This is a genomic window from Gracilimonas halophila (genome assembly GCF_042684365.1).
Lineage (GTDB): Bacteria > Bacteroidota > Rhodothermia > Balneolales > Balneolaceae > Gracilimonas > Gracilimonas halophila.
This window is the reverse complement of the sequence record NZ_JBHULI010000022.1, coordinates 115,344-230,686: the sequence shown is the minus strand read 5'-3', so window position 1 is coordinate 230,686 and position 115,343 is coordinate 115,344. Positions and strand designations below refer to the sequence as shown.

Below are 115,343 nucleotides of genomic sequence, written 5' to 3'. Positions count from 1 at the left end.
GTCTGGCAAATGTTTACATTACACTTGACATGCAAGACAAATACGAAGAAGCAATTGAAAAAGCAGGAATGTAATTGCCTTTTTCACCTAAAAATTAAAATATGACTATTTCAAATTTTACCCGGCTTACAGGCTTACTACTTGTGGCCGGTTTTTTTTATTCTTGTGGAACATCTCAGGTTAACATAGATGAACTGCTTGCAAATAATAATTATCAACAGGCAATGGAAGAGATCGACTCCCGCTTATCGGAAGATCCTAACCAACCACAATTATATATACAAAGAGCTCAGATAAATGCCGCTTTGGCAAAAGATGCTGACCCCGAGCAAAGAGCTGAGTTTTATACTGATATTTCCAATGACTTTGAGTCTGCCATAGAGTACGATGCAGATCAGGCACAAAGTTCAACTATCGACAGCCTTCGTCAGCAATACTGGAAAGACGAGCATAATGCAGGTCTTCAAGTATCTGACAATACTTCTATATCGAATAGATATACACAGGCTCAGATCCACTTCCGGAATGCTCTTATTCTTAGGAATGATGCCATAAGCACATACCGTAATCTGTCTGTTACCCAATTCAATCTCGGTAACATAGATGATGCGATCAATAGTCTTGAAACAGCCTTAAGTTACGCAGAAGATCCTTCAGCAGACTTATATGAGAACCTCGGCTATCTATATCTTGAAATTGGTAACCCTTCAGAAGCAGCTCAATATTATGAGTTGGCGAATACGGATATTTCAGAAGATCTTAACCTGGCTTTTGGACTTGTTAACGCTTACATCTCCAATGGTGACAGTGAAAGTGCCATTGACATCTTAGAACCTTTAGTTGAAGAAAATCCGGACAATGCTGATCTCAGAAACGTGTATGGAACTCAACTGTATGAGATTACCTCACAGATCTTACAAGACCTGAAAACAGCTTACAATAACAACAATTCTACTTTAGCAGAACAAATCATGCTTGAAGCTGAGGGAATGGGTGAAAGTGCTGAGGAGCAACTTATCGAGGCTTTTAAAAGAGATACTTCAAATGTTGAGTATCTGGAAAGTCTTGCCGTTTTCTATAACAATCTTTCAGCACAATACCTGTCTTTGCAAGATCTGGCCTCTGATGAAGATAAAGAAGCAATGCGAAATAAAGCTTTTACACTCATCGACTTTGCCATTGATTACTACGAAAGGCTTATTAACATCGATCCAAATAATCAAGAATATACAAACCGGCTCGATGTATTGAATCAACTCAAAGAACGTCAAACCTCCTCCTCAAACTAAGTATGAAATTTAATACAAAGACTATTCATGCCGGCCAGAAACCTGAAGAAACTTCAGGTGCGGTCATGCCTCCTATTTTTCAAACTTCCACTTACGCCCAGGAAGCTCCTAATAAGCATCAGGGGTATGATTATGCCCGGGTAGGAAATCCTACCCGAACCGCACTGGAAAAAATGATCGCCGGATTGGAAGGTGCTGATGAGGCTGCTTGTTTTTCAAGTGGTGTAGCCGCAATGGACGCCTTGATGAAGATGCTTCGCCCGGGTGATCATGTGGTTACTACGAATGATCTTTACGGTGGCTCATATCGATTATTTACTAAAGTATTTGAACCTTACGGAATCGATTTTACTTTTGTGGATATGACTGACCTTGCCAAAGTTGAGGATGCCATTACAGATAAAACAAAGCTGATGTGGATCGAAACACCGACTAACCCATTACTTAGGGTGGTCGATATTAAGGCTTTAGTTGGAATTGCTAAACCCAAAGACATCCTTACTGTTGTAGACAATACTTTTGCTTCACCATACTTGCAACGACCATTGGAACTTGGGGCTGATGCAGTTCTCCACTCTGCTACAAAATATTTAGCCGGACATTCGGATGTTATTCATGGTGCTGTGGCAAGCTCTAACAAAGAGATCATGGAAAACCTCAGGTTTCAAACTAAAACCTCCGGTGCTGTACCAGGCCCTATGGACTGTTATTTGACCTTAAGAGGTATCAAAACTCTTAGCGTACGTGTGCAACGTTCCGTGGATAATGCTAAAGTGATAGCGAAATTTCTTGAAGAACATGATGAGGCCGCATCCGTTTTATATCCGGGATTGCCTTCACACCCTCAACACGAACTGGCTAAAAAACAGATGGATGACTTTGGAGCCATGCTTTCTTTTACACTAAAAGATGATTCCATTGAAGCAGCTGTAAAATTCATGAGCAACACCAAGGTCTTTACACTTGCCGAAAGTTTAGGCGGTGTCGAATCCCTGATCAGTCACCCTGCCTCTATGACACATGGCTCTATTCCAAAGGACGTTAGAGAAAAAGCGGGATTAAAGGATTCCCTGATCAGGATCTCGGTTGGAATTGAAGACTCTGACGATCTTATTGAAGACTTGGCGCAGGCATTTTAACATCTTCCATCATTCACAGCGCTTTAGTATTTTTAACCTTTATATAAAGCGCTTTCAGAATTTCTAATTTAAATCATTTTCTATCATGCGAGACGTAGTAATAGTATCTGCAAAACGAACTCCAATGGGGGCATTTGGCGGAAGCCTCTCATCATTTACAGCTCCGGAACTTGGAGCTTCAGCAATCCTTGAGGCTGTTAAAGCCGGGGGTATAAAAGCTGATGATGTTCAGGAAGTTCTTATGGGTAATGTGCTTTCTGCCGGTGTTGGACAAGCTCCAGCCCGACAAGCTGCATTAAAGGCCGGACTTAATCAACGCACTCCAGCTACTACTGTAAATAAAGTGTGCGCCTCAGGGATGAAATCCATTATGATCGCAGCTGACCAGATTCGGTTAGGCGAAGCTGATATCATTGTTGCCGGAGGAATGGAAAGCATGAGTAATGTACCCTATTATTTACCGAAGCAACGTTTCGGTTCCAAATACGGCCATACACAGGCTGAAGATGGTATTGTAAAGGATGGCCTTTGGGATGTATATAATGACTATCTGATGGGAAATGCCGGTGACTTGTGTGGGAGAGAGTGCGATATAAGCCGTGAAGAGCAGGATGAATATGCCATCACCTCTTATAAAAGAGCTATTGAAGCCACTGAGAAAGGTTATTTTCAGGACGAAGTCATCAAGATGAAGGTCAAAGACAGAAAAGGGAATGTTACCGAAGTAGTTAAAGACGAAGAGCTGGATAAAGTCCGCTTTGAAAAAATCCCTCAACTTCGTCCGGTTTTTGACAAAGAAGGAACTGTAACTGCCGCAAATGCCTCGAGTATTAATGATGGAGCTGCCGCTGTTTTAGTAATGAGTGCTGAGAAAGCCAAAGAACTTGGACTTAAACCTTTGGCTAAGATCCTAAGCCATGCAAGCGCTGCAAAAGCTCCCGAGTGGTTTACTACCGCCCCATCTGATGCTATCCCAATCGCACTTAAAAAAGCCGGGCTCACAAAAAATGACATAGACCTTTTTGAGATCAATGAAGCCTTTTCTGTAGTTGCTCTAGCAAATAATCAGATACTTGAGTTAGATCCCGAAAAAGTAAATATACATGGTGGAGCAGTTAGTATTGGACACCCACTGGGTTGTTCAGGTGCTCGGATCATCGTAACGCTTATTCATGCCCTTAGAAGAACACAAGGGAAATACGGATGCGCCGGAATTTGCAATGGCGGCGGTGGAGCCTCGTCACTTGTTCTCGAAATGCTTTAAATTTCTTAAATAGGCTCGTTTTTAAACGAGCCTATTTTTTTTGTTGACATTATTACTTCTCCAACATATTATAGTACCAACTTATAAAACAGACCAAACTTTATATAGATTAACGCTACTAATTATTCATCAAATATAACTTTAAAGCTTATTCTATACTTATCTCAACAGGTCAACTTTAACTTGAAGTGCTATATCCTATATAGAAATACTGCTACAAAACTTTAAGCGTTACTAACGCGCACATTGTAATATAATTCATTCATATGCTTAACAAGCTGCTTTTTATTAGTGGTTTGCTTTGCTTATTAATTGTTCAGGCTGCACAAGCCCAACAACTGAAAGTAGTAGCAGAAACAGATACTTTTACAGACTATGAGTTCAATAATCCTGAACTCAAAATAATGTCTCCTATCGGCCTTACTGCCCCGGTATCTGGAAATACGATCCGGTACCAAATACTTGATCAGGTTGTTGCCACCTCTCCTGATGTTGTCCCTTCTGACAAAGCCAATGTGTTGTCACTTTCAGGTGGGCATGCTCCTTTAATTGAGACTTCTGACCCCGGCATATCTCAAGGACTACGGGTTAGCGCCTTAAGTATTAACGTTACTCGATATAATGAGCACTCAACCAAAATTCTAGAGAGGATGAGGATCAGAGTGTACAAAGAAGGAGACCGGATCGCTCCAAAACGTCAACGATTGACCTCTAATCAGCCCGCAATATTTGAAACGGGAACTTGGCATAAAATTCCCATCACAAAGAATAGCATTTACGCACTTGATGCTGATTACCTTGAAGAATTAGGTATTGACCTGGGTTCCATCGATCCTAGAGACATACAGATATGGGGAACCGGCGGTTATCAGCTTCCTGAGGAAAATAGTGAACCCAGACCCGTATTTACTCAGATCCCTATCTTGGTAGAAGGTGAGTCTGACGGCTCGTTCAATACCAATGACCGCGTTATTTTTTATGCTAACGATCCTGATAGAGTGACCCGTGACAATGGTACATACTTTCATGATGTTCACCCTTACAGTGATCGCAACTATGTATTTTTAACTGTAGCAACGGAAGAGGGAGAACGTCTTTCAGCAATTAATAATAATCTCGATCCTTCGCGTTCAATATCATCGTTCAAAGATTTTATATGGAAAGAAGAAGAGCTCTATAAAGTTGAAGAGCGATTTAAATCAGGCAGAAACTGGCTTGGAAAACGTTTTGATACTTCAACCAACGGTGTTTTAATTGACATTCTAAGCGATACTTTGGTCGGACTTATTCAAAACCGGCCTGTTGAGATATCCGGCCAATTTGTGAATAGGTCTACCAATAGTGCTTCATTTCAAATTGAGATGAACGAAGCACAAGTTACTAATCTCTTTTTACCTCAATCAGGATCTTATACAAGCAGTGAAGGCAGAGCCGGAATAGCACGCACTTTCTCTGAAACCATAAATATCTCTCCTGAGAATGGAGTGATCAACGTTCGTGCTTCATACAATCACAATGCCAGTGGGTCTAATGGATATTTTGACTGGATAAGAATTTCAGCCGAACGCGAACTCGTTGCTGAGAATGACTTTCTGTATTTTTATTCTCCTGAAGACGGCTCGTCCAATGAACTGGCTGAATATCAGTTAACAGGTTTTAGCAGTGAACCAATGGTGATGGACGTAACTGATGTAACCTCTCCCAAACTATTATCAGGCTCATATTCAGGAAGTGATTTCACCTTCAACTATCGATCGGGAGATAATCTTCAGTTCATCGCCCAGTCAGATTTCCAAACTCCTGCTCTGGGAGCAGCAATTGAACAGCAAAATATCCGTGCGGTTTCAGAATATCCTGATTATATCATTGTAACTACTGCTGATTTCCTGGAATATGCACAGGAATTGGCTTCCTATAGAGCAAATAATGATGGATTAACACCTGTAGTAGTAACACAGGAACAAATAATGAATGAGTTTTCAGGAGGGGTAACCGATCCTGTTGCAATTCGGGATTATGTGAAATTTCTATACGACCGTGCTCTTTCTGATAACCGAGAACCTCCAAAATATTTGCTGCTTTTTGGGGATACTATCTACGATTACAAAAGCATCATCAATACCGGCTTTACCAATCATATAGTTACATACCAAAGCGAGGAATCACTTCACCGTACGGCTTCCTATGCAACCGATGATTTTTTTGGACTGCTTGATGACAATGAAGGGAACTTAGATCTTAATGGAAGCGGAGAAACCCCTGATTCACATTTACTTGATATTGGGATCGGCCGTATTTCAGCACAAACCCGAACTGAAGCGGCCATTGCCATTCAAAAGATCAAGACCTACGAAAACCCTTCAAATACCGGTTCATGGCAAAACCTTTTTACTTTTGCCGCTGATGATGATTTCCCTGATGTGCAACGCAATAGGGACCTTCACGTGTTAAATGCGGATGAGACTGCAAAGCGAATGAATATCATTGAACCGGGTATCCGTCTCAGGAAGATCTATGAATTCGCTTACCCTGAAGAGATCACCGGAGCAGGAAGAGAAGTTCCTGAAGCTACAAGAGAATTCATCAGTACACTCAACAACGGAACCCTGGTATTAAATTACTCAGGGCATGGAAATGAGCAAACATTATCCGATGAGAACCTATTCCGTAGTGAATATATCCCAAGTTTAACAAACCGGGATCGACTTGCTGTACTTATTACAGCTACCTGTCAATTTGGAAGATATGATGATATTGATGCACAATCCGGAGCTGAACAATTGTTCTTCGCTGATAATGGAGGGGTGATCGCAGCCTTTACAACTACGAGAGTAGTATACACAGGTCAGGGAATTACAGCACGAAACAATTTTGGATTGAACGTGGCTTTATCACAGCAATTGGTCGATAGAAGTTCCGGCTCCTTACCCAAGCGATTTGGAGATATCTACCGGGAAACTAAAAATACTATGATCAATAGTTCTACGGTCATCTCTACCAGAAACAGCAAGAAATTCATTTTGATCGGAGACCCAGCTACAAAATTTCGATTGCCGGAATACAAGTCTGAGATCACTTCCATTAATGATTATATAGAATCAGGACAAGATACGATCTTGACGATTCGAGCTTTAGACCGGGTTACCCTTTCCGGTGAAATTAAGGATCTGAATGGCAATGCCTTCAGTTCTTTTAATGGAGAAACAACCATATCGGTTATGGATGCAAACCGAACCGTAAATCTACCCTCAGACAGAGAATGGGTTCAACAGGACAATTGCTACCTGACCGACTGCAAATATACCGTAGAAAATGACGTGCTTTTTAAGGGGAAAGCTGCTGTTGAAAACGGACAGTTCAGTGCTACTTTTATTGTACCAAAAGACATCAGTTTTTCAGATAGCACAGGAAGGATCATTGCTTTTGCCGGCAGTGAGGGACAAACAGCCGGAGGCTCATTCACCAAGATCAGGTTTAACGGCACCAATGAAGATGCCGAAGATGACGGAAAGGGTCCGGAGCTCGATATCTTTTTAAACGACCAACGTTTTGTTAACGGCAACCTGGTAAACAGTGCACCGAATTTAATCATAGAATTACAAGATCAATCCGGAATAAATACTACAGGAACAGGAGTAGGACATGAGATAATTGCTACTATCGATACCAAACCACAACAATCATTTGTCCTCAACGATTTTTATGAGGGCAGCCTTAATGATTACACAAGGGGGCGTATCGAGTACCCTCTGGATGAACTTCCCGAGGGCAGCTATAGCCTCAAAGTTCGAGCGTGGGACGTACATAACAACTTTTCAGAAAAGGAGATCTTTTTTGAAGTTGCATCAAGTGAGGAGTTAAGCGTCAGAAACGTATATAACTATCCTAACCCGATGAACAATGTCACCCGCTTCACCTTCGAACATAATCAACCGGGCAATCCATTAGATGTATCCGTGAGGATATTTACCCTAAGCGGAAAACCGGTTCAGCAAATTGAAAATCAACTCATAACTACAAGTTCATATGCCAGTATTTCATGGGATGGCCGTGACCGGGATCATAATCGCCTGGGTAACGGTACTTATATTTATGTGCTTCGGGTTGCAACAGATACCCCGAAAGGAAGACAAACAACCGAGCAAATCGAAAAGCTCGTGATCATACGATAACATCGTAAATTAACGTTGAATCACTTATATTTATACTAAAATTAAGCACTATGAAAAGGACAGTTTCACTAATTACAGCAGGTTTCTTATTTCTTTTACCTGCTATTACCAATGCCCAGGTAGCCATAACAGCGGTACCATTTCTTCAGATCGAACCTGATTCCCGTGGAGCCGGAATGGGTAACACCGGGGTTGCCATAGCGGATAATGCCTCTGCTTTATTCTGGAATCCGGCCGGGCTGGCTTTTCAGGATGGAACAAATCAAGCCAGTATTACTCATTCTAACTGGTTGGCTAACTTTAACGTTAATGACCTTTTTTATGATTATGTGGTAGGCACATATTATATAGAAGGTATTGGTACAATAGGAGCTCATTTGACGTATCTAAACCTGGGAGAGCAAGTTGTAACTGATGAAACCGGGCCTGAGCCAATTTCACGATTTAATAGTTATGAAGTAGCATTTGGTGCTTCCTATGGACATAAATTCAGTGATAATTTTGCAGCCGGAACAAGTTTGAGAGTCATCTACTCAAGCCTTGCAAGCGGTACTTCCATCAGTGCCCAACAGGTAAACCCGGGTAGCAGTGTAGCTGTTGACCTGTCTTTTCTCTATAAAACTGATCCTTTTAAAATAGGTGGACGTGAAGCAAAGTTCAGTTTTGGTACTAACCTGTCGAATCTGGGGCCGGGTATCCAATACACTGACAACGCCCAAAAAGACCCACTTCCCACCTTACTCCGTTTCGGATGGGCTTTTGATCTGGACCTTGATGATGAAGGTATTAACCGTATTACCATAGCCAACGACATCTCCAAGATAATGGCACGTACAAAGCCGGTATACAACAGCGATGGACAGGGTAATGTAGATACTACTCAGGTTGCTTCAGGCCCTATAGAAGCTCTATTCAACTCATGGAGCAGCTTTGAAAGGTTTGATGGTACAAATACTGTTGAAGTGGGCCTAATGCAGCAATTTATGATCGGTGCAGGACTCGAATACTGGTATGCAGATCAATTTGCCCTTCGCGGCGGATATTATTTTGAAGATCCTCAGAACGGTGATCGTGAATACATCACCTTTGGAGCTGGACTTCGTTACAACTTTTTTGGGGTTGATTTCAGTTATATAAAAACCCTTGAATCTGATCATCCACTTGCAAATACTTTGCGATTTAGTTTGCTCATTGATTTTTAATACATGCCTGAATTGAAGCATTTTTTAAAGAGCATGTTAAGTATTAGCATGCTCTTTCTTTTTAGTTATCAGTTGGCCGGTGCGCAGGATATTACTGTGCAACGAACACATCCTATTTCCCAATCAGTGCTCCAAATAAACCAAACTCTTGATGCCACAGGTACATTAGATGTGGTTGCCATCATGGTCGAATTTCAACCGGATACTAACCGGCTTACTTCAGGTTCCGGTATTTTCGGACCTGATGGAATGCAAGGGCTCCCCTACCTGCAGAATGCTGCTGAAGTTAGGGTTGAACCCCTCCCCCATAACCAAAATTATTTTGAAGCTCACCTCGAGTTTGCCAAGAATTATTATGAAAAATCATCCGATGGGCAGCTTACTATCAACTATCAGGTTCTGCCTGATATCTACCGGCTTCCAAAAAAGATGGAAGAATATTCCCCGATCGGAGAAACCTTCACCAATGAGAAAATAGCTGAACTTGCCCGTGATGCCTGGGCACAAGTAGAATCGGGTGACAATTTTGACGCTACCGGTTTAGATCCGGAAACAACAGCTTTTATCATCTTCCACGCCGGAGTAGGCAGGGATATCGAACTGACAGGTACAAACCTGGATATAACACCTTTTGATATCCCTTCTATTTATTTGAGAAAAGAGAACCTTCGTTCACTTTTAAATGAACCCGGTTTTAACGGATTCCCGGTTAACAACGGAAGTTTCAGGGTTACAAACTCTTTGATCATCCCAAGAACGGAGTCGCGACGCGGGCTTGATATTCAGGATAACGAATTCGTGTTCCCCCTTTCCATAAACGGATTATTGATCGCTTCAATTGGGAGTCATCTGGGCCTTCCTGATCTTTTCAATACCGAAACCGGAGATCCCGGAATTGGCCGGTTCGGACTTATGGATGGAGCCGGATTTTTCGCTTACAATGGACTCTTCCCCCCTGAACCTTCAGCATGGGAAAAGGTCTATCTGGGATGGGAAACGCCCTTCACCATCAATGAGAACACCGCGGGAGATATCTCTCTGCCCGCAGGTTCCCTGAATCAGCCAAACAGCATTGCTAAATATATTCTCTCTGATTCTGAATATTTTCTGATAGAAAACAGACATCGTGATCCTGACAATGCAGGAACCACAATCACCATTCGCAATGCTGATGGTACGGAAGTCGACCAAACCTTTACCAATCAAGATGAAGCTTTTGTATTTCAGCAAGATGGGTTTGATGAACTGCTGGAACCCGGTGTTTTCGTTAATGCGACAAATTTTGACTTCAGTCTGCCAGGCGGACTCGACACCGGCGAAGATGAAAATGATCCTGCAGACGACCGTGACTTGAATGGAGGAATCCTGATCTGGCACATTGATGAAGCTGTTATCAATGCAACAATCAGTAACGACCGAGTTAACGCAGACCCGGAACGCCGAGGTATAGCTCTCGAAGAAGCCGACGGTGCAGCGGATATTGGAGAACCGGTTCCCGGAGCTTTGAATAACAGTGCTGCATTCGGAACAGCTTTTGACTTTTGGTGGGCAGGCAATGACTACCGGGTGATACTGGAATCAGGGCGGTCGATCAGTCTTTACGAAAATAAATTTGGACCCGGTACCACACCGAATAACAACAGCAATTCCGGTGCCCCATCATTCTTTGAATTGTATGAATTCTCTGAAAATCTTCCCATTGCAACCTTGCAAATTCAACCTTCTGAACCATTTGAAGATCTTTTCACTTCCATTTTTTCTGTTCAGTTAGATTCATCCCAAAACTATTATACTGGTCAGGATTCCTATTATAATAAATATCCTCTTTCATTATCAGTTCATGAAACACCCACTGATACCTTTCTGATCGTACCTTCTCGCGAGTTTGTAACTGCAGTATCTATTTCTGATCCTGTTAATATGCAGTTCCAGCTTACAAACCGTTCCGTTCAACAACCTTTGGCAGGTGAAAATCTGATCCTTGCCACAAAACCTGAGGATAGCCAGCCAAATATAGACCTGGCCTCTTTAAACTGGAACAGCTCCACTCAGACCTTTGACACAACCTGGACAGCCTCAATACCAAAGAATGAATCATTCATCAGTTCACAGGATGGCTCCATCCTTCACGCTGACCATACCACTACCGGCATAAATACAAACGACGGCTCTTTGATTTCGCTGGGCTCCATCCCATTTCAACGAAGTGAAATTATTGGCGGGGAATATTCAGAGATCGCAAGTAATACAGTGACTTTTACTTCTATTCCCAATTTTAATTTCAATATCGGATCTGCCCAAAACAGGACTTATACCGGAAGCATACAATTAGGAAACCGTACTGTTTTTTATGTTTTTGAAGACGATCGGTTTTCGATGATAGATCCAAGCTTAAGTGACCCTGTCATTACAGTATTTGAAGAAGATGATGCCGAATGGCCTGCTATTCTGGACAATGGTTCCATTATCCGGGTTGATAAACTCAATAACCGACTAATTGGTATAAACAAGATCGGCGGTATTTTGAATCATACTCCCATTGACGCCCCCGAAGGAATCAAATTTATAGGGACACCATTACATACAGATCTGATTTCTTCAGGAAGTGAATATGCTACGTTTGTAGTGGGACAGGATACATATTCCATGAATATCTACGCTTACCATCAGGATGGAAGCACCGTAGCCGGATTTCCCCTTCACATCGGCAAAGTGATTTCTCAAAACGACCAACCCGTTCATCCCATAATTTATGAGGGAAGGCTCTATGCCGTCAGTCATAAAGGAGCATTAAAATCATGGGAGTTAACACAGGTAACGGAAACTAAATGGGGCAGCCGTTATGGCCAAAATGAATTCAATAAAGTTTCTGCCCGGGTACAAGATAACTCCTCATCAGGTAATGAGGGATACAGCGTACTGAATAAAAAAGAGACTTATAATTGGCCAAATCCTGCAGATGAAGATACCAATATTCGGTTCCAAATTGCTTCTCCCGGAGGAACGGTTCAAATTACAGTAATTACTATGGGCGGAAGAGTGATCTTCGAGGAAACTGTAACAACGAGTGGGGGGCTTCCCCAGGAGGTCAATGTTGACACCCGAAACTGGGGTAGCGGCGGATATGTGGCACGGGTAAAAGCTACGGTAGGCGGTAAAACAGAGACCAAACTGATAAAAATTGGAGTGGTGCACTGATGCAAAATTTGAAACGAATATCGATCTTACTTTTGATCATGGTTGCTTTTCCGTTTATCGCCATAGCTCAAACTGATGTTCGTTTTTACGAGTATCCTCAAAATCACCTTGACTGGTACACCATTGAAAGCGAGCATTTTCTGGTTCATTTTCAGGAGGGAAACAGTCGTTCAGCTCAGGTAGCTTCCCGTGTTGCTGAAGAAGTATATAAACCTATCACTGATCTCTACCGATATCAGCCTGAAGAAAAAGTGAGTATCATTCTTAAAGATCGCGAAGATTACTCCAACGGTGCCGCCTATTTCTTTGATAACAAGATCGATATTTGGCTTCCCGCCCTTGACTCGCCCTTGCGCGGTACAAACAACTGGCTGCGAAATGTGATCGCCCACGAATATGTGCATATCGTTCAGATACAGAAAGGCATGAAACGGTCTCGTAAGATCCCGGCTTTCTATCTGCAATGGCTTTCATATGAGGATGTCCGGCGCCCGGATGTACTTTATGGATTTCCGAATGGGATCATCACCATGCCGTTTGCTACGGTAAACATACCGGCATGGCTTGCTGAAGGAACGGCCCAGTACCAAACCACAGGACTATTCTATGAGACCTGGGACAGTCACAGGGACATGATATTACGAACCCGTATCTTATCCGATACCTATTTTTCTCTTGATGAAATGGGAACCTTCTCTTCCAAGACAAGTCTCGAGCGCGAGACCGTATACAATCAAGGTTTCGCCTTCGTGATCTATCTGGCCAATCGCTTTGGTGATGACGTGTTACGTGAGATCACTCAGGCACTGGGACAAAAAGGAGTGTACTCTGTTGCTGAAGCTATTGAAATTGCAACCGGCACCTCCGGCTATGAAGTATTTGATGAGTGGATCACTGAACGAAAAAAATTCTATCAAACAGCTATAGAGAGTATCCAGCCTACTCCCTCTGAAATTATAGAGTCAAAAGGTTTTTTCAATTTCTACCCGCAGCTCTCCCCTGATCAAACAAAGCTTGCCTATCTCTCCAATAAAGGAGTCGATTTTGGACTGCTTTCATTGTACCTGAAGGATATGGAAGGAGAAGAAACGCAAGTTGCAGTTGTTGATACCCGGGAACTTCAGGATGATCCTCATTCCTTTGGTTCGAAAGGTCCTTTGTTAACGTTCATGGAAACATCTTTTTCCTTTTCTCCGAACAGTGATAAGATCGCTTACTCCATTAGCAAAAAAAATAAATACGGAGAGCAATACCGGGATATTTTTGTCTATGATATTGAGTCAGAAGAAAGTGAACGGCTAAGCCAAAGTGCCCGGATCCAATTTCCAAGCTGGAATTATACAGGAGATATGATAGCAGCTGTGCAGTATGAAAAAGGAACTCAAAACCTCGTACTTTTATATCCTGATCATCCCGACTCGGTAACACAGCTTACCGATTTCCAAAATGGAGAAACCATAGCAACACCCCATTGGAATAGTGAAGGTACCAAGATCTGGTTCGCAAGTTCCAATAGAACAAATCGTAATATCTTCCTCTATGATCTGACCTCAAAACAGGTTACCCCTTTTCTAAGCGATCCCTATGTAGATTATCGGGACCCTCATACTGATCCAAATAGTGATTATTTATACTATTCATCCAATATGGAAGGCATCTTCAATATCTACAGAGTTCACCTGGACGGCGGAGATCCTCAAAAATTAACGGCTGTTACCGGGGGAGCTTTTATGCCTTTTATTGGGGAAAACGGTACGCTCTATTATTCAGAATATCAGGCCGACGGTTATAATATCATGCAAGCAAAAGAGGATGATCTTTTAGGCTATTCTGAACATGGATTCTATGATCCTGTGTATTCTGATGACATCCCCCCCCTGAGCGGTGACTTCGACTACATCAATAAATTAAACGAGTTTGACGATTCTGATCTCAACCCATTTTCTGAAGAAGTGATTGCCATAGCCGATACCGGAAATTACAGTTATACCCTCAAAAGCATTAGTGAAGCGGATGAAAGGACGTTCCGAAAATATGATGATACCTATACCGGTTTCAGCTATTTCCCTGTTCTCCGCTTTGATAATTACTCAAAAGAAAATGGTAATAACGGCGCCCTCATAAAAAATGGGAAGTTCGGCAAATTTGGAGAGAATCTACTGCGGGATTTCAAACCGGGTGTCTATTTTTCCTCGCGTGATGTGATCGACAAATTAAGTTTGTTTGGAGGATTGATGGTGGGAGTAGCATCTCAACCTGCTGAAAGTATTGGTGGTTTTTTTCGCCCTGACCGTCTCTTCGGGCTTGATCGTGATGCATTTCTTATCCTGGAACACCGAGGACTTCCATTTATAGAACGCAGCTGGTCTCCCACAGTAGCTGTCGAGATCTATAACATGCGTCGTAATGTATCCGATGGCTTATCCATTGAAGAATTTCCTTGTACCTCCTGCCTACCCGATACGGTTACAACAGATATTGCTTATGATATCTGGGAAGCAGGCCTTTTCTTCCGAAGCAAACTAAGCCGGAGAAGCTTACTCGAACTGGGCATAACCTACAGTCCATATACTGTTTCCACCGATAATTTCTATTCCAGGGAACTGAAACAGCAAGTAAGTGGATCCTCCTCCCAATACTTTCGTGGTACCACTCTCTCAACTTCGTATACCTTCGACTATTACACCTATTCCAATGATGCCGATATAGCCCCGCTGGGTTTAAAAGGATATATGAGATATCAATTTCAACCCTCCAAATTGCTGGAAGAATATGAGATCGAAGATGGGGCTTTAAAACCGGTGTTTGAGAAATCTAATAACCACTCTACTGAACTGCACTTGCGTTATGGATTCAAGACTTTGGGAGATCAGGCATTTCAGGCTCGTATCCGTGGGTTCCACTATTTCAACAACCCGGGCGACTCATTTTATACGGATTATGTGGGCGGTTTTTTAGGAATGCGTAGTTATCCTTATTTCGCACTTGGCGGCAGTACTACGGCTTTTACCAGCCTTTCCTGGTTCGCACCGATCTATCGGGGGATCCATAAACAGGCCGGACCTTATACCTTCGATAAAATCTTTGCGCGTTTCTTTTTTGAAACTGGAAATGGATGGAGAAGTCCCTATGACACCGGAAACAGCTTAAAATCCGGGGTGGGTGCTGAACTTCGTGTGGCTATGAACGGATACTATTTATTTCCGCTCAAGTTCTTTGTAAGTACTTCTTATGGTTTTGATAGTTTCACTCTCACGCTTCCGGAAGATTTCATCACCAACTCACAAAGTAATCGCGTAACTTATGGAAGAGAATTTCTATTTCACTTCGGCTTAACTTTTGATTTTGAACTGTTATGAGGATTCAGATTTCATTGGTATTGGCTTTATTGGCATCGATATCCTTTTCAGCTTATGCTCAATCGATAAGCAGCTTTAATAATGGGATCTTTAAGGAAAGCCAACAAGCTGAAGGTATTGACCAACCGGTCCATATTTCAGATTTCAAAGCTAACAGTAACAGCTCGCTCCTAACTTCCTCAAGAGAGAACCCTGGAATTGCTTTTGCCGCTTCCGCATTGATACCGGGTGCCGGTCAGGCAGCCAACGGAAAATGGGTGCGTGCCGGAGTTTATTTTGCAACTGAGGTGGTGGGCTTGATCTATCATCTTGACAGAAATGCCAAAGCACGGGAGCAGGAAAAAGCTTATGAGCAGTTTACGCACAATAACTGGAGTGTGGTAGCGTATGCTGAATGGCTGGTAAATTATTCTCAGTTACATAGTCTTGACAATGACTGGCAATCTTTAGAAGCCGAGATTCTGGGTGATGATCCCAATTGGGAAAATACCAGGGAAGACTGGAACCAAGTCCCGATCTCAACTTTGAGAAACGTAGAAGATCAAACACCATTCATATTCCAAGACCGTATTGGCAGTAATTTTTCCCATGAACTGCCTGATTATGGTTCTCAACAATACTATGAACTGATCAGTAAGTATTATCAATATCAGCCCGGCTGGCGCGATTGGTATACTGAGATAACTTCAGCTCAGAATCAGAATATTTCCATGTACCGCTATTTTTGGAATGGTGAAGATGAGCCGTTCGATCTCTTTTATGAGGGGCGGAATCGTGCTCAGGAATTTAACCAAAATTACCGTGTTGCAGGGAACATCCTCAAACTGCTTGTAGTAAACCATATAGTTTCAGCCTTTGATGCTCTGTTCACTGTTCAACTTAAAAAAAGCAGAATTGAGACAGAGACAAATTTAATGAAGCTGGAACAGTTTTCAATAACATGGCACTTTTAACCCGTTGTTAGTTCCCTTATTTTATGGACATGCTCAAATACATTTTTACAAACAAATATTTTTATATCGGTGGATTGGCACTTGTTATTTTTGGTGCAGCTTTCCTTTTAATGGCAGATAAACTGATCATGCCTTCTTATACCAATTACAATGAAGGGATAACCGTGCCCGATGTTTCCAAAATATCTATGGAGGAAGCGGAAAGTATGTTAACCTCCTATGGACTTCGTTTTGAGATCACTGAACGCAGATCCAATCCGGCTTATCCTGCGGATTATGTTATTGATCAATCCCCTGAAGCGGCTAATATTGTAAAGCCCAACCGTAAAATTTACCTCACTGTAAATACAGAATTTAAACCTACCGTCGAAGTTCCTAAGTTGGTAGATCTGAACTTACGAAATGCAGAGTTGCAGCTTCAAAATTATGGCTTACAAGTTGGGAGCCGCAGTTATGAGTCTTCCAGGTTCAAGAATGTTGTACTTCGTCAATCACTGCCGGCAGGAGCTATTGTAGAAAAAGGAGCTGTAGTTGACCTTGTTATAAGCGACGGCCTTGGTGAACGTATGGTAACAGTACCTGAGATCGTAGGGCTCAGACTTCCGGAAGCACAACTTGCATTGCGCAGAGCCGGGTTAAATGTGGGAGAAGTTCAATTCCGACCGGTCCGGGATATCGTTCCAAACACAGTGTTGGATTATTCTCCAAAACAAGAAGAATTACGTGAAGGAGAAACCCTTACTTTAGTGATCTCAGAGCGCTTTGAAGTTATTGAAGAAACCGAAGGCGGAGCTGTCATCATCGACTCCACAGATAGCAACCCTGATTCTCTTAACACTACCCTGCCCGACTCACTTAATAATCAACCTAATAACAACGATCTTAACTAAATGAATTTCGAACTCCCTGTTTTAGCACCGTCAATTTTAGCCGCCGACTTCACAAAGCTTGGAAAGAATATTGAAGATGCAACCAAAGGAGGAGTCACATGGATCCATTGTGATATCATGGATGGACATTTTGTTCCGAATATCAGTTACGGCCCCGGAATTGTAAAAGCGGCCAAAAAAGCAGCTCCCGAAGCATTTTTTGACGTTCATTTAATGATAGAAAACCCCGATGACTATGTTGAGAATTTTGTAGAGGCCGGAGCCGACCTGATCTCTGTTCATTATGAGACCTGTCCGCATTTGCATCGCTCTATACAAAATATCAAAAAGTATGGGCTGATGACCGGTGTAGTAGTAAATCCCGCAACTTCATTACACAATATTGAACCCGTACTGGCTGATGTGGACCTGGTTCTCATTATGAGTGTAAATCCCGGTTTTGGAGGTCAGAGTTTTATTGAAAGCAGTTACGAAAAACTTAGTGAGTTAGCTAAGATGCGGGAAGAAAAAGAACTTGGTTTTTTGATTCAGGTTGATGGAGGTGTGAATCTCAAGAACATAAAAAAAGTGTCAGAAGCGGGAGCAGATATAATGGTTGCAGGGAGCAGTGTCTTCAGCGCTGAGGATATCACTGCACGGGTAGAAGAACTTATCGAAAAGTTAAGGTAGTACCTTTTTTAAGACTTGGTTGTTATTAGAGCCGCATCATTTCTGTTGCTAAATTCTTATCTTAAAGGGTCCATTTCATTTAAATTTTACAGCCATAGAAGACGAGAACATACTTATCGAAAAAATAATAGAATTAGAAGGCGCTGATCCCATGGCTCTTTTTGGGCTTCATGACCACAACATCATTGAGCTGGACAAAGCCTTTCCTGAAACAAAATTCAATGCACGCGGAAACCGTGTAAAGCTGACCGGCCCGACTGAAGAAGTAGAAACGGCAACCAAGGTTATCGAAGGAATGCTGGAATTACTGGATCGTAAGAGTAAGGTGGCCGAAGGTGACGTTAAGACGCTTGTAAACCTAAAATCTGGTGAAAGCACCGCGAGCAAGCCTCAGATCAGAACACTGGATGAAACGGGTGATACCATCATCCATACGCATAATGGGGAAACCATAACGGCCAAAACCCCTGGGCAACGCCGAATTGTTCAGTCCTCATCTGAAAATGATATCGTTTTTGCTATCGGTCCTGCAGGAACCGGAAAAACCTATACTTCCGTTGCTTTAGCCGTTCAGGCACTGAAAAACCGCAAAGTGCGTAAGATCATTTTAGCACGCCCTGCCGTGGAAGCCGGTGAAAATCTTGGTTTCTTACCCGGTGACCTGAAAGAAAAGATAGATCCTTATCTGCGTCCGCTATACGATGCCTTGGAAGACATGATAGACCGGGATCGGCTCGAACTTCACCTTACCAAAAACGTGATCGAAATTGCTCCATTGGCTTATATGAGAGGTCGCACGTTGAACAATGCCTTTGTCATATTGGATGAGGCCCAGAACGCCACCAATACACAAATGAAGATGTTCCTGACACGAATTGGGTTTAACAGCCGCGCCATTATTACGGGTGACATCACCCAAACCGACCTACCCCATCGCCAGCAATCCGGGTTGATCTCTATTCAAAAGATCTTGCAGGAGATCAACGGTATCGACTTTGTGTACCTGGGCGAAGAAGATGTAGTACGCCACAAACTGGTCCGCGATATCATCAATGCCTATGAGAAATTCGAGGAGAAGAAGAATAAGTGACAGAGTGACAAAGTTTTAAGTAACAAAGTGATTGAGTAATGGTTAAGACACATCGGGATTTACAGATCTGGCAGAAGTCTATGGACTTGGTTACTAAAGTTTATAAGGAAGTAGAAAATTTCCCTGATTATGAAAAGTTTGGTCTTACTTCACAAATTAGGAGAAGCTCGGTCTCAATACCGGCAAATATTGCGGAAGGCTTTGGTCGGAGATCAAAAAAGGAATTCAGAAGATTTCTAAACATCAGCATGGGATCACTCTTCGAAATCCAAACTGAACTCGAAGTCTCTTATAATCTAGAATATTTAGATAAAGATACCTTTGAACAACTATACGAAGACACCCGCGAGATCGAACGAATGATCAGCAGCTTCATATCAACCTTATAACTTTGTCACTCTGTTACTCAGCTACTTTGTAACTTTACCACTCTCTCACTAAAAAAACCCAACCCATTGACAAACTCTAAAACCACCTACGCCTCCGTACTCTACGAAGGCACCTTCTCAGTCGGACTAGATAAAAAATTTGTCCGTATAGACAGAGATGATCCTCCGGCGAAAGGAGCATTAAAACTCTCTTTGAATCCATTCCTCATTCACACTCCTGACCGGAACTATCTCTTTGACTGTGGGATCGGGGAATTTGGAGAAGATACCGGACCTGAAACTATTCGCAGAAACCTGGAACAGCACGGGCTTACTGAGTTTGATGTCACTGATATTTTTCTGAGCCATCTTCATTATGATCACATTGGAGGCTTGGCCCATCGGGAAGATGGTTACTGGGAACTTACTTTTCCGGAAGCTAAGATCTGGGTTTCCAAAAAAGGTTGGGAAAAAGTGACGGCTATGGACAAATATTATGATGGTGAGAAGACAGAATTCATTTCATTCATTGATGCAAAAGCGGATCTTCATTTTCTAAGTGAGGAAGATCAGCCCTACCCGGACATGACCGTGAAAAAAATTGGGGGCCATACTGAATTTCACCAGGTTCTTTTGTTTGATGACGGAGAACAGAAATACATGCAGGCCGGTGATGTGATAGGTACTAAAGGTTCCATCAACCGGAAATATGCTGCCAAATATGATTTTGAGCCCAAGGTAAGTCAGCAGATGCGGGAAGAACTTGCCAGGAAAGCTTTCGATGAAGGTTTTACAATTATGTCTTATCATGAAGACCGAAACCCTTTATACAAACTTACCGGCTACGATGAAAAGACCGGGTACAGCACTGAAAACGTAGATTCCTATGAGCCTGCCTGATTACATTGATGAGATAAAGAAATTTTTAGTGGAAGACGGATTCCCCGAGCAAATTGACGCAGCTGTCATCTTAGGCTCCGGTCTTGGCGGCTTTGGAGATGAGATCGAACAGGCAGATTCTATTCCCTATGCCGACATCCCCTCTTTCCCTCAGTCTACCGTAGAAGGTCACTCGGGTTCACTCATTGTGGGTGAAATTGAAGGGAAATCCGTACTCGCTTTTTCCGGCCGATTCCATCATTATGAAGGATACGCTTTTGCCAAAACGGTGCTCCCGGTTCAGCTTGCCAAAGCTTTTGAGGTCGACAAACTTATTATCTCTAATGCAGCAGGAGGCATTAATCTGAGGTATAGGGTTGGAGATCTGATGATCATTGACGGGATCATCAAGCAATTTTTCATGGTTTCCGAACCGGCCTTACATACCTGGGACTCTAACTTTGAAGCCTATGCACAGGAAGTCAAGACGATCGCCCGGGATCTGAATATCGAGACTCAAATGGGTACCTATTTATTTGCGAAAGGCCCTCATTATGAAAGTAAAGCGGAGATCCGTGCTTTTCGAAAAATGGGTGCAGATGCTGTGGGTATGAGTACCGCCCCGGAACTTACTGAGGCTGCGAAACTTGGAGTAAAAGCTGCAGCTATTTCACTGATCACGAATGCCGCCGCAGGAGTCACCGACCAAAAATTAGATCACTCTGAAGTAAAGGAAGCGGCGGATCAGAAAAAGCATGTCTTTGCACGATTGGTAAAAGGGCTGATAAGGGAATTTTAAATGTTTGAATTGCGTAGTCTTTCCGCATTCAAATTCAATTCACTTATCGGTGTATAATCTTATCCTTTAACCTCGTTCCCAACGTCCCGTTGGGAATACCTGAAGAAACCTCTGGTTCCAGATATTAACCCAAGGTAAATTATATAGAGGGACGTATGCGATACGTCCCTACTGCCTATATAAACTTATAATTTTAGAGCGGTAAGTTATCATGCTTTTTCTTAGGCACGGAATCCACTTTGTTTTGAGCAGCTTCGAGTTGCTTGATAAGTTTTTCCCTTGTTTCAGAGGGCAGTATCACATCATCGATGAATCCACGTCCGGCTGCAAGGTACGGATGCGCGAAGTTTTCGCTATACTCATCTTCCAGTTCCTTTTGCTTGGCTTCGGGATCATCGGCTTTGGCGATCTCTTTTCGGAAGATGATCTCCACGGCTCCTTTGGTACCCATTACCGCGATCTCAGCTGTTGGCCAGGCTACGTTGTAGTCAGCACGGATGTGCTTGGAGTTCATCACGTCGTACGCTCCTCCGTAGGCTTTACGGGTGATAACCGTCATCTTAGGTACGGTAGCCTCGCAGAACGCATATAAGAGCTTGGCACCGTGTTTAATGATCCCGTTCCACTCCTGATCGGTGCCGGGTAAAAATCCGGGCACATCTTCAAATACCACCAGCGGAATATTGAAGGCATCACAGAAGCGAACAAACCGAGCTCCTTTCAGCGAAGCATCAATATCCAAAACACCGGCCAGTGAAAGCGGCTGATTGGCGACCACACCCACACTTCGGCCACCGAGTCGTGCAAAACCTACCACAATATTGTCAGCGTAATTCTCATGTACCTCGTAGAAAGAATCTTTATCCATGATTCCGGCGATCACATCGTGAATATCATAGGGTTTGTTCGGGTTAAGCGGTACAAGATCTTCCAGTGCTTTTGCTTTGGCAGAATCCGGCTCTTTGGATTCGATCATCGGTACTTTTTCCTCGCAATTCTGAGGAACGTATTTCATTAACTCACGAATATCATTCAGGCAAACGGCATCATTGGCACTGGAGAAATGTGAGACCCCTGATTTGGTGCTGTGTGTTGAAGCTCCTCCCAATTCTTCGGAAGTCACTTCCTCGTGGGTTACCGTTTTAACTACATTCGGTCCGGTAACGAACATATAACTGGTGTTTTCAATCATAAAGATGAAATCCGTAAGTGCCGGACTATAAACAGCTCCACCGGCACAAGGGCCCATCACAGCGGAGATCTGAGGTACTAATCCGGAAGCCATACTGTTTCTCCAGAATACTTCTGCGTACCCTCCAAGGGAAGAAACTCCTTCCTGAATACGGGCTCCCCCTGAGTCATTCAATCCGATAATAGGTACTCCATTCTTCATGGCCAGATCCATGATCTTGCAGATCTTCTCGGCATGAGTTTCGGAAAGGGACCCGCCAAAAACCGTAAAATCCTGACTAAACACATACACCGGCCGGCCGTGGATCTTTCCTAATCCGGTTACCACTCCATCCCCTAAGTACTGTTGTTCGTCGAGGCCAAAAGCTGAACTTCGGTGAGTTACAAACTTATCGATCTCTTCAAATGAACCTTTGTCCAATAATAGATCGATGCGCTCCCGGGCTGTAAGTTTGCCTTTTTCGTGTTGCTTTTCGATACGGGCTTTTCCGCCACCTTCAAGTGCTTGTTCTCTTAACTTTTCGAGTCGTTCTACTTTTGGATTGGATGCCATAAATAATTAATTATTAAGATTTAAATTCATTAAAGTAAGATTGCAGTTTATCTGTAAAATCTACTGCCGTTTCAGAAAACATATCTACCTCATTCTCAGAAAATACATTCTTCTCAAGAAAATCAGAGGCTTCATCCCAGGAATCAAGGTCCTGAATGGTCTTCAAAGACTCTGTGTACTTCTTTTTCTTGCCTTTGAAAATTTCTTTCGTAAATAATTTTTCCTGACCTACCAGGAAATCCTTAAGATCCGGATTGTCAATTTCTTCTTCCTCTTCCGCCGCTTCTTCATCCACCAGGCTGTCGACCAGTGTTTCTTCATCCATCAGCAGATCATCATCAGAAGACTTCTTGCCACCCATCAACACATCCATTTGATCGGGACGCAGGAATTGTTGCCACATGGGTTCTTCATCACCATCGGAGCCTTCATCGATCAGATCTTCATCAGACTCCTCAACAATAAATTCATCCATTTCATCCTCTTCGGCCTCAGAAGCCTTTTTCTCTTTCTCAGCCTTCCTTTTATCTGCTTTAGCTTTCTTCTCTTCTTCTTCCTTCTGTTTTTCCTTCTCCTGTTCCTCTTTAGAAAGGTTTTTAAAAGAGTTGGCAGCCTGATCGAGTACCGTTACCAAGTTGTGTCGAAATTTCTTGATCTCATCGGTCTGCTCTCCTTTTTTGATGGATTTCGAGATCTCTTCGGCATCGGGGGCTTCTTCAAATTCCTCGAAGATCGTCTTATCCTTCTGCTCAGATTTAAAAAGTGCATTAAAAGACTCTTCATCAGTCATCTGAGGACCGGTCTCACTGTAATCTCCAAAGAAGCTATCTAACAGCCGCTGCTCCTTTTCGTCGATCTGCTCTACCTCTTCTTCATCAGGGTGATCGAAGCGGTTCTTTTGTGCGAGCAGTTCTTCCCGAAATTGATCCCTGAACTTTTCCTGAAGCTTAACATTCAGCAGGTCAGGGTACGATAAGATCTCAATAAATCGTTCTTTTGTGATCTCTTCATCAAGCTCATTAAAAGCTTTTGCAGTCAGGAAAAGCCCTTTATCTTCAAAAAATAATTGAATGAGTTTGGCATCGATCTTTCCACCGAACAAGGTGAATAAAAGTTCCAGAACCTGAGCCCATTCTTTTGCTGAATAGGAGGCTACAAGGTTTGCATCCAGGTTGTGAATGAGCAACTTACAACGCTTTTTCTCAAGGGTTTTAAGCTTCCGTTTCTTCATATAGAGTGGAATAGCCCTTCCAAAATGCTTGTAGATGGTTAGTTTTTCGGTCCGGTTGAGCAGCTCTTCATACCCTAACTCATCATCACTTTTATAAATATAATCCGCCATATGATGGCGAGGTTCTAAATATACCTTTACAATATCAGTTATAACTTGACTGGTAATGCCGTAAAACTTGTCTTTTGGAATTCTTGAATTTGCAAAGAGCGCTTGTTGGAAGTCTTTCCAGGCATCTATTACCAATTCCTGATCGGTATTGGCCCAATCCGTTTGATCCAGCTCAAATTCCTTTTTCAGCTTCTCATTTACTTCAAACCGTATTCTTTCCACAATGAAGGAAGGAAACCCTGCTGAAAGAAAGTCTTTCAACGAGTAATAAGGCTTATCGGCTTTCACCGCGCCCATCAGTTTATCGATGATATTTTCTACAGATTGATGCATATCGAAATTTAAAATTTTATTGAAAATAAAGCCTACTGAGTCGCAATACAATTAAGGATTTAGTAATTCTGTTAAGTTTTCAATATTTATGAAATGAATACGGATTCTTATTAGCCATAAACTTGCTACCTTTAGGCATGATTTCACTTCAAGTCAACGACCTGACTAAAAAATTCAATCGCCACACCATCTTTTCTATGCTTTCTTTTGAGCATGAAAAAGGGGTGCTTGGTATTTCGGGAGCAAACGGCAGTGGAAAATCCACCCTCCTGAAGTCACTGGCTTTTTTAATACGTCCCAATTCCGGATCCATTGTATGGAAAGAGGATGGACATGAGATAGGTCAGGAGCAATTGAAAGCTAACACAGGTTTTGCGGCACCTTACATTAATCTTTATTCGGAACTTTCGGTTATAGAAAATTTGCGCTTTTTGATAGAAGCAGGTGGAGTTCCAGCCAGTGAAAGTACACTACTCGCATTGCTGGAGCGTGTACAAATTCCACATCTAAAGGATCAGCTATTTGGCAGTCTTTCTACCGGACAGCAGCAGCGTGCAAAACTGGCTTCTGCACTTGTCAGAGACCCAAAAGTCCTTATGCTTGATGAACCCGGCTCCAATCTGGATGAGAAAGGCCATGAATTGGTTAGCCGGATCGTAAAAGATGCTTCTGAGGCTAATAAACTTGTTTTCCTAGCTTCTAACGATCCCGGTGAGATCGCACTTTGTGACAACATTTTGAGTATTGAGAGTTGATAAAGTTTTTTTGCCTTCAAAAAATTTACAGATATAATAAAATACTCACCCTATCAATTCTCAACTCTCTTCCATTTCCTTTACCTTAAAACCATAAAAATAACCTCCAAATTTCACCATCTATATGATTTCAGAATTCGACCAACAATTGGCCACGCTTATTCTTGAGCACAGCACCGAAGTAGAAAAAGGGCAAAATGTGATGGTGCAGCTTATCGGATTAAATGGAATCGATCTTTTGAGAGCACTTGTTCAGCAAATTCGTGCGAAAAAAGCGCATCCGTTCATTAAGATAGAAGATGCGGATACCCAGCGGATATTGATCGAAAATGGAAATGAGGAGTTTTGGAAAAATCAGGCGAATGTGGACCAATTGCCTTTGATGAAACAGATGGATGCATTTATTGGTATTCGTGCCTCACAAAATATCTACGAGAATTCTCAGGCAAGTAAAGAGGCGAACAAAGCCTACTCTGAGCATTTCCTTCACCCCGTTCATTTTGAAGAACGTGTCAACAACACCAACTGGTGCATCATGCGCTACCCTTCCCCGGCTTTTGCCATGAATGCAAAAATGCCTACCTCTGCCTTTACCGAATTTTATTATAAGGCTTGTTTAGTGGATTACAGTCAGCTTGAGGAAGCCATGAAGCCTCTGGAAAAACGATTACGAGCTACCGATGAAATTCACCTTAAAGGTGAAGGAACCGATATCAAGTTCTCCGTAAAAGGCCAGAATTGGGTGCCATGCTTCGGGAAACGAAATATCCCGGACGGCGAACTCTTTACCTCCCCCATCATTGATTCCGTGAACGGTGTCATTACCTACGCTCCTTCCGTATACCAGGGAAAGCCTTTTGAGTTTGTAAAACTTGAAGTTAAAGACGGTGTGGTTGTGGACTTCGATTCTTCCAACAATGAAGCGCTGAAGGATATTTTAGATACCGATGAAGGAGCCAGCCGCTTCGGTGAATTCAGCTTTGGATTGAACCCTGTGATCGAGAGCCCGATGTATGATATTTTATTTGATGAAAAGATCTACGGATCCAATCACCTTACCCTCGGAAAGGATTATGAGATCGCCCCAAATGGAAATTCCAGTAATATTCACTGGGATCTTGTTTGTATAGGTGCTGATGTATATCTGGATGGAGAATTAGTGCGCGAGGGCCGCAAATTTGTAACAGATGATCTCAAAGGGCTTAATCCTGAAGAGCTTTTAAAATGAGCTGCGGCAGGTCTTTGTGCTAGAGAATAAGACTATTTTAATGAGAGTATAAAATGCTTGTTCTTATCTTTGGAAAGAATAACAGCAGGAGCTAAATGCGTAATTTAATTTGGATCGTTGGGGTAGCTATCGGGTTTGCCTCACTCATTCTTAAAGGTATCGAACTTTACTACTCTACCAATTTTATACCAACTGAATTGTATGTTGGAATCATAATTGTACTGTTTACAGGATTGGTGATTGGAATAGGAAATAAACTCATCTCAAGTTCACCCGCTGAACCAAAGAAAAAAACCTTCAAGAGAAATGAACGGGCAGTGAAAGCCCTGGAGATCAGTGCGCAGGAACTAAAAGTATTGGAACAATTGTCCAAAGGACGTTCTAACCAGGAAATCGCTGATAAATTGACGATCTCGACCAATAAAGTTAAAACCACACTAACCGCTGTATATAAAAAATTGGAAGTAGATCGCCGGAGTAAGGCTGCCAAAAAGGCGAAGTCCCTTAAGCTCGTTCCATAACTCACTCCTCTTTCAGATTTTTAGTGCCCTTCTTCCTTTAGTCGTGATTTATTTCCGATTTATCCCGTACTTGTAAGTCATGAAAATCTTACTGTAATTAAGGTATTATGAAAAAGCGAGTAACAGGACTAGGCGGAATTTTCTTTAAAAGTGAAGATCCAAAGGCATCAAAAGAATGGTATAAGAAGCATCTCGGAATAGAAAATGGTCAATATGGCGGAACCTTTGAATGGCGCCATGCGGAGAATCCCAAAAAGAAAGGCTTCACAGCATGGAGTGTATTTGACCAGAAAACCGAATACACCGATCCAAGCACAAAAGATTTTATGATCAATTACCGGGTTGAAAATCTGGAAGTATTACTCAAGACCCTTAAAGATGAAGGTGTAGAAGTGATCGGGGAAATGGAAGTTTTTGAATACGGAAAATTTGGATGGATCATGGATCCCAACGGAATCAAGATCGAGCTTTGGGAACCGAATGATGAGGAGTATGATAAGATAAAGGGTGAGACGAATATGAGTAGTTAATTTTAAACTACTATCCTTTGACTACTCTTCCTCATAAAAGACATTCAATTTTACCAAATAGTCATCCCTGCCTAAACCGGGATCGTAGGTTCTGTCTTTATTACTTGTGATCATATATATATAACCATCGGGAGCTTGTTCAACTGACCTGACACGGTGATAATCGTGTGTTTTATTGGTTATGAGGGGAATTAATTCATCTACTGCATTCTCGTCAAAGGTCAATTGCCAAAGTGTCTTACTTCTCAACCCGGCAAATAAAAAAGTACCTCCCCAAGGTCCTTGGTTTACAAAAGTCGCTCCCGAAGGAGCCCATGTATAGTCTAATTCAGATTCACCATCTTCTGGGTGACCACTGTGAATAATCGGAGTTTCCATTGATGGAGCGGATTCATCTCCTCTTATTTCAGGCCACCCGTAATTCTTACCCGCCTCAATTCTATTTATCTCGTCATGGCAACAGCCCTGACTTGAAGATGGACCATGCTCTGTTGCCAGCATTACTCCTGTTCCTGCCTGCCATGCAAACCCTTGTGGATTTCGATGACCATAGGAATAGACATACGAATTTGGAAAGGGATTATCTTCAGGGATCGTGCCATCTGAGTTTAATCTTAAAATTTTACCCGACAGATCTTCCAGATCCTGTGCCGAAGATTCTTCAAACCTATCTCCTACCGACCAATATAATTTACCACCCGGACCAAATTTGATTTGTGCTGCCTGATGCAGATCAAACCCGGGAACATCATCCATTAATATCGTATCAAACTCCCCTCTTTTAGTCTCCGGATTTTCTTTTAATCTGATCAGACGATTCAGATCGTAACTGTGATCATCAGAATGATATGCAAAGCCAATATAAACATATCCATTGTTTTCAAAATCGGGATCAACTGCTATTCCCTGCAATCCCGACCTTCTTTCTTCAGAGTCTCCCGGAAATCTCAATCCCTGATCTTGCATGTATGACGACAAATCAAACCAAGGCTCTGATTGTAGCTCACCATTTTCAATAATACGAACTGTACCTTTGATTTCAGTTACAAAGATCCTGTTTCCAGCAAAGCTCATTTGCCAGGGATACTCTAATCCATCTGTAATAAGTTCAGTTGTAAATTTTATCGGCAATTCAACCTGTACTTCTTCTGTTTCTGTTGGAGAACTGCATCCCACAAGAAACAAAGTAAACAAGGAGAAGATTGAGATTAATCTTTTCATTTTTTTACTGATTGTCTGACTTTTAATACTCTAATCTTCTAATAAGATATAAACTTATTAATAACTTGAAGTTATCAATTTATAATCTCTTTGATCGTCTCTTCAAAAGCCGTCAGCGTATTACTTATATCCTCACTGGAAAGTGCATTACTCAAGAAAAAAGCTTCAAATGGAGATGGGGGTAAATGCACCCCTCGCTTCAGCATGCCATGGAATATCTTCCCAAACAGCTTTTTATCCGTTCGGTTGGCATCATCAAATGTCTCTACCGGGCCTTCACAGTAAAATACACCTACCATAGAACCTACCCGGTTTATGGTATGGGGAATATCATGATCGCCGAGAATCTGCCCGATACCATTAGCCAATACCGATGCTTTCTTCTCTAATTCCTCATAGATCTCAGGATGATCTTTAAGCTTCTTCAGCAGAGTAAATCCTGCTGCCATCGCCAGCGGATTTCCGGAAAGCGTACCTGCCTGATATACCGGCCCTGTCGGTGCCACATAATCCATGATCTTCTCTTTCCCTCCATATGCTCCAACGGGCAGTCCGGCTCCTATGATCTTACCATAAGTTACCATATCGGCCGTTACACCATACACTTTCTGCGCACCCTGGAAATCAACACGGAAGCCGGTCATCACTTCATCAAAAATGAGGACAATATCATGCTCATCACATAGTGCACGCAATCCTTCCAGGAAATCTTTTTTTGGAGGAATACAGCCCATATTTCCGGCAATTGGTTCCAGTATAATGGCAGCTATATCATCTTTATTGGCATTCACCAGCTCTTTCACCGAATCGAGGTTGTTATATTCAGCATTAAGCGTGTCTTTAGCCGTTCCTTCCGTTACACCCGGACTGCTGGGCTCTCCCATGGTCAAGGCACCGCTTCCAGCTTCTATAAGGAATGAATCACCATGACCATGATAATTTCCCTTGAACTTGATGATCTTGTTCTTCCCGGTATAACCGCGGGCTACGCGAATGGCACTCATAGTGGCTTCAGTTCCTGAATTCACCATACGAACTTTATCGACCCCGGGAACAGAACTTGTGATGAGCTCTGCCATCTCTACTTCTAGACGGGTCGGGGCTCCAAATGAAGTGGAATTCACCGCCCTTTCCTGAACAGCTTTTACCACATCAGGCTCGGCATGACCTAACAGCATCGGTCCCCATGAACTGATGTAATCGATGTACTTATTCCCATCTTCATCCCACAGGTAAGCACCGTTTGCTTTAGTGATAAAGATCGGAGTTCCGCCCACACTGTTAAAAGCCCTAACCGGGGAATTCACCCCGCCGGGTATGACTTTGGATGCGCGTTTGAAAAGGTCTTTACTGTTTTGGTTGCTCATTTTTCTATCTGTACATTTTAGATTGGCAGGCCGTAGAGACGCGATGCATCACGTCTCTACGGCCTGCCGGAATATTCAATATTTAATCTATAAGTTTCCTACACTCTGTGTTGGAACCAAAAATAGGCGAATGCGATTCGCCCCTACGGTACTTTCCCTCGTTCCCAACCACCCGGTTGGGAATGCCACTCCGGACCTCCCGGTCCATCTGATAGCGATTTGATTTACATAGTCTTTAAAAGCCTCGCCGCCTGCTTGGCAAAATACGTTGCGATCAGGTCTGCACCGGCTCGTTTGAAGGCCAGCAGGGACTCCATCATCACTTCTTCCTCATTCAGCCAGCCTTTTTCAGCCGCTGCTTTGATCATCGCATATTCTCCGGACACATTATAGACCGACACTGGGATGTTGAAATTCTGTTTCACAGCACGGACCACATCCAAATAGGGCATTCCCGGCTTCACCATTACGATATCGGCCCCTTCATTAATATCAAGTTCCACTTCACGCAGGGCTTCTTCTACATTAGCCGGATTCAACTGATAGGTTTTCTTATCTCCAAATCCCGGAGCAGAATCAAGTGCATCACGAAACGGTCCATAGAAGGAAGAGGCGTATTTAGCACTGTAGGCCATAATACCTGTATGCTCAAATCCGGCTTCGTCAAGTGCCTTGCGCATCACTCCAATTCTGCCATCCATCATGTCAGATGGAGCCACCATATCGGCGCCGGCTTTTGCATGACTCACTGCCATCTTCGCCAATACTTCTACTGAAGGGTCGTTCACGATCCCACCATCTTCTACTATCCCATCATGACCGTAGGATGAATACGGATCCATTGCTACATCCGTCATAACATACAGATCCGGATACTTTTCCTTGATGAACCGAACCGATTCCTGCATCAATCCATTCTCGTTCAAAGCCTCCGTTCCTTCATTATCTTTTTTTGGATCGGGAACTTTCACAAATAATAATACCGACTGAATTCCCACCTCGATGAGCTCTTCCAATTCTTTTCCTAAAACATCCAGTGTGTACCTGAAATAACCCGGCATACTGGAGATCTCTTCTTTTTGATCCTTCCCCTCCATGATAAAGACCGGGGCAATAAAATCGGACGGATGCAGACGGTGTTCCTGCACCATTTCACGGATAGCAGATGACTGACGATTTCGTCTTAATCGGGTTGTAGGATATTTCATGGTTTTCTGTTTGTGAAACGTGAAAAGGCAAAAGTGAAAAGCCATAAATGAACTATTGCCTTTTCACTTCTCCCCTTTCACTTATTTAATAATTAATCCAATCAACAGGCTTCAAATGCTCTATCAATTCTGCTTCAGGGCTGCCTTCTTCGGGATGGTGATCGTACACCCATCTTACCTGAGGCGGCAGACTCATCAAGATAGACTCGATCCGGCCTTTGGTCTTTAGCCCAAACAAGGTACCGCGATCGTGGATCAAATTAAATTCTACGTATCTGCCGCGACGGATCTCCTGCCACTTACGGTGCTCTTCATTGAACTCAACATCCTTCCTGTCTTTCAGAATTGGGATATATGCATCTGTGAAAGCAAATCCACAGGCTTTCGAAAACTCAAACAGGTCTTCAGCCGAACGCTTTTCATCAGGTCGCTGGTAGTCAAAAAATAGTCCGCCAATGCCCCGCGCTTCCTCCCGATGGTGGTTGTAGAAATAGGCATCACACTCTGCTTTGAAAGTGGAATAATAATTGGGATCGAATCTATCGCAAACTGCTTTGTGTACTTGATGAAAATGCTTGGCGTCTTCCGGAAAAAGGTAATAAGGGGTCATGTCAGCCCCGCCGCCAAACCATTGATCTCGCAGTTCACCTGTTTCCTTATCATACAATTCAAAATAGCGGTAATTAGCATGAACCGTAGGTGCAAACGGATTTCGGGGATGAATAACAAGTGAGACACCAGTAGCAAAAAACTCAGAATCCGGCACTTCAAATTTCTTCTGCATGGCTTCAGGCAACGCTCCGCCTACCGTTGATACATTCACCCCGCCTTTCTCAATGACTTCCCCATCAGCTATAATACGCGTACTTCCCCCGCCAAATCCATCTCTTTCCCAATCCTCGATCAGGAATTTTTGGGTTCCTTCAACAGCTTCCAGTTCATCACAGATGTGTTGTTGAACATCAGAGACGAATTGTGTGAATTGGGGTTTTATGGACGTTAGGTTTCGGGTTTTCATTATCTCAGTTTCATTTTCAATATTTGGCCGTTATCATACTCTGTCCTCTAACTGGATTTCAGTACAACTGAATCAGGTCTCTCTCCAAAGAGAGACAGATTCTCACCAATTCTTACTATCTAAGCAATTGACTTAAAAAAATCTAAAAGCAAGAACCTGTGTCCCTTTGGAGGGACAGAAAGAACGAACTTGTTCGTTACTTTCAGGGAGGACTATTTAAACTCGTTCCCAACCACCGTTTGGAATGCATTAGCGGACCACCCGGTCCGCTTGGTTTCAAGATCGAAAATTCTTGACGGTATCTACAAAAGTCTTGGCATTTTCTACAGGGACATTCGGCAAAATTCCATGCCCTAAATTGGCGATGTAATTCCCTTTTCCGAATCGCTGCATCATCTCCTTAGCCTCGGCTTCGATCTGCTCCGGTTCCATCAACAACTTGGATGGATCGAAATTTCCCTGAACCACTTTATCTCCGGCAAATTGTCGTGCGTGTTCGGGCGTACATCCCCATCCGATCCCAAATCCGGGTACACTCGTTCCGGCAAAAAAGGGATAACTCCACTCGGCATCTTTACAAAACATGATCAATGGTACACCATAGTCTTCTGAGGCAATTCTTTGAAGGTGCGGCAATGCCAGTTTCTTGAAATCATCAGGTCCCAGTGCAGCAGCCCACGATTCAAATACCTGCAATACCTGCGCCCCGGCTTTCACCTGGTGATGTAAATACTGGATCGTCTGATCCGTCATAACCTCCAATAACTTCTGGGCAGCTTTCGGTTGTGAGAATAAAAATGATTTAGCTGTAGAAAAGGTCTTAGATCCCTGGCCTTCCACCAAATAACAGAATAACGTCCATGGAGCGCCGGCAAATCCGATGAGCGGAACACGGCCATCTAAGGTTTTTCTTGTAAGAGTCAACGCATCATAGACATATTGCAGTTGCTCTTCAGCAGGAATGATGTTCAATTTTTCAACCTGTTCTACCGTGCGGATCGGATCCGGTAAATAAGGGCCGAATCCGGGTTTGAGCTGTACTTCCACATCCAGACATTCTATAAGCACTAAAATATCGGAAAATAGAATAGCCGCATCGGTTCCTACAATATCGATCGGCTGAATGGTGATCTCACAGGCTAGTTCAGGGGTCTTTACCCGCTCAAAAAAGCTGTACTTCTTCTTGATCTCCATGTATTCCGGAAGGTAACGTCCGGCTTGTCGCATCATCCAAACAGGCGGGCGTTCAGTTTCTTTACCTTCCAGTGTATCGAGTAGCAGTCGGTTTTTGAGTTCGGGAAATGACATGTACTATAAATAAAATGTTTGGATGGATTCCATAAGTGAATCCAGAGTTGAATATTCCGGGGTGATACAATTTTTCATCCCCGCTTCGTTAGCAGTTTGTTCGGTAGTTGGCCCAATACAAAAAACCTGAGTTTTTTCAGAGATTGAATTCTGTTCGCTGAAAGACTCAACAGCACTTGGGCTCATAAAAACGATCCCATTAAATTCACCGGTATTGATCTTATGGGCAGTGTGTTTTGTACGGTAGACTTCGACTGAATTTAGATTGGTTGAATCACCCAGCAATTTTGAGAGATCCGCTCCTTTTAGGTTTCCGCAAAAGTGAACCACTTCTTTCAATTCAAGCTGTTTCATTTTACCGGCCAGGGTAACTGCATTATATTCATCCGGTATAGTGACTTCCAGCCCAAGTTCTTCAAGTTTCTCAGCCGTTTTAGCCCCTACCGCAAAAATGTGATTGGGGATGATCAGGTCTTTGATCATCGGTTTGATCGCCCTTACTGCTTTTTTACTGGTGAAGATCCAGGCATCTGCGTGTTTTGGAACCTGGCTGAGCCACATGGCCGGCATCAGGTACTCAAAAGTGATGAAGGGAATGCTTTCGATCAATAGTTTACCGTCCTCAAGCATACAGCGCTTTTGTTCGGTAAGCTGGGTGGTAAATAAGATCGACGGCTTTTTATTATTCATCAGAATGATCTAATAATTCAGCTGCTCCTTCGCCTTTTAACAATTTAGCCCACTCAGCTCCTTTTTGAGCAACAGCCTGATCCACAGAAATTTCTCTTTCTACATCCAGCCGCTTTGAGCCATCCAAAGAAAGAACAGCCCCAATAAAATACAGAACTCCATTCTTGATATCGGCATGAGCTCCAACAGGACTTGAACATCCTGCTTCCAGTTCATTTAAAAAAGCACGTTCAATAGATCCACAGAGATGACTTTCCTTGTGGTCGATCTTTGCTAAAACATCTTCAAAGTCAATTTTCTCGGCGGTTACAATTCCTACGATCCCCTGAGAGGGAGCAGGGATCATCCAATCCAAAATTTCCGAAATCCGGTCTTTATACCCGATCCTTTCCAGTCCTGCAGCAGCAAAAATAGCCCCATGCCATCGATTAGAGTCAACTTTTTCAAGTCGTGTAGGAACATTTCCTCTCAATCCAACTACTTCGTCTCCGGGAAATCGGTTTTTCCAAAATGCTGTTCTGCGAATACTTCCGGTGGCTATGACCCGACTATGGCCTTTTTGAGGAGCTTCAACAGGGCAAACTAATACGTCCATAGGATTTCCCCGTTCTAACACAGCAGCCAGTTTCAATCCGTCAGGAAATACGGTAGGTACATCTTTGAGTGAATGAACTGCAAGATCGATCTCTCCGGCTAAGAGGGCTTCATCCAGTGCTTTGGTGAATACACCTTTATCACCCAATTTATCAATGGGAATATCCTGTACTTTGTCTCCAAAGGACTCGATCTCGACAAGCTCTGTTTCTACCCCTTGGGTATTCAGCGCATCGGCTACTTTATTCGCCTGCCATAAAGCCAGTGTACTTTTACGTGTACCAATCCTAAGCTTCATTTTGTGCTTTTTCAAATTCCTGATCAATTCGGTCGATATGAATAGCCATGATCTTTTTCTTGATGCGGCGGGTCACTTCTTCCATTTTTGAGTAGGATTCCTGATCCATTTTATTCTTCACACGATCCAATTCCGCATCGGTGATATCGCTTAGACGGTGCTCAATTTCTTTGATCCTGGGGAGTAAATATCTTGAACGTTTCACACTATTCATGAATTCACTTTTCTCCTCCTCAATGATCTTTTTGATCCCGGGGATGGCTTTTTCCCGTTGTTCCAATGCTTTTTTGTTGGCCTCATAGATGGAATCCATATCAATAAGCGTAATATTGCCGGCCTCAGCCACTTTTGGATCAACATTCCTTGGAACGCTAAGATCCAGCACCAATTGGTGATGATCTATACCTTCAAAATGTTCAGGATGTAAAATGGGGTTCTTTGCCCCTGTTGCTGTTATGATCAGGTCTGCTTTTTTGATCTCATCATCCAGCTCTGAAAATGCATGAGCTTTGATATCAAAAGAAGAAGCAAGTTCTTTGGCACGATCAATGGTTCGGTTTACTACTGAAATATGTTCTGCACCGTTTGAGACCAGATTCTTTGCTGAAACCTTCCCCATTTTCCCTGCACCGATCAGCAGGATCCTGATCTTACTCAGGTCCTTGAAATGTTCTAATGCAAGCTGGGTGGCTGCGAAACCGACGGAGGCCGTACCTTTTCCAAAATTGGTTTCGGTACGGCTCCGTTTGTGTGCTCGGAAAACAGATTGTATCAATTGATGAAATTCACCGGAAAGCCCCTTCTTCTTAGCTTTTTTATATGCCTGCTTTACCTGCTGTATGATCTGAACATCGCCAAGAACCTGAGAATCCAATCCTGCCCCAACCTTATACAAATGATCATAGGCGTCATTTTCGGTATATACATAACCGTGTTCCTGGAAAAAATCCCGATCCGTATTTGTGGATTTACAAAGCGCAGATATAAGTACTTCCGGATCACAAAAAGCATACAGCTCGGTTCTGTTGCAGGTATCCATCATTAAAATTCCACCGGGTATATCTTTAGTGTGAAACTCCAGGAGTTGTCTGCGGTCGTTGTCTAAAAAGAATAATTCACGAATAGAAACCTCACTTTTCCAGTGAGAAATACCTATTGCACTAAATCTCATAAATAGTTCTTAAAAATTTTCCGGCACATTAGTCAGGAAGGTATTTTCTGAATATGAAGATTATGTGAAGAAAAAATTCATATTCGGAAAATATCGATGTCTAACGTTGTTTTACGAGGGTTTTTAGCTTCACGCTTTATGAAGAACCAAAGATACATTTTATTGTAATCAATTGTGATTTGTAATCTTTATCGATGGCATCATTTTTTTAAAGCTTGTGAGCATTATGTTCGAACTTCGTTACCTTGATGAGTATATTCCGATCTTAAATCATCAAAACCTAATACACTTATAATGGATCTGCAGTTAACAGGGAAAGTCACAAAAATATTGGAAGAACAATCAGGTCAGGGAAAAAATGGTCCTTGGAGAAAACGGGATTTTATTCTTGAGACCAAAGGAAAATACCCAAAGCAGGTTTGTATAACACAATGGGGTGAGAATATAGATCAGAATGCCGTCAATGAAGGAGATGAGATCACTGCTTTTATTGATATCCAAAGCAGGGAGTATAAGGGAAACTGGTACACGGATGTTAAAGCATGGAAAATAGAACAGGGTACGGGCGGAGCTCCGGCTGAGGCCCCACCAAGTGCTCCCGGACTTACAATGGATGGAAATCAAGAGATGGATCTTGATGACGACCTCCCATTCTAAAGTGTATGATCCATAAAAAAACCACTGCTTTTTTTAGCAGTGGTTTTAGGATCAACGTAACCTCACGAAAGCTACTACTCTTAAGTTTACCCTCCTTTAATTACGCACTTTATCTGCCTTTTATCACCGCATAGATGTGCGGTATTTGTAAAAGGTACAATAGCTCAAGAGCCTAAGGTGTAGGTGGTTAATTATCTTCTCCAGTCCATTTCTTCTCTGGGCTTGTTATCAAGAATTTTCTCGATCTTATCCATGGCTTCGTCATCCACCTTATCAACAAGATCGATCGCTTTCATATTTTGCTCCACCTGTTCCACACTGGAAGCACCTGTGATAACCGTACTTACGTTCGGATTCTTCAGGCACCATATAAGTGCCAGTTGCGGCATGGGAACACCAATACCATCAGATACTTTCGCCAGCTTTTCTACTTTTCTGAGCTTTTCTTTTCCTTTCTCGGATTCCAGTAGTTTTTTTCGAAGCCAGCTGTATTTCTTAAGATCCAGTCGGGAACCTTCGGGGATGCCATCATTATATTTCCCGGTTAAAAGACCACTTGCCAGAGGGCTCCATATTGTGGTACCCAATCCGATGTCTTCATAAAGAGGAGCAAATTCAGCTTCTACTTTATCCCGTTTAAACATGTTGTATTCAGGCTGTTCCATCAGGGGCGGACGCAGATTATTCTCTTTGGCAAAATCATATGCTTTTCGGATCTGTGTGGCATTCCATTCACTTGTTCCCCAGTACAATGCTTTCCCTTCATTGATCACCTGATTCATGGCCCACACCGTTTCCTCGATCGGTGTATGAATATCGGGGCGGTGACAAAAGATCAGATCCACATAATCAGTTTGGAGACGCTTCAATGCAGCTTCCGTACCTTCTTTGATGTGTTTAAAAGACAGTCCCTCATCATTGGGGCCTTCCCCGCCCCAGAAGATCTTGGTTGAAAGAACCAGGTCCGATCGTTTCCATCCTGTCTTTTGGATCACCTCTCCCATGATCGTTTCTGACTTACCGGCTTCGTAAGCCTCGGCATTATCAAAAAAGTTTACCCCGGCATCGTACGCCGTCTTCATCTGGTTATAGGCCAGATCGGTATCAACCTGCTCACCGAAGGTGACCCAAGAGCCAAATGAGAGTGCTGATACCTTAAGTCCTGATCGTCCTAAAAATCTGTATTCCATGGAATTACAATTGGTTTAATTTTAGTTTTTTATTCTGATAATTTAACAGAAGTGAAATTCAATACGTTCTAAAAAAATGAATTAATAATATTCGAATCTGAAGGATAAGATTTTTATCTTTGGCGCCTCACTTAAGTGAGTAAACGATCAGGGCCCGTAGCTCAGTTGGTTAGAGCAGTCGACTCATAATCGATTGGTCGCAGGTTCAAGTCCTGCCGGGCCCACAATTATTGAGAGGGTGTAAAAACCCTCTCAATTCCCTTCTAAGCCAAAAAAAAGCCTAATTACTTACACTAAGTAAGCGAACGCAAAGGAACGAAAGTGTACACTTTCATTCCCCTACTTTCCCAACTACTATGTACACTACTATGTACAATTTTGGGATGGGCGCTCGCAAAGGCTGCTGAATTTAGAGTTCGCTTACCGAACTTTAATTCAGAAGGCTCCTACTATGGCATTTCTTATCAAGCGCGGTAAATACTACTATGTAAATTTTTACTCTGAAGAACTGGGTAAAAAGAATGTTCGAAAATCATTGGGCACCCGACACAAGGATGTTGCTCAGAAAATGGTAACCGAACTCGAAAAACTGGATTCGTTAGGCAAGATCAATCCCTTTTCCAAAGGATTTAATCCCAAGAAGGTTTTGCAAAGGAACACCAGTGAAGAAACCACTGATTGCAACACGGTTAGCGAATCTATTGAGCTTTTCTACAAATCAAAAAACCACCTCTCTCCGGCAACCATTGGAGCCTACCAGCGAGCTTTAGATCATTTTGTGGAATTAAATGAGTTATCGGATGTACACCCAACCAATGTTTTAAGCTACCATTTTGAGAATGTGATCTTCAAAAAGGGCATTACTTCAGCTACAAGGCACTACTACTTCCGGCATTTTCGGTCTTGGTGGAAGTTCCTGCTGAAAAAGAACATTGTGGAGAAGGACTACTTTCCTGCGCTGAAACAAGATTTACCGAGAATTAGAGAAAATACCCGGCCTAAAATGATTTCTGAGGAAGAACTTGGAATTCTTTTCAAGAAATTCGATGAAGAGCTATCCAGAAAGCAAGACTTACCCGAATTTGACCCTAATTTAGTTCAATATTGGTTTAAACCAATTGTGGCATTGTATTTCTATGGTGGACTCCGAAAACACGAGGCGGCATTTGATCCAGAATTATCATACTCCGGATTGAAGGGCGAAAACCTGATCTACGAAGATGGAGAGCTGAGCTATATTTCACTGCCACCGACCAAAGGCCGAAAAGAACGGCTGATTCCAATCATAAATGAATTGAAAGAAGAACTGGATGCGTATTTAAAGATTCGTGGAAAGCTAAGCCCCAGTGACTATCTATTTATTTACACGGGTGGAAATACCAAAGGCCAACCGGTTCGTGGGATGCGTGTGTATAGGGAATTTAAACGCTACTGCAAAGAAGCTGGTATTCCAACCTCTCGCACTCTACATGGAATGAGACACCAGGCAGTTACTACCTGGATTGAGAAAGGCTTTCACACGGCTGAAGCGAGCTATATGGCAGGCCATTCCAATCAAAAGGTGACTGAGAAGTACACTCATTTAACTGTCAAAAGATTAAAAGAAAAAATGAATGCAATTAAATCTTAAGAGATAGTTTACCTAAGTGAGATTAGTATCGATACTATTATACACGTTTAAATTAATTCAAATCCAATGCAAACCGGCGTACTACTGGTGCTGAATCTTCATAATCAATCATGTAGAAATTCTCCTCCTCATCCATCCAGTTAACAATAGGAAAATATGGTTGCATGTCATATGGTAAGGAAAACAGGTAGCTCTGATCTACTATATTTCCATCAAGGTCAAAAATTTGCACACTCAAATCCAGTAAATTTCCGTCTTCCATCCTAGTATCCCCTTCCCTCCACTCACCATAAAAATGAGCGATTTTTTCTGTTTCGGGCATAAAATGGACTCCTGCGTCTATGCTGTAAATCCGCCCTCTATGCCAATCTCCTGAATAGCCAATCATACGGGCACTGGGGTATTCACTATTTTCTTCATATTCAGCCGATGAATGATAGAGAATATACGGAGTAGTATACGGGGAGGTACCTTCAATTTTTTTATTCAACTTCCATTCCGCATCGTCTACTTTTTTATATGAATAAATGATACCAGTATATATCCCCGGTGAAAAATAAATTATCTCCGATTCTTTATTCAAAGTGATACTACCTTGATATAAAAGTGAGTAAACCCAACTAAAAACATCTTTTATTTCAAGATCACTTAAAGCGGCAAATTCATATTCTTTTTCATTAAGATCTGTACTCAAAATCTTGAGAAAATTTCGTTTCGGAAGATCTGAATAGTCGGACTCTATAGCAGATGCTTGTGAGTAGGCTAAGCCAATAATTTTATTATCAATAAAATCAGCATCTTTGAAATAAAACTGATTTTCAAATTTAATGATATAATCAGATACATATTCACCTTCTTTTGTAATGGTAGTATATCTGAAGTTGCCCCTATCGAGTACTAGAATATTATCACCCGGAGCTGTTCCCATAAAATTTATATCATGAAATTCACTGGGACCTCTGCCGCGACCGCCCAGGCTTTTGAGGTAGTTGCCGTCTTTGTCAAATACTTTAATGGTAAGGCTCGCTTTATCACCAATATAAATATTTCCTTCTTTATCAGTTAACACCCCCACAGGCTGCCCTAAAATTTGAGTTATGGCATCCGCTTCATTTTCAAGACCTATGACAAGTTCGTTACTAATTTCAATAGTTCGGGTTCGATCTGCAGATTTAGAATTTTGCTGATCGGTACCACAAGCTGTGATAAGCATTATCAGCAAGACTAATAAGAGATTATTATCCAACATGAGGTAAAAAATTTAGTATAGCTTTAGATCTAAAACACGAAGCCTTATAATAAAACTCAAGGCTTCGTGTAATAATTTAATCTACTGTTGTTAATTATTAGGTCGGCATTCGGGATCTGAACCACATAAATCTCCTTCTAAACTACAAGAATTAGGGTCTGAACAAGAAGTCATCCCACAAAAACTTGCTTCCATACATGGTCCAGCTGATGTACATGTGCAACATGAACACCCCACGGCATCAGAGGATTCTACATAATTCATATTTTCCGGAGTTAAAGTAAATGCACTTGTAAGAACAAATGCTAATACTGAAAAAAATAGAGTAATTGTACTTTTCTTTATGTTTTTCATGATACGATCTATTTTTAAGGTTTGATTTCGTTGATTTAGAAATGTTATCTCCAAGCTTCCCTCGCCTGCTGAATAATCCTAATTTTTCTTTCTGGTAACATTATAGAATTAGGAATAGGAAAATTATAAAAAATCAGATTATCGCGTTTGTCAACAAAAATTAAATTTTGTTTTTCATTAGTGAAGTGTCCGTTAAGGTTAGAATTAGTTAGGTTTTTATATGGAATATCTAATTCTGTTAATCTAATAAACTTATTCACTTCTATATCATTTTCTTCAAAAAAGACCAATATTGGCTCCGCAAAAGTAGTATCATTTTTAAGTAACTCTGAAAATTCTACAACATTATTCAAGCAAAGATAGCATGCTGCTGTGGTTAAAATTATAACAGGGTAAATTTTATTAGCAGATACTTTATCAATTTCCCAAAAAATATGCTCAAAATCGGAATCATCAATGTTTACGTGGGTTGCATAACTCATTCCTATTTGTTGGTCAGCAGATAAATCAGGCTCTCCAAAATTGTAATTGTAGAATAATACTACCGATAAGACCAGTAATATTGTACTCAACGAATACTTAATGAATTCTTTCAATTTTTTTATAATTAAAGTTAAAAATCCCACCTCTATAATTTTCAAAATCAATAATTAAAACAAGCATTTTCGCTCCCTATTTTTACTCTTTAATTTTACTCCTTAATTTTTCGAAGATCTTTAGCCACCTTTGAATTTTCCATGGCTTTTATTTCACTTGGAGAATAGCCTGTATGATATTTCATATATTGCCAAAAAGCTTTTTCATCTCCAATCCCAAGTTCACAATAACCTATTTCATAAATAGTTTTATTTGTCTTTAAGAGGAAATGAATAGCCTTCTTTAATTTTATAGAATTCAATATTTTTGAAGGCCGTGCCTGGTAATGATTTCTAAATCTTCTGGAAAAATCTTTTGAACAGCAATATCCCATCTTTTCCGCCCAATCAGTTACTGTTCGTATTTCCTTTAAATGTTGCTGTGCAATTTGCAGTGCTTCTTCCATTGGTTGTTTCATATATATATGTATTGAGTTAACATTTCTATTCCAGGTTTTGTCATTACCTATTAACCTGCATTAATAATGTCCTTCCAATAGATGAGCTGTACCCATCCCCTAAGCATTTCACTGCTACCGATATATTATCGTATTTATATTTTTAAGAGTATTAAGTAATAGAAATGTTACAGTTTAACTATAAATCTCCCAATCAAAGATCTGCTAGCACAAAAACGAAATGAATGATTAAAGGATCAATCTACTCATAATCGATTGGTCGGGGGTTCAAGTCCCTCCGGGCCCACTAAAAACCCATGTAAGTCATAGATTTACATGGGTTTTTTATTTTGTGGTACAAATTTCGGTACTAACATTTCAAGATTCCCTCCACAAAAAAGCCCATACAGACCTAAGCCTGCATGGGCTTTATATTATATCAACCAGAGTTTAGCCGGGTCTTAATGTCATTAACGGCTTGTTGAGGAGCTCAGCCACGATCGCGGTTGTTGAACCGAGAAGTACTCGTGCGATCCCTGTTCGGCCGTGGGTACTCATCACTACAAGGTCAGAATTTTTGTTGGCATAATCCGTGATCTCGGTATGAGCTGAAAACCCTTTCTTGACTATACTGTCCATACTAACGGACTTACTGTTTGAACCGTCTTCCCAAATGAGCAGGTCTTCAAAATCAACACCTTTTCGTTTTATGGACAGTTTCAATTCAGGGTTGTTCTCGAAGTAATCGCTAATATTTTTGATCAACTCCTGATATACGGCTTCATCCTCTTCAATAGGCATAGGCATTACCTCCATACCCAAGGTATATGGTTCAATAATGTGCATCAATACGATCCGGGCATTAAAGTGCACGGCAAGGTCAAATGCCTCAGCCAGTGGTGCAGCAGAATCTTCTGAACCATCTATCGGGACAAGGATCTCATGGACAGACTTTTCATCGAAGGCTTTATCAATGCTCAGTACCGGTTTCTCAGAATATCGGATCACCTTTTCAGTGATATTACTTCTGCAGTCATCGGTCTTGTGGCTTCCGGTATTAGACATAATGATCATGTCGTACTGACTTTTATTTCCTTGCTCTGCAATTACCTGTGCAGCCTTTCTGCCAACGAGATTTATTAGCTGGCCACGGTGTTCTTTGGGGATATACTCCTCTGCAATATCATGCAGTTTTTCATTGGTTTGTTTCAACACTTTGGGGTAAATATCCTTTTCCATATCAAATGGAACCCCTAAATGCTGCATGCTTTCATCGTAATAGCTCATGAGCGGAATCACATGCATAAGGTCAACAGTACTGCCATACCATTCCACAAATTTGGCAGCCATTTTTACTGCTTCGAGTGAAGCATCTGAAAAGTCGGTTGGGACTAAGATGTGCTTGGCTTTCATAACAACCTCCGTTTAATTAGTTGTTAACTGAATGTAGTTATTTACTGTGAAGGTTGGGTGAAGAAAATGCGGAGATTATTTAACTATAGATGCTTAATTACACACTGTCCTCCCTGCAAGCAACAGCAAGCTGTTCTTGCTGTCCCTCCAAAGGGACATATATATCGAGAGATTAATAAGTGAGTAGCTCAAATCATCTACTAATCACAACCACTAAAATTTTAGCTGCCTTCACTCATCAATACCACGTCTTCCTCTCCCGGGAGAGGAAACAAAGGTGAGGGTTTGCAGGGTTGTATGGGGCAATTAAACTTTAAACAACCCCAAATCCTTCCGTTAACCAGGGATAACTTGGTTCGCAGTCTGGAAACTCATTTCGAATTTTCCCACCCAATATCAATCCTTAAGGTCCGGTTTGATGGTGATCTGAGGTTTATCAAGTTGCTGAATAACCTGCTCTGTAGTTGAGCCCAGGAGCATTCGGGAAAGGCCGGTACGTCCATGGGTACTCATGATCACCAGATCGGCATTTTTATTACAGTAGTCAACGATCTCGTGGTGGGCTGCAATAGATTTTCTAATAATGGTTTTGAATTCTATCGATACTTTTTCACCGCCATTGTTGTGGCTCAGCGTATCATGATAGAGCTTGTCTCCGTCCTTGATCTCGAAATCATATTCTTCATAATCACTGAAGAACGACTTCAATCGACCTTTAAGCCCTCCATAAACAGCTTTTTCATCAATACCGAGTGTAGTCGGCTCTATTCCATGAACGTCATGCGTATACATTTCTATCACATTCAACAACTCCAGTTTCGCTCCAAATTTCTTTGCCATATCAAAAGCCATTGGTATGGCAGCCAGTGAATTATTGGAGAAGTCACATGGGACAACGATCGTATTCAACTTCTCCACAAACATAGTTTCGGAAAGAGTGAGGATCGGAGTTTTTGACCTTCGTACAATTTTATCAGTAGCACTTCCGTGGAAAAAATCGGCATAGTGGCTCCCTCGCGCACTCATGATCACCAGATCATAGTTTACTTTGTCTATTTGCTTCAAAATAGAATCAGAGGGTTTCCTGTCAATAGTGACGATGTACTCTCCCCGCCGTTCTTTGTCTTTGATATGCTCATTCGCAAAAGCACTCAGTTCTTTACGCTGAGTTTCAATCAACTTCGGATAAATATCCTGACTCATATTCAGTGGAACCCCGATCTTATCAAAACTGTCACCCAGATATTTCGATAAAGGAATGACGTGCATGAGATCTACCATGCAATCAAACTTTTCAATAAAAAGATCTGCAGACGCTAAGGCTGCATTGGACTTCTCAGATAGATCGGTGGGGATTAAAACTCGTTTGATATCCATGGCTCTCCTCTTTGATTGATAACTCTATTAATAAAATAAGTTAGCGGATGATAATGTTCCATCCTATATAAAAATAAAGTTACATACCTAAGCTGTGGCCGGTGCTTTCCTATTTTTCCCGAAGCCGCTCCAGTCCGCACACCATTAATATTCCGGCCAATATCCCGATCACCCCGCCCCAAACATTCGGATCGTCCCCTTCTTTTGAGCCGATCCAGCCCGGAACATAGGGTTCCGATCTTATCATTTTATTTTTTACCGTCTCGATCTCTACCTGTTTCATCTCATCAAACGATGACTCGGCGTTTGAAACCTCGCCCAATCGTTCGTATTCCGGCAGATTGGTATCCGGCGGGTTTTCCATGAGTTCCTGCACTTTAGGGTGATCCATATATTCCACCTCCGACACACTTACCTGTTGCACAAATTCCCGATGCTGATAGGGCCATATCACATACAAAGAGCCAATCAAAAAACCGATCAATACTGCAATGGTCTGGGGGTGATATTTGGAAAGAAGCCAAGATAGAAAACGAGAAAAAACCGCTAAGCCAACGACTGCACCAAGAATGAACGGAAGTAATCCCATCATCCCGTCCAGGGTTTCTACCCCTCCGATCTTCCCGATCTCTGAAAGCAGGTAATCATATTTCCGCATGATGAGTAAGAGGTACGAGCCAGAGATACCCGGCAATATCATAGCGCAGATAGCAATGCTTCCGCTCAAAAACACAAAGGCCGGATGTTCAGGAGTATCGGCGGGTACCAGTGAAACGATCCATATTCCAAAAGCCATGCCCAAAACCAGCATTCCCATTTCTATTTTTGAGAACCGCTCCAATGCTTTGATCAGAATGTAAATGGAGCCTACGATCAATCCAAAGAACAGGCCATACACAATCTCGGGATGGGTAAACATATAGATCTGAAGCGGAACCACTTTCGTAAAAAAGGCCAAAGCAGAGAAGATCCCGAAAAATAAAACGGCTAAAAATAAAACATGGACCTCTTTAAACACAGCCTTCCACTTGAACGAAAAAAATAGCTTGATGAAATTCCCATTTACACTTTTGATGGCATTTAATAACCGTTCATAAATACCTACGATCAAAGCCATGGTACCCCCGCTTACACCCGGTACGATATCAGCAGAGCCCATCAAGAATCCTTTCAGGGCAAGGAACGGAGCTTCTTTAAAGGTAGTGGTGTCTTTGGGAGCACTTTTCTTTTCTTCCGCCACTATCCTTCTCCCCATCCTTTTTCGCCGATAAGGGGCACGAATTTAAAATCAGACAGTTCTTCGCGTTCATATTCATTCTCTGAAACCCGGGTGATCCTCAGCATCATTTGTTTTTCATCATCGCCAACAGGAATTACCAGCCGTCCTCCAATATCAAGCTGCTGAACCAGGTCGTCTGGTACTACGGGCGCACCGGCTGTCACAACAATTCCATCATAAGGAGCATAAGTTGACCAACCAAGAGTACCGTCGCCAACCTTAAGCATAGCTGTATATCCGAATTCCCTAAGTGCTTCTTTGGCTCGGTGATACAGATCTTTATGGCGTTCAACACTATAAACCTCTGCTCCGAGTTCACATAAAACCATACATTGATATCCTGAACCGGTTCCAATTTCAAGGATCTTATCACCAGGCTCGATTGCCAGTAACTCTGTTTGAGCAGCCACGGTAAAGGGCTGTGAAATGGTTTGCCCCATTCCAATCGGTAAGGCTGTATCGTTGTAGGCTTTGGAGTGAAGGGCAGTGTCGATAAGCTTATGACGCGGAATCTTCCCTATGGCATTCAATACGCGCTGGTCTTCTATGCCTTTTTCTTTCAAAAGCTCTACCAATTGCTTTCTCGGCCGAACAAATCTGCGATCTTGTTGCAAAATATTTTTGTTTATCTACCTGTTGTTCTGTTTAGCAAGTATAGGGATTTAGATGAAAAAATGAGTCGGGAAATATGGATTTGCTGAAAATTAATGTCTTTAGAAAATCCGATTTTTGAAGAATTAAGAACTCAGAACACAGTGGGCAGATTATTCTGTGTTCTGATTCCAGTGTTCTGAATTCTCATACACTACATTTTATTTTTTAATCGGAGTCAGGTTCTTATTTTCGGGGAGAAATTTTCACTGAATCACAATTATGATCTTAGCACTTCTTGATAACCTGACTTGGGGTATAGACCCTGTAATATTTGAACTCGGGCCTATCGCTCCCCGCTGGTACGGAATATTATTTGCAGGCGCTTTCGTTTCCGGGTATATGTTTGGCGTAAAGATGTGGAAAGATGCCGGGCGTAAGGTTGAAGAAATGGAAAACATCCTTACCTGGATACTTGTTGGTACTGTGGTAGGCGCAAGACTGGGTCATGTTATTTTTTACGATCCATCTTACTACCTCAGGAATATAGATCAGGTTCTGGCAGTATGGAACGGTGGTTTGGCAAGTCATGGTGCGGCTATCGGTATTGTCATTGCCATGTATTATATGGCTAAGAAAACTCCAAAGATGAACTTCTGGTGGCTTGCCGACCGGGTAGTAATTCCAACAGCGGTAGGTGGCGCTTTTATCCGCTTGGGGAATTTCACGAATTCTGAGATCTATGGGCATGAGACTGATGCTTCCTGGGGGGTTATCTTTTCAAACCTGCCAGGACCTGCAGGTATGATACCCCGGCACCCAACCATGCTTTATGAAGCGTTGCTTTGTATACTCGTTTTTGCAGTTCTATGGACGATCTATAAAAAATATAAGTCTAACCCTCCCAGTGGCTCCTTGTTTGGCACCTTTTTGATCTTATTGTTTTCCGGGCGATTCTTTCTTGAGTACACTAAGATACCACAAGCCGACTTCGCCAGTGAATGGGCCATTAATATGGGACAGATACTGAGTATTCCTTTGGTCTTGATCGGGCTCTATATTGTGACCAAAATGGTGAATTGGAAGGAAGAGGGGACGAACTTAAAAAAGGCAGATTCCTGAAACTAAGACTAGTTTACTGTTAGCAGTTAACTAAGAAAATCACAGTCCCCATATTGGTCTTGAGGACTGTGATCTCGAATCAAGTGATCTTTCTTTAAAAAGAAATGTGGTAGTTCAGTGCCAAACCGTGATTACTGAACGCAGTATCATCTACAGGCAACAGGTAGTTAATTCTGAACCTGGTATTTGTTGTAGGAAACCTTGTAAAACCTAATATGATCTTTTCCTGATCTGCAGCCGGGAGTAAATCAGACTCGAAACTGTCATATCGAAGTAGTATATGATCACTTTCTGTCACTTTGTATCCACCGGTTACATGAAACCCAAACACGTTATCCGCTTCCGTAAAGCCGGTGTACTCAAGTTCGGCACCCAACACTTCAGATGCTAAGATCACGCTGCTTGTCTCATATCTGAAATCACCGCCATAAGTAATTCTCTCTCCGTTAATGGTCAACAGGTTTGAGGATAAATTTCTGTTTGCATGCTCTCCATATGAGGCATTCACACCCACGATCAAAGATCCGTCTTCCAATGAAGAGTTATAATCTATCCTTCCTGCATAAAAGAATTTATTATTGTCATTCGCTCCATATCCGTTTCCGTTATAGATACCAAAGGTATAATTAAGATCACCGGTTAACCCGCCGTGAAATTTCACACCAATATCTCGATGAGAGGTAAGTGTTGAAACAACCGTACTTCGGGTTACAAAATCGACTTTATGAGGTCCTGTCAGATACTCATAACTCACTCCGGGTTTTTGGATTCCTATGGTAATGTTTGCATTGTCGGATAATTTATACCCAATGAAAGCATCAACCACAGTTGAACTCGCGGCGGCATCAAAGTGAACATTGTAGCTAAATCCCTCATCCAGTTTCCCGCTAACTTTTATTCGGGCGTGTGGAACCTTAAAATATCGATCTCCATTTTCATCAAAATTAAAGATCCCTCTTGAATGTATGAGTCCGCTCACGTTGAAAGACTCACTTTTTACCATGTCTTTCAATGCTTCTATTCTTTCTGTCTCTGAATTGTCCTGTGCAGAAGTTTCAAAGGAAAACGTGCCGGCCATGACTATTATAAGTCCTAAGATTCCGTATTTAATTATCTCCATCCTGTTGTTTATTTATTATTAGTAATTAATTAAAGCCTATAAAGCTGTCGTATATATCACATCATTATGAACATGATGTGAATTCATTTGAGCTTTTTATCGACGAAAAGCACATTTACTAAAGGAAAAAATGACCTTCCCAATTCTTCGACAATAAAAAACTTGATCTGAAGCCTCCACTTTTGGTTAACCTGCTTATTTAGATAGTTTATTTATAATCATTCATCTATTATTAGCTTAAACTTATCCTATCATATGACTTATAAATCTATTCGAGGCAATATAAAGGGAATGTCCGGAGAACATCAGGCTGAGGTTTTACTGACCCTGATCTGTACGTTAAGTCTTGGTATTGGCTTTTTTGGATCATTGTTTGACCTGATCACTGAGGATACCGCGAGATATTTTTATGTAGCCTCGTACTTATCCGGCGGCTACTTTGGGTTGACCGAAAGTGTACAATTTTTAATGAAGGGCAAGTGTAATGTTGACGTGCTAATGATATTAGCTGCAGCCGGTGCTGCTTTCATCGATTACTGGCTCGAGGGCGCTATGTTGCTCTTCTTGTTTTCGCTTAGTAATACCTTGCAACACTTTGCTATGGGGCGTAGCCGGAATGCCATCCGTTCTTTGATGAAACTAAGGCCAGCTGAGGCGTTGGTAAGAAGTGCAGATGGTACCGAACAAAAAGTACCCGTTGAGGCACTAAAACTCGGAGACATCATTGTCGTAAAACCCGGCGAAAGAATTCCTATTGACGGAACCATCAGGTCCGGGAAAGGTACCGTTGATCAATCTGCTATCACTGGAGAAAGTGCCCCTGTATTTAAAGAAGAGGGAGCTGAAGTCTTTGCAGCTACCTTCAATGAAAACGGTATTTTGGAGATCAAAGTAACCCGAGGAGCCGGTGATACCACACTCGCCAAGATCATTAAAATGGTAGAGCAGGCCCAGAATAAAAAAGCGGAAACACAGAGGTTTCTTGATGAGTTTGAATCTAAATATGCCATCAGCGTTATTATTTCAACTATTGCTCTTATCCTGATACCCTATTATATACTTGATCAGCCTTTTGACCCCGTATTTTATAGAGCTATGACCATCCTGGTGGTTGCATCACCTTGTGCTTTGATCATTTCTACCCCTGCCAGTATTCTCTCTGCCATAGCAAATGCTGCACGCTCAGGTATTCTTTTTAAAGGGGGAGCATACCTTGAACAAGCTGCCGGAATTCAGGCTTTTGCATTCGATAAAACAGGAACTCTGACTAAAGGTAAACCTGCTGTAACTGACATCATTCCAATTTCAGGATCGGAAAATGAGTTGCTTCGTCTTGCTGCCTCAGCTGAAGAACATTCAGAACATCATCTTGCCGAAGCAATAGTAAATGAGGCAAGAAGAAGAAAGGTTGAGTTTATAAGAGCTGAAGATGTCCAGGCCATCATCGGAAAAGGAATTTCTGCAAAAGTAAATGGAGCAAAGCTTAAGATAGGGAACCGCTATTTATTTGAGGATAACCTTAAAGACCTATCGGAGGACTTTAACAATACATTAGAAGAATTCAGGAACCAGGGAAAAACAGTGATCTATGTATCAAAGGATGATTCTATGATAGGAGCGATGGCTTTAGCTGATCAAATCCGTGAGCAGGCTGCACCTACAATATTAGAACTTGCTGATTTAGGTATCGTTGACATTACCATCCTAACCGGGGATTCACTGAATGTAGCTCAGAATGTAGCCGAACAACTTAATATTACAAACTACCATGCCGGCCTTCTGCCAGATCAAAAGGTTGAGCTTATCGAAAAACTATCCCAAAAAAAAGCAGTTGCGATGGTTGGAGACGGCGTTAATGATGCACCGGCACTTGCCGCAAGTCATTTGGGAATAGCTATGGGAGCTGCAGGAACTGATGTGGCTCTAGAAACTGCCGATGTGGTATTGATGTCAGACGACCTTACAAAGCTTCCATATATGATACGACTCGCTCGCCGTGCAAAAACTGTTGTCTGGCAAAATATCATTTTTAGCCTGGCTGTTATTGCAATGCTGGTAAGCTCCGTATTCCTTTTCGACTTACCTATAACACTTGGAGTGATAGGTCATGAAGGAAGTACACTTTTAGTAGTTTTAAACGGTTTGAGGCTATTGAAGAATTCTTAAGTTTTCCGGCCTGCCTCATATTATTCTTGATACCCGGTATCAATTAAATATTAGCCCTGAATGCTTTTCAAATTCTGATCTTTCATTAAATTCAGAAATTAGCTGTCCAATTTTTTATCATCAAACTTGTTAACAATTTTGGAACCTGACGTTTTACCTAACATTACTGAACAACCCATTTCTCAAAGACTATGAAAAGACTATTCCAAACCTCCATTTTAACACTCTTTTTTCTGACCGTTGCCTCGCTAACAGCGGAAACTAATGCTCAGGAAAAAAGCAGATATATAAGTTTCGAAGAGGCATTATATGCCGGAGGGCAGCTCAGCGGTAGCAACGGACCAAGCAATGTGGTATGGATCAATGACGGAGATCAGTATTCTTATACTCAACGTAATTCTGAGACCGGTGCCTCTGAGATCCGATCTTACAATCCGGCTACGGAAGAAGACCGGCTCATTTTTGTAAATTCTGATTTCCAGATCCCCGGAACTAATGAGACCTTTCAATATAACTCCTTCCAATGGACAGATGATTCTCGCTTCATCGTTTTTCAGTCTAACTTCCGCCCTATATACCGCCGCTCAGGAATTTCTGACTACTATTATTATGAAGTTGAAAGCGGTGAACTAAATGTGCTGGTTAAAGATGCTATGACTGCTGAACTCTCTCCAGACGGATCTAAAGTTGGGTTTGAACGTGAAGGTGATCTTTTCGTATATGATCTGAATGAAGAAAAAGAAACACAGTTAACCGATTCAGGTGCTGAAAATTTTTATAACGGCCGCTTTGGATGGGTTTATGAAGAAGAGTTCGGACTTGCTCAGGCATGGAGCTGGTCGCACGACAGTAAATATATTGCCTATTGGCAAACCGATGAAAGAGACGTAGAGCTCTTTGTCTCAACCGATTATGCTGGCACCTATCCTGAATACGTAGAAATTCCATATCCAAAAGTAGGACAAGATAATCCCGGAATTAAGATCGGGACCGTACATGTTGAAAGCGGAGAAAATACATGGATGGACCTGGACCTAAAAGATGGATATGTGCCCAGATTTTACTGGACAAGTAAGCCCGGGAACCTGGCCATTGTATGGATGAACCGTCCACAGAATCACCTCCAACTTCATTTTTTTGATGCATCCTCAGGAAATGGAACACTCATCATGGAAGAAAAGAATGAAGAGGGATGGATCGATGTTTTCGACTTCTTTGCAGGGATCGATCACTATTTCTTTTTCCCGGAAGAAGTGGAACAGTTTTTTTGGGTTTCTGAACGGGATGGCTTCAATCACATCTACAGGTATAATTATTCCGGAGAGCTGATCAATCAGGTTACGGACGGGAACTGGGAAGTAACTAATATCCATGCCATAAATCCTTCATCCGAGTTTATCTATTACTCATCAACTGAAGAAAGTCCGCTGGAACGTCATTTGTATTCTATTAAATTTGACGGATCACAAAAAGAACAGCATACTGTTGAACCCGGAAACCACGCGATCTCAATGGGTGATAATGGATTATTTTACATTGACCGCTATTCGAACATAAACACTCCGCGACAGGTTGAACTCTGGTCAACAGCCGGAGAATTACTGAGGAAACTCGAAGATAATGCCACTGTGTCAAAGTATGTAGAGAATAAGGTATATGCTCCCAAAGAACTCTTTTCATTTATAACCTCAGATGGCCAACAGCTGGATGGATCTATCATCAAGCCTATTGACTTCGATCCGAACAGTTCCTATCCCCTACTCTTCAATATTTACGGTGGGCCGGGAGCGCAAGGCGTGTATAATTCCTGGGAAAGCAGTGGCTGGACACAGTGGCTGGCACAAGAAGGTTATGTGATCGTGAATGTCAACAATCGCGGCAGTGGCGGATATGGGCATGATTTTGAGAAAATTGTTTATAAAAATCTTGGTCACTGGGAAGCTCATGATTTTGCCGAAACTGCAAATTATCTGATTGATGAATACGATTGGATAGATGGAGAACGTGTAGGAATCCGCGGTCACAGTTATGGCGGGTATATGAGTAGCTTCGCTATCTTAACTCATCCCAATATTTTCAAAGTGGCTATAGTTGGAGCTCCGGTTACCGACTGGAGATTATATGATACTATTTACACCGAACGATATATGGGACTTTTGGAGGATAATGAAGAAGGTTACGCCCAAAGTGCAGTAACCACACACGCTGCCAAACTGCAGGGTAAGATATTCATTGCCCATTCCTCCATGGATGAGAATGTGCATATGCAAAATACCATGCAGCTCGTTAAAGCACTTACTGATCAAGGTAAAGATGCCGATCTGAGAATCTACCCCCCCGGAGCCCATGGTGTAGCTTATAACCAAACAAGTTATCAGCTTTTATACAGAACTTACACTGAGTATCTGGATGAGCATCTGAAAAATGCAGAATAATTTTTTGGCTTCATAGTTGTCCCCTAACTAAGGGATAACTTTGAGTCACATTTTCTAATCTGTATCCTCAATTTTTAAGCTTTTTTTTCAAAGCTTAAGCAGGAGTTTTCATACCTTATGAAAATACATTATTAATGATCGATCTACAGCACATTGAACCTAAGGCAACTTTTACCACTACTTTTCTTATTAATACCAGCAACACTTTTCGCACAAGATGGAAGTGACCAAGCAAAAGAAACAATAAATGTGTTTCTGGATTGCCGCGGTTGCAATGGGAGCTTTATACGTTCTGAAGTTAACTTTATTAACTTTGTCAGAGATCAGGGCGATGCGGAACTCCACTTACTGGTTACCCTGCAACAAACCGGAAGTGGGGGTTGGGAGCATACTTTAAACTTCATTGGGTTAGGCTATATCTCCGATAAATCTCATACCCTGAAATTTATCAGTCCAAAATCTGATACCAATGACATGATGCGTAACCGGCTGGTAAGACATGTAAAACTCGGATTGGTCTATTTCCTCGCCGATCGAACTGTTCTATCCGATTTGAATGTGAATTTCTCGGGAACAATGAGTGAAGCTACAGATGATGTAGAAAATGTAGATCCCTGGAATAGCTGGATCTTTTCAGTTCGAGCCAGCACCAGGTTTAGTGGAGAACAATCTCGTGCAAATAATTGGTTTGGTGGAAGCTTTGATGCCAGAAGGATCACGGAAGAATGGAAGATCACTTTAGATTTCAATCAAAACTATGAACGAAGAGTATTCAGAACAGATCAGGAAGATGGTTCCACTGAGGTGGATGTATTTATTACCGAGAACCAAAATTTAACTTCACTTATTGCAAAAAGTCTCGGCGATCACTGGACCATTGGAGGTTATGCTCGTTTCCGATCTTCTACTCAGGATAACCTTAACCTCAGCTATGGTGCCACTCCGTCAATTGAATTCAGTCTTTTTCCATATCGGGAACACAATCGCCGTGAAGTGACCTTAAGATACGGGCTGCTCGCTTCGCAGTATGACTATGTGGAAACCACGATCCTGAACAAGGATGAGGAATTCCTTCTAAGAAATGAACTCAGATTTCGTGCAGACTTCACACAGCCCTGGGGTGGTGTTTATGGTTGGTTAGATGCACAAGCCTATTGGCATGACACAAGCAAAAATCGATTGAATATGGGTTTCCGGGTTAATATGCGAGTGCTTAAAGGCTTGTCAATTTTCTTTGATGGTCGGTACTCACTCATTAACGATCAAATAAGCTTGGCTGCAGGAGATCTTACTGAAGAAGAACGTCTGCTAAATCTGAAGCAACAAGCTACTTCATATAATTATGGAGGATCTATTGGCTTTGAGTTTAATTTTGGTTCTATCTACAACAATGTGGTGAATACAAGATTCTGATCACTTTCCGGACTTAATCTCTTCCACTTTCTTAAGTTTCTCTCCTTTCTTACATCGGAATACATAGTGTGAATTGGGAATGTGTCATGATCATACCCCAACTCCCGGTGATCAGTTATAAATGTTTTCGGTCTCCATAGATAGCAGTATCTTATTTCAGTTAATAGTACAACATTATAAATAGTGAGCACCGACATTTAGTTCTAAAAGAACTCAATGGCCAATTATTAATTAAATCCCTACTTAAGATGTACCGATCTTTCCCTCTTCTTTTTATCGTTATTTCAATTTCTTTATACTCATTTAATGTTGCTCTCGCCCAAGACTTTGCCCAAAATGCCAATGAGGTAAACCCGTTACTTGTCAGTTCTGAGATCCCCGATGTTGAACTGAAGAATATTGATAATGAAACTGTTCGCTTGAAAGAGTTGGTTTCTCAACAACCTTCTATCTTAGTCTTTTATCGTGGAGGATGGTGCCCATATTGTAATCGGCAGCTTTCAGATCTGAACGCAATCGAAGAACAGCTTTACGAGATCGGTTATCAATTGCTTGCAATCAGTCCGGATAAGCCTGAAAAACTAAAAGCTACCCTGGATAAAAATGAATTAGGTTATACTTTATTATCAGACAGCCCGATGAATGTCTCCAAGGCTTTTGGCATTGCCTTTAAGGTAGATCAGGAAACCGTGGACAGGTATAAATCAATTGGTCTGGACCTTGAAGGGGATTCCGGTTATGACCATCACCTGTTGCCTGTTCCGGCTGTTTATATTGTAAATACAGATGGGATCGTAAAATTCAATTATGTAAACCCTGATTATAAAGAACGAATAAACGGGGAAGTTTTATTGAAGGCCGCAAGCGTATACTATGAGAACTAAGATTGCTTGATCAATGGGAAAAAGAAAGGTTTTCAGTAAGCAACATTTACATGTATCAGGACTAGAGATCCTTGTGATCCGAAAAAATGTGAAAAACCTCAATCTGCGAGTCTATCCCCGGGAACAGCAAATCCGGGTTTCTGTACCTCGCAGAATTCCTGAAAGCTCTGTGATCAAGTTCATTCAAAGTAAACTGAGCTGGATACGTAACCATTTATCAAATTATAGAGAAGTTCCAAAAAGAGTACCCTTACAGTTTGTTTCGGGGGAAAAGCATTTATTTCAGGGAAAGGAGTATAAGCTTCTGGTAATCGAGAAAAATGAAGCCCCCAGGGTTTTTGTCAGTGATGAAAATATACTGTGTCTTCAGGTTCGCCCGGAGTCATCTCAGGAAAAACGATCATCCGTACTTAAAGAATGGTACAGAGCCGGACTAAAAGAAGAGATCCCGCTGCTGATTGAAAAGTGGGAAAAGCCAATGGGTGTTCTGGTTAATGAGTTTGGGGTGAAATTAATGAAAACCCGGTGGGGCACGTGCAACATCAGGGACCGGCGGATATGGCTGAACCTGGAACTTGCAAAAAAACGTCCGGAATTACTGGAATATGTTGTAGTACACGAAATGGTCCATTTGCTTGAACGGCTGCATAACAAACGTTTTTATACTTTCATGAGTACCTTCTTACCCGAATGGAAGAACTTAAAAGACGAACTAAACGGAAGATCCACTATTTCTGATTGCTGATTTTTTCTCCCGAAGGTTTTTCAAATGACCGGCATCTAATTTAATGAACACAAATTTGATGCGGAGAATTACCATGAAAAACAATATCAAAGTATCCGTTTTATCAGCTTTATTGATTGTATTGACTTTTGATGTTTCTGCCCAACAGCGAAACAAAATGCAGGGCCAAGTAAAAGCCAATTGTCAGGAACAAATGCTGAATCGTACTGACAGACAAGGTCAGAATCAGCAACGTATGATGTCCCGGTTGAATCTCACTAGCGAACAAAAAGCTCAGGTTGAAGAGATTCATCTAAATGGACAGAAAGGCATGATCATTCTCAGAAATAAAATGCAGGAAAAAAATGCCCTTTTGCGCTCGCTCAGAATGTCTGAAGAGTATGATGAAACTGCAGTCAATGTACTGATCGAAGAGATCGGAGAATTAAGAACCGCTATGATGGTGATGAGAACAGCTCATATGCAGCAAGTTCGAGAGCTCTTGACTCCAGAACAGCGTATTAAGTTTGATGCACACCAACAGAATTCCATGAAACGGCAATCTCGTTTTGGGATGAAGTAGCTTAGATCAAAATGCAGGGAATAACATCCCTGCATTTTATTTCACCTCTACGGTTAGTATCATGCACCTTAACAGCGGAACAGCAATACATATAAAAGCAAAACAGATCGAAGAATCAGGTTTTATAGAACAACTTGAAGAGCGGGATGAAGGAGCATTTAAACAACTGGTTAATGATCATAAAGACCGGGTTTATAATACTTGTTTAGGATTCTTACGAAATCCACACGATGCTGAAGATGTTTCGCAAGAGGTATTTATCCAGGTTTTTGATTCTATCGGAGACTTCCGTGAAGATGCATCACTTTCTACCTGGATCTATCGAATTGCTGTTACAAAATCGCTGGAGTTAATACGATATCGCAAGCGAAAGAAGAGAGCAGGGTTCTTTGAAGCACTGAGTTCAATATTTAATGAAACTGAGAATGAACCGGATCAGTCTGAATTTATGCACCCAGGTATACAGCTGGAAAATAAAGAACGGGCCCAGGTTCTATTCAGGGAAATTGAAAAACTTACCGAGAAACAGCGTGTAGCTTTTACGTTGCAAAAAGTAGAAGGATTAAGCTATCAGGAAGTGGCTGATGTAATGGAGCTTAGTGTTCCCGCGGTAGAGTCACTTATCTACAGGGCCAAGGAAAACCTGAAGAAACAATTACACTCTTATTACCAACAAAACGAAATCGACTGATCATGAAAAGCCAAAAGAATATAGACAGGGAAGTGAATAAGACCCTGAATGCGCTGGAGGGATTGGTACCGGCTACAACAGACCCGTTTTTCTACAGCAGGCTTTCAGCAAAACTGGAAAACAGAGATCAAGCTGAGAATGAAGAGTCTTTCAGTTTTGGTTTTGCCTTTTCTATGGCGGCTGTGGTTATTTTCCTGACACTGAATATTGCATCTATTACCCTTTACGGAAATCAGTTTGTGGATAATGAACCAATACAACAAGAATTTATTGATGAAATAGCATATGAATATCAGGTGTTTGACCTGAGTTATTATGAATCCTTTGAAGAAGAATAGTATGGATATTCAAAAAAAATACCGCTGGGCACTTACAGGTTTGATCATCATGATCTTACTCAATGCCGCAACTTTGGTCACCATCTGGATAAATCAACCCGATGGTAAAGATTGGCGAAAGCATCGCGATCAGGAGCATAAAAGCGACTCGATTCAAGAATACATGAAAGAGGAGCTTGGGATAACAGATCAGCAGGCAGAAATCATTATAGAAGTTCGCCGGGAACATTATCGTGAAATTCGAATGTTCAGAGACAGCCTTGAACAACACCGAAGAGCTTATTTTAAATTTATAATGAGTGAAGATGCTGAAGATCAAGCTAAAAGAGATTCCGTATTAAACCTGCTTACAGACCAATATGAAAATATTGAAGGGTTACTTTATAGCCATATGACTGAGATAAATGAGCTCCTGAATGATGAGCAAAAATCCAGGTTTGAGGAAATGATGCTTAGAACATACTTTAAAGATCAGGGTGACAGACAAGACAGAAACAAGAGAAAAAAAGATCAGTAATTCATTGCTCTGTAATAGTAATTAACATGTGTTGACTTGAGTATCATTCGTTTTATGAGTATCTAAACGGATATTTATAAAATTCATACACATAATATGTACTTCCCCTTTAAACTATTTTCTCCCGTATCATTTTTCCTTCTTTTCTCTATTGGAATTTTTACCGGTTGTACAACTTCCCAACAGGTTAATGATACTGCTAATCTGAATTCTGGTAATTCTATTTCTTCGGAATCATCACTTTCTGAAGGACTTTTTTCCGTATATCAAACAGAAGAACAGTTATTTTATGAGATCCCTGATTCCTTACTTGGTCGGGATATGATCATAATGAGTCGTATCGCAAAAACTGCGCAAGGTCTCGGTTGGGGAGGTGACCGACTTGCTCCGCAACAGGTCGTTCGCTGGGAGAAAAAGAATGGGCGTATTTTATTGAGAGGCGTTTCTTACGATAACAGCTCATCACAAGACAAACCAATTTATCAAGCTGTACAAAATTCTAATTTTCCTACCGTTATAGCTGCTTTTGATATTTTAGAAAGTACTGATGACAGATCACGTATCAATGTAACAGATCTTTATCTTGGCGATACCAAAATTTTTGGACTTCAAAACCGACACAGAGCTGAATACAGGGTAAGTCGGTTAGACCGAAACCGATCTTTTTTCGAGTTCTCAAAGTCATTCCCTACCAATATCGAGATACGGACTGTTCTCACCTATGAAGCCGCAGAACCTCCATCTCAAGAGCGTACCGGATCGATTTCACTGGAGGTAAATCATAGTATGATCCTGTTGCCGAAAGAACCAATGCGTCCCAGACTTTATGACGAAAGAGTTGCTATGATCAATGTATCTCAAACTGATTACGGCGATGATGCTCAATTCAGTAAGGTGAAAAGATACGTCACCAGATTCCGCCTTGAGCCTAAAGACCCGGAAGCTTATAAACGCGGTGAGCTTGTTGAACCTGTAAAACCAATTGTTTTTTATATCGATCCTGCTACTCCTGAAAAATGGAGACCTTATTTTATTGAAGGCGTTAATCAGTGGAAGGAAGCCTTTGAAGCTGCAGGATTTAAAAATGCGATAAGAGCTGAAATGGCTCCTGAAGATGATCCGGAATTTAGCATGCTCGATGCCAGGTATTCTGTTATTCGATACGTTGCTAATCCTATCCACTCTGCCAATGCAGGTCCCGATGTAGTTGATCCAAGATCAGGAGAAACCATCCGGGCTCACATGAATATGTATCATAATATCATGAAACGTATCCATTGGCTTTCGCTGAGCCAAACCGGGCCACGGAACCCGGCTGTACAAAAGCTTACGGTATCTACAGAAGAAATGGGGAACTATCTACAGTATGTAGTTTCTCACGAAATGGCCCATGCCCTCGGATATCCTCATAATCAACGAGCTAATACTGCTTACTCTATAGAAGATCTTCGCTCTCCTGAATTCACTAACACCTATGGAAATTCAGCCTCAGTAGTTGGGAGAACCCGATATAACTATGTAGCCCAACCTGAAGATGGTGATGTAAGAGTACACAGAAGTGTGGGTGAATATGATGTTTGGGCTATAAAATGGGCCTATACTGCTTTTCCTGAAGCATCATCCGCTGAGGAGGAAAAAGAGATCCTGGATGAATGGGTGCTGGAGAATGCAGATGACCCGGCACGACAATTTGGCTATGGAAATGATGATTTTGATCCAACTCAGATCACGGAATCAATTGGAGATGATTGGGTTCGTGCCAGTGAACTTGGCATGAAGAACCTGCACCGGATAGTACCTAACCTCGTGGATTGGATGGGAGTTGAAGGTGAAAACTATGATGAAGTCATGATGAGATACATGCAAATGTATATGCAGTGGGGAAGGCTTACTGAACGGGTAATAGCTGCAATTGGCGGCTATATTGAAGAACTAAAAACCTATGGGCAACCGGGAGTAGTTTACACTGAGATATCCAGGGAAGAACAAAAGCGTTCCATGGATTTCCTGAGTGAACATCTTTTTGAAACCCCGGAGTGGCTTATTGATAAAGACCTGCTTCGCCGATTTGAACATGTGGGTGTTGTTGAAAGGATTCGGTGGTTTCAAACCTCAGGTCTTAACGCCTTGTTATCCCCTCACCGGCTGGAGCGGTTAGTTGAGCAACATGCCGTGCTCGGCGAAGAAGCCTACGGTCCTGCAGAAATGCTTGATGATCTTAGAAATAGCATCTGGAAGGAATTAAATAACAATTCTGAGATCGATACCTATAGAAGGAACCTGCAAAATGCCTGGTTAGATCAGGTAGCATACCTCTTACTTGAAGCCAAAGCTGAAGCAAGAAATCCGCCGGGTGATTACCGACCGGAGTACGGGAATGAAGAACTTCGAACTGATTTCCACATACAGCAATCAGACCTTAGAGCTTTGCTTTTTGAGCAACTCGATATTCTCAAGAATGATATTGAAAGTACTTTGAGAACCTCAAATGAACGATACAATAAAGCTCATTTGAATTTTGTACTTCATAGGGTCGATCAAATTTTAGCTGAGATCAGTTGATGGTTATGCTTTTATGATCATACACTGAAGTCTTTTTAGTTCATTCGATGTTCGATCGATTATTGCGTATCTTTGGGGCATATGAATACTACCGAAACGACCCCAAAAACCGATCTTAAAGCGCTCACAAAAGACGAATTAACCCATTTCTGTTCTGAACTTGGACTTCAAAGTTTCCGGGCAGATCAGATCTTTCAATGGATGTACCAGAAAGGGGTTTCTGATTTTGAGGATATGACCAACCTCTCCAAAGATCTGCGTGAGAAGCTGCGGGATATCGCTACTGTAAATCGGATAAAACCGGTTCAGCAACAAGAAAGTAAAGACGGAACCATTAAATTCCTGTTCCAGCTGAATGACAAGGAAGAAGAGTATAAAATTGAAGCTGTTTTAATTCCAGACTTTTTCGCAGATGGAGCCGCCCGAAGATTGACGGTCTGCGTCTCTTCTCAGGTTGGTTGTGTGTTCGGCTGCGCATTTTGTGCTACAGGGAAAATGGGCCTTTTCAGAAACCTTACACACGGTGAAATTGTAGATCAGGTGCAATACATCAATGATCTTGCTGAAGAAAAATACGGGAAGAAGATCACTAATATTGTTTATATGGGTATGGGTGAACCTCTTCATAACTATAAAGCGATCGTAAATTCAGCCCATATTATTTCAGATCCACTGAGCATCGAGCTTTCTCCTAAGCGCATAACCGTTTCCACTGTTGGGCTTACCAAACAGATCAAAAAACTGGCAGATGACCAGGAAGAATTTAACCTAGCCATTTCCCTTCACGCCCCTACCGACGATAAGAGAGATAAGATCATGCCTATCAACAGCTCGATGAATCTGGAGAGCCTGGAAGACGCCGTAAAGCATTACTACAAAGCCACAGATAAATCGATCACTTATGAATACCTGCTGTTTGATAATTTCAACGACAGTCCTCAGGATGCACGTGATCTTGCCAAGATCGTGAAGTGGGTTCCAAGCAAGGTAAATATCATCATGTATAACAATGTGGCCGGTGTAGAATTAAAACGTGCCCGGGAAGAGCGACTTAACGATTTCATGCGGGAACTCATCAAAAACGATGTTCGTGCTACGGTTCGCCGAAGCCGCGGAGATGATATTGATGCAGGCTGTGGACAGCTCGCCATTCGGGAAGGAGCTCCCAAAGGTAAAACAATGGCAAAGAGTTAGAGTAGTCAGAACTCAGAATTCAGGACTCAGGACCAACTGAGTTCTGACTCCTGAATTCTGAGTTCTACTTAATTACCGTAAATATTCGTTCGAAACGGGGCACGAAGTTGTCGGTTGAGAACCAAACCAGTGATGCTTTTCCAATAACGTGATCTTCAGGTACAAAACCCCAGAAACGAGAATCCTGACTGTTATCACGGTTATCACCCATCCCGAAATAGTAATCCTGCTTAATGGTATAGGAATTTGTTTCCTCCCCGTTAATAAAGATGGCTCCACCTTCTCTTCGTAATTCATTGCGTTCGTAGCGTTCAATGATATCTTTGTAGATATACCAATTATCATTGGTTATCTCGATCTGCTGTCCCTCAAAAGGCACAACTATCTCAGGCATTTGATCGGAATTATTGAATGCTTTAGAGAAATCACCCTGACTTTGTACATAATTCCTGTCCACCACTCCCTCATCACTTATATTCAGATACATGGTATCCAACTCAGCCCAACCCTGAACCGTTTCAGCCACTTCATCCGACATATTCACAATATATGTATCCTGATTGTTATAGCCGATCAATTCTCCTCCAACCGATTCCATTTTTGCACTGCTTAAACGCACCCGATCAGACATTCTTAACACATAATGCTTTTGCAATCCTTCGTGGTCTTCTTCTGGCTCACCATTTATATACAGTGTTTTATCCTCGATAGAAATGGTATCTCCGGCTATGGCAACAGCCCGTTTTATATAATTTGTTTTTTGGGAGACCGGCTTCACTTCCCATGGTACATTGAAAACAAAAATATCGTTGCGTTCAATATCTCTAAATCCCGGTAAACGAGTTGAAGGAAGCTTAATTCCGGGAACACACCACCCTTGTAAAAATGGAACACATACTGCCATAGGCGTTCGGGGACCATATGTTACGTTAGATACGATAAGGAGGTCTCCGGTCATCAGGGTTTTCTCCATTGAAGGAGTAGGAATCTTGTATGAACCAAAGAGAAATGCCCGAAGCAATGCAGCGGCTATAAAAGCGAAAACAATAGCATCTACCCATTCACGAAGCCAGGATTTCGCTTTCTTATTTTCTTCTTCTTTTTTGTCCTTCTTTTTTTGCCAGTACGAGCTTATGCCCTGATCGTTTTGATCCTTTTTGTCTTCCAAGATGTGCTTATTTAATGTTTATGTGTGAGGGTTGCTTGATTTCCTCTTTTTTATATTCGCCCGATTCATAGGAAACTTTAAACCACTGCCCTCTTTCGGGAGAATAAAAATAGTCAACGTATTCTTTGGGAGATGCTTCCCTTAACTCTTTAGTTAAAGTACGTTTAACAGCGGGCATCAGATCAACATACCTGCTGGCTCCAACGTATACCAAGCCATTGTCGAAAGGGCCTTCAAGATCTAAAACCATCATAGGAATATAACCGTCAATGATAAACCAATATTCAAATTGAATGGACTTCCCATCCCGAAGATATCCGTCTTTTTCAATTATATCTTCTACTGTTTGAGTAGGGTCACCATAGGCACTCTGCAGAACCGCTCTGATCTCAATAGCCGGCATTCGATCCAATTCGTTAAAACGGAATCCCTGCCCGGTCCATTTTATATCGGAAAATTGTCGTTGGAAATCAGCCCGATCTTCGTTGCTTACTTTTTTTATCACGGGTTCCTCGAATTGTGCCTGTGCGGCAGTGGATATCATCACCATCATGATGAAAAAGAATAATATACGTTTCATTAATTTCTGCATAGGTTTTTTATCTGTCGTCTTCATCCATAGATAGTACGGCAAGGAATGCTTCTTGCGGAATTTCTACCGTTCCTACCTGTTTCATACGTTTTTTCCCTTCTTTTTGTTTTTCAAGCAGCTTTCGTTTTCGGGAGATATCACCGCCATAACATTTTGCTGTAACATCTTTACGCATAGCGCGCACCGTATCTCGTGCAATGATGCGGTTTCCAATAGATGCCTGTACTGCTACTTCAAACTGCTGCTGAGGAATAAGTTCCTTTAATTTTGCACAAACTTTTCTTCCCAGATAATACGCCTTGTCACGGTGGGTAATACTTGAAAGTGCATCAACCTGATCGCCATTAAGCAGAATATCCAAACGCACAAGATCACCTTTTCGGTATTCAATAAATTCGTAATCCAGGGAGGCATAACCTCTTGTTCCGGATTTTAGGCGATCATAGAAATCAAATACAACTTCCGCCATCGGTAGTTCATACGTAATTTCAACCCGATTATTTTGCATGAAAAGCTGATTTACATAAATACCCCGCCTTTCCTGGCATAATTTCATAACAGGGCCAATATAATCGGCCGGAGTAATGATACTCGCTTTGATGTAAGGCTCATAAATAGCCTCGATCTCCCCAACACCCGGCATCTGACTTGGGTTATCTACCTCAATTCTTTTGTTCTTCTCAACCAGCTCTACTTCATACTGAACGTTAGGTACCGTTGTTATAATATCGATATCAAATTCACGGTCGAGACGTTCCTGTACAATTTCCATATGAAGGAGACCAAGGAATCCTGCACGGAATCCAAAACCAAGAGCCTTGGATGTTTCCGGTTCGTAGGTTAGGGAAGCGTCATTCAGCTGAAGTTTTTCAAGGGCAGCACGGAGGTCTTCAAAATCATCGGAATCAGTTGGGAAGATCCCACTGAATACCATTGGTTTCACTTCCTTATAACCCGGGATCGGTTCTTTAGCCGGATTTTCTACTTTAGTTATCGTATCACCAACACGCACATCCTGCAGCGATTTTACACTACCGATCACATATCCCACTTCGCCTGCATGTAGTTCTTTAGTTGGCTCCTGTTTCATTTTCAGGTACCCGATCTCTTCAGCATTATACTCTTCATGGTTCGACATGAATTTGAAGAGATCTCCTTTTCGGAGCACTCCTTCCATTACCCTCACATAGGCAATCGAGCCTCTGTAAGTATTGAAAACAGAATCAAAAATTAGTGCACGCAGTGGTTTTTCATCTTCTCTTTTTGGGCCGGGTACTTTCTCTACAATTTCTTCCAGGAGCTTATCCACCCCTTCTCCGGTTTTACCGGAAACATGAAGAATATCTTCGTACTCACAACCGATCATATCTACGATCTGCTGACCAACCCCTTCAGGATCTGCCCCGGGAAGGTCGATCTTATTCAACACCGGGATGATCTCAAGATTCTGATCAATGGCCTGATATAGATTTGAAATAGTTTGAGCTTCAATGCCCTGGGCGGCATCCACAATTAAAAGAGCACCTTCACAAGCCTTCAACGCTCGAGATACTTCATAGGCAAAGTCAACGTGGCCGGGAGTGTCGATCAGGTTGAAAATGTAGTCCTCACCATTTGGTCTCTTGTAATCCATGCGGATAGCGTGACTCTTAATGGTAATTCCACGCTCACGTTCCAGATCCATGTCATCCAGCATTTGCTCTTTCATATCCCGTTCGCTAATCGCGCCGGTTAACTGAAGAAGTCGGTCTGCTAAGGTTGATTTCCCATGGTCAATATGGGCAATAATGCAAAAATTTCGAATGTTATTCATGGATTGAACAGGATATAGGTGCGTCTCACTTTAAGCACCAAAGATACAAAGAAGGTGGGAGCTGTTAAAACTCGTTATTCGGAAATTCTTTATTCGTTTATCGAATTATCTAACGGGTGATATCACCGTAAATTATTCACCAATATGCTTATGTGTACCCTTATTGTGGCGTTTCCGAAGCTTCTTGATAACTTTGTGCAGCGGGATCTCTTTTTCAGCAAGCAGCAACATCAGGTGGAAGATCAGATCAGCCGCCTCATTCACGGTCTCTTTATTTTTTGAATTTTTTGAGGCGATCACTGTTTCCACAGCTTCTTCCCCTACTTTCTGAGCGATCTTATCGATTCCTTTTTTAAACATGGAAGTAGTATAAGAACCGTCAGGCATCTCATCTTTTCGGTCGTAGATCAATTCTTCCAGTTCGATCAAAAATTCGTAATCCTTTTGAGTAATCGTTTTGATATCAGCCATGCTTAAATATGAATCCTGTTTAGGTTTTGCGGGTGCAAAGTTCTCCAATTTATCTCACCCAAACAACGTAATTTCTGAAAATTAACATTGGGGTTATGTGAAAGGCGAAAAGGCGAAAGTGAAAAGTACTTGCTACTTGTAACTTGTACCTCAATCCTCTTCGTAGCCTGTCATCTCAATAAACCCATTCCCTCTTATTTGCTGCTCATTCATTTCTCCTGAAATTCCCAGTGTGCCTTCAAAATACCTAACTGAAACATCCATCTCCTGATCGGGGAAAAGCGTAACCAGCTCTAACTCGAGATCAAATTTTGGGATCTTTATATTCCACTGCGAAGGATACACTGACCGACTGTGCGGACTTTCCCAGGTATCCAGCACGTCCAATTCTACATCTTCAGGATTTATGATAGTCTTATTTCCATCGGGGTCGATGAAAGATCCGGTCGTGAATTCACTGACCGAGCCGTCGGCATTTCTCAATTGATAGTACATCAGATCATAACCATTAGAAAGTTGAAGGGAAAACCAATCCCAGCCTTCCTGGCTTTCATCTAAAGCCGAAGTGCTCCATTCATGATCCATCCAGCTTGAGCCTGAAACCTGATATTCTTCTCCGTCTTTAGTGATAAATCCTTCGGTATTCATACGGGTGAAAGCCAAGTAGTAGGATGCATTACCTTCTTCTGCACCTTTTTTATCGTATCCTTCTTCTCCTTGCAGCACCAATGGTTTTGCCGGAGTGATAGTAAAATCTATTTTCGATCCTGTTCCCATTTCGGCAGTCACCCGAACCGTGAAATTTTTATCGTCAGCATTTTCTGTATCCACCCGCAGGATCTCCCAATCTTCCAGCCAAATCCGATAGGGTTCTACCTGAGCACCGGCCAATCCTGCTGCGCCGCGACTGTATCTTTCCTCAAAAACATGATCCTCATTCTCCACATCCGAAATGGCAAAATGTCCCAGATAAAGCTGATCAGTATTCCAGTCTTCACTGAAAGCTTCGTCACCACTTGTGGTATCCGGCGGACTCATCTGACTTCTGAAAATGGTGAATTGATACCCAAACTGACGTCCTTCTTCGGTAAATACATTTCCCGTATAGTACCACCACTCGGTTCTAAAGCCTGGATGCGGCCCGTGGTCATCAGGAAATATAAATTCTCGAGGACCTGTAGCTCTCAAATATCCTTCATCATCCCCTCCACCCATAGCTTCAGCAACAGATACAGAAGTACGGATCTCCTGATCTTGTTCCGGCCAAAACCATATAATTCCGGCTATCAAGGTTCCTACAAATACCAGCCAATAAATTTTTCTCATTGTTTTCATAGTATTATATAACTATTGATCATTCATTCCTTAATGCATCAGCAGGATTTGCTTTGGCCATTTTCCATGATGGATATAATCCTGCTAACAGTGCAGCTACAATCGCCAAAGTAACAGCCTGGATCAGGACCTCCGGAGATATCATAAACTGAAGTGTCCAGCCAAATGAGCGTAAATTGATGACATACACCAAAATATAGGCCATCAATATTCCGAGTGGAACGGAAAGAATTCCCGCCATCACTCCCATCACTCCGGTTTGTGTGATCACATAATTCCAGAGCTGCCCGGGAGTCATTCCATTAGCTCTTAATACCGCCAGTTCTCTTGAACGTTCAAGCTGGAGAGCCATCAATGCACTTAAAACACCGATAAAAGCCACCAGAATAGCCAGCATTCTCAGGACAACTGTTACCGTGAATGTTCGGTCAAAGATCTCTATTGATGCTTCCCTAAGTCCCTTATTGGATCGAATGAATACTTCCTGCAAGCCTTCCGATCGTTCACGGAGCCGTTCTACCAGATCATCAACCTCAACCCCATCTGCGGCATACAAAGCTAATCCTGAGATCGCCTCATCTTCAAAATATCGATCATAGATCTCCCGGTTGATCGTGATGGTCCCAATATCGGAAGCATAATCAAAGTTAATGGCCCTCACTTCAAAACCTTGCCTTCCCCTGTCAGTTTCCATGAATAGGGAATCTCCTAAGTTTACCTCATTTCTATAGGCATAGACTTCAGAAACCATAAGGATATCTTCTTCCGTGTAGTCCTGCCAAAAAACGGGATCTCCTTCTTTAAGCTGGTAGGTATTTCGGGCTGTTTCCCCCTGATCGATCGCTACCAGGTTATCAGTTCCATTGTTCGTCCGAACATCCACGCTTCGTACGGTGTGAGACTCTGCAACACCTTCGGTTTCCTTCAGAATATCAACGAGCATCGGAATAAGTTCGGAGTCTGCATTTCTTGAGACTGAACTTGGTGGTTGCACGTACACATCCGCCTGTAGCTGAGATTCCAGCCATGAAACCACTGTGGTCCGGAAACTGTCCACCATCACCCCAACGCCAACCGTTGCTGCTACTGCTACAACTAAAGCGGCAATGGCAACGGAAGTTCGGCTCAATTCTGTAACTACCCCCCGCACCGACATTTTACCTATCAATCCATTTAGTTTCCCCAAAACAGGCCGAAATATCTTGGCCATCCCAACGATCAAGAGTGGAATGATAAGCGAAAACCCAACGATCATAAATAAGAGTGACGAGTAACCGGCAGCAATTCCTCCATTAGGTATGAATAAAACCCCAACTCCGGCTAAGCCTCCCAATAGACCTATTCCTGCCAAAGACACCATTCGTTGAGATATCTTTGATTCATTCGATGAGCGTTTTAACACCGTGGATACTTCAGCCTGAGAGGCTTCCCGAGCCGGCCAGTAAGAAGCTATCAATGTGGCTCCCAACCCAAGCAAAACTCCCTTTAGAAGTGGGAATAAACCAATGGTCAGTTCCTGTACCGACAACACAAAATATAGATCATTGATCGACTGCGTAACTAAATTCACTAAAACCTGTGCAAGGAATATTCCTGAGATGATCCCGATTACAGTTCCAAGAAATCCGATCAATACGGCTTCTTTAAGTATAATAGTCAGGATCTCATTCTTGGTGACCCCCAACGCCCGAAGACGGCCAATGAGTGGCCTTCGCTGTACCACCGAAAAGGTCATGGTGTTGTAAATAAGAAACATCCCAACTAACAACGCGAGCATACTCAACGCCTGCAAGTTGAATTCAAAAGCCCTGGTCATCTGTTCGACGGTCTCAGTTCTGGAGTCTGAGCGAATGACATCAGCTCCATCCGGTAAGACGGTCTTAAGTTCAGGGATGATATTATCTTCATCATTTTGCGGAAGTATCAGGTCGATTCGGGATAATTGTCCCTGCATATCAAATAATCGTTGAGCGGTACTTACATCCACTACTAACAAACTTTCCAGTGCCTGCCGGCTGCGGTCGTCTTGTGCATCGATAAGCCCGATCAGTTGAATACTGAACGAACGTCCTCCAACTGAAATGGAAAGGGTATCTCCTATCGATGCTTCCAATTCATCTGCTACCGATTCGGCGATCAAACCTGTATTTTCACCACCCATGAATTCAGATAACTCTATTCCCGCCTCCTGACTTGCAAAATCCCTGAATGGAGCTTCTGCTATTGGGTCAACGCCCAATACCTGGAAGGTGCGCTTCACTCCTTGAATTCGTGCGTACCCTTCAACTACAGGTGCTGATTTCCGGATCTTTCCATCGATCCTTATGGTTCGATATACTTCTTCATCAAGATCCTCGGCGGCTCCCTGAATTTGATGTGTTGCTTTTCCGGTAACAGCTTCAGTGGATAAGGAAAAGGCTGTTTTGGCCGAGCTGTTGGAAAGATCTATGGACACCACCACAGAAACTCCCAGAGCCACTCCCAAAATTGATAAAGCAAAATGCCAGGGGTGCTGAAGCAGAAATCGTAAACTGGAAAGCCAAAGCAGGTCGGAGGAATGTTTAGTCATTATTGGATGGCTTCTTCTGTGATTGATATTTCACTTAACTTCCCACCACGGATCTCAAGCACGCGGTCAGCGATCTTGCAAATATCACGATCATGAGTAGCAAGGATGATTGTTCTTCCGTTCTTACGAACCAGATTCTTGAGGATATCCAGAATGGTTTTCCCGGTTTCATAATCAAGGTTTCCGGTAGGCTCATCGGCCAGGATCAACATGGGTTCGTGAGCCAGAGCCCGCGCGATAGCAACCCGTTGTTGTTCCCCTCCTGAAAGACGGTCGGGGTAACTGTCGCCCCTGTCACCAAGCCCTACTTCATCCAAAAACCTTTGTGCCTTACTAAGGGTTTCTTCGTCATTGGCCCCTTTTAGCTTTAACGGTAAAAGCACATTTTCATGAGCAGTAAGGGTTGAGATCAGGTTAAACGACTGAAACACAAATCCGATATTTTTTCGGCGAAAGAGGGTACGGTCTTTTTCATTGAGCTTGGCAAGATCGGTTCCACCGATCACTACCTCCCCGGAGTCCGGTTTATCAATTCCACTCACTAAATTCAGTAAGGTACTTTTTCCTGAACCGGATCGGCCTAAAAGTACGATCAGCTCCCCTTCTTTGACTGACAAGTCCATCTCATCTAAAACAGCCCGGGTTTTGACTCCCTCTTGGTAACTTTTAGTCAGCTTATTAAGCTTTATGTGTCCTTCTTTATCCATGTTATTTTTTTCGTTGATCAAATACTTCGACCAAACATAGGAAAGCTTTTATTTGTTCCTGATTTTAAATGAATAATGATTCTCTAATGGTTTACCCCTACCTTTGCAGCAAAAAAGAATATTATGCAAACAATTCCCGCTATTGATCTGCTGAATGGACAAGCTGTTCGCCTTCACAAAGGATCGTATGAAGAAGTTACTGTTTATGATAAATCCCCGTTAAATCAGGCTAAAAAATTCAAAGAAGCAGGATTTGATCATATTCATGTGGTTGACCTGAATGGTGCCAAAGAAGGAAAATTTGTGAACCTTCCCCAAATCAGAGAGATCATTTCGGAACTAGGAATTTCAGTTCAGACCGGCGGCGGGATCCGCAGTTTTGATAATGTGGAAATGCTGTTAGATGCCGGGCTTTCGAAAGTGATCTGCAGCTCTATGGCCATCAAAAATGAAAAAGACTGGTTGAAGTCTCTGGAACAATTTCCCGGGAGTATGATCCTGGGAATGGATCTAAAAGATGGTAAAATTGCTTACTCGGGATGGCTCGAAACAGCCGAAGAGTCCGTGGAATCCTTTTTGAGCCGGATGATCGATCACGGTTTACAGGAAGTTCTTTGTACCGATATCTCCAAAGACGGAACCCTTTCAGGGCCTAATTTTGAACTTTACAATTCTCTGAAAAAGGATTTTCCTGAGATCAGGATCATAGCTTCCGGAGGTGTTTCCTCACTGGAGGATCTACAGAAATTGAATAAGGCTCATATTGATGCCGTGGTTGTTGGGAAGGCTTACTATGAGAACAGAATATCACTCCTGGAAATGGTCACGTTCAATAAATGATAAAGTATCATTTAGGAAAACCCCTTTTCAATAATTTTCTATATTCCTTGTGAAGTTTTTTTTCATGGCGTTCCTTACTAAGCTGTGAAAGTGAATCTATAGAAGTATATGCTTACTAAACGAATTATTCCCTGCCTGGATATTAAGAACGGGCGCACCGTGAAAGGTATCAATTTTGAAGGACTCAGAGATGCCGGCGACCCGGTTGAGCTTGCCAAACGCTATAGCGAAGAAGGTGCCGATGAATTGGTGTTTCTGGATATCACCGCCACTCTGGAAAAGCGTAAAACACTGGTTGAACTCGTCAAGAGAATTGCTGCAGAGATCAATATCCCATTCACCGTAGGCGGTGGGATCAAGACCGTTGATGAAATTGAAGAATTGCTTAAATCCGGTGCTGATAAAGTTTCTTTGAACAGCAGCATCGTAAAAGACCCTGAGCTCATTAATAAGGCATCCGCTACATTCGGGGCACAGGCCATTGTAGCTGCTGTTGATGCCAAAAAGAACGGTAACTCATGGAATGTTTATGTCAAAGGCGGAACCGAAGATACCGGCCTGAATGCCCTGGAATGGATGCAGGAAGTGGAAGAAAGAGGCGCCGGAGAGATCCTTCTGACCAGCATGGACCGTGACGGAACCAAATCGGGCTTCGATATTGAACTACTGGAGAAGGTGAATAAACTTGTTCGCATACCGGTGATCGCAAGTGGCGGAGCAGGGACTATTCAGCATTGCATTGATGCCGTAAAATTAGCGAATGTCGATGCTGTACTCGCTGCCAGTATTTTTCACTTTAAAGAGATCGAGATCAAAGATCTGAAAGAGCAAATGCAGCGATCCGGTATCGAGATGCGTATTTAAGGTATCTAAATGCTTTATTATTCTACCAGATACACTTCGCTGGCAACTGCAAAACCCAATACCTGCTCTTCCCTCTCTTCGATCTGAATTTTAACCGGACCCTGAAATGGGGTCTTTTCAATCACTTCGATCTTTACTCCGGGTATCACCCCGATCTTTTCGAGATAGCGAAGTAATTCCGGGTCCTGATCTTTTACCCTTCCAATAATATAGGAAACACCTTCGTCTGCTTCTAAAATTGAAAGCTGGGCCATTTCCGGCATCACTCCGTCTTTTGTGGGAATAGGATCTCCATGAGGGTCGTGGGTAGGGTGATTCAATAATTCAGCTATACGGTCCTCAAACTGTTCTGAAATATGGTGTTCAAGATTTTCAGCCTCATCATGAACTTCATCCCAGGAATACCCCATCACATCCTTCAGATACAATTCCAACAATCTATGATGACGAAGAACTTCAAGTGCAATTTTACTTCCTGCAGGCGTAAGCTTAGCCCCTTTATAGGATTCATGTTCCAATAGCTGCATCTTAGCCAGTCGCTTCAACATGTTTGTAACTGATGCCGATGAAACATCGAGCGCTTTCGCAATATTTGTGGTACTTGCAGCTTCTCCTTCTGACTGCAACACATAAATCGCCTTTAAATAATCTTCTACCGACTGACTGAGACTCATATTAAATACTTTATTAGTTCAGCCAATAATACGAATTGCCTGTGAAGATATTAAGGGAATTCTTGCTGAAAACTTCTTTATGGGCATTGATACCTGGAAAGGCTATGGAAAACTTAAAAAGAGATAAGTTATAACGCAGAGCGTGTGGAACCTGAAGAATCATCAGACACATTACTGATTTACGGAAGCATCAGCTTTAATAATTACGAGCGTCATATCATCATGCTGTCTGGCCATCCCTTTAAACTCATTTACATCATCCACGATGATCTCCAGAATCTTTTCTGAGGATGCTTTTCGAACTCCTTTTACCAACCTCTCCAATCTATCTTCCCCATAGAAATGATTACCTGAATTCAACATTTCAGTAATACCATCTGTGTAAAGGATCACCACATCTCCTTCTTTTAGTTTTAAGCTGGCTTCCTGAGTACATTTCAGAAAATTATCCCCATTCGTCACACCTATTCCTACACCATCCGGTTTAAGCCATTCGGTATCTCCATTGTTCTTAACCACAAGCATAGGATTATGTCCGGCCCTCGCAAAGGTGAATTTGCGCTTATCGGCTTCCAGTATTCCATAGATCATAGAAATGAATGTTCCTCTTGTGGCATTTTCTTTGAACAATCTATTCAGTTGATTCAATAATTCTACCGGAGATAAGATCAGAGCACTTAAACTGTGAAGTACTCCTTTTGTGAATGTCATATAGAATGCGGCACGAATACCCTTCCCACTCACATCTCCAATGGCTATAGCTGTCCGCTGCTCTCCGAGTGAGATCATATCATAATAATCACCACCGGTTTCCTGGGCAGGAATACAAACACCGGCTATATCTATTCCGGGAAGATGGTGGATCTTGGACGGAAGAAAGGTTTGCTGTACCACTCGCGCAATGGAAAGTTCTTGCTTTAAACGCTGTTCTTTTGCCTGCTCTACAATGTAAGTTGGTACATATTCGGGAAGCTCTTTACGGTCGGTCCCCTTTATAATAAAATAAACTCCTAGTCCGGATAGCGTGAGAACTACCAGGACAAAAAGGTAAAAAGCATTAGCGTCAGGGGAACCCGCTATAACCCATCCTTTAGATGTTGAAAGAAGATTTAAAAAGATAAAAAAGCCAAATACAATGGTGAGAATATCGTATCGGATATAGAAATAGCCGAGAATAAGACCAAACACTACTCTCATGGCCCGGTCTATAAGATCCGGTTCAATAGAAAACGGAAGGAAATCTATCAATCCAAATAAAAATGCACTTAAAACCGGGATCACCCACTCTCTTTTTACTACACCTTTAACTTGATTACCAATTATGAGAAAGATCGGAACTACAATTACTAACACCATCATTGCAGTAACCATCAGGTTTGCAATAGAAGGAAGAAAATAATTATCTGATATTAAACCGGTATCTGCAGAAATGTATGAGCCCGGAATAAGTATTAAAAAGAGGCCAACTGAACCAGCTAAAAATCCCCCAAGGCTAATCGCATTAATAATTCCCCGGCCAACCGGTTTATTCACGAAGAGTCCGCGACGAACTAAATCCCATGTCTTCAATTTCTCGGGCCAATATTGTCGGGTTATGGAATCACTGACCGCTGTCATTACAAAAAATCCTACCGCACTGATCGCGCCCAGAACCGCGATCGCCATTAAACCATTTAAGATCTGATCGGTTCCGGTACTACCAAAGATGAAACCTAAGTCATAGATGAACTGGAGTACCCAAAATCCCGGGACAATAAAACCTGCCACTACGGCTATGATCATAGCTGGCTTAGTATCGATGGCACGAGCTTTTATCCGCAGATAAAACACAAATAGCAACCAAATGGCGAAAGTTAAAATGAGGAAAAGGGAAACACTTTCCAGGATATCTGTAAAGGTATTATCACCTGCAGAAAGAGCCGGGGAAATGGTAAAATCCAGAGATTTGATAGAACCTGCCGGCATCACATCCATGGTAATGTCTACCCTGATGTCGGAAAGAGAATCTTGTACATTAAAAAATGTACGTGCAAAACGAACTCCTCCTTCATCCATGATCCTGACAGAATCTTGAACCAGATCATAATTTCGCCATACAGTTCGGTTCAAATAAAATTCTGTTAGGTTCCAGATATTATCCATCGAGTAATAACGGGCTTCGTCTTCTCCTCTTAGTTCTCTAAGCCGATCTATAATTCTTCCTTCCTGCTCATTACTGCTTTGTGAACCGGATGTGAAATGCTGATAATCAGTTAAGCCGGTAATAAGTGAATCTTCTAACCCACGACTGTAATTTTCTACCTGGTCCTGGAAAACATGTCGCACCGCATACCTGTTAAAAGGCCGCTGACTCGCAATTAACTCAGTATTAACTGAGAAACTGACCACACGCCCATCGGGAGTTAATCCTACATTAGCTTCGATCTCAGTTTCTTCATTTTCTGTGTTGAATTCTGATACCTCCCACCTTATAAGTGGTAAATTATTTAGAAATTCAGAATCCACTACTTGTCGTTTAAACTCTGTGACTCCCCATTTTTTTTGCAGGGAATCAATTACACTCCCGGATACATCAAAATTTACCTGAGGGTGAAACTCAACCGGTTTAAACTGCCAGCTCTGGAATACGGAATCCGCTTTTTCAACGATCCGATCTTTTGGATGGGTGAGTTCTTCGATAGTTAGTGGATGCATTACCGAAAACGAATAGAAAAACCAGACTATTCCGGCAAGTCCGAATAGAAGTATTAATAAGTCCCTAAAGAGTTCTTTGCTCTTCTGCATGTTGTACTCTACGAAAAACTTGGATTAGGTTTCATGAATATGCTTAGATTCAAGGAAATATCGAAATCTACCGATTAATTTTATGTGCTTAATTACTTTTGCTTACAATCATCATCCCAAATATAATCTGATTTTAGCTGGAAATCGGGATGAATTTTATGGGCGTCCTACCCGAAAAGCTCAATTTTGGACAGAAGAAAAACATCCGGATATACTTGCAGGCAAAGATATTGAAGGGGGAGGAACCTGGCTGGGCGTACATAAAGATGGAAGGTGGGGCACACTTACGAACTACCGTGATCCTAAAATTCAAAAAAAAGACCCCCCTACCCGCGGAGAGTTGGTAATGAATTATCTGAAGTCCGGGAAATCGGCCATGGATTATTTGCAGGAAGTCACACAGAAGGCGGAAGAGTATAATGGCTTCAATCTGCTGCTTTGGGATGCAAAAGGCTTCTATCATTATTCCAATCAGAATAAGAAAGTTACCAATATTAATGACGGCATTCACGGTATCAGTAACGCTTTACTTGACACCTCATGGCCTAAAGTGAATTCTGCAAACCGTCAGTTAACTGAGATTATTCAGAAAAACAAGATCGACAAAGAAAGCCTTTTTGAGCTCCTTAAAGATGAAACCAAAGCTTCTGAAGAAAATCTTCCGGTGACGGGCATCCCAAGAGATCTTGAAAAAACGGTATCCTCCATATTCATCAAGTCTGAAAATTATGGATCCCGATGTTCTACAGTTCTGCTGATCAATAAAGAAGGAAATATAGATTTTACTGAACGAAGCTATGAACCCGGAACCAAGGATTTAAAAACAGAACAGCATTTTGTTGTGAATGGTTGATCACCGTTTGAAATAATAGATGTAGCAATCATAGCAAGTATCACCAATGATCAGCCTGCCGTTTTCTGATCCAATTATTACTTTTTCCAACGATGAACTTTCAAGTAAAGGTTTAAGTAGTAACTCACCGTCGGTATCTTCAGGAATATCAGTGATAATATATTTCTCTACCAACTCCCCATCTCGATACCAATACAACTCATTACTTTGATTTATCGTGATGCTCTCGGAGTAATCAACCGAGTCTGTATTTATAGTCCATCCCCCAATTCCTCCAACACTTTCTTGCCAATGCCATTCTCCTACATAAGTTTCCGAAACTACCTGTTAATTCTCAAATTGGTTACAACCTGAAACTAAGACAATGATGAGGCCGACCAGTATTCTCATTCTTCCAAAAATTGATTAGCAGTTCATCTACATCAACTTAATTATTCGTCAATTATTTTCTGAACTGAAAAATTTCAGTAAAAACGGGGTCTAACCGTCCAGGCTTGTTATAGTAGCTTCTTTACCTTCGGGCGTATATTCTTCCGGATCAGGGATCTTTCCAAATTTATAGATGATAGCGATGATCGCTGCTATCCCTACCGGGTAAATGATCCATACTGAAATATTCAATACCAATGCACTAATCATTGCCAGGATACTGAGCCCCCCAACAACCATGGCATAAGGTAATTGAGTATTTACGTGCTCAACATGATCACACTGTGTTGCGATGGAACTTAGGATCGTAGTATCAGAAATAGGAGAACAATGATCTCCCCAAACAGAACCGGCTAACACCGCACTTACACTTGCATAGATCACTTCAAGAGTCATCTCTGTGGGAATACCTGTTGAAGTACCAATTTCCCATCCTAACGGAACAACAAGTGGCATCAGGATACCCATTGTCCCCCAACTTGATCCGGTCGCAAAAGCGGTTAGCGCAGATAACACCAATACAATAGCAGGCATCCAGTATGGGTTAAGGGTTTCTCCGAATACAGAAACAAGATAATCTGCAGTTCCGAGCGCTACCGTTACGTCACTCAAAGCCCATGCTAACACCAGGATAAGCACACCGTCAAACATAACATGCATTCCGTTCATCATGCCCTCCAGTGTCTTCTCCACATCCAGCAGTTTTTGTGAAAGTGTCATAGCAATAGCTACTACAACGGATGCTAATGATCCCCATAATAAAGCATCGTAAGAGTTCGCTGTTTCAATAATAGCCTGAATGGAGTCTCCTTCACCGGTCACAAACAATCCGATTATGGTTCCGAAAACAAGCGTTAGAATTGGAATGGCGGCATTGGCCCAATGTGACTCACTTTTTTTCTCCTCATCCTCTTCGATCTTGTCTTTGTACAGGTTGTACTTATCTAGTTTTGAATCGTGCTTGGCCTTATAAAGTGTGATCCTTGCCTTCAGCATGGTGCCAAAATCGCGTCCGGAAAAAGCAATAAGTATCACGAAAAGAATCGTAAAGAACGCATAAAAGTTATACGGCAGTGAATTGATGAAAACCGAATAGGCTGCTTCATTAAAGTCGGGCATACCTGCCTGAGCCGTTGCAATAAAGCCTACCATAGCTCCGATCCACGTACTTACCAGGGCAACTGTGGCAATGGGAGCTGCAGTAGCATCCACCAGGTAAGCCAGTTTAGCGCGGGAAATACGAAGTTTATCAGTAAGCGGGCGCATGGTATTCCCTACTACCATGGTGTTCGCATAATCATCAAAAAACACAACGAAACCCATAAGTGAAGTAACCACCATACCTTGTACTTTGGTCCTAACAAAGCGGGTGATTCCTTTAATAACGCCCCGGGTTCCTCCGTTATCGGTGATAACTCCAACCATTCCACCGATCAGAATTGAAAATACAACGATACTCATTCGATCGGGATCTGAAACTCCCGGTACAATGTAGCCGCTCAGTGCATCAAAGAAACTGTTGAATATTCCTCCGAATGTGAGGTCTCCAACAAGAAATGCTCCCATCCAAATTCCTAAAAATAAAGCAAAAAGTACTTGCCTGAAAGCTAATGCAATTCCAATAGCTATCAGTGGCGGAAGTATGCTGATCCAGCTTCCGATAATTCCTGATGATGCTTCTGCAGTTTGAGCATCTGCCCAAGCCACCTGTGATGCCAAAATTAGTATGATACCAACTCCGGTAAGTGCTGCTATTTTCTTTTTCATGTACTGTTTTTCTGTTTTTTAAAACCGCTCAGAAAATAACATCTATTCCGTTAAAACCAAGATTGAAAGTAAAGGGAATACTCAGTTTTAGTGTTGAATTGTTAGTTTGATATAAACATTTTTTTCAGACTATAATCTCGATCACAGGCCAATTACAGTTCTGTATAGTATTTAAGCCTTATTTAGCTACCTTACCGCTTAGTAACTTTTAACAGTTTGACCTTTGAATTGCAGGGTTTACGGAGTTACTATTCATAACTTAAAAATCTGAATAATAATCTCACTTTATGAAAAATAAGATACTACGTTCAGTGTTGATGGTATTGATATGGACTTTTGGTTCATTCACCATTATTTCAGCACAAAATTCATACAGTAATTTTAATGAACTGTCGGATCGGTTAGATCGACTCGAATCAAATTATGGGAACCTTGCTTCCCTTCAATCTCTTGCAAAAACCGCAGAAGGCCGGGATATATGGGTATTGACCATTGGCAGCGGAGATGTAGAAGATAACCCTGCTGTTGCGGTGATCGGCGGTGTTAAAGGGTCACACATCTATGGAAGTGAACTGGCTATTTCTTTTGCAGAAAAATTACTGTCCAATTCATCCTCTGATGAAGTTCAGGAACTTTTGGCGAGCACTACCTTCTATGTGTTTCCAAGAGTTAATCCGGATGCAACTGAGCATTATTTTGCGAATCTGAAATATGAGCGGGATGTCAACACGATATCTACAAATGACGACCGGGATGACGCCTTTGATGAAGATCCCTTTGAGGACCTCAACAACGATGACCTCATTACCATGATACGCGTGGAAGATGAGACCGGAAAATGGATCAAGTTGCCGGAAGACGATCGCCTGATGAGTAAAGCCGATATCACTGAAGGTGAGAAAGGTTTGTATCATGTGCTCACTGAAGGACGTGATAATGATAATGACGGGCACTTCAATGAAGACGGTGAAGGCGGAGTGAACATCAATAAGAACTTTACTTATGATTATCCATACTTTACCCCGGGGGCAGGAGAAAATATGGCCTCACAAGTTGAGACCAGGGCTATTCTGGATTTCTTGTATGAAGAAACCCCCAATGTTTTTGCTGTGGTTACTTTTGGGCCTTCCAACAACCTTAGTAAGCCGGTGAGCTTTAATCGTGGAGCCGTTAGTAAACGTGTCATTGACGGTTGGTATGAAGAGGATGTGGCGGTTAATAGTTTAGTTTCTAAAACGTATAACGACATCACCAAATTAACCGGAGCCCCAAATGCACCCGGACAACAAGGTGATCTGTTCCAGTGGGCTTATTTCCACTATGGCCGATTCAGCTTCAGTACCCCCGGATGGTGGACTCCCGAAGTTATGGATGAGGAAGGAAAACCGATGAGCTTTAAATCCGATGAGGCCAAATTCCTTGCCTGGGCAGAACAGGAGAACATCGATGCTTTTGTGGAATGGCAGGAAGTTGACCACCCTGATTTCCCCGGTAAAAAGGTGGAAGTAGGTGGTATCAAACCGTATGTAAGTTATAATCCTCCATATGAACTTGTAGATTCTTTAAGTCAGTCGCATACCGATTTCCTTATTAAACTTGCGGGCATGAAGCCTGATATTCAATTAGTGAACTTCAAAATGGAAGAAGCCGGACGCAACCTGACCCGCATCACAGTGGATGTTCATAACAATGGCATTCTGCCCACTGCTTCAAGGTTAGGTGAGCGCACCAATTGGGTAAAAGAGACGGTCGTCAAGATCAACCTCTCCGGAAACCTGGAGCTGGTGAGTGGTGATATACTCGAGAATATCGAATCCATTGAAGGAGACGGAACCGTCAAGAAAAGCTGGCTTGTTCGCGGAAGCGGTTCATTCAGCATTTCTGCCGGAGCACCGAATACCGGAATTTCAACTATAGAACAAACGATCAGATAGTGATTGCCATGAAGAATATTAAATACACTCTTTTATTATTTATAGGTATGGGGCTTGGCATCAGCGCAAATCAATCGGCTGAAGCTCAGGTCACAGAAGGAACTTTCCAGGCAGCAGGATCTCCTGCAAACCCAAAAGTTGAGGTCTCCTGGAACAAATATTACAACTATCAGGGAATTTCTGATATCACAGCCGAATTGGCTGAGGCACACCCAAATCTCATAAAAAGAGAATCGATTGGGAAGTCGTATCAGGGTAGAGATCTGTGGCTGCTAACCGTCACCAATTTCAACGAAGGTGATGCAGATCGAAAACCTGCGATGTATATCGACGGAAACATTCACTCCAATGAGATTCAGGGTACGGAAGTATCACTGTACACGGCATGGTATCTAGCCGAGATGTATGGGAAGAATGAGTTCATCACACAGTTATTGGATGAAAAGACCTTTTACATCGCTCCAACCATAAACCCTGACGGGCGTGAGAATTTCTTTGATGCGCCCAACACCGCAAGTTCACCCCGTTCCGGCATGAAGCCGATCGATAACGATCTGGATGGGGAAGTGAATGAGGATGGCTACGATGACCTGAATGGCGATGGCAGCATCACCATGATGCGACGTAAAAATCCGCGCGGACAGTTTGTTGAACATCCTGATTACCCGGAATTTATGCAGCGCGTTGGTCCCGATGAATTCGGTGAATACGAACTTCTTGGCTATGAGGGCATCGACAATGACGGCGATGGCGATGTGAATGAAGACGGTGAAGGCTACTATGATCCCAACCGTGATTGGGGATGGAAATGGCAGCCTGATTACATTCAGGGCGGTGCGCATAAATACCCGTTCTCCCTTCCTGAAAACCGTGCCGTTATGGAATTTGTGATGGACCATCCCAACATTGCAGCCGCTCAAAGTTATCATAACAGTGGTGGTATGATCTTACGTGGTCCCGGTGCTGCCGAAGATGTTGACACCTATAACCGCTCCGACATACAGGTGTATGATGCGCTGGGCGAAATGGGCGAACGTCTTATCCCCGGTTACAACTATTGGGTGGTTTATGATGATCTCTACACCGTATTTGGCGGTGAACTTGACTGGTTTTATGGAAGCCGTGGTGCTTTTACATTCACCAATGAGCTTTGGGCCTCTTTCGAGATGTTCAATGAAGAAAGTCGTGGCCGCTTCAGTGCCGATACGTATGAGTTCAACAAACATCTTCTTTTCAATGATGCTCTAACTGAATGGGAAACCGTTGACCACCCTCAGTATGGAGAGATCGAAGTTGGCGGAACAAAGAAAAACTTTGGACGTGCCCATCCCGGATTTCTACTTGAGCAGATGGCACACCGTAATATGGCTTTTACCATTTACCACGCATACCATACGCCTAACCTGGTGATCGATGAGATCTCAGAAAAAGATCTGGGTGGCGGACTTAAGGAAGTAACAGCAGTGATCACCAACACCCGTATGATCCCTACTCATGCCAGTCAGGATCTGAAGTATAAGATCACCCGTCCGAATTACATTAGTATTGACGGAGCCCGGGTTGAAGCCGGCATGATCGTCACCAATCGCGATCGAAATGAAACGGTGGAACAAAAGAACAATCCTGAAAAAATAGCCGTGGACAACATCCCCGGGATGGATTCAGTCACCGTTCGCTGGATCGTTAGCGGCGGAAATAACTACACCTTTACCGTGGACAGTGAAAAAGGCGGATTGGTTTCTAAGCGGAAGTAGGCTTTTAACTTAAGATATCACGAACAAAAAAAGGGAGCCTGAATTCAGGCTCCCTTTTTTATTGGATAAAATTGGGCTACAATCTTTCAATGGCAGTATCAATTCGCCTAAGCACTTCTTCTTTACCAATGAGCTCAAGAGCAGGGGTTAGATCAGGTCCAAAACCCTGTCCGCTTACTGCGATACGAAGTGGCATCATTAATTTACCAAAGCCTACTTCATGCTCTTCAATGGTTTCTTTGATCTTGTCCTTCAGCGTAACGGCTTCGAATTCCTCTTCGGAAAGCTGCTCAATTTTATCCCGATATGCTTTCAGGATAACGGGGCTGTCATCTTTCCATTTTTTGAGTGCATTTTCATCATACTCTTTAGGCTCCTCAAAAAAGAACGCGCCCATGCTTACAAATTCATCAATTCTGGATACGCGTTCATGTAACAACTCTACAACATGTGACAAAAACTCATCGCTTGGAATCTCAAATTTAGATTCTTCAAACAATGCTTGAACACGCGGCTTCAATTCTTCAACAGAATGCTCTCGAATGTAGTTTTCATTATACCACATCAATTTCTTGTAGTTGAACACTGCTCCGCCTTTACTCACACGATCAAGTGTAAACAGGTCGCACAATTCTTTCATGTCGTGAATCTCGGAATCGTCGCCGGGGCTCCATCCCAGGTAAGCCAGAAAATTAACCAATGCATCCGGTTCGTAATTACCGGAAATATAATCCTTGGTGTTTACAGGGATTCCCTCGCTCTCAGCTTTACGCTTGGAAAGCTTCCCTCCACTTGGACTCATGATCAGCGGCAAATGAGCCATTGTAGGTGGTTCCCACCCGAATGCATTATAAAGCAGAATATGTTTTGGTGTACTGCTCAGCCACTCTTCCCCGCGAATCACATGCGTGATCTCCATGGTGTGATCATCCACCACATTTGCCAGGTGATAGGTCGGCATTCCATCTGATTTCAGCAGTACTTGATCATCAAGGCCTTCAGTATCAAAAGATACATTACCGCGGATCTCATCTTCAAACCGTACATTCTCTTTACGGGGAACCTTAAGACGAACCACATATTCATCACCGTTTCTCATTCGCTTTTCAACCTCATCCTTAGAAAGTGTGAGGCTGTTCTTCATCGATTGACGGGTGATAGAGTCATACTTTGGAGACGGGTTGCCGGACTTCATCAAACGCTCCCGCATCTCATCAATTTCCTCAACCGTATCAAAAGCATAGTAAGCATGCCCTGACTCTACCAATTGCTCCGCATATTTATGGTAAATGTCTTTACGCTCACTTTGTCGGTAGGGACCAAAATCACCGCCTTTTCCGGGGCCTTCATCAATTTCCATACCTGCCCATTCCAGGGAGTCGATGATATCCTGCTCGGCATCTTCTACATATCGGGATTGATCGGTATCCTCGATACGAAGAACAAAAGTTCCCTCATTATGTCGGGCAAATAAATAGTTATAAAGTGCGGTTCTTAATCCGCCAATGTGTAAAAATCCGGTTGGTGAAGGCGCAAATCGTACGCGAACGCTCATTTAATTTCTCTTTTTTTGTAAGGTTTCCAATTCTAAAATTTTCAGTTCCTAAAGATAAGAAATTTTAAATGCTAAATTTTGAATGTTGAAATGGCTAAGTTTCCATTCAACTTTCAAAATTCACAGAATCAACATTGCGCTTAGCCCTTCTTCAACCTCAATTTGCTCCGAACTTATATGACCTTTCAGCTATGCTTAAGGCCGACATGGTGGTTTGGAACGACCTAGAGCAATGGTCGCGCAAAGGAAGAACACATCGGGCAGCTATCAAAGGAGAGCAGGGATTGCAATGGGTCAATATTCCGATCAAGACCGAGGATAAAAAAAAATCGATCTCGGAAGTCCGCATTGAGCATTCTGAAGACTGGATCGATCCATTCTGGAATGCCCTTCACCACAATTATTCTGAAGCAACCTGGTACGATTTCTTTGCAGAGGAATTAGAATTCGAGATTCGAAGAGCTACAGAATTTGAGAAACTAATCGACTTTAATATCTACTTCTTTGATAGCCTGCAGCACTTTCTTGAGTTCAAGATTGAATTTCAGCTTGCGAGTACAATTCCTGAGTTTGATCCGAATCCCGATATCTTTGCTGAAAGAGTGGGTGCAGATATCTTATTTCAGGAACAGGATTCAAAAAATTACCAGTGGCTTAGTGATGATGCCAATACCGTTTTTGATGAGAAATCCCACCCCAGATACAATCAATTGGGAGATAGCTTCCTTCCGGGATGCAGTGTATTAGATCTGCTTTTCAATAAAGGAAAAGAGAGTTTCTCAGTATTGGGTTTTTAGTCCTTAGTTATTCCCGAAAAGATCCCTTGTATACACTTTGTCCTTTACATCCTTGATCTCATCTACCATACGATTGGCAACGATCACTTCGGATATCTTCTTGAACTCATCCAGATCTTTGATCACTCTTGAGTGATAAAATTCTTCCTGATCCAGGTATGGCTCATATACAACCACCTCAATACCTTTGGCTTTGATCCTCTTCATGATTCCCTGAATAGCACTTTGTCGGAAATTATCGGACCCTTGCTTCATCACCAGTCGGTATACTCCAACAACTTTTGGGTCATTTTTCCAGATCTGCCGGGCTATGAAATCTTTACGGGTGGTATTAGCATCCACAATGGCTTTGATGAGGTTATTCGGTACATCCTCAAAATTAGCGAGTAGCTGCTTGGTGTCTTTCGGGAGGCAATACCCGCCATAACCAAAAGAAGGGTTGTTGTAATGATCTCCAATACGGGGATCAAGCCCAACACCCTGAATTACCTGTTCACTACTCAGATCATGTGTTTCACAGTAAGAATCAAGCTCGTTGAAGTAAGCTACCCTCATAGCAAGGTAGGTATTTGAGAAAAGCTTGATCGCCTCTGCTTCAGTACTGTCTGTATAAAGAACCGGGATTTCATCTTCAGGTTTTGCAGCTCCTTCAACTAATAAACCTGCGAACATTTTAGCCCTCCCGGAGCGCTCACCGACCACAACGCGAGAAGGGTATAAATTATCATACAACGCCTGCCCTTCACGAAGGAACTCAGGTGAGAAAATTAAATTTTCAGTACCGAACTTTTGCTTAGCTTCATTTACATAACCAACAGGAATGGTTGACTTTATTACCATTACGGCTTCCGGATTGATATCCATCACGTCTTTTATGACAGCCTCTACGGATCGTGTATTGAATTTATTGGTATCCGGATCATAATTTGTTGGGGTTGCTATGATCACAAAATCAGCCCCTGAATACGCTTTTTCTTTATCTAAGGTGGCCGTAAGATCAAGGTCCTTTTCCTTTAAATACTGTTCTATCTCTGTATCAGTAATTGGTGACTTCTTGTTGTTAATGAGTTTTACCTTTTCTTCAACGATATCGAGAGCCACCACTTCATGGTGCTGTGATAATAATACAGCTAAGGACATTCCTACATATCCGGTTCCGGCTACGGCAATTTTCATATACTGATCTTTTTGGTCTTAATTTCTCTTAAGATAGTTTGTAAAATTATTCCGACTTGAAGGGATTGTTTTCAAGAAACTGTCGAATAAAAATCCATCCGATACTGGCTATCCCACTTAACATCACAAAAACGATCAGGATCATGAACCCACTGGTTTCATCTTCCACAGGAACCTGTACCGGTTGCAAGACTTTAAATACCGGCGTTTCTTCTTGTACTTTGAGTCGGGCCTGCTCATATTGCTGTGTCAGGCTATTGTATAAATTAAAGGCTACATCATATTCTGACTGCAGGCGTTGTTGTTCCGTTCGGGCTCGGGCAGTCAGGTTTCCCTGGTTGCTATCCGTGAATTCAGCAAGGGCTAACTGGGCTTCTTCAAAACGTTCTTCTGCCTTGATCAACTGACTTTCCACAAATTCCAGATCGCGTAGTACTTTTTCGGTTCTATATTCTACCAGATATTCGGTCAGCTCTCCAATGGTATATTTAGCAACTTGCGCAGCTACCTTTGCATTCGGCATTCTTACATTCACCGTAACGATCCCTGTTTCCTCATTCAAGCTCACCCCAACACGTTGTCTGAGGTTTTTAACGACCTGCATTTGATCTTTGGTCAGAGACAGTATCTCCGGATCTTGCTCCGCTTCACCAATCATCTCTTCTTCAGGATCTCCCCTCAGGGCACCGAGAATCGTAAAAGGAAGTCCGATGGTATATCTTTTAACAGATGCCAATGCCCCCGAAGAATGAATCTCCATAAAATACTCATAGAGGGTCGCCGTAGTATCGTATTCCGGATAGGTGAATTCCTTATTCATCAGGCTTGTCTGAAAAGAAAGACTTTGAACGATCTGTGGGTAGAGATCTACCCGAATGGCATTGCTGGCGGAGTTATAACTGCCTCCACCACTAATTCCCAGCAATCCCCCATATTGCTGCAACAAACCTGAGGCCCCACCTCCACTTTCAGTATTGTATTCAGGCATCAGTGTGGCATCACTAACATATTCTTTAGGACTTAACAGGGCAACTAGTACTCCCAAGATAATTCCTACGGTTACAAATCGATAGATTGTTTTCCGGTTATCCCAAATGGTCTTAGCCAGTTCAATGAGATCGATCTCATCCTCTTCATATCCTTCATAGCTCTGGTCGGCCGGCACTAGTCTGTATTCCTGAATAGGAAAGTCTTCGTTATGATTTTTCTTTCCGGGCTTTGAATCCCCGTTGTCACCCTGATTTGAATTTTTTTCTTCGCTCACAATTCCTGGATTTTATTAATCAATGATAATACGAAGTTTGTGATTGTATATAAAGAGAGGTTTTAGTTTGAAATTGTGGGTTGTTTTTACGATATCAGATTCAGTATTTCTTCCACAGCTTCTTCTACTGAACGTTCATCGGTGTTGATGACAAGCGCCGGGTCTTTCGGGTCTTCATGATCGGCATCATAACCGGTAAGCCCTGTGATCTCCCCTTTTTCGGCTTTTTCATAAAGTCCTTTAGGATCTCGTTCCTGTGCCGTTTTCGAATCACAAGTGATATGGATCTCTTTGAAATCACCTTCAGGGAAAAGGCTTTTAACCATATCCCGGTCTTCACGATAGGGTGAAACAAAAGTACAGATCACAATATTTCCGTGTTCAAAGAACAGACGAGCGACATGACCTATCCTGCGTATATTTTCGGCTCGGTCAGAAGGGCTGAACCCAAGATCACCATTCAAACCGTGGCGCACTTGGTCTCCATCTAATAACATGGTTTGTTTTCCGGACTCCCATAATCGTTTCTCAACTTCCTTAGCGATGGTGCTCTTTCCAGCCCCTGAAATTCCTGTCAGCCACAGCAATTGAGCTTTGTGTCCGTTTCGCTTTTCACGTTCTTCACGGGAGATGTTCCATGGTTCCCAGACAACATCAGGAGAGTGTGGTAAGCGATTAGTTTTGGTCTCCTTTGAAACCGTTGAACCGGCACGCATCATCCCTGCACCTACCGTAACATTGGTAGCCGGATCGATAATGATAAAGCTGCCTGTTTTTTTATTGATCTGATAAGCATCAAAGAACAAGGGTTGTGAAGTTTTTAGCTTAACTCGTCCAATTTCATTGAGGCTCAGTTTATCTGCATCTTCACGATTCAAGGAATCCACATTCATCCGGTACACCAATTCTTGGACAAAAACCTGTGTGGTGTGCGTGGTATGCTGAAGGATGTATTGCTTGGCTGTTTCCATCGGTTTTTCACTCATCCAGCAGACGTAGGCTTCAAAATCGTTACGGACCGTAGGTACGTTATCTTTCCGAACGATCATATCCCCCCGGGAAATATCGATCTCATCTTCGATGGTAAGCGTCACGGATTCCCCCGGATAAGCAATATCAAGATCTTCGTCACGTGTTACGATCTTCTTGACTCTGGAACTCAAACCGGAAGGCAGTACCGTTATCTCATCACCGGGACGAACATGTCCGGATGCTATTCTTCCAGAAAAACCACGGAAATTTTGGTTGGGGCGAATTACGTACTGAACAGGTAATCGAAAGTCTATAATGTTTTCATCGGCATCCACCTTCACCGTTTCGAGATGATGCAGCAGAGTGGAACCATTGTACCAATCGGTATTCTCACTTTTATCTACAACATTGTCTCCTTTCAAAGCTGAAATTGGTATGTAGGTTACATCACTGACATTCAATTTCTTAGCAAACGCACGAAATTCAGATACAATCTCATCGAACACGCTTTCACTATAATCCACCAGGTCCATTTTATTTACAGCCACCACCAGATGTGGAATACGAAGTAATGATGAGATAAAAGCATGTCGGCGTGACTGGGTAAGTAATCCTTTGGAGGCATCGACAAGAATCACCGCAAGATCCGCTGTGGAAGCGCCGGTAACCATATTTCGAGTGTATTGAGTATGGCCGGGGGTATCTGCAATAATGAACTTTCGCTTTGGGGTAGCAAAGTAGCGATAGGCAACATCAATAGTGATCTTTTGCTCGCGCTCGGCTTTCAACCCATCAGTCAGTAAAGCCAGGTTCACATCTTCTTCCCCGCTGCTTTTACTGGACTTCTCAATGGCCTCCATTTGATCCTCAAAAATAGATTTAGAATCATAGAAAAGCCGTCCGATCAATGTACTTTTACCATCATCCACACTTCCGGCTGTCGTAAACCGGAGCAAGTCCATATCAAGATATTTACTGCCAGACTCATCGTCTGCAGTTTTTAGTTTTGAGTTTTTAGTGTTTAATGGTTCGTTGCTCATAAGATGGCCGGACATGTCCGGAATTTTTATTGTGTTAATTCTTTTGTGTTGAGTTCTTCGTGGTTGTCTTAACGATAGACGTCAGTATCTTCACTAACTCAATGCAATCAGCTAGTTCATGATCAATTTTCAGATCAACTAATTCTCCTTCCTTCAATAATCTAAGCCAGTATAAAGTTTCTCTGGCTTCTTTAGATGCAATCGACATCTTGTGCTTAAAATCATTTCTTGATTCAGCGGCAGTCGCTTCATTAACATTTGCTCCTATCGCTGTTCCAGATCTTAGCAACTGTTTAGATATCACAAATTCATTACATCCGGTCAATGATTTATATAGTTTGATTATGCTTATGGCAAATTCAAAACTTTTAATGTAAATAGGCCCTTGATTTTTCATCATCATAAGTTTTGTTAGTCTTTTCCAAGTAAGAGCCATTTAAAACTGATTCCTTACAAAAATTTTTCTTTGACTTGAAATGCAACTCAAAACTAAACACTAAAAACTCATAACTCTTTAGAAATATCCTTGTCGCTTTCTGTCTTCCATGGCCGTTTCGCTGCGCTTGTCGTCGTGGCGATTACCACGCTCGGTTTGACGTGCAGCTGCTACTTCTTGGATGATCTCTTCCAGGTTAGATGCATCAGACTCTACTGCTCCTGTACAAGTAGCATCTCCGATTGTTCTAAAGCGAACCGTTCTGGTTTCCAATTCTTCGTCCTCCATGCGGTTTACGAACTCTGTGTCAGCCAACCATACGCCTCTTCGGTCGAATACTTTTCGCTTGTGGGCGAAGTATAGGCTTGGGATCTCGATCTTTTCCTGGGCGATGTATTGCCACACATCCATCTCGGTCCAATTACTGATTGGGAACACGCGAAAATTCTCGCCGGGCTTCTTGCGTCCATTAAAAAGATTCCACAACTCAGGTCGCTGATTTTTTGGATCCCACTGGCCAAACACATCACGGTGTGAAAAGAACCGTTCCTTGGCGCGCGCCTTTTCCTCATCACGACGACCGCCGCCAAGTGCAGCATCCACCTGATGTTTCTTCAGTGTATCTAATAAAGTTCTGGTTTGAAGGGCATTCCTGCTTGCATCCGGTCCGGTTTCTTCTTCTACATCACCGGCATCAATAGAATCCTGCACACTTCCCACGATTAGTTCAACCCCATATTTTTCGACCAGTTTATCGCGAAACTCAATGGTCTCCGGAAAATTATGACCGGTATCAATATGCATGAGAGGGAAGGGGACTTTACCTGGATGAAAAGCCTTCAACGCCAGATGAAACATAACGATGGAGTCCTTTCCACCTGAAAAAAGTAACACCGGCCGCTCAAACTGAGCCGCTACTTCTCTCATTACGTAGATCCCTTCGTCTTCCAGGTCTTTAAGATGCGATTGTTTTTTTCGTTCACTCATTATGCTATAGTTGGACGAGATTCAGGGTATTATTTGTTCTTTTCAATAGTTGAATTAGTTCAACATCTTTAATTATTCAAAAAAATCGTTCGGGTCGGTATTAATTACTTTAACTCCATAAATGTATCCAATCCAAGTAAAAAATACGGGTTTTTAAAGGATTCTTTGTTATAGCTCAAAGGAGAGTATTTTTCTCCCTTTTTTGAGGAGTACCTATATACAGCATCTGCGGCTGCAGTATCCCACTCCATGGTGGGACCTAGTCTCGGATAGAGATCAGCTTTCCCCTCTGCAACCAAACAAAATTTTATGGAACTTCCTGAAGGGACCTCTTCACTAACTTCGATTCCTAAATTCTTCAATTTCTTCACTGTAGTATCATCTCCATGAGACCTGCTTACGACGATACGTGCTTTTCCCGGAGCTTCAAATGTGCTTGTTTCCAGTTTCACTGCTTTTTCATCCGCTTCTCTCTTAAAGGAACCGATACTTTGTTCACCGTAATACATCATATCATAGGCCGGTACATACACGACCCCCAAAACCGGCTTACTCTTTTCAATCAAGGCTATGTTTACGGTAAACTCTCCATTTTTTTTGATAAATTCCTTGGTTCCATCCAATGGATCAACCAGCCAAAAGCGGTCCCATTCCCTGCGTTCCTCAAAATCAGGAATACCTGATTCTTCTGAGATAACAGGTGTATTGGGATCAAGTTCCTTCAGTGAGTCCACAATTATATGATGAGCAGCCAAGTCTGCTTTGGTAAGAGGAGAGTGGTCATCTTTTGTGATCACTTCAATCTCTGTATGATAAAATTCTAAAATTTTTTGCCCCGCCTCTTCTGCTGTCTTGATGACTCGGTTTAGCATTCAGCCTTCGTTTTTAAAAATTCCAAATATAGGGTATCAAAGATACAGCGATTGCCGCTACTATCAAATTTAGTGGTAATCCTATTCTTACAAAATCAGTAAATCGATAACCTCCCGGACCATAAACCATCAGATTAGTTTGATAGCCAATAGGTGTGGAAAAACTTGAGGAAGCGGCGACGATCATTACCATTGCGAAGGGGATAAAATCAATCCCCATAGACTGCGCCAATGAAAATGCGATTGGGAATACCAAAACCGCTGCAGCATTATTGGTGATCATTTCTGTTAACAACCACGTAGCCATATATGTTAAAAAGAGAGCAAGCACAGGGTTTTCTCCTGATAACCCAAGAAGGTTTGAGGCAAGATGTTCTGCTACGCCTGTATATTCCAAAGCACTTCCCAAACCTAGTGCCGATGCTATAGCTATAAGAACCCGCCAATCCACGCTTTCAAGAGCTGTAGAATAGCGAAAACATTTGGTGACTAATAACAATCCTCCGGCTACGATGGCAGCTTGCAACATACTTAAAATACCGGTTGCTGCAAGTATAACCATAGTTGCCAAAGACAATCCCGCGATCCAGGCTTTTTCATAGGTAACAGGAGAAGAATCTTCAATGGGGCTCACCAGAAAAAAATCGCTTGAGTTGCGGTATTTATTCACAAAGTTGGGGTGAGCCTCAAGCAATAACACATCCCCACTTTTCATTGTGATATCTCCTATCTTCTCATTTATACGCTCTCCGCTACGAGAAACTGCCAGCACTACTGCATCATATCGATCACGAAACTTACCCCCCCTGATCGTCCTCCCCACCAATGGGTTTGACCTCGATACTACCGCCTCTATCATCTTACGTTCATTGCGAGGAGCATTAAGCTTAAACACCTGTTCAGTAGCCGGTTCAAGCCCTGAAATTTGCTGGAGGTCTATAATAGAATCCACGATACCGGTAAAGATCAGCCTGTCTTTGCTCCTTAATCTTTCATACGGCCCAACGGCTGGAATAGCTCTCTTATTCCTTTGAATTTCGATCAAAAATAATCCGGGAAGGTTCCTTAATCCTGCATCTTCAATGGTCTTTTCGGAAAGGGTGCTGCCTTCTTTAACAATCATCTCAATGGTGTACTCGCGAGGGTCTTTGAAAGTATCCATACTGGATCCGCGAATAGGAAGTAATCTATCACCAAAAATTAAGAGGTAAATAAATCCTGCAATAGCACAGGGAATACCAATTAATGCAGGTTCAAAAATTCCGATCGACCGGATGCTGGTCTCTTCAATCATCAATCCATTTATGATTAGGTTTGTACTTGTACCTATGAGGGTACAAGTACCGCCTAAAATAGCAGCATAACTTAGTGGTATAAGTATCTTGGATACTGGAATTTGTGAAATCCTGCTCCACCGTTCTAATGCCGGAATAAAGGAGGCTACTATCGGAGTATTATTGAGGAAAGCACTCATTATCATGACAGGGCTCATAATGCGTAGCTGTGCTTTTCTCACATTTCGGGCATCTCCCATAACCTTCTGCACTATGAATTGAATAGCGCCAGTCTCTTTAAGTCCCGCCGCAACTATATAGAGTGCTGCCACTGTTAGCATCCCCTCATTCGAAAATCCTGATAGGGCTTCTTCAGCAGGTATGATTCCAATAATAAATATCACTGCCAAACCTGCGAACAAAATGATATCCACAGAAATAGCTGTTCCAACCAAAAAAGCCAGACACAACATTATAATGCCTAAAACAATCCATCCTTCAAGAGTCATACTCTATATGTTTATTTATTGAAGCTGAATATAGAAGGAGTTGCCGAGAGGAAAAAATGAATTAGTAACTGGAGAGCTATTAGCATGTAATATATTGGCTGAGACATTACTTAAAGGGATATTCAATTAAACTTTTAGTACCTAAGTGAAATTAGTTTAAAATCTTTATTGAAGTAGTGAAAGGTAAAGCCGTATATTTGGCGCCTACTTAAGCTACGCCTCGGTGGTGGAATTGGTAGACACGTTGGACTTAAAATCCAATGGATATTAAAATGTCCGTGCCGGTTCGAGTCCGGCCCGAGGTACTCAAAACCCTGTAAAACAATGTTTTACAGGGTTTTTCTGTATTTAAAAGTCTGGTTTGGAATATTCTGGTTCCGCATTTTTACACCTAAATGTTACGTCAATGGATTATTAATTGTCAGGCTAAATTTTTATTGTTATATAATTTCGTTTAATATCAATTCATGTTATTATTAAGCCATTGTGTTTTACGACACTTGAATTAACCGGATATGATGGATAAAAATCAGAAAAAAACAGTAATGATCGTTGAAGACGATCTGATACTGAACCTTCTGTATGAAAGTTATTTGGAAAAACTAGGCTATGATGCCGAAGGGGAGCTTGTATATGGTAAGACTGCCATTGAAGTAGCTCAAAAAATAAAGCCAAACCTCATATTAATGGATATTTCCCTGGAAGGTGACATTGACGGCATTAGTGCCATGAAGGAGATCCGAAAATTTTCAGATGTTCCTGTTATATATATCACGGGTAATTCAGACCCTCATCATGTCCAAAGAGCCAAGGAAACCGGATACCTCGATTACCTCGTAAAGCCTATCGAATTTAATGATCTGAAAGAATCGATTGAGAGAAATTTAGATAAGATTAATAAATAGAAATTATCCTTACCTGAACATCCAATTTTTTTTAAACAATTCCATTTCATTTTCTGCAATAAATCTAAGTAACTCTATTCTTTCTTTTTGATTACTGTTTAGCAGTCTTTCTATTGATCATTATTTTACCAAATTTGAGTACAATAAAATATTCTTAGTACTATATTGAAGGTTGAATTTTAATACAGGTTTGAGATATGAACGTATTAAGGAATCGTGGCTTTAGATGGATCTCATTAATGGTTGGTTTGGTGGCTATAATTGCCCTGACCGCAATGAACGTACTGTCCCTCTACGATCTGCGTGACCGGATGGTGGAAGGTGATGAAGAACGCCGTACCGACCAACTGGACGAGATTAATGATACCATTCGAAACCAAGTTCTTGACCCACTAAGGGGACTTGGTCAAATTGAACTTGAACCCATCGAAGAATCCCTTCGACAATCAGGACAACTACCGGATAATATCCTTGAAGTTCTGGAGCGATCTTCTAAAAGCCCTTATTTTACCGGCATCTACTTTACACCGGATAATACCGACCCTTGCCTCGAAGAAAGCACCGTCTATAAATATGACCCTACTCAGAACGGAATAGCTCCTACCAATAACTACCCAAACCTTGTTTGCGATGGAGTTGGAATTGCCCGAACCAAAACACGTATCCAATTAAACGACTTTAATTATCGCTGGAATAACAATTGGGAGTTTGATACCCACCGAAGTCTTAATCTTGGGCTTATAAATTTGTCAGAAAGCCGGATGATAGGGGTTCTTACATTGACTCTGAACGACGATTATATTGTTAATGAAGTATTACCACCCTATTTAAAAAATTACTTTGGTACCAGCAGTGAAACGGGGATCGTAGTTTGGGTGCGTGATTGGACAAATGATAAGATCCTGGCTACTAACGATTCTACCATTACTTATGACCGAGATCTTGTAGATCACTCAATGGGCTTTTCCGGATCCGGTTTTTTGGATAATTGGTCGTTGTATATTGGTTTTCTTGAATCACCGGTAACGAATGCCTATAACGCTAATCTATTTAAAAATTTAGTAGTTCTGAGTGTTGCCATGCTTTTTCTAACAGGTGCCTTCATTTTTATCTTTGTGACTGCTCAGCGTGAACGCGACCTTGCCCAGAGACAAGCAAGCTTTCTTGCCAACGTAACTCATGAGTTAAAAACACCTCTCGCTGTAATGCAAGCAGCCGGCGAAAATATTTCTGACGGAAGGGTTACTGAAACCAGAAGACTTAAACAATATGGTGAACATATTTATAACGAATCTATCAGGTTGAGAGGAATGATTGAAAAACTCTTAGATGTTGCCAAGGTTGATTCCGGTCAAAATATGAGCAAAGCTTCTCCCTGCAAACCGCATGATCTTTTGAGTAGTTATTTATCTGAGAACCAAAAGTATATTGAGGAAAAAGGTTTTGAAGTACACTTTACTTCCCATGATGAGGAAGCATTAGCAATGATCGACCATGATAATTTTGAGACTATTGTCAGTAATCTCACAGAAAATGCTATTAAATATAGCACCGATGAAAAATATATTGAATACCAAATTTCATCAAACAGTGACGATGTGTTTTTCAGTATCACCGATCATGGAATTGGAATACCAAAGCGTGCTCAGAAAAATATATTCGATAAATTTTACCGTGTTGAAGATTCTGATTCATTGAGTACCAAGATAAAAGGACACGGCCTTGGGCTTAGTATCGTTAATAACATGGTGGAAATGAATGGTGGTGATATAGAAGTGAAAAGCAGCGTAGATAAGGGCACAACTTTTATTGTCAGATTTCCTAAATTGATGAAAGAAGAAGTTTCAGCTGATACGATAAACACTGTAGACACAAATTCCTCACTCAATAAAAAAATAAATAAGCACACTGAATATGTCGGATAAACGCATGAAGATACTTGTTGTAGAAGATGAGCCAAGTCTTATTTTTACACTTCAGGATACCCTGGAAACTGAAGGATATGATGTGATTGTCAGTGAGGAAGGTACACAAGCTGTAGAGATGGTTAAGGAACACAAACCTGATCTAATGATCCTCGATGTTATGTTGCCCGGAAAAAGTGGGTACGACATTCTGGAGGAAGTAAGGAAAGAGAAATACACATTTCCCGTGATCATGCTAACCGCCAAAGACCAAGAGCCTGATAAAGTAAAAGGTCTTAGTTTAGGTGCTGACGATTATCTGACAAAACCTTTCGGAGTAAAGGAATTACTGGCTCGTATTAAAGCACGACTACGTAGAGCAGGCACATATTCTACTTCAGGCCAAGTTGACATTCTTCAGCTCGGCGAGGTTAAGATCGACCTTCTTGAATCTGTTGTCCATCGCCCGGATGGTAATGAAATTGAACTTACTTCTCGTGAAGTGGAGCTGATCCGATACTTACTTAAAAGTGCAAACGAGCCGGTCTCCAGAGATGAGCTACTTGAAAAAGTTTGGCGTTACGAATTCAGCACCAATACTCGCACAGTGGATGTTCATATATCAAAACTGCGAGCCAAGATTGAAGTTCATCCTGATGATCCACGCTATCTCATTACCCTGCATGGTGTAGGATACATGCTTCGCAATAATTGATTGAATTATACCAACTGATCCAATTCCTTTTTTTGGACGGACTCTACAAACTTCACAAAATTCGTTACCTGAGATTGTAATAGTTTTTGTTTAAAAGGATCTGACAGTCCTGTTTCCTCGTCAAATTCACTTTTAACCCGAGGTATAAATACACGTTCCGGGAATTGCAGCGCATTCCGGTAATTAGCTATCATCTGAAATTGCTCTACTGAACGTAATGCACCAAACGCACCTGCAGACTCTCCAATAAAGGCCATCGGCATTTTCTCAAAAGCTTCAGGAAATGGAAGGTGATCGACAAACATCTTTAAAATACCCGGGAAACTCCCATTGTATTCCGGGATTACGAAGATCAACCCGTCAGCATTTATGATAGGCTCTCTGAACTTTTCTACTGCCGGAATCGATTTCCCGTACCTTCCTCCAACAACCTCTTCAAGAGGGAAATCTTTCAGACTAATAACTTCCACATCTACCCCTTCTTTCTGATAAAGAGTCTTAACATACCTTGAAACTCTTAGTGCATTGGAATTTGGCCGATCTGTACTGCTAATTATTTTTAAAGTCATTTACACACTGTTAAACTGAGTTACTATGAACCTAAAATACCATTTACACAGCAAAATCATTCCGTCTTTTCAAATGACCGAAACTCATTCCAACTATGTAAGCGTTTTATAACCTACGATTTCTATCTGAAAGTATAAGGAGTCCGCCAAAAGGCCAAAAGTTGATCCTCTTCACCTTTTTTATATTTGAGAAGTTTTGACCTTGTTTACACCTTTCCCCTGAACTTTAATTTATACAGTACATCATGCCAGCTTTTCAGAATATTAAAGTGAATTGTGTCCGGGGAGATATAACCCATCAACCTGACGTCACCGCCATCGTTAATGCGGCTAATGCTCAGCTTAGGATTGGAGGGGGAGTTGCAGGTGCAATTCACCGTGCAGCGGGATCCGGACTAACGGAAGAGTGTCGCTCAATGGCACCCATCAATCCTGGAGAAGCTGTTATTTCCGGGGGACATGATCTGCCGAATGAGTATGTCATTCATTGTCTGGGACCTGTTTACGGTAGAGATAAACCTGAAGATAAGCTTCTTGCTAACTGCTACAAAAATGCTCTTCAATTGGCTGAAAAAAACGATATCCATTCCATTGCCTTCCCGGCCATTTCAACCGGAGCCTTTGGATATCCTATGGAGGAAGCTGCTGAAATTGCTTTTTCAACAATTCGCGATGAAGTTGCCAACTTGAAATCCGTAAAAGAAATTCGATTTGTGCTTTTTAACGATGGTGATCTGAAAGTGCATCAACAAATTATGGAAGAAGTCTTTTCCTGAGATTATTTGTGCCTTAGAATATTCTACTTGTATTACATTTCAATACGTGGTGCGTATGTGCCTCAATACATATTCCATCTCATTTTTCACAATAGAAGAAGAAGTCACATAGTGATTATTCATAAAACTGAATAAAAGTTTTTTTCCGCTGTTGGTAATCAAATATCCGCTTAGACAGTGGTTATTACTCAGCGTACCGGTTTTTGCAAATACGTATGGTTCTGCACTATCCGGGGCTGCATACCAATTTCTTATCGTTCCCGATACCCCACCGGCCGGTAATAATTCAAACAGATCCCGGTCATATGAAAACTCCTTATCAATCTGCATCAACAGCCAAATAATACTTCTTGGGGTAAACATGTTATACCGGGAAAGACCAGAACCATCAACCCATTGGGGCTCATCCGGCATCTCACTTAAATGATTTTCCTTCATGTAATCAATAGCGGCTCGGCTGTTCAGCGGTTCTCCCATTTGCGATGCAGTCAACAACAGCAACTGCTCGGCTATAAAATTATCACTGGGTTGAAGCATGCGCTTATAAACTGAATCAGCTTGCACACTGTACATAGTCTTATGATCATTCGGAAATGAAGCTGCAATATATGTTACCGGTTTCCCGAGCGTATCACTTAACATTTCTGTAATCAATTCCGGTGTGTAATGAAAAGGTTTATCTGTGGTGTAGGTAGTTGTATCGGATTTTGGATTGTACCTGAATTGATTATCAAAAAAATCTCTTTCGATCAGAGGCGGGTTCTTTTTTGAAACTGTATTTTCAATATTAGAGCGAAAAAATTTTGGAGAAACTTTTAATCCCGATGAATCGGAGGCAATTTGCAGTTTCTCAATTTCTTCTACCGTTACCCGCATTACATTCCCGAATACCGGAAAGGGTGATTTTTCAGCGGAATAATAAGAGTTGAAATCACTCCACGACCATCCCGGGCCTAGCACATCATCATCAAAATGCTCATCCACATAGAAAAGTTCTTTATCACTGTCTTTTAAAAACCGGAAGATGGCCGGATTGCCAAAATCTGGATGCAGAAAAGCGGGATCCCCGGTTCCCCGGAAAATCAAAGAATCACCTTTCACAAAATATTGGATTCCCGGCAGGGAATCCGGAAGCATTTTTAAACCGGTGTAAAAAGTAAATAATTTTGTATTAGAGGCCGGAGTAAAGTACCTGCTTTCATTTTGTGCATACAATACACTGTCCTTATCCGGATCATAAAGCATAAATCCTGTAAAATTGCCCGAAAAAACTTCCGAATCTTCAAAAATAGCCTGTAATGTGCTCACTTCTGTTTTTGGTTCTTCTTTCTGAGCTGGTGGCTTTGTTACTTCTTCAGCTGAACGACATCCCCATAAAATGGATAAAAAAAGAATTGCAGAAAGAACAGATATTGAATTTGATACTCGCATGTGATCGTTATAAAATATTTTGTTTATTTAGCTCAACATATCTAACAAATTTTTAGCACAAATAAAATATACACGCCATGCGGAGAAAAACCCTATTCACGGCCTTACTGCTGCTGATCGCAACGGCCTGCACCCAACAAGATTTTGATGCCATTATACAAAATGGCACTATTTATAACGGAACTGGTGATGCTCCATTTACAGCTGATATAGGTATCAGAGCCGACACTATTGCCGCTATTGGTAACCTGAGCTCTTCAGATGCCCCTGTCATCATTGATGCTGAAGGACTTGCCGTATCGCCCGGATTTATCAATATGTTGAGCTGGGCTAATTACTCTCTGTTGAATGACGGCAGGTCTATGAGCAATATCAAACAAGGAGTAACTTTGGAAATATTTGGTGAAGGATCATCTATGGGGCCACTGAATGAGGAAATGCAACAAAATAATGAGCGGCCGTGGACTACTCTCGGTGAGTATCTTGAACATCTTACAGAAGAACAGGGAGTTTCGACCAACGTAGCTTCATTTGTAGGGGCAACAACTATTCGACAACATGTCATTGGTTCTCAAAACGTAGCACCTACTCCGGATGAGTTGAAGCAGATGCAGCAGCTTGTTCGGGAAGCAATGGAAGAAGGGGCTTTGGGAGTCGGTTCATCCCTTATATATGCTCCGGCTTTTTTTGCAAGTACAGAAGAACTCATTGCCCTGGCAGAGGCGGCTGCGGAATATGACGGCACTTATATTTCCCATATCCGAAGTGAAGGCGATGACTTATTAAAAGCAACGGATGAACTTTTTACCATTGCTACTGAAGCTGAAATTGATGCCCAGATATATCACCTTAAAGCAGCCGGAAAACGAAACTGGGATAAACTCCCGGTAGTTTTGACTAAAATTGATTCTCTGCGAAATTTAGGGCATAATATTTCAGCAAACATGTACACCTACACTGCAGCTTCAACCGGCCTCGACGCTACTATTCCTCCAACCGTACAAGAAGGTTCATACCAAGATTTCATCAACCGCCTGAAGCAGCCTGAGATTCGTGAAGAAGTGCTGGCATCCATGCGAAGTCCTCAGACAGACTGGGAAAATTTTTATCAATTGGCTGATTCCCCTGAAAATATTCTGCTGGTCGGATTTAATGAAGACTCACTCAAATATCTTACCGGAAAAAATCTGGCTGAAATAAGTGAAATGCGCAATACCGATCCTGCTGAAACCATTATCGACCTCATTATACAAAATGATGGGGATATCAGCTCGGTCTTCTTCTTAATGTCTGAAGAGAATGTTCGCACGAAAATAAAAGTCCCTCATATGAGTTTTGGCTCAGATGCCCGCTCCGTCGCTGCAGAGGGGGAAGTCCTTGAATCGAGCACTCACCCACGCACCTACGGCACTTTTGCCCGGTTGTTGGGAAAGTATGTACGGGATGAAAACGTTATCCCGTTACAGGAAGCCATTTATCGCTTAACGGGATTACCGGCTAAAAATCTTAAACTTCAAAAACGTGGCTATCTCAGAGAAGGTTATTATGGTGATATCGTGATTTTTGATCCCGCCACGATTGAAGATAAAGCTACATTCACACAGCCCCATCAATATGCCGTAGGAGTGCATCATGTTTTTGTAAACGCTGTGCAGGTATTAAAGGATGGAGAGCATACAGGGGCTATGCCCGGGCAAGTAGTACGCGGCCCTGGTTGGAAATGATTTCCTCCAACCGGATGGACTATTAAACCTGACTGTAGTAAGCCGGTGCCGGAATTTCCAGCATGGTCTTCAGCCCCGGATTCATAGCAATAACAGAACGAATCGTATTGACGATGATGGCTGAAGTAGCAACATCACCGTTAACTCCTCCATCAATGACAGACCTGAAACCGGGATTACCGGTTATTTCTATGGAATCATAAGAACGGCTGAGACCCACTGCTGCTTTGAAATTAAGAGAAATGACTTCTTCATTATTTTTATAGCCCTTAGCAATTTGTTCCACACCGGCAATATATCCTTTTTCAATCAAGATCTGATCCAATTCTATCCTTTCTTCAGCTAAAACAGGGGTAAGGGTTTCTTCAACTTTCTCCATTTCCCACCCAAGCGCTCTGGCCAACAGATAAACTGATTCTTTTAAGCCCACATGCCGAATAGAATCCCCTTTTTCTTTAAACTCGGCTTGAGTCAAACCTGCCCCTATTTTTTGCTGGAAAGGCAATCGTCTGGAGCTGGCATCCTGATATCGGTCTACTTTAACGTGATCCACTTTTTGGCAAACAGACGTTAACACAGCCGGGAGATAATCCATCAGGAAGCCGGGATTAACCCCGGTCCCAATACAGGCTACACCTTTTTCTTTGCAGTATTGATCAATTCGTTCAGCAATTTCAGTTTGCAGATCAAACGGGCACATCAGCTCTTCACAAGTGGAAACTATATGCAATTTAAAGTCTGCTGCATCCTTAATCTGTGATTCGATTTTTTGAAGGGAAGAAACCGTGGATATCACCGCGACATCAACCTCAGTTTCTTTCATAGCAGAACCAAGATCAGGAGAGACTGAAACACCCAGTTCATTTATCCCGGCAAGTTCTCCTATATCTTTTCCTGTTTTGGCAGGATCAAGATCCACCCCGCCTACCAATTGAATGCCTTTTCTTTCCGTCAGATATCTTGTCAGTTGCTGACCTATTGGGCCAAGGCCTACCTGGATTATTTTGATCATAATTAACCTAGATACTTTTTAAAATTTTAAAACTGTTTCTTTAGTCTTTATTGCACAACAAAATCATAGACTATTTTAGAAATATCAACAAAAGTGGAAAGCACTTCTTCCCTGTCGGGTGCATTTTTTGAAAGCATTACCAGTACATATCGCTCACCGGAAGGCAAAATTACTATGCCGGTATCATGATTTACCCCGGTAATCCAACCGGTTTTATGGGCCACTTGTACATCAGCAGGGAGTAGAGCAGGAATCATTTCATTAAACTTCTGCCCCTTTAAAATTTCAATCATTTGTTCTGAAGCTTCTTCACTGACCGCTTCACCGTTTCCGATCTTACTGTAAATTTTCATTTCATCATAAGCCGTAGTGCGATTGCTCAATCCTTGTTCAAATGCTTTGATATCCTCTACGCCCCGCAACACCAATATACTGTCGGCTCCGTAACTGCGCATTGTTTCCGTTACGTTTTCCGCGTTCACTTTTTCAATTAAGATATTAGTTGCAAGATTACTACTCATGGTTATCATATCGTACATCAAATCCCTGATGGTTCTTTTTTGACCAATCAGATCATACAACTCACCTTCACTGTCCTCATCAACCGACATTTGATAACCACTGCCGTCTACAATACTGCGGAATTCATTTTTTACAAGAATAGAATCATCCAGCGAAAACTTCCCGGCGTCAGCTTGCTTATATAGTTCAACCATCACAGGTGTTTTCATGGTGCTGGCAGCATGAAACATTTCCCTTTCATTTATCAGAATTGTCTCAGAAGTATCTGACAGGTTCATGAATGCCACGGCAAAATCACCGGACATGGCTTCAAGACGTTCATTTATTTGAGATTCTAAATTCTCCATATTATTGATAGACTGTGTACAACCGATGATCATAAAAATGATTCCTGCGGCTAACCAACCAAGACATGTTTTGGGCATAGGTGCTTTCATTTTGATATCAGGAGTCTAAAAAATTTTAATTAAACGAAATAAAATTCATAATTAAAAAAAGAGGCCCTAAGCATTCTTGGGCCTCTTTTTTCTCTTTAATTGGATTCAATTACTGATCCCAGAACAGATTATCAGTCTGGGTTATACTCGGTACATTTTCGCCGTTCCGCTGAGTTTCTGACTCAGGATAAATAAAACGCCTGACCCAATCTCCTCCAAGTGCACTGTTAGCCGGAGGAATCATATCATTATAAGAGTAATCGTGACGCCGCGCATCCACCCACGACTCAGGATGAAGGAACATTGCCACATACTTTTCTTTCATAATATGATCAATAGTCAGGTTAAGTTCCCCAACATCTACAACAGGATTATTCATATATAACTGCTTATCCGCTTCAGCCACACCTACTTTATCCATATGAGCTTCAATGCCATCCATATAAGCTTGATAGGCACGCGTTGTTTGAGATGGAGTTGCCCTCAAAGCAGCTTCTGCTTCTATGAATTTTTGTTCGGCATAAGAAGCAATAACAACCGGTGCAGTCTGTGCCGAATAAAAATCATCCGTCGTTAACACCGAGAAAGCGCCTTGTTCGGGTGCATTACCTCGGCCTGCACCATTAGTAACTCCGACGTAATCATCATCATCATTTGTACTCATAAACGTTTCGATACGAGGATCTATCACTCCGTAAGTAGTGCCATTCATATGGTCGACTATTTGCTCTGACATCCAACCACCGAGTATCAATCCGGCATTGGCAATTGCAACGGAAGCCCAGGGGTTTACCTCCTCTTCATAATAGGTTACTTGTGCATCGTCAGCATTACTTTGAAAGCCGTTATCTAATGCTGCAAGAACGGCATCAGGGACGTATGATGCTTGTTTGCTGTAATGATTCAGGTAACGTGCCTGAAGCATATAAGCTAACCGTTCCCACCTGGTAATATCGCCGCCATAAATGAAATCTTCATTTCCGGCAACAATCGTAGAATTACCTGCCTGAAGCTCAGTCAATCCATCCTCCAATAGAGTAAAAACTTCATTATAGAGATTTTCCTGACTGTCATACTCTGGATTCAGTGTTTCAGCATAAAATGCCTGTGAATAGGGAGCATCTCCCCAGGCATCAACTAAGGTAGCCAGGTTTAATGCTTTAAGAATTTTGGCTATTCCTACATACTGAGTAGCACCTTCTTCCTCTGCCAGAACCTCTAAATCAGTAAGATCAGTCATGACATCGTATAATCGATACCACTGATTTCCATAGCTTACAGCTTCATGCACATCTGTTGCACTCGCTTGATTAGGAGAAGCCAGATACTGTACATAATAGGAAGTTATACTCCCCATTCGATACATGTTTTGGGCAGTCTCATAGGTTACATTTGTCATCAGCCCCTGTGGCGGAGCTTCTGTAGGATTATTTGGATCATCATTAATATCGAGAAATCCCTCACATCCGGTTAAAAAGAATACCGTTGTGATACAAAAAATCAGAATTTGTTTAGAAAATATCTTCATTGGTTTATCCTGTTTTATGTTTATAGAGAAAGGTTAACCGAGAAAAAGAAACTGGCCACGCCGGGGTAGTCCAATGCAGTAAAGCCTTGTGCGTTAGTTGAAGCACCTCCGGCACGTGATTCGGGGTCAAACCCGCTAAAAGGAGTATAAAGTATAATATTAGTGGCCGTAGTAGACAGCGTAACCCTGCGAAGCCCTAAATCAGTGACTAGATCCTGTGGCAATGAATAAGCTAACCGAATATTTCGCAACTTGATATAAGAAGCATCAAGAACAAATTCTTCGGTTGAGCCTCGCTTCACATTTCGATGATACCCTGCTCCATAATCTCTAACTGAACCTGTTCCCGGATCAATCCGGCCTTCAGGGTCTAACCCCTGACCAAGCCATACCTCCTGAGTATTTGGCTGACCATCAGCGGTAACACCTTCAAAAACATGGTAATCTTCTCTATTCAGAGTATTTTTTGTGATTCCAAAGGCAGTAAAGAAGTTATCATACTGACTATAAACATCTTGTCCCCACTTGGCATCAATCAAAAAGGAAATATTGAAATTTTTGTAGGAAAAATCGTTTCGAATGCTTCCAATCCAGTCTGGCTGTGTATTCCCTAATACTTTCTGATCCGTATTAACTACAGGGAAACCATCATCGCCAATAACGATTGGGCGATCTTCATCAAGATAAATATTGTCTTCCGGTTCACCTGATTCATAATATCGCTCATAGCTTCGGCCATATATATTACCAAATGGATCACCTTCGGTAAGTTGAATTGAAGCAGAACTACCGGCATAACCATATGAGGAACCCAGTAAAATCTGATTAATGCCTTCTGCTATTTCAACCACTTCACTTCTGTTTTGACTGTAGTTAACTGCCACATCCCAAACAAAATCACGTGTCTGTACAGGTCGACCTTCTATTTGTAACTCAATTCCTTTGTTTTCAATTTCACCGGCATTAGTAATTATTCGGGTATATCCGGTTGCATTAGAAATTGGCACATCAAATATTTGGTCTCTACTGTTTGATTTATACCAGGTAAAGTCAAATCTAAGTCTATTATCCAAAAACCTTAAATCAGTACCTAATTCAAGAGTCGTTGTTTGTTCCGGTTTAAGGTCAGCACTACCCCGAATATTAGAACGAGTAAAGCCTACCTGACCACCTAAAGGAAATTGGCTAGGGGTGTTATAAGTATTACTTGTTGCATAAACGGGAGCATCTTTACCTACCACAGAATAAGAAGTTCTCAATTTTCCGTAAGTAACATAATCCGGGAGATCCATTATGTCACTGAAGGTAAACCCAATATTTGCGGATGGGTAAAAGAAGGATCGGTTATCTTCCGGTAAAGTTGATGACCAATCGTTACGGCCTGTCAGGTTTAAATAAAGGAAATTATCATAATCAATCATCAAGTCACCATAAGCACCTATAAGACGACGCTGACGAATAGTCTGACTTAAGGAGATGTCCCTTACGTTACTCAGATGATAGAAAAGCGGGGTTACAAAATCACTTCCAGTAGAAACTACATTATTAAAGCTTCTATCAAATATGTCGTTACCTACACGAAGCCTGGTACTTACTTTTTCCGTCACATCCTTTCTAAAAGTAAGATTCAATGTTGAATTAAGGTCACGGCTGTTTATGCGGGTTTCTTCTATTGCACCTGTACTGCTTACTACATTTTCATTCTCCACTCCTCTGGGACCGGGAATAATTTCGGTACGCTGATCACTATAATAATCTGATCCAAGTGTATATAGTACATTAAACCATTCTGTAGGATTGTAATTTAAAGTCACATTTCCCACCATTCGGTTTACATCATCTTCATAAGTCCAATGTTTAGCCTGATATATCGGGTTATTCCCAGAACCTTCATTATTATAATAACCACGCATGGTACCATTTTCTTTTTCAAAATTGGTAACATCCTTGGTTGGAGCCCAATACATCATGGATTCCATGAAACGATCACCTAAAACACGATTTCCGCCGGAATTTATATAATTTGCTGATGCTCGAACCGTGAGGTTTTCTCGGGGAGAAATGTCTCCGGATAATCTTACTGACGTCCTGTCCCAATTTCCATAAGGCAGTACACCTTCATGCTGAAGGTTTGAAACTGATGCATAGTAAGTTGCGTTTTCATTACCACCGGATACATTTATTGAATTATCGAGCTGTACCCCTGTTTGTGCAGCATCACGCCATATATCGTAATACTGCCAGTCAGGATTAATATTTTCGCGTACATCTTCAATTTTTGCCCCCCAGTTAGGCCAAAAACTTTCCGGCTGATGCTGGAATGAAAAACCTTGCCCGTAAACTTCCTGAAATTCAGGATAGGCATTAATACGATCGAACCCTACGGTACTGTTCAAATTGATCTGCGTTTCACCGGCTTGCCCTCTCTTTGTCGTAATAATCACCGCACCATTAGCAGCTCTTACTCCGTAAAGTGCTGTTGCGGCCGATCCTTTAAGAATATTTACTGATTTTATATCATTTGGGTTAAGGTCTGCAGCACGATTACTCATTCCGCGAGGTGTTCCGGAAGACTCAATGGTAGAGTTATCAATCGGCACACCATCAACAACAAACAATGGCTGATTATTTGCGCCGGGATCCAAGGAGTTTACCCCACGTATTACAATGCGGGAACTCCGTCCGGGAGCACCTCCTGTATTGGTAATTTCTACACCTGAAACTTTTCCACTCAAAGCATTCACCATATTTGTTTGATTGCCGACGGTTAAGTTTTCGCTGTCGATTTGCTGGGTAGAATATCCCAGTTCTTTTCGCTCTTGCTCAATTCCAAAAGATGTAACCACCACATCACTTAATGACTGAATCGTGGGTTGAAGTGTTACATTTATTTCAGAACGGCTGCCAATAGATACGGCTAAACGCTGGAAACCAACAAATGAAAAAATCAAAGAGTCAGCATCTGCAGGTACTCTTGAAAGAGAATACCCCCCATTCTCGTTTGTAGACGTACCTATGTTTGTATTATTGACAAATACGTTAACACCTGGAAGGGGTTCATTGGTTTCCGCTTCCGTTACCGTACCTGTAATAGTACGTTGTTGTGCTTGGGCTGATCCCAAGATTGTGAAAAGAAATGTTCCAAGAACACATATAAACAGTAGTAATCGTTGCATATATACCTCATTATTTATTTGAAAAAATTGAAGTTAGTGCAAATGATAATCTATCTTGACTCCTTTACCATTATAAATTTCTAAATAAACTTTTTTTTTAAAAAATAAAAGAGCCTCACTGATTTTTCTAAATGAGAAGTAATTTCTTGAATAATAAAGCTTTCAATAGCATTTATTTAATCCAACTATTTAAAGATATGTGACAAGACTCATCTATAAATCAACGAATGCCGACACCTAACTATCTGTTTCTCCTTTGCTTTTCTTGATCTCCTGCCACTTTTTCCAGAGCAATGCTTCTCTCCCCTGATTACCCGCTTTATACCATTTCTTATTTTTTAAAGATTCCGGCAAATACTGCTGATCAACCCAATTATTAGGATGATCATGTGGGTACTTATATTCATCAGAGGCATTTTCAACCCCAAGATGTTTAGCTCCCAACTTGTTTGCCGTTTTGTCTTTAAGATAAGGGGGGATATCCTTCACGCCCCGATCACTGATCTCCCTATTCACTTCAAAAATCGCTTTTGTGCTGTTACTCTTAGGACAAGTACTCAGATACAGACAAGCATGGGATAAAAAATACATTCCTTCCGGCATCCCACATTTCATAAATGCTTCCTGACAGGAATTCACAATGGTTATAGCGTTTGGCTCAGCCAATCCAACATCTTCACTGGCAAAGATGAGTAATCGCCTGAATATGAAATTCGGATCATCCCCGCCTTCCAACATCGCATTCATCCAGTACAAAGCGGCATCAGGATCGGAGCCTCGCATTGATTTGATAAAAGCTGAGGCATAGTGATAATGCTCATCCCCGGTTCTGTCATAGCGTATATTTCTCCGCTGAATACTTTCTTTGGCAACACTAAGGTCAATAGTGATCTTTCCATCCTCATCAGGTTTGCTTGAAAGTACGGCAACCTCCAGCGCATTCAATGCATTTCGGATGTCCCCACCGGCCATTTCTGCAAGGTGGTTGAAGGCATCTTCTGTCACCTCAATATCATTTTTTCCGAGCCCTCTTTCTTCATCTTCCAGCGCTCGATTCAGCATTAGTTTCACTTCATCCATGGTTAAGGGGTGAAGTTCAAAAAGCTGACACCTGGAAAGCAACGGATTTACCAATGAATAAAACGGGTTTTCTGTCGTAGCACCCACCAAAGTGATAATACCAGATTCTAAGTGAGGTAAAAGTGCATCCTGCTGAGCTTTGTTCCAGCGGTGAATTTCATCCACAAAAAGAATGGTTTTTCGCCCGTTCAGTTTCCTAAGCTTTTCAGCCTTGTCTACTACATTTCTTAACTCTTTGATCCCATCCAATACCGCATTAATGACTTCGAACTGTGCTTTAATTTCTCTCGAGATCACATGTGCCAAAGTAGTCTTCCCTGAACTTGGCGGACCATAAAAAATGAGCGAACCGATGATCCCACTCTCAATCATTCGCTGTAACATTTTCCCCTCTCCTACCAAATGTTCTTGCCCGGCAAATTCGTCCAGTGACTGCGGGCGCATTCGGGTTGCTAAAGGCTCGCTGTACTGTGGATTATCTTTCTGTGATAAAGATTGTGAAGCACCGGATTTTTTTTCTTCGAACAGATCCATGAAAGGGTTTTCAGAATGATTGAAAAGTATATGTAAGATATGTGTTTTAAAGGAAAGAAGTATTCGGAATTCATTAGTCAGAACCCGGATTTCATGCTACTGAATTCTGAGTTCTGAGTTCTTACTACAACAACGACTTCTGACTCCCATATTTATCCAGATACCGATCCAGTTTTAATTTTTTGCGGGTTGAGTCGCTCGTCATGTAGCGCAGTTTTCCATAGATGGGGCGTTCTTGCCAGGCACGATCGAACCGCCCAAAACACCAGAAAATTCCTGAATAGCTATTGGGATCTCGCCCATCTAATGCATAACGGTTATTCAATTCGATCATATAATCCAGAGCGGTCCTATAATCTTTGGTCCACTCTATGATCTTCTTTCCCCAAAGCATTCGCAGATAATTCTGCATGATCCCTGTTTGCCGAAGCTGGGTTTGGGCTGCATTCCAGATTTCATCATGGGTTTTGGACTGAGCAAATTCTTCCAGCTCATACACCCATTCCCGTTCATCATCCTGATGCTTGCTTAGTGTCTTCAGAACCCAATCAGGTAAACTTTCAAACTGATCATAATCCGGCCGGTGATGAGCGAAATGAAACCCCACCTCACGCCAGGTGATCACTTCATCCAGGAAACTTTCCACATTTGGGTCTCCATTGAAGAAGCCTGAGTTTTTCCCGTTGTTTGGGGTAATGTCATCCAGATCCCAACCTTTCGGCTGATGATCCAATACCGCTTTAACGATCTCATATTCACTGATCAATCCAAAATGCAGCCATGGGCTCAATCCACTTGCCGCATCTGCATCGGGATCGTTTCGTTCTTCGTCATACCGGCTCAATCCATGTGCTATGAAATCACCAAGTTTCCCAAGTGCATATTGCCGAGTTCCTTTTTTTTCAGTGATGCCGATCTCGTGATCAATATCCAATTCTGAGATAAATCCGGGTATATCCTCTAATATCTTATCCGCTCTGGGGTATTTTTCTTCAAAGCCATCTGGCAATTTGGTTTTTTTATGATTTTCAAGATCGTCTATTGGATCTTTTTTTGGTGGATGGGTGTAGGCTTCCAGGAAATGCTTTTGCATCACCTTTCGGAACAGATAAGCTGAATAAGGATCTTTATCGGTGATGCCCAGCGGAATGATCCCATTTGAGTCGACAGAGATGTATAAAACATCAATTTCATCCGCCATTATCTCGTTGTTTTCCCGAATGATATAGACCGGATACTCATCAGCAACAACAGCCACAGCATTTTCTGCCAAATCATAGAATGATTGCTCCACTGTACCGGCTTCCTGTTCAGCGTAACAATAGTGATTTACATCTGTATCTTTCAATTCATGCAAATGCTCCTTCATACCTTCCAGTAAAAAGGCATGAAACCTGTCGCTGGCCCATGGGTAGTTCACCATTACACTTTCGTAGATCAGCAGGGGTTTATCGTATTTATTGGCAAGCGCAACGGCATATTCCAATGCATAATTGTACTGAAGGCGCCGGTTGATCTGCATCCAGTAGAGAATATATTCCCCATCCGGATTTACCTCTTTATCGTTTCGCTTAAACTTTCGGTAGCTATTGATGTTTTTCATAATGGTTTGTTTTCTTCTTCAGCAAACCAATTTGAAATACAACTAATTCCGAATTTTTAGTACACCTTTATTGTAAGGTCTTACTTCCATCCAAAATTTATGATTTGAGATCTCCGGATCTGATGCAGCTATTATTATCAGCGTATCAGAAGGAGTTCCCTCAACAGAATAACTATATTTGATATCATTCAACTGAAGGTCTTCGACTCTGAAAGTATCATTTATTCCGTTTTCAACGATCTCATGCTGAGCTGTAGCGAATCCTACTTTCGCCAACTCCAACCGCAGCAGATCTTTTTCCCTACTTATAGTTGCACTTTCCTTAGTGTTTTCAAATACCTTCAGGTGCATCAGCTCAACTGGTGCCATGAATAAAACACCCATACATATAGCTCCTCCAATATACCAATACCAGGGTTTCGTTCTATTTTCATAATCTTTGGATCGTTTAAAACCCTTATACAATAAAAAAGGGCCGATCATAAGATAAAGCACTACGTTGAAGTACATGGAAACCGTGTACCAATTTGTGGAATAACCCTGCGGCTCTTCACCTCTAAAAATTGCTATTGCATCCAGTGTACTGACTGCCAAAATGCTTGTAGAAGGATGCATGTTAAATAGATAGTGACTGTCTTGTGGTAATAGATCCAGATCTTGCTGAACATACATAAAAGACATAGGCAACAGAATCACAATGCCAAGCACGATCAGCCATTCGTTTATTCTTCTAATTGAGAACTTCATATCGCACCCCCTCTTCATTTAATATAAATTCCATTTCAAACTGACCTAGTAGACCGTCGTAGTTTTCGTAATCAGGATCATCACCCAATGAAACTTCAGAAACTACAATTATTCTGATTGCATCATTTTCCTCATCAATTTCATAGAAGTGGTTAATGTTATCCTCTGAATCCTGTTTAACACTTGAATCTTCCAGATCAGATTTTCTTAGGTCAAAATCTGAGATATATATTCCCTCTTCCCCAAGTTGTTCAGACATATAATCCCGAAAAGTTTCCACAACGGACTCCCTTTCGTTCTGATGATATTGTGCCAACACATAAACCAACTTCTCTTGAACATCTGCTTTGGTTGTTCCTACATCAATGGTCTTTCGAATCTCAAGCAGTGTATTAAGCTGAAAATCTTTATTCGCATAATGATGTGCAAATGCTATGGCATTGAAAAGAACAATTAATGCCACCAAGCCGTAAATTGTACGATAAGACCAAACGGATTCAAATTTATCTTCGCTAAGACTTAACAGGCGCCCCATGAAAATCACCCCGGTTAGCAAAGCAATAAATAAAGCGATCCAAACCTTCCCGAAATAAAGCGGAATAAAGCGGAATAAAGAAGCCGATACCGGCAATAACTAATCCCCCGATCAACAGCTTTGTTTCTCTGTCCATAAAACAATTTTTTAGTTCTGTTTTACAGAATAAGAGCAAATTCTTTATTTAAAGCAAACAATCACATAGTCTCCAAAGTCTTGATAAACATATCCGAACTGTTCAGGATAGCTTTTTTATCCTCCTCGCTCTTCTTATCAAACATATTCACCATAAAATTTGCCCGGCCGTTTTGGCTGAAAGTCTCCCGCTGTTTATCAATGAAATTCCAGTATAGATAGTTAAACGGACAGGCGTCTTCTCCGGTCTTTTTGCTGATCTTGTAGTCACAATGTTTGCAGTAATTACTCATTTTGTTGATGTAATTACCGCTGCTCACATAAGGTTTTGATGCCAACACCCCGCCATCTGCAAAGGTGGACATCCCCAGCACATTGGGCAAAACAACCCATTCATACGCATCCACATAAGCAAAATGAAACCAATCATTCAATTCCCTCGGATCGATCTCAGTAAGATTGCTGAAATTACTCAATACCATCAGCCTTTGAATATGATGCGAATATCCGTCATCGATCACGGGTTTCAGGCATTCACTCATGCAGTTCATCTTCGTCTGCCCCGACCAATACATCTCCGGTAGCTTTTTGGTGAAATTAAAGTGATTGACTTCACGAACATCCGGCATCATGGCTTCATAATACACCCGAACATACTCTCGCCAACCAATGATCTGCCTTATAAACCCTTCCACAGAATTGAGTCGGGCATTATCATTTTCGTACGCTTCTACTGCTTTATCGCAGGCCTCCTTGGGGAGAATCAAACCATTATTCAAGTAAACAGATAGTTGGGAATGAAATAGATCATATTTCCCCTGCACCATAGCATCTTCATATGGACCAAATTCATCCAAGCGCTCTTCAATAAATTCATTAAGTCGATATAAAGCTTGTCTTCGAGTTACAGCATACGTAAAGATTTCACTCTTGCCGAAATGATCAGGAAACCATTCTTCCACCATTTCTATCACTTCTTTGGTGATCTCATCCGGCTTGGTTTCTGCAATGGCCGGAACGGGATATCCTTCGGGAAGCTTCTCCCTATTCTTGTCATCATAATTCCACTCTCCCCCTTCAGGGTTTTCCCCATTCATCAAGTATCCGGTCTTTCGTCGCATTTCACGATAGAAATACTCCATCAGCCAGCCGTCTTTCACGCGATCTTTGTATTCTTCAGGATTTGCAAAGAAAAAATTATTCGAGATTTCTTCTACCCGGCCTTCATACTCAGTCCTGACTTTTCTAAGTCGCTCCCTAGAATCCCATTCGGATGGAGTCATAAAAGTCAGGTTAAGATCCCCATTTACGGACAAAAGATCCTTTAAAACATGATCATAATGGTTTTGCGTGGAATGATAATGAACCGGGAATCCCGCTTCTGCACATTCAAGAGCAAAATGACGCATACTGCTGAGCAGATATACCAGTTTCTTTTTATGATATGGAAGAG

The 115,343-nt window shown here is 41.9% G+C and carries 94 protein-coding genes and 3 tRNA genes (2 of these 97 cut by a window edge); 47 read left to right on the top strand and 50 right to left on the bottom strand.

The features are described 5' to 3' along the window. The 15 genes from ACFSVN_RS06070 to ACFSVN_RS06000 form a co-directional block, all read left to right on the top strand. Positions 1-74, top strand: partial view of a tetratricopeptide repeat protein gene (locus tag ACFSVN_RS06070; protein WP_390300056.1) — the 3' portion only. The gene continues 1,243 nt to the left of window position 1, outside the view; only the last 74 of its 1,317 coding nucleotides appear in the window; its start codon lies off the left edge, out of view; the stop codon is at positions 72-74. Positions 75-101: 27 nt separating this feature from the next. Further along, positions 102-1,289, top strand: a complete 1,188-nt coding sequence (locus ACFSVN_RS06065; RefSeq protein WP_390300054.1) for a tetratricopeptide repeat protein — start codon at positions 102-104, stop codon at positions 1,287-1,289. Positions 1,290-1,291: 2 nt separating this feature from the next. After that, positions 1,292-2,428 carry a cystathionine gamma-synthase gene (locus tag ACFSVN_RS06060; RefSeq protein ID WP_390300052.1) on the top strand — a complete coding sequence of 379 codons (1,137 nt, stop codon included), beginning with the start codon at positions 1,292-1,294 and terminating at the stop codon, positions 2,426-2,428. A gap of 85 nt (positions 2,429-2,513) precedes the next feature. Continuing rightward, the gene (locus ACFSVN_RS06055; RefSeq protein WP_390300050.1) at positions 2,514-3,692 is read left to right on the top strand and encodes an acetyl-CoA C-acyltransferase; all 1,179 of its coding nucleotides are present in this window, start codon (positions 2,514-2,516) and stop codon (positions 3,690-3,692) included. Positions 3,693-3,958: 266 nt separating this feature from the next. Next, the gene (gene porU, locus ACFSVN_RS06050; RefSeq protein ID WP_390300048.1) at positions 3,959-7,864 is read left to right on the top strand and encodes a type IX secretion system sortase PorU; all 3,906 of its coding nucleotides are present in this window, start codon (positions 3,959-3,961) and stop codon (positions 7,862-7,864) included. Positions 7,865-7,914: 50 nt separating this feature from the next. Beyond that, entirely contained in the window at positions 7,915-9,066 is a 1,152-nt protein-coding gene (gene porV / locus ACFSVN_RS06045; RefSeq protein ID WP_390300046.1) for a type IX secretion system outer membrane channel protein PorV, read from the top strand. 3 nt (positions 9,067-9,069) lie between these two features. After that, entirely contained in the window at positions 9,070-12,264 is a 3,195-nt protein-coding gene (locus ACFSVN_RS06040) for a T9SS-dependent M6-like inactivated metalloprotease (protein ID WP_456237587.1), read from the top strand. Then, complete coding sequence (locus tag ACFSVN_RS06035) at positions 12,264-15,623, top strand: hypothetical protein (protein ID WP_390300042.1); 3,360 nt, start codon at positions 12,264-12,266, stop codon at positions 15,621-15,623. Before ACFSVN_RS06040 ends, ACFSVN_RS06035 begins: the two co-directional genes overlap by 1 nt. Further along, the gene (locus tag ACFSVN_RS06030) at positions 15,620-16,576 is read left to right on the top strand and encodes a hypothetical protein (RefSeq protein ID WP_390300040.1); all 957 of its coding nucleotides are present in this window, start codon (positions 15,620-15,622) and stop codon (positions 16,574-16,576) included. The genes ACFSVN_RS06035 and ACFSVN_RS06030 overlap by 4 nt, the downstream gene beginning before the upstream one ends. A 29-nt stretch (positions 16,577-16,605) precedes the next feature. Next, complete coding sequence (locus ACFSVN_RS06025) at positions 16,606-17,466, top strand: PASTA domain-containing protein (protein WP_390300038.1); 861 nt, start codon at positions 16,606-16,608, stop codon at positions 17,464-17,466. Next, a complete protein-coding gene (gene rpe / locus ACFSVN_RS06020) occupies positions 17,467-18,135 on the top strand; it encodes a ribulose-phosphate 3-epimerase (RefSeq protein WP_390300036.1) in 669 nt (222 codons plus the stop codon). 151 nt (positions 18,136-18,286) lie between these two features. After that, on the top strand, positions 18,287-19,225 hold the full coding sequence (locus ACFSVN_RS06015; RefSeq protein ID WP_390300034.1) for a PhoH family protein: 939 nt from the start codon (positions 18,287-18,289) through the stop codon (positions 19,223-19,225). 38 nt (positions 19,226-19,263) lie between these two features. Continuing rightward, positions 19,264-19,614: a four helix bundle protein gene (locus ACFSVN_RS06010; protein ID WP_390300032.1), complete on the top strand. Its 351-nt coding sequence runs from the start codon at positions 19,264-19,266 to the stop codon at positions 19,612-19,614. 66 nt (positions 19,615-19,680) lie between these two features. Beyond that, entirely contained in the window at positions 19,681-20,493 is an 813-nt protein-coding gene (locus tag ACFSVN_RS06005; protein WP_390300030.1) for an MBL fold metallo-hydrolase, read from the top strand. Continuing rightward, a complete protein-coding gene (locus ACFSVN_RS06000) occupies positions 20,480-21,271 on the top strand; it encodes a purine-nucleoside phosphorylase (protein ID WP_390300028.1) in 792 nt (263 codons plus the stop codon). Before ACFSVN_RS06005 ends, ACFSVN_RS06000 begins: the two co-directional genes overlap by 14 nt. Positions 21,272-21,464: 193 nt before the next feature. Here the strand turns inward: ACFSVN_RS06000 and ACFSVN_RS05995 are convergent, their stop codons facing one another. Both ACFSVN_RS05995 and ACFSVN_RS05990 read right to left on the bottom strand, forming a co-directional pair. Further along, positions 21,465-23,015: an acyl-CoA carboxylase subunit beta gene (locus tag ACFSVN_RS05995; protein ID WP_390300026.1), complete on the bottom strand. Its 1,551-nt coding sequence runs from the start codon at positions 23,013-23,015 to the stop codon at positions 21,465-21,467. A gap of 13 nt (positions 23,016-23,028) precedes the next feature. Next, positions 23,029-24,690, bottom strand: coding sequence for a hypothetical protein (locus ACFSVN_RS05990; RefSeq protein WP_390300024.1), 1,662 nt, complete (start codon positions 24,688-24,690; stop codon positions 23,029-23,031). A gap of 137 nt (positions 24,691-24,827) precedes the next feature. On the opposite strand from ACFSVN_RS05990, the gene ACFSVN_RS05985 reads away from it, so the two are divergent. From ACFSVN_RS05985 to ACFSVN_RS05970, 4 genes are all read left to right on the top strand, one after another. After that, positions 24,828-25,445 carry an ABC transporter ATP-binding protein gene (locus ACFSVN_RS05985; RefSeq protein ID WP_390300022.1) on the top strand — a complete coding sequence of 206 codons (618 nt, stop codon included), beginning with the start codon at positions 24,828-24,830 and terminating at the stop codon, positions 25,443-25,445. Positions 25,446-25,569: 124 nt separating this feature from the next. After that, positions 25,570-26,673, top strand: a complete 1,104-nt coding sequence (locus tag ACFSVN_RS05980; RefSeq protein ID WP_390300020.1) for an aminopeptidase — start codon at positions 25,570-25,572, stop codon at positions 26,671-26,673. A gap of 95 nt (positions 26,674-26,768) precedes the next feature. Beyond that, positions 26,769-27,194, top strand: a complete 426-nt coding sequence (locus tag ACFSVN_RS05975; RefSeq protein ID WP_390300018.1) for a response regulator transcription factor — start codon at positions 26,769-26,771, stop codon at positions 27,192-27,194. A gap of 107 nt (positions 27,195-27,301) precedes the next feature. Continuing rightward, positions 27,302-27,724, top strand: coding sequence for a VOC family protein (locus ACFSVN_RS05970; protein ID WP_390300016.1), 423 nt, complete (start codon positions 27,302-27,304; stop codon positions 27,722-27,724). A 21-nt stretch (positions 27,725-27,745) separates the two neighbouring features. Here ACFSVN_RS05970 and ACFSVN_RS05965 read toward each other — a convergent pair whose 3' ends face one another. The 8 genes from ACFSVN_RS05965 to hemA form a co-directional block, all read right to left on the bottom strand. Further along, entirely contained in the window at positions 27,746-28,945 is a 1,200-nt protein-coding gene (locus ACFSVN_RS05965) for a PQQ-dependent sugar dehydrogenase (RefSeq protein ID WP_390300014.1), read from the bottom strand. Positions 28,946-29,019: 74 nt separating this feature from the next. Next, on the bottom strand, positions 29,020-30,312 hold the full coding sequence (gene hemL / locus ACFSVN_RS05960; RefSeq protein ID WP_390300012.1) for a glutamate-1-semialdehyde 2,1-aminomutase: 1,293 nt from the start codon (positions 30,310-30,312) through the stop codon (positions 29,020-29,022). 224 nt (positions 30,313-30,536) lie between these two features. Continuing rightward, on the bottom strand, positions 30,537-31,520 hold the full coding sequence (gene hemB / locus ACFSVN_RS05955) for a porphobilinogen synthase (RefSeq protein ID WP_390300010.1): 984 nt from the start codon (positions 31,518-31,520) through the stop codon (positions 30,537-30,539). 85 nt (positions 31,521-31,605) lie between these two features. Further along, positions 31,606-32,538, bottom strand: a complete 933-nt coding sequence (gene hemF / locus ACFSVN_RS05950; protein ID WP_390300008.1) for an oxygen-dependent coproporphyrinogen oxidase — start codon at positions 32,536-32,538, stop codon at positions 31,606-31,608. 276 nt (positions 32,539-32,814) lie between these two features. Next, positions 32,815-33,846: a uroporphyrinogen decarboxylase gene (hemE, locus tag ACFSVN_RS05945; protein ID WP_390300006.1), complete on the bottom strand. Its 1,032-nt coding sequence runs from the start codon at positions 33,844-33,846 to the stop codon at positions 32,815-32,817. Between the two features lie 3 nt (positions 33,847-33,849). Then, positions 33,850-34,536, bottom strand: coding sequence for a uroporphyrinogen-III synthase (locus tag ACFSVN_RS05940; protein ID WP_390300004.1), 687 nt, complete (start codon positions 34,534-34,536; stop codon positions 33,850-33,852). Beyond that, positions 34,529-35,428 carry a hydroxymethylbilane synthase gene (hemC, locus tag ACFSVN_RS05935; RefSeq protein ID WP_390300002.1) on the bottom strand — a complete coding sequence of 300 codons (900 nt, stop codon included), beginning with the start codon at positions 35,426-35,428 and terminating at the stop codon, positions 34,529-34,531. Before hemC ends, ACFSVN_RS05940 begins: the two co-directional genes overlap by 8 nt. Then, positions 35,418-36,599, bottom strand: coding sequence for a glutamyl-tRNA reductase (gene hemA / locus ACFSVN_RS05930; protein WP_390300000.1), 1,182 nt, complete (start codon positions 36,597-36,599; stop codon positions 35,418-35,420). Before hemA ends, hemC begins: the two co-directional genes overlap by 11 nt. Positions 36,600-36,893: 294 nt before the next feature. On the opposite strand from hemA, the gene ACFSVN_RS05925 reads away from it, so the two are divergent. Beyond that, a complete protein-coding gene (locus ACFSVN_RS05925; protein WP_390299998.1) occupies positions 36,894-37,256 on the top strand; it encodes a DUF3127 domain-containing protein in 363 nt (120 codons plus the stop codon). Positions 37,257-37,447: 191 nt separating this feature from the next. On the opposite strand, the gene ACFSVN_RS05920 is transcribed toward ACFSVN_RS05925, so the two are convergent. Next, the gene (locus ACFSVN_RS05920) at positions 37,448-38,446 is read right to left on the bottom strand and encodes a potassium channel beta subunit family protein (RefSeq protein ID WP_390299996.1); all 999 of its coding nucleotides are present in this window, start codon (positions 38,444-38,446) and stop codon (positions 37,448-37,450) included. A gap of 150 nt (positions 38,447-38,596) precedes the next feature. Here ACFSVN_RS05920 and ACFSVN_RS05915 point away from each other — a divergent pair. Together ACFSVN_RS05915 and ACFSVN_RS05910 are read left to right on the top strand one after the other, a co-directional pair. Continuing rightward, a tRNA-Ile gene (locus tag ACFSVN_RS05915) sits at positions 38,597-38,670 on the top strand. Positions 38,671-38,897: 227 nt separating this feature from the next. Beyond that, positions 38,898-40,076, top strand: coding sequence for a tyrosine-type recombinase/integrase (locus tag ACFSVN_RS05910; RefSeq protein WP_390299994.1), 1,179 nt, complete (start codon positions 38,898-38,900; stop codon positions 40,074-40,076). Positions 40,077-40,128: 52 nt separating this feature from the next. On the opposite strand, the gene ACFSVN_RS05905 is transcribed toward ACFSVN_RS05910, so the two are convergent. From ACFSVN_RS05905 to ACFSVN_RS05895, 3 genes are all read right to left on the bottom strand, one after another. Next, a complete protein-coding gene (locus tag ACFSVN_RS05905; RefSeq protein ID WP_390299992.1) occupies positions 40,129-41,325 on the bottom strand; it encodes a 6-bladed beta-propeller in 1,197 nt (398 codons plus the stop codon). Between the two features lie 398 nt (positions 41,326-41,723). Further along, the gene (locus ACFSVN_RS05900) at positions 41,724-42,275 is read right to left on the bottom strand and encodes a hypothetical protein (RefSeq protein ID WP_390299990.1); all 552 of its coding nucleotides are present in this window, start codon (positions 42,273-42,275) and stop codon (positions 41,724-41,726) included. Between the two features lie 95 nt (positions 42,276-42,370). Then, positions 42,371-42,721, bottom strand: coding sequence for a helix-turn-helix domain-containing protein (locus ACFSVN_RS05895; RefSeq protein WP_390299988.1), 351 nt, complete (start codon positions 42,719-42,721; stop codon positions 42,371-42,373). A gap of 209 nt (positions 42,722-42,930) precedes the next feature. On the opposite strand from ACFSVN_RS05895, the gene ACFSVN_RS05890 reads away from it, so the two are divergent. Next, positions 42,931-43,019 (top strand) — tRNA-Met (locus ACFSVN_RS05890). A 143-nt stretch (positions 43,020-43,162) separates the two neighbouring features. Here ACFSVN_RS05890 and ACFSVN_RS05885 read toward each other — a convergent pair. The 4 genes from ACFSVN_RS05885 to ACFSVN_RS05870 form a co-directional block, all read right to left on the bottom strand. Then, entirely contained in the window at positions 43,163-44,125 is a 963-nt protein-coding gene (locus tag ACFSVN_RS05885) for a universal stress protein (protein ID WP_390299986.1), read from the bottom strand. A 396-nt stretch (positions 44,126-44,521) separates the two neighbouring features. Beyond that, positions 44,522-45,502, bottom strand: coding sequence for a universal stress protein (locus ACFSVN_RS05880; protein ID WP_390299984.1), 981 nt, complete (start codon positions 45,500-45,502; stop codon positions 44,522-44,524). A 109-nt stretch (positions 45,503-45,611) separates the two neighbouring features. After that, a complete protein-coding gene (locus ACFSVN_RS05875) occupies positions 45,612-46,757 on the bottom strand; it encodes a DUF368 domain-containing protein (RefSeq protein WP_390299980.1) in 1,146 nt (381 codons plus the stop codon). Continuing rightward, a complete protein-coding gene (locus ACFSVN_RS05870; protein ID WP_390299977.1) occupies positions 46,742-47,395 on the bottom strand; it encodes a protein-L-isoaspartate(D-aspartate) O-methyltransferase in 654 nt (217 codons plus the stop codon). The genes ACFSVN_RS05875 and ACFSVN_RS05870 overlap by 16 nt, the downstream gene beginning before the upstream one ends. Before the next feature lie 259 nt (positions 47,396-47,654). On the opposite strand from ACFSVN_RS05870, the gene lgt reads away from it, so the two are divergent. Beyond that, the gene (lgt, locus tag ACFSVN_RS05865) at positions 47,655-48,494 is read left to right on the top strand and encodes a prolipoprotein diacylglyceryl transferase (protein WP_390299974.1); all 840 of its coding nucleotides are present in this window, start codon (positions 47,655-47,657) and stop codon (positions 48,492-48,494) included. Between the two features lie 94 nt (positions 48,495-48,588). On the opposite strand, the gene ACFSVN_RS05860 is transcribed toward lgt, so the two are convergent. Continuing rightward, on the bottom strand, positions 48,589-49,614 hold the full coding sequence (locus ACFSVN_RS05860; protein ID WP_390299972.1) for a porin: 1,026 nt from the start codon (positions 49,612-49,614) through the stop codon (positions 48,589-48,591). A gap of 291 nt (positions 49,615-49,905) precedes the next feature. On the opposite strand from ACFSVN_RS05860, the gene ACFSVN_RS05855 reads away from it, so the two are divergent. The 11 genes from ACFSVN_RS05855 (at position 49,906) to rlmN (ending at position 63,121) form a co-directional block, all read left to right on the top strand. Continuing rightward, positions 49,906-51,780 (top strand): heavy metal translocating P-type ATPase, encoded by a 1,875-nt coding sequence (locus tag ACFSVN_RS05855; RefSeq protein WP_390299969.1) that lies wholly within the window; start codon positions 49,906-49,908, stop codon positions 51,778-51,780. A 191-nt stretch (positions 51,781-51,971) separates the two neighbouring features. Beyond that, the gene (locus ACFSVN_RS05850; RefSeq protein ID WP_390299967.1) at positions 51,972-54,215 is read left to right on the top strand and encodes a DPP IV N-terminal domain-containing protein; all 2,244 of its coding nucleotides are present in this window, start codon (positions 51,972-51,974) and stop codon (positions 54,213-54,215) included. Between the two features lie 153 nt (positions 54,216-54,368). Next, positions 54,369-55,628, top strand: a complete 1,260-nt coding sequence (locus ACFSVN_RS05845; RefSeq protein WP_390299965.1) for a hypothetical protein — start codon at positions 54,369-54,371, stop codon at positions 55,626-55,628. Between the two features lie 248 nt (positions 55,629-55,876). Beyond that, a complete protein-coding gene (locus ACFSVN_RS05840) occupies positions 55,877-56,512 on the top strand; it encodes a peroxiredoxin-like family protein (RefSeq protein WP_390299963.1) in 636 nt (211 codons plus the stop codon). A 13-nt stretch (positions 56,513-56,525) separates the two neighbouring features. Then, positions 56,526-57,257, top strand: a complete 732-nt coding sequence (locus ACFSVN_RS05835) for a M48 family metallopeptidase (protein WP_390299960.1) — start codon at positions 56,526-56,528, stop codon at positions 57,255-57,257. A gap of 73 nt (positions 57,258-57,330) precedes the next feature. Further along, entirely contained in the window at positions 57,331-57,819 is a 489-nt protein-coding gene (locus tag ACFSVN_RS05830; RefSeq protein WP_390299957.1) for a Spy/CpxP family protein refolding chaperone, read from the top strand. Positions 57,820-57,880: 61 nt separating this feature from the next. Then, positions 57,881-58,510 carry an RNA polymerase sigma factor gene (locus ACFSVN_RS05825; RefSeq protein ID WP_390299954.1) on the top strand — a complete coding sequence of 210 codons (630 nt, stop codon included), beginning with the start codon at positions 57,881-57,883 and terminating at the stop codon, positions 58,508-58,510. A 2-nt stretch (positions 58,511-58,512) separates the two neighbouring features. Next, positions 58,513-58,848, top strand: a complete 336-nt coding sequence (locus ACFSVN_RS05820) for a hypothetical protein (RefSeq protein WP_390299951.1) — start codon at positions 58,513-58,515, stop codon at positions 58,846-58,848. A 1-nt stretch (position 58,849) separates the two neighbouring features. Further along, on the top strand, positions 58,850-59,365 hold the full coding sequence (locus ACFSVN_RS05815) for a hypothetical protein (RefSeq protein ID WP_390299948.1): 516 nt from the start codon (positions 58,850-58,852) through the stop codon (positions 59,363-59,365). A 96-nt stretch (positions 59,366-59,461) separates the two neighbouring features. After that, complete coding sequence (locus tag ACFSVN_RS05810) at positions 59,462-61,927, top strand: zinc-dependent metalloprotease (RefSeq protein WP_390299945.1); 2,466 nt, start codon at positions 59,462-59,464, stop codon at positions 61,925-61,927. Positions 61,928-62,008: 81 nt separating this feature from the next. Further along, a complete protein-coding gene (gene rlmN, locus ACFSVN_RS05805) occupies positions 62,009-63,121 on the top strand; it encodes a 23S rRNA (adenine(2503)-C(2))-methyltransferase RlmN (RefSeq protein ID WP_390299943.1) in 1,113 nt (370 codons plus the stop codon). A gap of 64 nt (positions 63,122-63,185) precedes the next feature. Here rlmN and lepB read toward each other — a convergent pair whose 3' ends face one another. The 7 genes from lepB to ACFSVN_RS05770 form a co-directional block, all read right to left on the bottom strand. Beyond that, complete coding sequence (gene lepB / locus ACFSVN_RS05800) at positions 63,186-64,289, bottom strand: signal peptidase I (protein ID WP_390299940.1); 1,104 nt, start codon at positions 64,287-64,289, stop codon at positions 63,186-63,188. Between the two features lie 7 nt (positions 64,290-64,296). After that, the gene (locus ACFSVN_RS05795) at positions 64,297-64,869 is read right to left on the bottom strand and encodes a hypothetical protein (protein ID WP_390299937.1); all 573 of its coding nucleotides are present in this window, start codon (positions 64,867-64,869) and stop codon (positions 64,297-64,299) included. A 19-nt stretch (positions 64,870-64,888) separates the two neighbouring features. Continuing rightward, complete coding sequence (gene lepA, locus ACFSVN_RS05790) at positions 64,889-66,694, bottom strand: translation elongation factor 4 (protein ID WP_390299934.1); 1,806 nt, start codon at positions 66,692-66,694, stop codon at positions 64,889-64,891. Positions 66,695-66,826: 132 nt separating this feature from the next. Beyond that, positions 66,827-67,165, bottom strand: a complete 339-nt coding sequence (hisE, locus tag ACFSVN_RS05785) for a phosphoribosyl-ATP diphosphatase (RefSeq protein WP_390299931.1) — start codon at positions 67,163-67,165, stop codon at positions 66,827-66,829. 150 nt (positions 67,166-67,315) lie between these two features. Further along, entirely contained in the window at positions 67,316-68,491 is a 1,176-nt protein-coding gene (locus ACFSVN_RS05780) for a lipocalin-like domain-containing protein (protein WP_390299928.1), read from the bottom strand. 28 nt (positions 68,492-68,519) lie between these two features. Then, positions 68,520-71,069, bottom strand: a complete 2,550-nt coding sequence (locus tag ACFSVN_RS05775) for an FtsX-like permease family protein (protein ID WP_390299925.1) — start codon at positions 71,067-71,069, stop codon at positions 68,520-68,522. Beyond that, positions 71,069-71,776, bottom strand: a complete 708-nt coding sequence (locus ACFSVN_RS05770) for an ABC transporter ATP-binding protein (protein ID WP_390299922.1) — start codon at positions 71,774-71,776, stop codon at positions 71,069-71,071. Before ACFSVN_RS05770 ends, ACFSVN_RS05775 begins: the two co-directional genes overlap by 1 nt. Before the next feature lie 123 nt (positions 71,777-71,899). Between ACFSVN_RS05770 and hisA the strand changes: the two genes are divergently transcribed. Then, a complete protein-coding gene (gene hisA, locus ACFSVN_RS05765; RefSeq protein ID WP_390299920.1) occupies positions 71,900-72,616 on the top strand; it encodes a 1-(5-phosphoribosyl)-5-[(5-phosphoribosylamino)methylideneamino]imidazole-4-carboxamide isomerase in 717 nt (238 codons plus the stop codon). 108 nt (positions 72,617-72,724) lie between these two features. Next, on the top strand, positions 72,725-73,480 hold the full coding sequence (gene hisF, locus ACFSVN_RS05760) for an imidazole glycerol phosphate synthase subunit HisF (RefSeq protein ID WP_390299917.1): 756 nt from the start codon (positions 72,725-72,727) through the stop codon (positions 73,478-73,480). Positions 73,481-73,497: 17 nt separating this feature from the next. On the opposite strand, the gene ACFSVN_RS05755 is transcribed toward hisF, so the two are convergent. Both ACFSVN_RS05755 and ACFSVN_RS05750 read right to left on the bottom strand, forming a co-directional pair. Further along, positions 73,498-74,154, bottom strand: a complete 657-nt coding sequence (locus ACFSVN_RS05755; protein ID WP_390299914.1) for a metal-dependent transcriptional regulator — start codon at positions 74,152-74,154, stop codon at positions 73,498-73,500. Between the two features lie 171 nt (positions 74,155-74,325). Beyond that, positions 74,326-76,938, bottom strand: coding sequence for a PP2C family protein-serine/threonine phosphatase (locus tag ACFSVN_RS05750; protein ID WP_390299910.1), 2,613 nt, complete (start codon positions 76,936-76,938; stop codon positions 74,326-74,328). Positions 76,939-77,020: 82 nt separating this feature from the next. Between ACFSVN_RS05750 and ACFSVN_RS05745 the strand changes: the two genes are divergently transcribed. Then, entirely contained in the window at positions 77,021-77,791 is a 771-nt protein-coding gene (locus tag ACFSVN_RS05745; RefSeq protein ID WP_390299907.1) for an NRDE family protein, read from the top strand. Here the strand turns inward: ACFSVN_RS05745 and ACFSVN_RS05740 are convergent, their stop codons facing one another. Both ACFSVN_RS05740 and ACFSVN_RS05735 read right to left on the bottom strand, forming a co-directional pair. Continuing rightward, entirely contained in the window at positions 77,792-77,989 is a 198-nt protein-coding gene (locus ACFSVN_RS05740; RefSeq protein ID WP_390299905.1) for a hypothetical protein, read from the bottom strand. 282 nt (positions 77,990-78,271) lie between these two features. Then, a complete protein-coding gene (locus ACFSVN_RS05735) occupies positions 78,272-79,987 on the bottom strand; it encodes a Na+/H+ antiporter NhaC family protein (RefSeq protein WP_390299902.1) in 1,716 nt (571 codons plus the stop codon). A gap of 287 nt (positions 79,988-80,274) precedes the next feature. Here ACFSVN_RS05735 and ACFSVN_RS05730 point away from each other — a divergent pair, with 287 nt between their 5' ends. Together ACFSVN_RS05730 and ACFSVN_RS05725 are read left to right on the top strand one after the other, a co-directional pair. Beyond that, on the top strand, positions 80,275-81,921 hold the full coding sequence (locus ACFSVN_RS05730; RefSeq protein ID WP_390299900.1) for a M14 family metallopeptidase: 1,647 nt from the start codon (positions 80,275-80,277) through the stop codon (positions 81,919-81,921). 8 nt (positions 81,922-81,929) lie between these two features. Then, positions 81,930-83,675, top strand: coding sequence for a M14 family metallopeptidase (locus ACFSVN_RS05725; RefSeq protein WP_390299897.1), 1,746 nt, complete (start codon positions 81,930-81,932; stop codon positions 83,673-83,675). A 76-nt stretch (positions 83,676-83,751) separates the two neighbouring features. On the opposite strand, the gene gltX is transcribed toward ACFSVN_RS05725, so the two are convergent. Continuing rightward, positions 83,752-85,230, bottom strand: coding sequence for a glutamate--tRNA ligase (gene gltX / locus ACFSVN_RS05720; protein ID WP_390299894.1), 1,479 nt, complete (start codon positions 85,228-85,230; stop codon positions 83,752-83,754). Positions 85,231-85,364: 134 nt separating this feature from the next. Here gltX and ACFSVN_RS05715 point away from each other — a divergent pair, with 134 nt between their 5' ends. After that, on the top strand, positions 85,365-86,027 hold the full coding sequence (locus ACFSVN_RS05715) for a WbqC family protein (RefSeq protein ID WP_390299891.1): 663 nt from the start codon (positions 85,365-85,367) through the stop codon (positions 86,025-86,027). A 3-nt stretch (positions 86,028-86,030) separates the two neighbouring features. On the opposite strand, the gene ACFSVN_RS05710 is transcribed toward ACFSVN_RS05715, so the two are convergent. From ACFSVN_RS05710 to ACFSVN_RS05680, 7 genes are all read right to left on the bottom strand, one after another. Continuing rightward, positions 86,031-87,203 (bottom strand): nucleotide sugar dehydrogenase, encoded by a 1,173-nt coding sequence (locus tag ACFSVN_RS05710; RefSeq protein WP_390299888.1) that lies wholly within the window; start codon positions 87,201-87,203, stop codon positions 86,031-86,033. 46 nt (positions 87,204-87,249) lie between these two features. Further along, positions 87,250-88,467 (bottom strand): Wzz/FepE/Etk N-terminal domain-containing protein, encoded by a 1,218-nt coding sequence (locus tag ACFSVN_RS05705; protein WP_390299885.1) that lies wholly within the window; start codon positions 88,465-88,467, stop codon positions 87,250-87,252. Positions 88,468-88,553: 86 nt separating this feature from the next. Then, complete coding sequence (cysN, locus tag ACFSVN_RS05700; RefSeq protein ID WP_390300158.1) at positions 88,554-90,401, bottom strand: sulfate adenylyltransferase subunit CysN; 1,848 nt, start codon at positions 90,399-90,401, stop codon at positions 88,554-88,556. 112 nt (positions 90,402-90,513) lie between these two features. Beyond that, complete coding sequence (locus ACFSVN_RS05695) at positions 90,514-90,915, bottom strand: four helix bundle protein (protein WP_390299882.1); 402 nt, start codon at positions 90,913-90,915, stop codon at positions 90,514-90,516. Between the two features lie 78 nt (positions 90,916-90,993). Further along, positions 90,994-91,902: a sulfate adenylyltransferase subunit CysD gene (gene cysD / locus ACFSVN_RS05690; protein WP_390299879.1), complete on the bottom strand. Its 909-nt coding sequence runs from the start codon at positions 91,900-91,902 to the stop codon at positions 90,994-90,996. Positions 91,903-92,006: 104 nt separating this feature from the next. Continuing rightward, positions 92,007-92,774 carry a 3'(2'),5'-bisphosphate nucleotidase CysQ gene (cysQ, locus tag ACFSVN_RS05685; RefSeq protein WP_390299876.1) on the bottom strand — a complete coding sequence of 256 codons (768 nt, stop codon included), beginning with the start codon at positions 92,772-92,774 and terminating at the stop codon, positions 92,007-92,009. Between the two features lie 13 nt (positions 92,775-92,787). After that, the gene (locus tag ACFSVN_RS05680; protein WP_390299874.1) at positions 92,788-94,557 is read right to left on the bottom strand and encodes an SLC13 family permease; all 1,770 of its coding nucleotides are present in this window, start codon (positions 94,555-94,557) and stop codon (positions 92,788-92,790) included. A gap of 217 nt (positions 94,558-94,774) precedes the next feature. Here ACFSVN_RS05680 and ACFSVN_RS05675 point away from each other — a divergent pair. The 4 genes from ACFSVN_RS05675 (at position 94,775) to ACFSVN_RS05660 (ending at position 98,081) form a co-directional block, all read left to right on the top strand. Beyond that, positions 94,775-94,862 (top strand) — tRNA-Leu (locus tag ACFSVN_RS05675). Between the two features lie 210 nt (positions 94,863-95,072). Then, positions 95,073-95,462: a response regulator gene (locus tag ACFSVN_RS05670; protein WP_390299871.1), complete on the top strand. Its 390-nt coding sequence runs from the start codon at positions 95,073-95,075 to the stop codon at positions 95,460-95,462. Positions 95,463-95,659: 197 nt separating this feature from the next. Further along, positions 95,660-97,387, top strand: a complete 1,728-nt coding sequence (locus tag ACFSVN_RS05665) for a sensor histidine kinase (RefSeq protein WP_390299868.1) — start codon at positions 95,660-95,662, stop codon at positions 97,385-97,387. Between the two features lie 4 nt (positions 97,388-97,391). Next, positions 97,392-98,081, top strand: a complete 690-nt coding sequence (locus tag ACFSVN_RS05660; protein WP_390299865.1) for a response regulator transcription factor — start codon at positions 97,392-97,394, stop codon at positions 98,079-98,081. A 5-nt stretch (positions 98,082-98,086) separates the two neighbouring features. On the opposite strand, the gene ACFSVN_RS05655 is transcribed toward ACFSVN_RS05660, so the two are convergent. Next, positions 98,087-98,650 (bottom strand): NADPH-dependent FMN reductase, encoded by a 564-nt coding sequence (locus tag ACFSVN_RS05655; RefSeq protein ID WP_390299862.1) that lies wholly within the window; start codon positions 98,648-98,650, stop codon positions 98,087-98,089. Positions 98,651-98,895: 245 nt separating this feature from the next. On the opposite strand from ACFSVN_RS05655, the gene ACFSVN_RS05650 reads away from it, so the two are divergent. Beyond that, the gene (locus ACFSVN_RS05650) at positions 98,896-99,426 is read left to right on the top strand and encodes a macro domain-containing protein (RefSeq protein WP_390299859.1); all 531 of its coding nucleotides are present in this window, start codon (positions 98,896-98,898) and stop codon (positions 99,424-99,426) included. A gap of 39 nt (positions 99,427-99,465) precedes the next feature. Here ACFSVN_RS05650 and ACFSVN_RS05645 read toward each other — a convergent pair whose 3' ends face one another. Continuing rightward, positions 99,466-100,857, bottom strand: coding sequence for a D-alanyl-D-alanine carboxypeptidase/D-alanyl-D-alanine-endopeptidase (locus ACFSVN_RS05645; protein WP_390299856.1), 1,392 nt, complete (start codon positions 100,855-100,857; stop codon positions 99,466-99,468). Between the two features lie 77 nt (positions 100,858-100,934). On the opposite strand from ACFSVN_RS05645, the gene ACFSVN_RS05640 reads away from it, so the two are divergent. Continuing rightward, positions 100,935-102,581: an N-acyl-D-amino-acid deacylase family protein gene (locus tag ACFSVN_RS05640; RefSeq protein ID WP_390299854.1), complete on the top strand. Its 1,647-nt coding sequence runs from the start codon at positions 100,935-100,937 to the stop codon at positions 102,579-102,581. Positions 102,582-102,603: 22 nt separating this feature from the next. Here the strand turns inward: ACFSVN_RS05640 and ACFSVN_RS05635 are convergent, their stop codons facing one another. The 10 genes from ACFSVN_RS05635 to ACFSVN_RS05590 all read right to left on the bottom strand — a co-directional run. Beyond that, on the bottom strand, positions 102,604-103,593 hold the full coding sequence (locus ACFSVN_RS05635) for an NAD(P)H-dependent amine dehydrogenase family protein (RefSeq protein WP_390299852.1): 990 nt from the start codon (positions 103,591-103,593) through the stop codon (positions 102,604-102,606). Positions 103,594-103,640: 47 nt separating this feature from the next. Further along, positions 103,641-104,540, bottom strand: coding sequence for a serine hydrolase (locus tag ACFSVN_RS05630; protein ID WP_390299850.1), 900 nt, complete (start codon positions 104,538-104,540; stop codon positions 103,641-103,643). A gap of 121 nt (positions 104,541-104,661) precedes the next feature. Further along, positions 104,662-106,080: a SusD/RagB family nutrient-binding outer membrane lipoprotein gene (locus ACFSVN_RS05625; protein WP_390299847.1), complete on the bottom strand. Its 1,419-nt coding sequence runs from the start codon at positions 106,078-106,080 to the stop codon at positions 104,662-104,664. Between the two features lie 20 nt (positions 106,081-106,100). Further along, the gene (locus ACFSVN_RS05620) at positions 106,101-109,202 is read right to left on the bottom strand and encodes a SusC/RagA family TonB-linked outer membrane protein (protein WP_390299844.1); all 3,102 of its coding nucleotides are present in this window, start codon (positions 109,200-109,202) and stop codon (positions 106,101-106,103) included. Between the two features lie 291 nt (positions 109,203-109,493). Beyond that, complete coding sequence (locus tag ACFSVN_RS05615) at positions 109,494-110,870, bottom strand: replication-associated recombination protein A (protein WP_390299841.1); 1,377 nt, start codon at positions 110,868-110,870, stop codon at positions 109,494-109,496. A gap of 124 nt (positions 110,871-110,994) precedes the next feature. Continuing rightward, a complete protein-coding gene (locus ACFSVN_RS05610) occupies positions 110,995-112,473 on the bottom strand; it encodes a hypothetical protein (protein ID WP_390299838.1) in 1,479 nt (492 codons plus the stop codon). A 42-nt stretch (positions 112,474-112,515) separates the two neighbouring features. Beyond that, a complete protein-coding gene (locus ACFSVN_RS05605; protein WP_390299835.1) occupies positions 112,516-113,220 on the bottom strand; it encodes a hypothetical protein in 705 nt (234 codons plus the stop codon). Beyond that, a complete protein-coding gene (locus tag ACFSVN_RS05600; RefSeq protein WP_390299833.1) occupies positions 113,204-113,755 on the bottom strand; it encodes a hypothetical protein in 552 nt (183 codons plus the stop codon). The genes ACFSVN_RS05605 and ACFSVN_RS05600 overlap by 17 nt, the downstream gene beginning before the upstream one ends. Next, positions 113,733-113,891 (bottom strand): hypothetical protein, encoded by a 159-nt coding sequence (locus ACFSVN_RS05595; RefSeq protein WP_390299830.1) that lies wholly within the window; start codon positions 113,889-113,891, stop codon positions 113,733-113,735. The genes ACFSVN_RS05600 and ACFSVN_RS05595 overlap by 23 nt, the downstream gene beginning before the upstream one ends. Before the next feature lie 61 nt (positions 113,892-113,952). Continuing rightward, positions 113,953-115,343, bottom strand: partial view of a cryptochrome/photolyase family protein gene (locus tag ACFSVN_RS05590; protein WP_390299827.1) — the 3' portion only. The gene runs 178 nt beyond the window's last position; the window shows 1,391 of its 1,569 coding nt (coding positions 179-1,569); its start codon lies off the right edge, out of view; the stop codon is at positions 113,953-113,955.

Coding starts and splice junctions, on each gene's coding strand:
- ACFSVN_RS06065 (WP_390300054.1), top strand. CDS start 102: ATGACTATTTCAAATTTTACCCGGCTTACAGGCTTACTACTTGTGGCC.
- ACFSVN_RS06060 (WP_390300052.1), top strand. CDS start 1,292: ATGAAATTTAATACAAAGACTATTCATGCCGGCCAGAAACCTGAAGAA.
- ACFSVN_RS06055 (WP_390300050.1), top strand. CDS start 2,514: ATGCGAGACGTAGTAATAGTATCTGCAAAACGAACTCCAATGGGGGCA.
- porU (WP_390300048.1), top strand. CDS start 3,959: ATGCTTAACAAGCTGCTTTTTATTAGTGGTTTGCTTTGCTTATTAATT.
- porV (WP_390300046.1), top strand. CDS start 7,915: ATGAAAAGGACAGTTTCACTAATTACAGCAGGTTTCTTATTTCTTTTA.
- ACFSVN_RS06040 (WP_456237587.1), top strand. CDS start 9,070: ATGCCTGAATTGAAGCATTTTTTAAAGAGCATGTTAAGTATTAGCATG.
- ACFSVN_RS06035 (WP_390300042.1), top strand. CDS start 12,264: ATGCAAAATTTGAAACGAATATCGATCTTACTTTTGATCATGGTTGCT.
- ACFSVN_RS06030 (WP_390300040.1), top strand. CDS start 15,620: ATGAGGATTCAGATTTCATTGGTATTGGCTTTATTGGCATCGATATCC.
- ACFSVN_RS06025 (WP_390300038.1), top strand. CDS start 16,606: ATGCTCAAATACATTTTTACAAACAAATATTTTTATATCGGTGGATTG.
- rpe (WP_390300036.1), top strand. CDS start 17,467: ATGAATTTCGAACTCCCTGTTTTAGCACCGTCAATTTTAGCCGCCGAC.
- ACFSVN_RS06015 (WP_390300034.1), top strand. CDS start 18,287: ATGGCTCTTTTTGGGCTTCATGACCACAACATCATTGAGCTGGACAAA.
- ACFSVN_RS06010 (WP_390300032.1), top strand. CDS start 19,264: ATGGTTAAGACACATCGGGATTTACAGATCTGGCAGAAGTCTATGGAC.
- ACFSVN_RS06000 (WP_390300028.1), top strand. CDS start 20,480: ATGAGCCTGCCTGATTACATTGATGAGATAAAGAAATTTTTAGTGGAA.
- ACFSVN_RS05995 (WP_390300026.1), bottom strand. CDS start 23,015: ATGGCATCCAATCCAAAAGTAGAACGACTCGAAAAGTTAAGAGAACAA.
- ACFSVN_RS05990 (WP_390300024.1), bottom strand. CDS start 24,690: ATGCATCAATCTGTAGAAAATATCATCGATAAACTGATGGGCGCGGTG.
- ACFSVN_RS05985 (WP_390300022.1), top strand. CDS start 24,828: ATGATTTCACTTCAAGTCAACGACCTGACTAAAAAATTCAATCGCCAC.
- ACFSVN_RS05980 (WP_390300020.1), top strand. CDS start 25,570: ATGATTTCAGAATTCGACCAACAATTGGCCACGCTTATTCTTGAGCAC.
- ACFSVN_RS05975 (WP_390300018.1), top strand. CDS start 26,769: ATGCGTAATTTAATTTGGATCGTTGGGGTAGCTATCGGGTTTGCCTCA.
- ACFSVN_RS05970 (WP_390300016.1), top strand. CDS start 27,302: ATGAAAAAGCGAGTAACAGGACTAGGCGGAATTTTCTTTAAAAGTGAA.
- ACFSVN_RS05965 (WP_390300014.1), bottom strand. CDS start 28,945: ATGAAAAGATTAATCTCAATCTTCTCCTTGTTTACTTTGTTTCTTGTG.
- hemL (WP_390300012.1), bottom strand. CDS start 30,312: ATGAGCAACCAAAACAGTAAAGACCTTTTCAAACGCGCATCCAAAGTC.
- hemB (WP_390300010.1), bottom strand. CDS start 31,520: ATGAAATATCCTACAACCCGATTAAGACGAAATCGTCAGTCATCTGCT.
- hemF (WP_390300008.1), bottom strand. CDS start 32,538: ATGAAAACCCGAAACCTAACGTCCATAAAACCCCAATTCACACAATTC.
- hemE (WP_390300006.1), bottom strand. CDS start 33,846: ATGTCATTTCCCGAACTCAAAAACCGACTGCTACTCGATACACTGGAA.
- ACFSVN_RS05940 (WP_390300004.1), bottom strand. CDS start 34,536: ATGAATAATAAAAAGCCGTCGATCTTATTTACCACCCAGCTTACCGAA.
- hemC (WP_390300002.1), bottom strand. CDS start 35,428: ATGAAGCTTAGGATTGGTACACGTAAAAGTACACTGGCTTTATGGCAG.
- hemA (WP_390300000.1), bottom strand. CDS start 36,599: ATGAGATTTAGTGCAATAGGTATTTCTCACTGGAAAAGTGAGGTTTCT.
- ACFSVN_RS05925 (WP_390299998.1), top strand. CDS start 36,894: ATGGATCTGCAGTTAACAGGGAAAGTCACAAAAATATTGGAAGAACAA.
- ACFSVN_RS05920 (WP_390299996.1), bottom strand. CDS start 38,446: ATGGAATACAGATTTTTAGGACGATCAGGACTTAAGGTATCAGCACTC.
- ACFSVN_RS05910 (WP_390299994.1), top strand. CDS start 38,898: ATGGCATTTCTTATCAAGCGCGGTAAATACTACTATGTAAATTTTTAC.
- ACFSVN_RS05905 (WP_390299992.1), bottom strand. CDS start 41,325: ATGTTGGATAATAATCTCTTATTAGTCTTGCTGATAATGCTTATCACA.
- ACFSVN_RS05895 (WP_390299988.1), bottom strand. CDS start 42,721: ATGGAAGAAGCACTGCAAATTGCACAGCAACATTTAAAGGAAATACGA.
- ACFSVN_RS05885 (WP_390299986.1), bottom strand. CDS start 44,125: ATGAAAGCCAAGCACATCTTAGTCCCAACCGACTTTTCAGATGCTTCA.
- ACFSVN_RS05880 (WP_390299984.1), bottom strand. CDS start 45,502: ATGGATATCAAACGAGTTTTAATCCCCACCGATCTATCTGAGAAGTCC.
- ACFSVN_RS05875 (WP_390299980.1), bottom strand. CDS start 46,757: ATGGGGAGAAGGATAGTGGCGGAAGAAAAGAAAAGTGCTCCCAAAGAC.
- lgt (WP_390299974.1), top strand. CDS start 47,655: ATGATCTTAGCACTTCTTGATAACCTGACTTGGGGTATAGACCCTGTA.
- ACFSVN_RS05860 (WP_390299972.1), bottom strand. CDS start 49,614: ATGGAGATAATTAAATACGGAATCTTAGGACTTATAATAGTCATGGCC.
- ACFSVN_RS05855 (WP_390299969.1), top strand. CDS start 49,906: ATGTCCGGAGAACATCAGGCTGAGGTTTTACTGACCCTGATCTGTACG.
- ACFSVN_RS05850 (WP_390299967.1), top strand. CDS start 51,972: ATGAAAAGACTATTCCAAACCTCCATTTTAACACTCTTTTTTCTGACC.
- ACFSVN_RS05840 (WP_390299963.1), top strand. CDS start 55,877: ATGTACCGATCTTTCCCTCTTCTTTTTATCGTTATTTCAATTTCTTTA.
- ACFSVN_RS05835 (WP_390299960.1), top strand. CDS start 56,526: ATGGGAAAAAGAAAGGTTTTCAGTAAGCAACATTTACATGTATCAGGA.
- ACFSVN_RS05830 (WP_390299957.1), top strand. CDS start 57,331: ATGAAAAACAATATCAAAGTATCCGTTTTATCAGCTTTATTGATTGTA.
- ACFSVN_RS05825 (WP_390299954.1), top strand. CDS start 57,881: ATGCACCTTAACAGCGGAACAGCAATACATATAAAAGCAAAACAGATC.
- ACFSVN_RS05820 (WP_390299951.1), top strand. CDS start 58,513: ATGAAAAGCCAAAAGAATATAGACAGGGAAGTGAATAAGACCCTGAAT.
- ACFSVN_RS05815 (WP_390299948.1), top strand. CDS start 58,850: ATGGATATTCAAAAAAAATACCGCTGGGCACTTACAGGTTTGATCATC.
- ACFSVN_RS05810 (WP_390299945.1), top strand. CDS start 59,462: ATGTACTTCCCCTTTAAACTATTTTCTCCCGTATCATTTTTCCTTCTT.
- rlmN (WP_390299943.1), top strand. CDS start 62,009: ATGAATACTACCGAAACGACCCCAAAAACCGATCTTAAAGCGCTCACA.
- ACFSVN_RS05795 (WP_390299937.1), bottom strand. CDS start 64,869: ATGAAACGTATATTATTCTTTTTCATCATGATGGTGATGATATCCACT.
- lepA (WP_390299934.1), bottom strand. CDS start 66,694: ATGAATAACATTCGAAATTTTTGCATTATTGCCCATATTGACCATGGG.
- hisE (WP_390299931.1), bottom strand. CDS start 67,165: ATGGCTGATATCAAAACGATTACTCAAAAGGATTACGAATTTTTGATC.
- ACFSVN_RS05780 (WP_390299928.1), bottom strand. CDS start 68,491: ATGAGAAAAATTTATTGGCTGGTATTTGTAGGAACCTTGATAGCCGGA.
- ACFSVN_RS05775 (WP_390299925.1), bottom strand. CDS start 71,069: ATGACTAAACATTCCTCCGACCTGCTTTGGCTTTCCAGTTTACGATTT.
- ACFSVN_RS05770 (WP_390299922.1), bottom strand. CDS start 71,776: ATGGATAAAGAAGGACACATAAAGCTTAATAAGCTGACTAAAAGTTAC.
- hisA (WP_390299920.1), top strand. CDS start 71,900: ATGCAAACAATTCCCGCTATTGATCTGCTGAATGGACAAGCTGTTCGC.
- hisF (WP_390299917.1), top strand. CDS start 72,725: ATGCTTACTAAACGAATTATTCCCTGCCTGGATATTAAGAACGGGCGC.
- ACFSVN_RS05755 (WP_390299914.1), bottom strand. CDS start 74,154: ATGAGTCTCAGTCAGTCGGTAGAAGATTATTTAAAGGCGATTTATGTG.
- ACFSVN_RS05750 (WP_390299910.1), bottom strand. CDS start 76,938: ATGCAGAAGAGCAAAGAACTCTTTAGGGACTTATTAATACTTCTATTC.
- ACFSVN_RS05745 (WP_390299907.1), top strand. CDS start 77,021: ATGTGCTTAATTACTTTTGCTTACAATCATCATCCCAAATATAATCTG.
- ACFSVN_RS05735 (WP_390299902.1), bottom strand. CDS start 79,987: ATGAAAAAGAAAATAGCAGCACTTACCGGAGTTGGTATCATACTAATT.
- ACFSVN_RS05730 (WP_390299900.1), top strand. CDS start 80,275: ATGAAAAATAAGATACTACGTTCAGTGTTGATGGTATTGATATGGACT.
- ACFSVN_RS05725 (WP_390299897.1), top strand. CDS start 81,930: ATGAAGAATATTAAATACACTCTTTTATTATTTATAGGTATGGGGCTT.
- gltX (WP_390299894.1), bottom strand. CDS start 85,230: ATGAGCGTTCGCGTACGATTTGCGCCTTCACCAACCGGATTTTTACAC.
- ACFSVN_RS05710 (WP_390299888.1), bottom strand. CDS start 87,203: ATGAAAATTGCCGTAGCCGGAACCGGATATGTAGGAATGTCCTTAGCT.
- cysN (WP_390300158.1), bottom strand. CDS start 90,401: ATGGACTTGCTCCGGTTTACGACAGCCGGAAGTGTGGATGATGGTAAA.
- ACFSVN_RS05695 (WP_390299882.1), bottom strand. CDS start 90,915: ATGGCTCTTACTTGGAAAAGACTAACAAAACTTATGATGATGAAAAAT.
- cysD (WP_390299879.1), bottom strand. CDS start 91,902: ATGAGTGAACGAAAAAAACAATCGCATCTTAAAGACCTGGAAGACGAA.
- cysQ (WP_390299876.1), bottom strand. CDS start 92,774: ATGCTAAACCGAGTCATCAAGACAGCAGAAGAGGCGGGGCAAAAAATT.
- ACFSVN_RS05680 (WP_390299874.1), bottom strand. CDS start 94,557: ATGACTCTTGAAGGATGGATTGTTTTAGGCATTATAATGTTGTGTCTG.
- ACFSVN_RS05670 (WP_390299871.1), top strand. CDS start 95,073: ATGATGGATAAAAATCAGAAAAAAACAGTAATGATCGTTGAAGACGAT.
- ACFSVN_RS05665 (WP_390299868.1), top strand. CDS start 95,660: ATGAACGTATTAAGGAATCGTGGCTTTAGATGGATCTCATTAATGGTT.
- ACFSVN_RS05660 (WP_390299865.1), top strand. CDS start 97,392: ATGAAGATACTTGTTGTAGAAGATGAGCCAAGTCTTATTTTTACACTT.
- ACFSVN_RS05655 (WP_390299862.1), bottom strand. CDS start 98,650: ATGACTTTAAAAATAATTAGCAGTACAGATCGGCCAAATTCCAATGCA.
- ACFSVN_RS05650 (WP_390299859.1), top strand. CDS start 98,896: ATGCCAGCTTTTCAGAATATTAAAGTGAATTGTGTCCGGGGAGATATA.
- ACFSVN_RS05645 (WP_390299856.1), bottom strand. CDS start 100,857: ATGCGAGTATCAAATTCAATATCTGTTCTTTCTGCAATTCTTTTTTTA.
- ACFSVN_RS05640 (WP_390299854.1), top strand. CDS start 100,935: ATGCGGAGAAAAACCCTATTCACGGCCTTACTGCTGCTGATCGCAACG.
- ACFSVN_RS05635 (WP_390299852.1), bottom strand. CDS start 103,593: ATGATCAAAATAATCCAGGTAGGCCTTGGCCCAATAGGTCAGCAACTG.
- ACFSVN_RS05630 (WP_390299850.1), bottom strand. CDS start 104,540: ATGCCCAAAACATGTCTTGGTTGGTTAGCCGCAGGAATCATTTTTATG.
- ACFSVN_RS05625 (WP_390299847.1), bottom strand. CDS start 106,080: ATGAAGATATTTTCTAAACAAATTCTGATTTTTTGTATCACAACGGTA.
- ACFSVN_RS05615 (WP_390299841.1), bottom strand. CDS start 110,870: ATGGATCTGTTCGAAGAAAAAAAATCCGGTGCTTCACAATCTTTATCA.
- ACFSVN_RS05610 (WP_390299838.1), bottom strand. CDS start 112,473: ATGAAAAACATCAATAGCTACCGAAAGTTTAAGCGAAACGATAAAGAG.
- ACFSVN_RS05605 (WP_390299835.1), bottom strand. CDS start 113,220: ATGAAGTTCTCAATTAGAAGAATAAACGAATGGCTGATCGTGCTTGGC.
- ACFSVN_RS05600 (WP_390299833.1), bottom strand. CDS start 113,755: ATGGGGCGCCTGTTAAGTCTTAGCGAAGATAAATTTGAATCCGTTTGG.
- ACFSVN_RS05595 (WP_390299830.1), bottom strand. CDS start 113,891: ATGGACAGAGAAACAAAGCTGTTGATCGGGGGATTAGTTATTGCCGGT.